Below are 115,343 nucleotides of genomic sequence, written 5' to 3' on the forward strand. Positions count from 1 at the left end.
GCGATACACATCGAGCACTTCCTGGTCGGTCTTGAAGGGGCGGTATTTTGCCTGTTCCGAGACCCACACCGGCAGGCCGGCGGCCGGACCCGTGTAACCCATTTTCGGGCCGACGATGGCGTACTGCCCTTGGATGCGCGCCACTTCCTTCAGGCCGATGGCATGGATCTGTTCCGGTTTCATGTCGGTGGTGGTGCTCGACGCCACGCGCGCCTGGTACCAGGCGGCGCCGTCGGGCAGGGCGCTCCAGCCGCTGCTGGCACGGCCGGCCGGCAGATACTCGGCTTCCATGAATGTGGCCAGGCGCTGCAGGGCCGGCATCAGTTTTGTGCCGACGACCTCGGTATATGCCTGCGTCAGACGCTGCTTGTCGGCCTCGCCAAAGGCGGCCGGCAGGTTCTTGACGGGCGTGTAATACACGCTCTCTTGCGGCGTGGCGCTGACCAGTTTCTTGAACTGCGGCAAGGCGGACTCGATCAGCGCCTTGGGCAGCACGATCTTCTTTTGCATGCCGACGCGCATATTGGCGATGGCCTGGTCGATCCAGCCGGGCAGCTGGTTCAGCCGGCTCAGGTAGGCGTCATACTGGGCGACGGTGACCAGCGGCTGCGACGCTTCACCACCCGCATAGTTGGCCAAGGTCACCGGCATGCTGTCCATCTGGTTCAACGGCAGCAGGTATTCCGGGAAACGCTCGAACGACAGGGCGGTGGCCAGTTCGTAGTCGAGGATGTCGTAGTTGATCTGGTCCTGCTGCGACAACTGCTGGCGGCTGATCGCGCGCAAGGTTTTCTGGTACTGGCGGTACAGGGCAAACTGTTTGGCGCGCGCGGCCGGCACGATGGCTGAACCGAGCTGGTCGTCAAAACGGTTGTCGCCGCTTTCGGTGGCGTTGATCGGCTCGAAACGGGCCAGGGCATCGTAGTACTGGTCGGCCACCACCTGCAATCGCTGCTTGGCTTGCGGCGCACTGACGGCGACAGGCTTGGCGGCGGGCTGGGCCGCTTGCGACATGGGCGCAAAGGCCAACAACAGGGAGGCGGCGAGGGTGCCGAGAGCGTAACGATGCTTCATGCGCGATATCCTTGGTAAGGAGAATGAACGGGATGGCGGTGTTTGGATGTCCAATCGCCGGGGCGTAAGCATACGCCATCGTTTAACTCGCTTGCAGGAAATATTGCGTGGTTTAATTCTTGTCGCCCACTGGCAATGCCGCTTTCATGGCCTGCCAGTGGCGGCTGCTCAAGGGCAGGCAGTCAGGGCAGGGAGTGGCGCCGATCAGCGCCGTGACCCGCTGCACGCGTGCCGCCGTTTGCGGATGCGAGGAAATCCAGTCGGGCGCTTGCGCCTTGTCCTGGTCTTCCTTGCCCAGCTTCTGGAAAAACGTCAGCATGCCGTCCGGGCGTATGCGTGCGCGTTGAAGGGCTTGCACGCCGAGCCGGTCCGCCTCTTCCTCCATGTCGCGGCTGAAATACATGGCGCCGGCCTGGTGCGCCAGCATGGCGGCCACGGCGCTGATATCGCCGATGGTCACGGCCACCAGCGCGCCCCAGCCGAGGCTGGTGATCATCTGCCGCAGCGAGTGGCGCTGTTCCACATGTTGCACTTCATGCGCCAGCACGCCGGCCAGCTCGCCCGGACTGCCGGCGTGGCGCAGCAAGCCCGTATGCACGACGATAATGCCGCCCGGCATGGCAAACGCATTGACGCTGTCGTCCTGCTTGACGAACCAGCGGTACTGGTAGCGCGAGCCTGTGGTGAGGCGCTGGCCGATCTCCTGCACCGTCTGCTGCGCGGCGCCGCTGCCGGCCAGGCTGCCCTGGGACCGCACTTGCGCCAGCGCCAGCTCGCCCAGCTGTTTTTCGGTCGACAGCGGGATCAGGCCGGCCAGCGCGCCGATGGCATTATTTCCCTGCCACCAGAACAAACCGCCGGCCAGCAGCGCCGCGCCTGTCATCCCGGCCAGCCAGCCCGAGACTTGCCGCCGGTTCTGCTTGCGCTCGCGCCAGAGTTTCTGCAGCGATGGCTGCAGCGAAGCCGGTGCCTCCTGCAGCACGGTGGCGATGGCATCCGGGCCCAGCGGTTGGAGCGAGGCCTGCCGGCCCTGCGCATCAAGCCAGTTCAGGAACAGCTCGGGCCGCTCCATGCCACCGACGCTGACGATGAGCTGGTCGACGGCCACGCTGGCGCCCAGGTCGTGCAGCACCAGCTGGTTGGCGAAGAAATGCGCGGTGACGGGCGTGGTGCCCGTGGGGCCGGAGAGCAGGGCGTCAAACGGTTTCATGCGGCGGCCTCGGCAAAGCGCGTTTCATACAGGGCCGCCATCAGGTCGGACTGGCTGATAATGCCGGCCAGCCGGTCTTCTTCGTCCACGATGGGAATATGGTGGTAGCCGGCATCGGCCATCAGCGGCACCAGGTCGATGATGGGTGTGCCCAGGTGCGCCGTGTGCGGCTTGTGCGTCATCAGCTGGCCGACCACTTCCGGGCGTTCGGTGTGCGACAGGCCGGTGCGCTGCAAAATGGTGCGCAGGCGATGGCGCATGCCCTGGTAATCGTCGAGGCCGCCGTGGCGCAGGAAGTCGGTCTGGGTGATGATGCCAATCACGCGGCGCGCGCGGTTCAGCACGGGCAGGGCGCCGATATCGTGCGTGCGCATGGTGTGCCAGGCTTCGTCGAGCGGCGTGCCGAATTCCACACTGCGTACATCCTTCGACATGATATCCAGGCAGGTGACGACGCCGAAGCGGCGCTGCCAGGCGCGCAGTTCGGTTTGCAGAAAGATCGCCTGCAAGTCGTCGCGGCTGATATCGAGCACTTCGCCGTGCTGGCGCAGCACGGCGTCGAGGTCGTCGGCCGTAAAGCCCAGGCGGGCGCTCGGCACCTCGTCGCGCGTCGCATGCGGATGGGCCGCTGTCAATTGCTGGGTGTGCGGATAGCGGCGCCCCGTCAGGTTGTTGTACAGCACGGCGCAAGCGACCAGGATGGCGGAGTTGAACAGGACTGTCACGAAGACGAATTCAAAGCCGGCCGCCTGCACGCTGGCGCCGCCGACCACGGTGGTCAATGCCACCGCGCCGCCCGGTGGATGCAAGCAGCGCAGGGCGAACATGGCGGCGATCGCCAGGCAGGCGGCCAGCGCCGCCACGCCCACGCCGGGCCCCAGCCATTTGACGCAGGCCGCGCCCACCAGGCCGGACACGACATTGCCGCCCACCACCGACCATGGCTGGGCCAGCGGGCTGGCCGGCAGGCAGAACAGCAGCACGGCGGAAGCGCCCATCGGCGCGATCAGGTAGATGCTGGCACTGTCCGGCGCCAGCAGGAAATGGCAGGTGATACCCGTCAGCAGCAAGCCGCAGATGGCGCCCGCGCAGGCGCGCAGTTGTTCGCGGCGGCTGCCGTTGTTCGGTTGCGGCAGCCAGCGTGCCAGGAAAGAAGTCGTCATGGTGGGAGGGCGCGTTCGCGTTGCTCATGCAGAGCGGGACATTATCTCATGCGTTTGCATTCGTTGCCGCGCATGCTTATACGTTTTTCGCATAAGCACAGTGCAAATCAGTTGTAGATATTTCTGCGCAGCAGGCATATTCTAGACAGTCGCGCTCGCCGATCCTGGCCAGCCTGCCTCATGTCCTATTTTCCTGGAGCCCCCGCATGCGTCTACTTTCTACTGTTCTTGCCAGCCTGCTGCTGTCCGGCGCCGCCATCGCCGCCGCGCCCACGCCGGCCCCGGCCGCCAATGCCCAGCATCTGCCGTACAACGCGGCGGCCGACGCCAAGGCCGACGTGGCGCACGCGCTGGCCGAAGCGAAGGCGGCTCATGTGCCGGTGCTGCTGATCTTTGGCGCCAACTGGTGCGAGGACTGCCGCGCCCTCGACAAGGCCTTGAAGGAAGGCAAAAATGCCGAGCTGATGCAGAAAGAATTCAAGGTCGTGAAAGTCGACGTCGGCAATTTCGACCATAACCTGGACGTGGCCAACGCCTATGGCAATCCGCTGAAAAAAGGCATTCCGGCCGCCGTGCTGGTGTCGAGCAGCGACAACCAGGTGCTGTACGCCACCAAGGGCGGCGAACTGGCCAATGCGCGCCGCATGAGCGAAAGCGGCATCCACGACTTTTTCAAGAACGCCGCCACGCTCAAGCAGCCGGCTATCTGATCAGAAGGCTGGTGCCTGGCTGGTGGGCAGCCGGGTTGCCGGCCTCCTCCAGTTTGAACACACTGACCACCTGCGCCAGGCGCGCCGCCTGATCCTGCAATGACTGGGCGGCGGCCGCCGCTTCTTCCACCAGCGCCGCATTTTGCTGGGTCGCATCATCCATCTGCGTCACCGTCGCATTGACCTGCGCGATGCCCTGGCTTTGCTCCTGGCTGGCGGAGGCGATTTCGCCCATCAGGTCGGCCACCTGCTGTACCGACACGACAATATCCTGCATGGTGGCGCCGGCCGCATCGACCAGCTTGCTGCCGGCCTCCACCTTGCTGCCCGAATCGACGATCAGCTCCTTGATCTCCCTGGCTGCGGCAGCCGATCGTTGGGCCAGGTTGCGCACTTCGGTGGCGACCACCGCGAAGCCGCGTCCCTGTTCGCCCGCACGCGCCGCTTCGACCGCAGCATTCAGCGCGAGAATATTGGTTTGAAAGGCAATCCCGTCGATCACGCCGATAATGTCCGCGATCTTCTTCGAACTTTCCGTGATCGCGCCCATCGTTTGCACCACCTGGCCGACCACGTCACCACCCTTGATGGCGTGGCCGGAAGCCGATACCACCAGCTGATTGGCCTGGCGCGCATTGTCGGCATTCTGCTTGACGGTCGAGGTCAGCTCTTCCATGGCGGCCGCCGTTTCTTCCAGGCTCGATGCCTGGCTTTCCGTACGTGCCGACAGGTCCAGGTTGCCGCTGGCGATTTCGCTCGACGCGCTCGCAATCGCCCCGGTACTGTCGCGAACTTCGCGTATCGTCACGTTCAACGATGCGACAAAGCGGTTGAAGGCCGCAGCCAGGGCGCCCACTTCATCGCCGGACTCCACCACCATGCGGCGGCTCAGGTCGCCATTGCCGCTGGCGATATCGCCCAGCATGTCGGCGGCGCGCGCCACCGGGGCGGCAATCGCGCGGCTGATCATGTAGATGATCAGCAGGGCCACGCCGCCGCCGACCAGGCCGGCCACCAGCGCGGCGATCAGCGCCGAGCGCATCACATTGCCCAACACTTCCGCTTCCGGCACTTCGGCCACCACGTACAAATTCAATTCCGGCACGAATGAGGCGGCAACAAAGCGTTTGCCGCCCGGTGCGTTGTAGATGGCGGACGCGTATTTTTTACCGGTCAGCAGGCTCTTGCTCAGCTCTTCAGTAAAACCCGGCAGGTCTTGCATCCGATGCTTGCCATCGGCCAGCGCCGCATCGCGGTGGATCAGCACGGTGCCGTTGGCGCGCACGATATACACGTAGCCGGTCTGGCCGATCTTGTAGCCGCGGATGGTCTCGGCCAGTGTATCGATAGCCAGGCCGAGGCCGGCCGCATAGGGCTTGCCGCCGGCCGTCTGGCCGCGGGCATTCAGGTACAGCATGATGCTGCTGGCATCGACGGCCTTGTCGATATCGAGCGTGTAGGCCTTGTCGCTGGCCAGCAGGCCGTAAAACCACTGGTCCGACGCCGCATTCCTGTCCAGCGTGCGCAGCAGGCCGTCGGTGGTGAAATACTTGCCGGTGCTGCCCGAGGCCCAGTTGATCGATGCCGCCTTGTTTTTTGTCTTGATGGCCGTGGCGTAGCGCTGGAATGCGGCGATGCCCTCGTCGGGCAGGCCGGCGTCTTCCCAGTCCTGCAGGTAGATATCGTTGGCCATGGTCTGCACCACCGCCAGCGACTGGCTGATCTGGCGCAGCACGTCGTTGCGGATCTCGCCCACCTGGGCCGGTAATTCCTGGCTGACCACGCGCTCGCGCACATAGTCGCTGCTCATGCGCACGCTGAGGAGGGACGAAATCGCCATGAACAGCAGCAGGCAAAATCCCATGCTGAACATCAGTTTTTTCTGGATCGAGAGACGGCGGAGAAAATGCATGGAAAACCTTGTGCGTGACCCCGCAGGCGGCGGGCAAGCGCGAAAGTATACCGACTGGCGGTATACACACCGCTGATTTCCCTATCTTTCGGCCAGTTTATGTTGCGATGCAGCAACGTAGCTGAAGAGCAAACTTAGGCAAGCTGCAATAGTTTCAAGCCGGCAAACCATGCGCGATCAGTTCCAACGGCAACTCCGTGCTGTATTTGATCTGTTCCATGGAGAAGGCCGACGACACGCCCAGTAGCTGGGCCGCCTTGATCAGCTTCTTGTAGAACAGGTCGTAGCCCTTGATATCGGTGGTCACCACTTTCAGCAGGTAATCGATATCGCCGCTCATGCGGTGGAATTCCTGCACCTCGGGCATCACGATGACGGCGGCGGCAAAGCGGCGCAGCCATTTTTCGTCATGCTGGCCGGTGCGCACGCTGACAAACACGGTCACCGGCAAGCCGACTTTCTGGCGGTTGACGATGGCCACGCGGCTTTCGATATAGCCCTCTTCCTCCAGCCGCTTGACCCGCTTCCAGCACGGCGTGCTGGACAGGCCGATGCGCTCGCTCAGGGCGGCGATCGACAGCGTGCCGTCGCTCTGCAGGGCGGCCAGGATGGCGCAGTCGAATTTATCGAGCGGGTGAGAAAGAGAATTCATTTTTATATATCGCCATTGGTAGCATGCTCATGCTGCATGGTAGCCTATTTGCAGTATTGTTTGGCATATCTTCACGGGCAGCGCTTGGTAGACTATTGATCCGCCCAACCCCTAGCGACGATCATGAAAGACATTTACCTCGACTGCAACGCCACCACCAGCGTGCTGCCCGCCGCCGTTGCCGCCGCCAGCGCCGCCATGGCGCATGGCTATGGCAACCCCAGCAGCACCCATGCCACCGGGCTGCAAGCGAAGGCCATGATGGATGGCGCGCGCGCGCTGGCGCGCCGCCTGCTGGGCACGGGAGACGGGCGGCTGATGTTCAACAGCGGCGCCACCGAGGGCATCCAGACGGCCGTGCTGTCGGCGCTGTGCGCGCTGCGCGAACGGCGCGACGCCGGCCAGCGCATCGGCGCCCTGTTGCTGTATGGCGCCACCGAGCACAAGGCCGTGCCGGAAAGCCTGGCGCACTGGAACCGCTTGCTGGGCCTGAACCTGACCTTGCGCCAGTTGCCGGTCGACACCGACGGCCGCCACGATCTGGCCGCGCTGGGCGAACTGATCGGCGACACCGCCATGCTGTGCACCATGGCGGCCAATAACGAAACGGGCGTGATCAGCGACCTGTCGGCCATCGCGCAGCTGCTGAACGAACGCGGCGCCGATGCGTACTGGATGGTCGATTGCGTGCAGGCGCTGGGCAAGCTGCAACTGAACCTGGCCGCCACGCGCATCGATTACGCGCCGTTTTCCGGCCACAAACTGTATGCGCCGAAAGGCATCGGCATGCTGTATGTGCGCGCCGGCGCGCCATTCACGCCCCTGATGATGGGCGGCGGCCAGGAAACGGGCCAGCGCTCGGGCACCGAAAACATGGCCGGCATCGCCGCGCTGGGCGCCGTGCTGCAGGCCTTGGGCGACGGCAGCACCTTCCGCAGCGCGGCAGAGCTGGCGACCTTCCGCACGCGCCTGGTGGCCAGCCTGGAAAGCGCCTTGCCGGGCATCGTCTTCAATATGCCGTTCGCGCTGGCGCTGCCGACCACCCTGAATTTTTCCGTCCCCGGCCTGTCGTCGAAAGAACTGCTGGACCTGTTCGATGCTGCCGGCGTGCGCGTCAGTTCGGGCAGCGCCTGTTCGGCCTCGAAAGCCCTGCCCAGCTATGTGCTGGAAGCGATGCGGGTGCCGGCCTGGCGCGCCAGTTCGGCGATCCGCCTGTCGTTCGGCCCCTTGAGCGACGAAGCGACCATTCTTGCCGCCTGCGAACGCATCGAGCGCTGCGGCGAGGCGCTGCGCGGCAGCGGCCTGCTGCCGTCCGCATTGGCACCTCTGGCGGCCATGCGCGATGGCGTGACGGAACTGAGCGTCGACGGCCGCAGCACCTGGTTGCTGACGGATGCGGCCAGCGCCAGCTGCGTGGTCATCGATCCGGCGGCGGCGCTGGTGCCGCGCATTGCCGCCTTTATCCGCTGCCAGGATTACGTCGTAAGAGCCATTGTGCAGACCGACGCTGCGCAGGGCGGCGATACGGACCGCCAGGCCCTGATCGCCGCACTCGACATTGTTCAACTGGACGCATTCGACGCGCAAGGCCGACTGGCGTTTGGCGCCGGCCTGCGCCGCGTTGTGATCGGTGCATCTGCCGTGTATCTGCTGGGCCAGGAATTTGCCTTTATCGGTGCGCTGGCCCCGCTGACGACGATCGCCGCGCTGGGCGATGCCCTGAGCGATGACACCGTGCTGTGCGCCTCGCGCGACGACGGCAGCGTCTGCAATACCGTGCGCGCCGCGCAGCAATCCCTGGCGGCCACCACCGCGCCGCAGCTCGATGCGGCCGGCCTGGACGCGTTCCTGCGCGCGCACCCGGACGCCATCGTGGTCGATGTGCGTGAAGCGTATGAACATGCGGCGTGCGCCACGCGCGTGTTCGATGGCTGCGCAGTGCAGAGCGTACCGTTGAGCCGCCTGGCCGGCGAAGTGGCCGGCTGGCTGCGCGCGCCGCAGCGTCCGCTCGTGTTTGTCTGCCGCAGCGGCAACCGCAGCGCGCGCGCCGCCGCCTGTCTGCACCGCCTCGGCCACCAGGCCGCCTGGCAACTGAACGGCGGCCTAGCGATGGCTGCGCTCGCCACGCGTCCATCACTGGCATTCGCGGCCTGACCGGGCGCAGTCAACGTCCTGCCGAGTCGCATTCACGCCACTCGGCAGGACGGCTTTATTACCCAATAGAATCATTCTTCCTGCCTCGCGGACACTTTCTTGCTCCGCATCCTCCCAAAGCCCCACGTATGTTCGCTAGCGCACGGTGTCGCACGGGGCGCGCCCCTACGATGAAGTTCAGAAAATCTCACTGATATTGAGATTCATCGCAACGCTCCGGCGCTTTGCTTTCCGTTTTTGCCAGTCCCTGCTTTGCTCCCGCAAACCGGCCCTGGCCTTGCGGCGGGTGCCGTCGTTTCATGCGCGCACCTAGCGAGGCCAAGTTGAAAGAGTACACAGCAGCAGTCAAGGAACAGCTTTCCCGGTTCAAGGACATTTTCCAGGGCAGTATCAATCCGGGCCGCGCGGGCGACAGCTTCGATGCCGCGCGCGACGATGCCTTGCCCTTGCGTTCGGAACTGTTCAGCGCCATGCAGATGGCGGCGCACGGCAAGAACATCGCCACTGGCCATGCGGTCGGCAAGCGCCAGGGCCGCGACCGGCTGCTGGCGCGTCTGGCCGACAATGCGGCCCTGATCACGGCCACCGTCAATGAGCTGACGGCCACCGTGAAAAGCGGCCGGCAAGTCACGCCCGCCTCGGAATGGCTGCTCGATAATTTCTACCTGATCGAAGAACAGATCCGCACCACGCGGCGCCACCTGCCGAAAAACTACAGCAAGGAATTGCCGCGCCTGACGACCGGCGTCGATGCCGGCTGTCCGCGCGTGTATAAAATCGCGCTGGAAATCATCTCGCATGGCGATGGCCATGTGGACCTGGAAAACCTGTGCCACTTCGTCGAAGCCTACCAGGACGTCGCCACCCTGACCCTGGGCGAGCTGTGGGCCGTGCCCATCATGCTGCGCCTGGCGCTGATCGAAAACCTGCGCCGCGTGGCCGCGCGCGTGGCCGACGACCGCATGCAGCGCGACCTGGCCAACAGCTGGGCCGACCAGATGATGGACATCGCCGACAGCAACCCCAGCGGCCTCATTTTGCTGGTGGCCGACATGGCGCGTTCGAATCCGCCCACCACCAGCGCATTTGTCGCCGAACTGTCGCGCCGCCTGCAGGGGCAAAGCCCCTCATTGACGCTGGCGCTGTCGTGGCTGACCCACAAGCTGGCCGAATCCGGTCTCACCATCGACCAGCAGGTGCAGGTCGAGATCGGACAACAGGCGGCCGACCAGGTGTCGATCGCCAACAGCATCGGCAGCCTGCGCTTCCTGGGTACCATGGACTGGCAGGAATTCGTCGAGACCATGAGCGTGGTCGAACAGACCCTGCGCCTGGACCCGGCCGGCACCTATGGCGCGATGGATTTCGCCACCCGCGACAGCTACCGCCATGCGATCGAACGCATCGCCAAGCGCAGCGACCGCAGCGAAATGGAAGTGGCCGAAATGGCGGTGCAGCTGGCGCAGACGCATGGCGCCAGCATCGACACCCGCCGCGGCCATATCGGCTTTTACCTGGTCGGGCGCGGCGTGCTGATCCTGGAAAAACAGGCCGGCGCCAAGCTGCCATTGCGCGAAGCGCTGGAGCACACGGCGCGCGCGGCGCCGCTGGCCGTCTACCTGGGCGCGATCTCCTTCCTGAGCCTGGCCGCCAGCGCGCTGCTGCTGGAACGGGCCGTGCGCTACGGCGTGACTGGCTGGCCGCTGGCCGCGCTGGGGGTGCTGGCGCTGCTGGGCAGCAGCCAGCTGGCCGTCGCCCTGGTCAACTGGGTGGCGACCCTGATGACCGTGCCGCATCCGCTGCCGCGCATGGACTACAAGGCCGGCATTCCGTCGGATGCGCGCGCCATCGTGGTAGTGCCGACGCTGATCTACAGCGAGGCCAACGTGGCCGAACTGTGCCAGGCGCTGGAGGTGCGCTACCTGGCCAACCGCGACGCCAACCTGCGCTTTTGCCTGCTGACCGATTTTGTCGACGCGCCCACGCAAACCCTGCCCGGCGACGAGGCCCTGCTGCGCCAGGCGCAAACCATCATCCGTGGCCTGAACCAGAAATACTGCGTCGAAGGCGAACAGTTCAAGGAAAACGGCGACCCGGCCGATGCGGAAGACCTGGGCCAGGTCGGCCCCTTCCTGCTGCTGCACCGTCCGCGCCTGTGGAATTCGCAGCAGAACGCGTGGATGGGCCAGGAGCGCAAGCGCGGCAAACTGTCGGACCTGAACCTGTTCCTGCGCGGCGGCGCGCGCGACAAATTCATGCTGGTCGAAGGCGAATTGCGCGGCCTGCGCACCATCAAATACGTGATCACGCTCGACACCGACACACAGCTGCCGCGCGACGCGGCGCGCCATTTCGTCGCCACCATGATGCACCCGCTGAACCACCCCGTGCTCGACGCGGCCGGCTCGCGCGTGATCGCCGGCTACGGCATTCTGCAGCCGCGCGTGGCCGTCGCCCTGCCCAGCGCCAACGCCTCAGAGTACGAACTGCTGTGCGGCGGCGAGCCGGGCATCGACCCGTATACGCGCACCGTGTCCGACCTGTACCAGGATGTGTTCTATGAAGGCTCGTTCATCGGCAAGGGCATCTACGACCTCGACATGTTCGAGCGCGTGCTGGGCCAGCGCCTGCCTGACAATAAAATCCTCAGCCACGATCTGCTGGAAGGCTGCTACCTGCGCGCGGGCCTGTTGAGCGACTCGCAATTGTACGAAGAATATCCGGCCCGCTACGATGCGGACGTCAGCCGCCGCCAGCGCTGGATCCGCGGCGACTGGCAGCTGATCGGCTGGCTGCTGGGCCGCGTGCCCGGCCGTGGCGGCAAGCGCGAACGCAATCCGCTGTCGATGCTGTCGCGCTGGAAGCTGTTCGACAACCTGCGCCGCAGCGTGGTGGCGCCGGCCACCACCGCCTCCTTGCTGCTGACCTGGGGCCTCCTGCCGCAGGTGGCGTTCTGGAGCGCGGCGGTGCTGGCGATCATCTTCCTGCCGCCGGTGGTGTCGGCCCTGTACGACCTGCTGCGCAAACCGCGCGACACCTTGTGGCGCCAGCACCTGGCCGCCTTCGAGCGCCGCTGCGGCGTGCAGTTTTCGCACGCCATGCTGACCCTGGTGTTCCTGCCGTATGAAGCCTATATCAGCCTGGACGCCATCGCGCGCACGCTGTGGCGTCTGAGCGTCTCGCACAAGCATCTGCTCGACTGGCGCGCATCGAACCTGCACAGTTCCAAGGGCGGGCAGGGTGACAGCTGGCGCGCCATGTGGACTTCGCCGCTGCTGGCGCTCGCCACCTTCGGCGCGCTGCTGCGCTGGCGCCCGGAAGCCTTGCCGGCTGCCGCCATCATCTTGCTGCTGTGGCTGGCCGCGCCCGTCATCGCCTGGCGCATCAGCCGCCCGATCAAGCGCGCCGTCGCCCGCCTGTCGCCGGAGCAGGGCCAGTTCCTGCACGGCGTGGCCCGTAAAACCTGGGCTTATTTCGACACCTTTGTCGGCCCGGACGACCATTGGCTGCCGCCCGATAACATGCAGGAGCACCCCAGCATGGTGGTGGCGCACCGCACCTCGCCGACCAATATGGGCCTGGCGCTGCTGGCCAACCTGACGGCCTACGATTTCGGCTATATCACCATGGGCCAGCTGATCGAACGCAGCCAGGCCACCTTGCACAGCATGGGCGAACTGGAACGTTTCCAGGGCCATTTCTACAACTGGTACGACACGCAGACGCGCAAACCCTTGCAGCCGATGTATATCTCGACGGTCGACAGCGGCAACCTGGCCGGCCATTTGCTCACCTTGCAGCCTGGCCTGGTCGAACTGTATGACGCGCCCATCATCGGCGCGCAACTGATCAAAGGCATCCGCACCACGGCGCAGGTGCTGCAGGAATTCATCACCGCCGACGGCAGCGCGAATGGCGCGCGCGAGGCGCTGGCGCTGCTGCTGGCCGACGCCACGCCGGCCAGCCTGCCTGAATGGCATGCCTACCTGAGCGCGGCCAACAGCGCCGCCGACGCGCTGCTGTCGCTGTCCCTGCAAGACAGCGACAATGAACTGGCGATGTGGAGCGATGCGCTGGCGCGCCAGTGCCGCGCGGCCCTGGCCGAACTGTTGCAACTGGCGCCGTGGGCCGCCCATGCGGGCCTCGATGGTTCGCTGGCGCGCGTGCCGACCCTGCGCGAGCTGGCCACGCTGGAAGCGGCGCCCGCCACCTTGCCCGAGCTGGCCAGCCTGCTGGCGCAAGGGCGCGAACAGGCGATCCGCCATGTGCGCGATATCGCCCAGGCGGCGGGCCAGGCGCGCGACTTTGCGCAGATCGAATACGCCTTCCTGTACAACCCGTCGACCAAGCTGCTGGCGATCGGCTACAACGTCAGCGAGCGCCGCCTCGACGCCAGCTATTACGACCTGCTGGCCTCCGAAGTGCGCCTGGCCAGCTTTATCGCCATCGCCCAGGGCCAGCTGCCGCAGGAGCACTGGTTTGCCCTGGGCCGCCAGCTGTGCATGGTGGCCGGCCAGCCGGTCTTGCTGTCGTGGAGCGGCTCGATGTTCGAGTACCTGATGCCGCTGCTGGTGATGCCGAACTACCCGAACACCCTGCTCGACCAGACCTACCACTCGGTGATCGAAGCGCAGATCGACTATGGCCGCCAGCGCGACGTGCCGTGGGGCGTGTCCGAGTCGGGTTACAACACGGTCGACGCCAGCCTCAATTACCAGTACCGCGCGTTCGGCGTGCCGGGCCTGGGCCTGAAACGCGGCCTGGCCGACGACCTGGTGATCGCGCCGTATGCCAGCATGATGGGCCTGATGGTGAAACCGGAAGAGTCGTGCCAGAACATGCAGCGCCTGCAGGCGGCCGGCTACATGGGCCGCTACGGCTTCTTCGAGGCGATCGACTTTACGGCGGCGCGCCTGCCGCGCGGCCAGGCCAGCGCCGTCATCCGCTCCTACATGGTGCACCACCAGGGCATGGGTTTCCTGGCCTTGAGCTACCTGCTGCACGACCGGCCGATGCAGCGCCGTTTCGAGTCCGATCCGCTGCTGCAATCGGCCTTGCTGGTGCTGCAGGAACGCACGCCGCAGGCAGGGGCCTTTTACTCGAACACGGCCGAACTGGCGGTGCTGCGCAGCAGCGCCACCGAGCAGACCATGCCGATGCGCATTCTCACCCAGGCCAACAGCGCCGTGCCCGAAACGCAGCTGCTGTCGAACGGCCGCTACCACGTGATGGTCAGCAATGCCGGCGGCAGCTACAGCCGCTGGAAAGACCTGTCCGTGACGCGCTGGCGCGAAGACAGCACGCGCGACAACTGGGGCAATTTCTGCTACCTGCGCGACCTCGATGAAGGCGATGTCTGGTCCACCACCTACCAGCCGACCCTGGTCGAGCCGAAAAAATATGAGGTGATCTTTTCGGAAGGACGCGCCGAGTTCCGCCGCGCCGACCATGGCCTGGATCTGTACACGGAAATCGTCGTCTCGCCCGAGGACGACATCGAAATCCGCCGCACCCGCATCAGCAACAATTCGAACCGCCAGCGGCGCATCGAGATCACCAGCTTTGCCGAGGTGGTGATGGCGCCGTCGGCCGCCGATGCGGCCCATCCGGCGTTCAGCAAACTGTTCGTGCAGACCGAAATCCTGACACAGGAAAACGCGATTCTGTGCACGCGCCGGCCGCGTTCGAAAGACGAGCAGATGCCATGGATGCTGCATGTGATGACGGTGCATGACGCCAGTGGCTACGAGGTCTCGTTCGAGACCGACCGCTCGCGCTTCATCGGCCGTGGCAACACCGCGCAGCTGCCGCTGGCGCTGCAGCAGGAGGGACCATTGAGCGGCGGCCAGGGTTCGGTGCTCGACCCGGTGGTGGCGATCCGCTATGTGGTCACCCTGGCGCCCGACCAGGCCATTACCGTCGACAGCGTGACCGGCATGGTCGAGCAGCGCGAAGCGGCGCTGCACCTGATCGACAAATACCAGGACCGCCACCTGGCCGACCGCGTGTTCGAACTGGCCTGGACCCACAGCCAGGTGGTGCTGCGCCAGCTCAACGCCAGCGAAGCCGACGCGCAGCTGTATGCACGCCTGGCCAATGCCGTGATCTACCCGAACGCCTCGCTGCGCGCCGACGCCAGCATCCTGCTGAAAAACCATCGCGGCCAGTCCGGCCTGTGGGCCTACGCGATCTCCGGCGACCTGCCGATCGTGCTGCTGCAGATCCGCGATCCGGCCAATATCGAGCTGGCCCGCCAGATGGTGCAGGCGCACGCCTACTGGCGCCTGAAAGGCCTGGTGGTCGACCTGGTGATCTGGTATGAAGACCAGTCCGGCTACCGCCAGCTGCTGCAGGAACAGATCATGGGCCTGATCGCCTCGGGCATCGACGCCCAGGCGATCGACCGGCCGGGCGGCATCTTCGTGCGCCTGGCCGACCAGATCGCCAACGAAGACCGCATCCTGCTGCAATCGGTGGCGCGCGCCATCATCAGCGACACGCGCGGCACCCTGGCCGAGCAGGTCAAGCGGCCCGCCAGCCCCGTGCTGCGCATGCCGCCGCTGATGCTCGAAGGCGGCCGCGACCTGGTGCTGGCGCCGCACCGCGCGCGCAAGCGCGAGCTGATCCTGGAAAACGGTTTCGGCGGCTTCACGCCGGACGGGCGCGAATACGTGATCACCACCGGCGAAGGCCAGCGCACGCCGGCGCCGTGGTCGAACGTGCTGGCCAATGCGCAGTTCGGCACCGTGGTGTCGGAAAGCGGCCAGGCGTATACCTGGAGCGAGAACGCGCATGAATTCCGCCTCACGCCATGGCATAACGATCCGGTCTCCGATCTGTCCGGCGAAGCGTTTTATATCCGCGACGAAGACAGCGGCCAGTTCTGGTCGCCGACGGCCTTGCCGGCGCGCGGCAGCGGCGACTACGTGACGCGCCACGGCTTCGGCTTCAGCACGTTCGAGCACTGCGAGAGCGGCATCGCCAGCGAGCTGTGTACCTACGTGGCGCTGGACGCGCCGGTAAAATATTCGGTGGTCAAGCTGCGCAACGACAGCGGCGTGGCGCGCCGCCTGTCCGTCACCGGCTATGTGGAATGGGTGATGGCCGATTTGCGCGCAAAGTCCGGCATGCATGTGGTGACGGAAGTGGACTCCATCAGCGGCGCGCTGTTTGCACGCAATAACTACAACACCGAGTTTTCGGGCCGCGTGGGCTTTTTCAATACCGACGCCAGCATCCGCTCGATCACCTGCGACCGCAATGAATTCATCGGCCGCAACGGCAGCCTGGCGCAGCCGGCCGCGCTGCGCCGCGTGCGGCTGTCCGGCAAGGCCGGCACGGGTCTCGACGCCTGCGCGGCGATCCAGGTGCCGTTCGAACTGCAGCCGGGGCAGGAGCGCGAAATCGTCTTTATCCTCGGCGTGGGCGGGCGCCGCAATGCCGACGCCAGCACCATGGTGCAGCGCCATATGGGCAAGGATGCGGCCCGCGCGGCACTGGCCAATGTGCACGCGCACTGGGAAAGCACGCTCGGCGCGGTGCGCATCGAGACGCCCGATCCCACCCTGGACGTGATCGCCAACGGCTGGCTGATGTACCAGACCATCGCCTGCCGCATGTGGGCGCGCAGCGGCTACTACCAGTCCGGCGGCGCCTTCGGCTTCCGCGACCAGTTGCAGGATGCGATGGCGATGATACACACCGCGCCGCAGCTGCTGCGCGGCCACCTGCTGGTCAGCGCCGCGCACCAGTTCCTTGAAGGCGACGTGATGCACTGGTGGCATCCGCCGGCCGACCGCGGCGTGCGCACGCACTGTTCGGACGATTACCTGTGGCTACCGCTGGCCGCCTGCCGCTATGTGACGGCCACCGGCGACCTTGCCGTGATGGCGGAAACGGTGCACTTCATCGAAGGGCGCGCCGTCAAGCCGGAAGAGGATTCGTATTACGACCTGCCGGTGCGTTCGAACGAATCGGCCGACCTGTACGAACACTGCGTGCGGGCGATACGCCACGGCCTGCGGATGGGCGTGCACGGCTTGCCGCTGATGGGTTCCTGCGACTGGAACGACGGCATGGACAAGGTGGGCGAACACGGCAAGGGCGAAAGCGTGTGGCTGGCCTTCTTCCTGTATGAAGTGCTGCAGCGCTTTGCCGAAGTGGCGGTGCTGCGCGGCGACGAACCGTTTGCGCAGTTCTGCCGCGACGAGGCGGTGAAATTGTCGGCCAATGTCGAAGAGCACGCGTGGGACGGCGAGTGGTACCGCCGCGCGTATTTTGACGACGGCACGCCGCTCGGCTCGCACACCAACGAGGAATGCCAGATCGATTCGATTTCGCAAAGCTGGGGCGTGCTGTCGGGTGCGGCGAACAAGGAGCGCGTGGCCGGCGCCATGCGCCAGGTCGATGCGCGCCTGGTGCGGCGTGATTCGGGCGTGATTCAATTGCTCGATCCGCCGTTCGACAAGGCCGACCTGAACCCCGGTTACATCCGCGGCTATGTGCCGGGCGTGCGTGAAAACGGCGGCCAGTACACCCATGCGGCGATCTGGACGGCGATGGCGTTCGCGCGCATGGGCGACAGCGAAAAAGCCTGGGAGCTGATGCGCATGATCAGCCCCGTGCGCCATGGCGAGGACGCCGACTCGGTGGCGCGCTACAAGGTCGAACCGTATGTGGTGACGGCCGACGTGTATGCCGTCTCGCCGCACGTGGGGCGCGGCGGCTGGAGCTGGTACACGGGTTCCTCGGGCTGGCTGTACCGCCTGATCATCGAGTCCCTGCTGGGCGTGTCGCGCGAAGCGAACCGGTTGCGCCTGGCGCCCATGCTGCCGGCCGAGTGGAGCACCTTCAAGCTGCACTACCGCTTCGGCGAGAGCAGCTATGCCATCACGGTGGAAAGGGCGCAGGGACAAGCGCCTGGCCTGAGCGTCGATGGCGTGGCCGTGGCCGGCGACAGCATCGCCTTGCGCGATGAAAAGCGCGAGTACCAGGTCATGCTGCGGGTGTAGTGTTAAAAGCCCAGCGCCCTGCCTGCTCCCAGCAGGGTGGCCACGCCCAGCACGGCGAATACCAGCGCGGCGATGCCGTGCACCAGGCGCAGCGGAATGCGCCCGGCGATCCTGTCGCCCAGGTAGACGGCCGGTACATTGGCCAGCATCATGCCGAAGGTGGTGCCTAGCACCACCGCCAGCATGCTGTCGTAGCGGGCCGCCAGGGCGACCGTGGCCACCTGCGTCTTGTCGCCCATCTCGGCCATGAAAAAGGCCAGCAGGGTGGTCAGAAACACGCCGTATTTCGCCAGTTTGGCGTCATCTTCGTCGAGCTTGTCGGGGATCAGGGTCCAGGCGGCCATCACCAGGAAGGATACCCCCAGCACCCAGCGCAGCAGGTCCGGCCCCAGCATGCCGGTGATCCAGCTGCCGATGGCGGCGGCAAATGCATGGTTGACGATGGTGGCGATAAAGATGGCCAGCACGATGGGCACGGGCCGGCGAAATTTCGCGGCCAGCACAAAGGCGAGGAGCTGGGTTTTGTCGCCGATTTCAGCGAGACCGACGATGCCGGTGGAGATCAGGAAGGCTTCCATGGGGTACTCAGGTAAACGGGCCGGACGAATCAACCAATGATCCACGGACGACTCCGGCCCTGTGCGGCCGCCCCTGGATCAATGGTCTCGTCAAGTTCTTCAACCACCTGCACCATGGCCTGCGGGCCAATCATGTTGATACAGGTTCCGTGCCAAAAGGCGCGGACGACTACTCCCCAATGTTCGAGGCGCATGATACGCCAATGCGGCCTGGCGCGCCAGCTTGCACGGCGCCGCCGCCTGCGCCGTGTGGGCCTTCGACAACAATGATCGGTTTGCCAACGGACTCGACTTAGAATGCAGGCTGTCTCCCACTTTTCATGATGGAATGCGCCATGCCGGTCCTGGTTCGCTTGCTTGCCCTGTGTCTGCCCCTGTTGGTGTCCTTGCCCGGCCTGTGCGGCCCGGCCGCGCCGTTCGACGACAAGTTCCGCCAGCTCGAAGAACTGCTGCCCACGCCCAATAACTACCGCACCGCCTCGGGCGCGCCGGGCCACGCCTACTGGCAGCAGCGCGCCGATTACGTGATCCGCGCCACCCTGGACGAAGAGCGCCGCGCCATCACCGCCAGCGAGCAGATCACCTATCACAACCGCTCGCCCGACAGCCTGGCCTATCTGTGGCTGCAGCTGGACCAGAACGGCCTGCGCAAGGATGCCGACCAGCGCCGCGTGCTGAGCGCGCCGTCGCGCCAGGCCTGGCTCAGCGGCGACGAAGAGCAGGCCCTGAAATTCGAGGACCTGCGCGCCATCCACGCGGGCCGCGAATTCGACGGCGGCTTCAAGCTCGGCGCCATCACCTCGGCCAATGGCCAGCCGCTGGCGCATGTGGTCAACCAGACCATGCTGCGCATCGACCTGCCGGTGGCGCTGGCGCCCGGCCAGAGCATCACCTTCAATATCGCCTGGTCCTATCTGATCAACGACCAGAAGGTGCTGGTCGAGCGTTCCGGCTACGAGTATTTTGAAGACGACAAGAACACGATCTTCCAGGTGGCGCAGTGGTTTCCGCGCATGGCCGCCTACTACGATGCGGTGGGCTGGCAGAACAAGCAGTTTCTCGGCGGCGGCGAATTCACGCTGGAATTCGGCGACTACGAGCTGTATCTGACGGTGCCCGCGGATCACGTGGTGGCCGCCACGGGCGAACTGCAAAACCCGCAGCAGGTGCTGACCGGCGCGCAGCGCGAGCGTTTGGCCCGCGCGAAAAACAGCGAGGTGCCGCTGATGGTGGTTACGCCGGCGGAAGCGCTGGCGGCGGAAAAAACGCGCAGCACCGCCATGAAAACCTGGCACTACAAGGCCACCAATGTGCGCGACGCGGCATGGGCGTCGAGCCGCAAGTTCATCTGGGATGCGCAGGGCTTGAACAGCGGCGGCAAGCGCGTGCTGGCCATGTCCTACTATCCGAACGAGGGCAATCCGCTATGGCAGCAGTACAGCACGCGCGCGGTGGCGCACACCATCGAGCAGTACAACAAATACAGCTTCGACTATCCGTATCCGGTGGCGCTGTCGGTCAACGGCGCGGTCGGCGGCATGGAGTATCCGATGATCGCCTTTAACGGCGGGCGCCCCGTGAAGGACAAGAAAACGGGCGAGCTGACCTACTCGAAAAAGACCAAATACGATCTGATCGGCGTGATCATCCACGAAGTGGGCCACAATTATTTCCCGATGATCGTCAACTCGGACGAGCGCCAATGGACCTGGATGGACGAGGGCCTGAACTCCTTCGTGCAGTACCTGGCCGAGCAGGCGTGGGAAGAGGATTTCCCTTCCTGGAATGGCGAGCCGCGCAAGATCGTCGACTATATGCGCAGCCAGCACCAGGTGCCCATCATGACCAATTCCGAGTCGCTGCTGCAGTTCACGGCCAACGCCTACGACAAGCCGGCCACTGCGCTCAACATCCTGCGCGAGACGATTCTGGGGCGCGAACTGTTCGACTTCGCCTTCAGGCAGTATGCGCAGCGCTGGAAATTCAAGCGCCCCACGCCGGCCGATTTTTTCCGCACCATGGAAGACGCCTCCGGCACCGACCTGGACTGGTTCTGGCGCGGCTGGTTCTACACCACCGACGCGGTCGACATCAGCATCGACGGCATCAGCGAATATGGCGTCAGCACCAAAGACCCGGCCATCGAAAAGGCGTGGAGAAAGGCGCAGCACGATGCGCAGCCGCTGTCGATCTCGGCCCAGCGCAACAAGGCATTGCCGAAGAAGGTCGACCAGGACCCGTCATTGAAGGATTTCTATAACCGCCATGATGATTTCACGGTCACCAACAAGGACCGCAACAGCCATGCCGAAGAGCTGGAAGGGCTGGAACCGTGGGAGCGGAAACTGCTGGAACAGCGCAACGCCGGCAAATACCTGTACCTGGTCGACTTTTCCAACCTCGGTGGCCTGGTGATGCCCTTGATACTGGAAATCGAACTGAAAAGCGGCAAGAAGATCATCGAGCGCGTGCCGGCCGAAGTGTGGCGCTATTCGCCGACAAAAATCAGCAAGGTGATCGTCCTTGAGGAGCCGATGGTGGGCCTGGTGCAGGACCCGTACTGGGAAACGGCCGACATCGACACCAGCAACAATGCCTGGCCGCGCCGCATCACGCCATCGCGCCTGGAACTGTTCAAGCAGGACCGCGACAAGGACAATCTGATGAAGGATTTCGGTACGCCGTTGAAGCCGGCCGAAAAGACAGCGGAAGCAAGATGATGAAGACAGGCGCCGGACTGCGCGGTAATGTTGTTCAGTCAGGCGTCTCCGACGCATTTAAAAGCATAAAAACGTAAAAACGGCGGGCCGTAGTGAACTGACCCCAAATAGTTGGACGGTTTAATTTGCTAGCTGATCAAGAACTGAGTTCTGTACTGCACAGGACTCAGCCCTTTTAGCTTGAGCTTGATACGGTCATGATTATAGTAGTGAATGTACTTTTTGATGCCCCGCTGTAGTTCCTCGACACTAGTAAATTTATTCAGATAGAAGAACTCGGTCTTGAGCACGGCGAAGAAGCTTTCCATGGCTGCGTTGTCGAGGCAGTTTCCTTTGCGGGACATACTTTGTTCCAGCCCCTTATCGCTCAGCATTTTCTGGTATGCAGGCATCCGATATTGCCATCCCTGGTCAGAATGTAGCAAAGGTTTGTCTTTCGCTTTCAGTTTGGTCAGCGCCTTCTGGAGCATGGAGCTCACCAGCGTGAACACGGGCCGCCTAGCCGTTTCAAACGCAACGATTTCACCGTTATACAAGTCCATCACCGGCGACAGATACAGCTTCTCGCCAGCGACCTTAAACTCCGTCACGTCCGTTACCCATTTCTGATTCGCTACCTCTGCCTGAAATTGACGCTGCAAGATATTGGCCGCTGGCTGGCCAACTTCGCCCTTGTACGAGCGATATTTCTTCGGCCGTACCAATGACCTCAAGCCCAGCTGGGTCATCTGGCGTTGTACCGTCTTATGGTTGACTTGCTGGCCCAACTGCCGAAGAGCGAGTGTCACGCGTCGATATCCATAACGCCCCTTGTGGCGTGCGAAAATGGTTCGAATTTTCTGCTTCAATGCATCATGCTTGTCGGCCACCTGCGCAACCTTTTGCTGATAGTAAAAGGTACTGCGCGGCAGGCCGGCCAGCTTGAGTAAGTCTGTCAGAGAAAATTGCTGCCTTAGTTCAGCGACTACTTGTGCTTTTTTCGCACTGTTGTCTGCTGCTCTTGCTGCTGCTGAACCAAGGCTTTCAACTTTTTTAGGTAGGCATTCTCCATGCGCAAGAAGTTGACCTCCGCGAGCAGTTCTTCGCGGCTACGAGTTTCATCATCTACGTGGGTTACAGGCTGAGGCGACTGAGGGGTAGGCATATTTTTAGGTTTGCCGCGCTGTCGCGGCTTCAGAGCGTCTATACCGCCACTATGATAGCAGCGCTCCCATAGCGAGATGCATTTCCCGCCGCGGATATTAAATACTGCTGCAGTCTGGCGATAAGAGAGTTTGTTGGCCCACATGTGCTCCAATACCTGCAAGCGCCGCTCTACCGGATAGTGGGTAAACTTCTTCTCCAAACCAGCTTGCCCATGAACGTTATACAAAGAGAGCCAATGTTCAACCATCGAATGATGGATGCCGTACTGGCGGGCGACCGTCTTGGCTCCTGCTTCACCTCGTACACATTGCTGGATAACGTCCAGTTTGAATTGCATACTGTACTTTGCCATAAAAAACCCCGAAAGTTCGTGTCCAACTTTCGGGGAGCAGTTCATAGACGCGAGTCTGAGAAAATGACGATGGCCGCGTTGCAGCTCCTTGTCGTACATGCGTACTGCCTGCGTCGCTGCGCCTTGCCCTCGCCATTTTTCAGGCCCGCTTGGCCCGATTGACCTGTGCGGGCTACTGGGGGTAATCCGTTTTGCCGGTGTGCTGGTGGCGCACGGGCGCTAACCTGACGCCATCACGGCCAGCCCGGCGCTTTTTTCTGCCAGCCCCGGCCGGAAGTGCTATTCTGCGCGACGCCCCGGCCACCATGCTCCGGGGATTTCGCAAATCATTCAAAAGACGACCATGCAAACGATGACTTTCCTGCGCGCCCTCGGTTGCGCGCTGCTGTGCCAGGCCAGCCTGGCCGCGCACGCCGATCCCTTGAGCTATGCGCGCTACGACCAGGTGCGCACGCGCGACCTGCAGCTGGACCTGAAGGCCGATTTCACGCAAAAGACCTTGTCCGGCTATGCCGAGCTGACCCTGAAATGGATCGATCCGGCCGCGCGCACCTTGGTGCTCGATACGCGCGACCTGGCGATCGCCAGGGTGCAGGTGCAGGACAAGCGCGGCGCGTGGCAGATGGCGCCGTTCCAGCTCGATGCGCTCGACGCCGAGAAGGGCCGGGCGCTGCGCATCACCACCACCGGCCAGCCTGAAAAAGTGCGCGTGTACTACCACACGGCGCCGGGCGCCATCGCGCTGCAGTGGCTCACGCCGCAGCAGACCATGTCGGGCAAGCTGCCGTTCATGTTCAGCCAGTCGCAAAGCATCAACGCCCGCTCGTGGGTGCCGTCGCAGGATACCCCGGCCGTGCGCTTTACCTACAGCGCCCGCATCGAGGCGCCCGCCGGCATGCGCGTGGTGATGAGCGCCGAGAACGATGAAAAGGCGACCGGCAAGGGTGACTGGACCTTCCGCATGCCGCAGCCGATTCCGTCCTACCTGCTGGCGATCGCGATCGGCGAGCTGGAAGTGCGCAAGCTCGGCCCGCGTTCGGCCGTGTACGCCGAACCGCCGCGCATCAAGGCCGCCGAATACGAGCTGGCCGATACCGAGAAAATGATCAAGGCGGCCGAGTCGCTGTATGGCCCATATCGCTGGGGGCGCTACGACATGATCGTGCTGCCGCCATCCTTCCCTTACGGCGGCATGGAAAACCCGCGTCTGACCTTTTTGACGCCGACCATGATCGCCGGCGACCGCAGCCTGGTCGACCTGATCGCGCATGAACTGGCGCACTCGTGGTCGGGCAACCTGGTCACCAACGCCTCGTGGAAGCACATGTGGCTCAACGAAGGCTTTACCACCTACGTCACCACCCGCATCGTCGAGCAGCTGTACGGCAGCGAGGTGGCGCAGATGGGCGTGCAGGTCGACCAGGAAGAACTGGCCGCCTCGATCAAGGAACTGCCGGCCGCGAAAACGGCGCTGGTCACGCGCGACGCGGACGCCAATCCTGCCGAGACCTATACCGACGACGGCATTATCTATCCGAAGGGCGCCTGGTTCCTGGCCACCATGGAGCAGCGCGCGGGCCGCAAGGTGTTCGATGCCTTCCTGCGCGGCTGGTTCGACCAGCATGCTTTCCAGAGCGTGACGACCGACCAGTTCATCGCCTACCTGCGCAAGAATTTGCTGGCGCGGCATCCCGAAGTGATGCCGGAAGCGGAACTGAACGAATGGCTGTACGGCACCGGCGTGCCGGCCGGCGCCAAACACGTGGTGTCGCCGCGCCTGGCGCTGCTGGACCAGCACCGCGACGCGTGGCTCAAGGGCACGCTGTCGACCAAGGAGCTGGGCATGGACCAGTGGATCGCCATCGAATCGATGCACTTTTTAAACGATATCAACGGCCGCGCCAGCGCCGCGCAGCTGCGCGAGCTGGACCAGGTGTATGGCGTGGGCAAGAGCGGCAACAACGAAGTGGCCTACCGCTTTTATCTCGCGTCGGTGAATGCCGGCCATGACGTCAGCGCGCCGCTGCAAACCTTTTTGCTGAGCGTGGGCCGCCAGAAGTTCGTGGTGCCGCTGTACGGCGCGCTGATGAAGACGCCGCAGGGCCAGCAATGGGCGAAAGACGTGTATGCGCAAGCACGCGAACGCTACCACCCGGTGACGCAGGAAAGCGTCGACAAATTGATGGCCGCCCAAGTACATTGATCCACTTTCAGGAATCCACACCATGAAATTCACGCATCCGCTGCACACCCTTGCCGCCGCTGTTCTGCTGGCGTTTTCCGGCGCCGCCCTGCCGGCGCTGGCCGCCGACCCTGTCACCACGGCACCGGTCGCGGCGCAGTTGCCTGCACCTGCGCCGGCGCCCGCATTCGACCTGGCAAATGATGTCAACCGCGCCCTGAAAACGTTTGACGTGCCCGGCATCGCGATCGCCATCGTCAAGGACGGCAAGGTGATCGCCGCCACCGGTTTCGGCGTGCGCAAGCTCGGCGAGGCCGCGCCGGTGGACGGCAAGACCCTGTTCGAAGTGGCCTCCAACTCCAAGGGGTTCACCGCCGCCGCGCTGGCCATGCTGGTCGACGAAGGCAAGCTGGCCTGGGATGATCCGGTCACGAAACACCTGCCCGGCTTCCAGATGCACGACTCGTATGTGACGGGCGAAATGACCATCCGCGACCTGCTGACCCACCGCAGCGGCCTGGGCCTGGGCGCGGGCGACCTGCTGTGGTGGCCGACCACCACGTTTACCACCGACGAGATCATCGAGAAGCTGCGTTACATCCGTCCGGCCACCAGTTTCCGCGCCAGCTATGCCTACGACAACCTGCTGTATATCGTGGCCGGCAAGATTATCGCCGAGAAAACCGGCATGAGCTGGGGCCAGGCCATGCACGAGCGCATCCTGGCGCCGCTGGGCATGACGGGCACCACCACCAGCCTGGCGGACAACGCGGGCAATCCCGACGTCGCCAGCGCGCACAGCAAGATCAACGGCAAGGTCGCCGCCGTCAAATCCATGCCGGTACCGAACGCGGTGGGCGCCGTCGGCATCAACACCAATGCGGAGGATATCGCCAAGTGGATGATGGTGCTGCTCGACGGCGGCAAGATCGCCGGCGTGCAGGACAAGGACGGCAAGGACGCGCGCCTGTTCAGCGCCAAGCAGGCGAATGAACTGTGGACCGCGCAGACGCCCGTCAAGATCGGCGAGCCGAAGCCGGAACTGGCGGCGACCAAGCCGAACTTCAGCGCCTATGGCCTGGGCTTCCAGCTGCGCGACTACCAGGGCATGAAAGTGGCCATGCACGGCGGCGCGCTGCAGGGCTTTTATTCGCGCGTGCTGATGGTGCCGCAGGCGAAACTGGGCGTGGCAATCCTGACCAACGCGGAAAACGGCGGTTCGATGACGGCTCTGCAGTGGCGCATCGTCGACCACTACCTGAACGCCCAGCCGTCGGACTGGATCGGCCTGGTGTCGAAGGTGGAGCAGGACATGCACGCGGAAGAAGTGAAAAAGCAGGGCAAGGCGTCCAAGGCGCGTGCCGCCAAATCGCAGCCGTCGCTGCCGCTGGCCAGCTATGACGGCGAGTACGAAGACGCGTGGTACGGCAAGGTGGTGATCGCGCCGCAGGGCAGGAAGCATATCCTGAGCTTCACGCGCACGCCGGACCTGAAGGGCGAACTGGAACACTGGCAGCACGACACCTTCATTGTGCGCTGGAAGGAGCGCAACTTCAACGCCGACGCCTACGTGACGTTCTCGCTGAAGCCGGACGGCAGCATCGACCGCGTGAAGATGGAGCCGGTCTCGGAAGAAACCGACTTCAGCTACGACTTCCAGGATTTGAACCTGGTGCCGGTCAAGGCGGACAAGAAGTAAAGCTGGGGTCACCCCCGTCACCGTTGGCGATGATATTTGCGTTGGCGGTGTTGAGGGTCTGACCCCGGCAGTTTGCCGACTTTACGGTTTGACGAACTTCAGCGTCATGCGGTCGCTCTCGCCGATCGCTTCATATCTGGCACGGTCGACATCCTTGTTGCCATAGGTGGGCGGCAGCGCCCAGACGCCGCCTTCGTGGTCGGCCTTGTCTTTCGGATTGGCGTTGATCTCCGATTTGCCGGCCAGTTTGAAGCCGGCGCTTTCGGCCAGCTTGATCACATACGCTTCATGCATGTAGCCGCTGCTGGCCTTGGCGTCCTGCGCCTTGTTTGCCGGCAGGCGGTGCTCGACGACGCCGAACACGCCGCCCGGTTTCAGGCTGTCATACACCTGGCCGAACAAGACCTTCAAACCCTCGTCGCCGACCGGGATCCAGTTGTGGATATTGCGGAAGGTCAGCACCATGTCGGCCGTGCCTTTCGGCGCGATGCGGTAGGTGGTCGGTGGCGCAAAGGCGCCGATTTCCACCTTGTCGAAGGCAGCCGGGTTGGCGTCGAGTTTTTGCTGGAAACGGGCGGCGCTGCGGCGCGCGCCTTCGCTGCCTTGCGGATCGCTGCCGGCGGCAATCAGCTTGCCCTGCTCGCGCAGATAGGGCGCCAGGATCTCCGTGTACCAGCCGCCGCCAGGGGCCAGTTCGACCACCGTCATGGTCGGCTTGATGCCGAAAAAGCGCAGGGTTTCATACGGATGGCGGGCGCCATCGCGCACCACGTTGGCGGGCGTGCGCGCGCTGCCGGCAATCGCCGCTTTCAGGGCCGCGTCGTCGCCGGTGTTATCCGCTTTGGCAGCCAGCGCCGCACCGCCCATGGTCATTACCGCGCCCAGGGCGGCGGCCAGGAATACTCGCTTCATCATCATCTCGTGCTCCATGCTTGTTAAGGAAAAAGGTTTTACTGCTGGTCCAGCATCCACTGCTTCAAGCCGTTGACCCAGTTCTTGGCCGGCAGGTTGACTTGTTTCTTGATGGTGGCCGCGCGTTCGTACAGTTCGCTGAAGTCCAGCAGCGGCGATTTTTTAAAGGCCAGCACGACGATGTTTTCGTCTTCCAGTTCCGGCACCCACACGACGGCGTCGAACACCAGTTCCATCGCCTGCAGGTTCTTGTCGTAGTTGGGAAAGTCGCCGAACACATTGGTGCACATGATGCCGTCGTCCGTCAGGCAGTCGAAACAGGCCTGGTAGAACTCGGGCGTGTCGAGCACGGGGCCGCGCGCTTCCTCGTCGTACAGGTCGACCTGCAGCACGTCGACCGTGCCGTGGTTGGCGGTGTCGAGCACGAAGTCGAGCGCGTTCATTTCGCGCACGTCCAGGCGCGCGTCGTTCGGCGGCAGTGCGAACTGGGCGCCGCACAGGGCGATCACGTTGGGGTTCAGTTCGACCGCCGTCACCGTGGCGTCGGGAAAGCGGCGGTAGCTGAACTTGGTCAGCGCGGCGCTGCCCAGGCCCAGCTGCACGATGCGTTTTGGCTCGCTCTTGAACAGCATCCACATCATCATCATCTGCACGTATTCGAGCTCGATGGCGTCCGGTTTGTCGAGCCGCATGGCGCCCTGCACCCATTTGGTCCCCAGGTGCATGTAGCGGATGCCGCGGTGCTGCGTGATGGTGGCCGGTGGATGGCCGGGATGGCTGAAGGCGGCGTTGGTATGGGAGGTAAATTCTATCGTCATGGCGCCAGTGTAGCAGCCGGCAGTATCATCACCACGGCCAGGCCGCCGCCATCGCGGTTGGACAGGCTGATGCGTCCGCCGTGCGCTTCGGCGATCTCGCGCGCCAGCGCCAGCCCCAGGCCGGTGCCGCTGCGCTTGGTAGAGTAAAACGGCACCAGCGCGTTTTCCAGCACGGCGCCGCTCATGCCCGGCCCGCGGTCGCGCACTTCGATGCGCAGCATGCCCTGCGCCAGGCTCACATGCAGGCCGATCTTGCCCGGTGGCGAACCGGATTCGAGCGCATTTTTCAGCAGGTTGAGCAAGGCTTGCTGCAACTGCGCCGCATCGAACATGGCCGGCTGCGCGGGTGGCTCGCACTCCAGCGTGAAGACCGCTTGCGCGGCCAGGCTGTCGAGGAACGGCGGCCAGGCGCAGCTGGCCAGGCGCGGCGTGGGCAGCTTGGCAAAGCGCGCATAGCCGAGGATGAAGCTTTCCAGGTGGCGCGTGCGCTCCTCGATGGTGGCGAGGATTTGCGGCAGCCTCTCGGTCTGGCCGCGCCGCACCAGTTCCGCGCCCGAATGGGCTAGCGAGGCCAGCGGCGCCAGCGAGTTGTTCAGCTCATGGCTGATGACGCGGATGACTTTTTTCCAGGTCTGCACTTCCTGGCGCCGCAGCTCCAGGGTCAGCTGGCGCAGCAGCAGCAGCTCGTGGCGGCGCCCGTTCAGGCTGAAGCTGCGCCGGGCCAGGTGATACACCTCTTCCTGCTCTCCTTCGCCGCTGGTAAACAGACCATCGTTGCCGCGCGCCAGCGCTTCGGCCAGGGCCGGCGCGCCCTGGCGCACGATGTCCGCCAGGTGGTGGCCTTCGAGCCGGCGGCCGTGATGCAGCAGCTGGCGCGCGGCCAGGTTGGCGTAGACGATGGCGCTGCCGTCGGCCACCAGCAGCATGGCGACGGGCGTGTTCTGCACCATGGTGTCGAGCAGCAGTTCGCGCTGCACCAGGTCCAGGCGCTGCTTGCGCAGCACGTCGCCCAGCGCATTGTGGGCCGCCACCAGGTCGGCCAGTTCATCGTTCTGCGGCCAGCGCAGGCTGAAGCCGAAATCGCCGTCCTGGTAGCTGGCCACCGTGCCTGATAAAGCGCGAAACAGCGACAGCATCGCCTGCAGCTGGGCGCGAATGGTGATGATGGCCACCGGCAGCACGCACAGCAGGGTGGCGCCCAGCACCAGCAGCGGCTGGCCCGGAAAATAATGCGCCAGCAGCAGGGCGATGGCCACTCCCAGCACCAGCAGGGTGGCCACCAGCGCCGTCCAGCGCGTGAGCAGGGAAAGCCGCATGGTCCCGGGCGCCATCAGCCGCGCGCGATGCCCAGCCGTTCCATGCGCCGGTACAGCGCCTGGCGCGACAGGCCCAGCTCCTGCGCCGCCTGGGCCACCACGCCATGCGCGCGCGCCAGCGCGTCGACCACGCTGTCGCGGTCCGGTTCCGGTGCAGCCGATGGCGCGATGGGCGAGGCTGGCAAGCCCAGCTCCGGCGCGTGGATCACGCTGCCGGTGGTCAGCAGGCTGGCGCGCTGCATGACGTTTTTCAGTTCACGCACATTGCCGGGCCAGCCGTGCGCCAGCAGCGCCGCCTGCGCCTGCGCGTCCAGGGTTTTTTCGTGGCCCAGGAAATGGCGCGCCAGCACCGGAATATCGAGCGGACGCTGGGCCAGCGGCGGCAGTCGCAGCTCGATCACGTTGAGGCGGTAAAACAGGTCTTCGCGGAAGGTGCCGGCGCGGATCATGGCCGGCAGGTCGGCATTGCTGGCGCTGATGACGCGTACCTTGACCTGCCGTTCGCGGTTCGAGCCCAGGCGCTCGAAGCGGCCCGTTTCCAGCACGCGCAGCAGTTTCATCTGCCCGGCCAGCGGCAGGTTGCCGATCTCGTCGAGGAACAGGGTGCCGCCGTCGGCCGCGTCGAACTTGCCGTCGCGCGCGCGGGTCGAGCCGGTATAGGCGCCCGCTTCGGCGCCGAACAGTTCCGCCTCGATCAGGTCGACCGGCACGGCGCCGCAATTGAGCACCACGAACGGGCCTTTGGCCACCAGCGAATTGGCCTGCACGATGGCGGCGATGCATTCCTTGCCGCTGCCGTTCGGGCCGGAAATCAGTACCGGCACGTCGGCGCGCGCCACCTGGCAGGCCAGGTGCACCACGCGCTCGGTGGCCGGGTCCTGCCACACCATGCCGCGCAAATCGAACGCGTCCTCCAGCGCGTGGCGCTGGCGCTGTTCGGCCACCACGCGCGCGCGCAAGGCGCGGTTGGCCTGGCCCAGTTCCAGCAGGTTGCGCACGCTGGCCACCAGGCGCCGGTCGTCCCAGGGCTTGGCCAGGTAGTCGGCCGCGCCCGACTTGATCAGGTCGACCGCCGCATCGAGCTGGGTCCAGGCGGTCAGCAGGATCACCGGCAGGTCGGGGTGGCGCGCGCGGATCGCGTGGAACAGCGCCACGCCTTCCTCGCCCGAGGTGGTGTCGGCCGAAAAATTCATGTCCTGCACCACCAGGTCGACAGGCTGGCGTGCGAGCAGCGCCAGGCCCTCTTCGGGCGTGGCGGCGCTCAGGGCGTCGATCTCGTGCAGGGAAAACAGCACCTCGAGTGCGATCGCCACGGCGGCATGGTCGTCAATAATCAGTACGGTAGGCATGCGCGCAGCATAACATTGTCAGGTACGTCATAGTCAGGTGCTGCGGGTGGCGGTGGCCGGCGAAATGCTGGCCGCGCGCCAGGCCGGGCCGTACACCGCGCCCAGCCCCAGCAGCCAGAACACCAGCGCGCCGGCCAGCAGGTAGCCGGGCGGCAGGCGCGCCATTTCCAGCTGGCTGACCAGCAGGTGGTTCAGGCCCAGCGCCAGCAGCACGCCAGCGGCCACGCCGGCACTGGTGATCATGAAATTCTCGGTCAGGAAATAGCGCAGGATATCGATGCGCCGCGCGCCCAGAGCGCGCCGCACGCCGATCTGCTTGCGCCGCTGCGTCACCCACAGGCTGGCGATGCCGACGATGCCGCTGGCGGTCACCAGCAGCAGCAGGGCCGACACCGTGATCAGCATCCACGACAGGCCTTGGTCGGCCCGGTAGCGCTCCATGCGGTGCTGCTCCAGCGTGTCGATACGCACCAGGATGCGATCCGTGGTGGAGCTGCGGATCGCCTGGGCCGCCTCCTGCATCAGGCGGTCGCGCTGGCCCGGTTCGGCGCGCACGGCATACAGCAGCGTATCGCGCCCGCCCGTCATGCGCGCCGGCAGCAGCGCCGAATATTCGCCGCGCGGCTTGACCTGGGCACTCTGGGTCTGCAGCCGTTCGACGATGCCGACCACGCGCAGTTCCGGGTCGTTGTCGCCGGTGCCCTTGTAGATCGTCTTGCCGACGAAACTGGTCTCGCCCGGCCATATCTTCTGCGCCGCCAGGCGCGTGAGGATGACCACCTTGGGATAGATGTCGTCGACGTCATCATTGATCTCGGGTGCTTCCTCGGGCCGGAAGTCGCGTCCCTCGACCAGTTGCAAGCCATAGGTTTTCACCAGTGAATCGGGGCTGAAATAGGTGGCCACTTCCGCGCTGGGCGTGACCTGGTTGCGCTTGGCCGACACGCTGGTGATGTTGCCGGAGCGTGACAGCACCGCCTGCGACGTCAGCGCCACCGACATCACGCCCGGCAGCCCGCGCAGCAGGGCCGTCTGGCGCTGCTGTTCGGCCAGCTGGCGCTGGTGGCCGCCGCGATCCATGTTCTGGAGATTGACATAAAAAATATCGTTTTCAGCGGCCACGCCGGTGGGCCGCGCGGCCACGGCCTGGCGCACGTTGACGATATACAGGGCGTTGGCCAGGATGGCCAGACTGATCGCGACCTGCACGGCTACCAGGACGGCGCCGGTTTTGCTGCGCATCAGCGCCGAGAGGATGGGACGGATTTCCATGCTGGACCTCATCGTGGGTAAAGAGTGTTGATCGGGTTCATTGGGACTTGAGCTGGATCGCCGGCGTGACCTGGCAGGCGCGCCAGGTGGGCAGCAGGCCCGCCAGCAGGGCGGCAGTCACCGACATGGCAAACGTCAGCAGCAGCATCGGAATATCCATGTGCGCCACCGTGCCCAGATCCTCCGACTGCCGGCTGACCACGGCCAGCGCGCCAAACGCCAGCAGCAGGCCCAGCACACCGCCGGCCAGGCCGATCACGGCCGTCTCGATCAGGAACTGGCGGAAGATATCGCGCCGCGTGGCGCCCAGCGCACGGCGGATGCCCACTTCGGAAGCGCGCACGGAAAACTTCGCCAGCAGCAGGCCGACGGTATTGACCAGGCATAGCAGCAGGAAGCCGAACGCCAGCCAGGCGGCCAGCTTGTTGTCGTTGTCCACCACCTGCAGGTAAGCCATCCACTCGTTCAGGTCGTACAGCTGGTTCGGCGCATTGCGCATCATGCGGCCCAGCTTGCGCTGCTCGCCCGCGTAGGCGTCCAGGTACTGCTGCAGCTGGCCACGGTCGCCGCTGCTGGCCATCTCGAACCAGAACTGCAGCCAGGTGCAGCCCGAGGCCAGCATGCCCTGGTAGCCGGGAACGACATTGTCGCCATTGCAGCTCATGCCGCCATCGTGCACGGTCTCGTGGCGGATCGCGCTGGCAAACGGAATGAAGAATTCGTCTTCGGGGCCGAACGCTCCCTTGCTGCCGATAATGTGGTGGGCGCGCGGCACCACGTCCCAGGTCGCCAGCACGCCCGTCACCAGGTAGGGACGGCCCAGCACCATCACGCGCTGGCCGACCGGATTGTTTGTGCCCACCAGTTTTTCGGCCAGTGCACGGCTGAGCACGATCACGTCGGCGCCGCTGGCGTCATCGGCGTCGCTCCATGGCTGGCCATGCAGAAAAGGTGGCTCGAACATGGTAAAAAATTCGCGCGTGGGCGCCATGCCCTGGGCGAAGAACGAGCCGATATCCTTGCGCGCCGGTTCCACCTGGCCGGCCACGCCGTACATCACGGTGCGGCGCACGCCGATTTTGCTGCGCATGAAATTCTGTGCATCGATATAGCTCATCTGCATTTGCGAAAAGCCCGGTTTTTCACCGGGCACATAGCCTTTCACGGGCAGGATGTCGATCACCGGCACGAACAGGCGGTCGCTCTTGTGCGGCAGTGGGTCGCCCGACATGGCGTGCAGGATGGTGACGGTCGAGACGCTGGCGGCTACGCCCACGGCCAGCGTCAGTATCATCAGCGCGGTCAGCGCGCGGTTGCGCAGCAGGCTGCGCAGGCCCAGCTTGAAATAGTAGTCGAACATGGTCGCTCCTCAGGCGGTGGCAGGATGGCGGGCGGCGGTGAGCGAGGCGCCGTGCTGCATCAGGTCCGACACCTGGCCGTCGATGATGTGCACATTGCGCTGGCTGCGCAGCGCCAGTTCCGGATCGTGCGTGACCATCAGGATGGTGGTACCCTGGGCGTTGATGTCTTCCAGCAGCTCCATCACGCCGCGCGCCATCTGCGTGTCGAGGTTGCCGGTCGGTTCATCGGCCAGCAGCAGCTTGGGCGAGCCGGCCAGTGCGCGCGCGATCGCCACGCGCTGCTGCTGGCCGCCCGACAGTTCGGCCGGATAATGTTTCATGCGCGACGCCAGGCCGACCTTGGCCAGCGCGTCTTCGATGCGTTCGCGGCGTTCGGCGCGGTTGAAGCCCCGGTAGCGCAGCGGCACGTCGACGTTGTCGAACAGCGACAGGTCGGGAATCAGGTTGAAACCCTGGAAGATGAAACCCAGCTTTTCATTGCGCAGGCGCGAACGCGCGTTGTCGTCCATGCCCTGGACGTTGACGCCGTCGAGGACGTACTGGCCGTCGGTGAATTCTTCGAGCAGGCCGGCGATGTTCAGGAAACTGGTCTTGCCCGAGCCGGATGGCCCGGTGACGGTGACGAATTCGCCTTGCTGCACGTGGATCTCGAAGCCGCGCAGGGCGTGTGTTTCGATCATGTGGGTGCGGTAGACTTTGCTCAGGTTTTGCATGCGCAGCATGGGGAGCCTCTTGTAAAAGTTAAATGAATCAATGTCAGTTGAGCGAGACGCGCGCGGCGTTCTCGAAGTTTTCGGTACCGGCGACCACCACCTTGTCGCCCAGTTTCAAGCCGTCCAGGATTTCCACGGCGGTCACGCTGGTCGCGCCCAGCTTGATCGGCGTGCGCATCGCCACGCCGTCGCGCACCACATAGGCGAAGCGGCCGCCTTCGGCTTCGACAAACGAGCCGCGCGCCAGCATCAGCACGCCCGGTTTTTCATCGATCAGGAGGCGCGCCGACACGCGCTGGTTCTGGCGCAGGCCGGCCGGCTGCTCGCCATCGAAACGCACGCGTGCCAGCACCTGGTTTTTCACTACTTCCGGCGACAGTGCCGACAGCTTGCCGGTGGCCTTGACCACTCCCGTTTCGATCTCTGCCCGCATGCCCAGGCCCATGTCGGCCACATAGGTTTCCGGCACCTCCAGTTCCACTTCCAGCTGCGACAGGTCGACCAGCGTCATCAGGGCCGTATTGGCCTGCACCACGCTGCGGTTGGCCACCGACAGGGTGCCGATAAAGCCGTTCACGGGGGCGCGCACGGTCAGCTCGTCGACGCGGCGCTGGGCGTTGTCGCGGACGAGGCGCTGGCGTTCCAGTTCATTGGCCTTGGTCTTCAGGGCCAGCGTCACGTCTTCGCTTTCCAGGCCGGCCGCCTGCGAGGCGTGCTTGCTGCGGATCTCGGCCGAATTGAGGGCGTCCTTCGCCTTCTGGTAATCGATCTTGGCGATGATGCCCACCTGCGCCACGCTTTCGTAGCGCTCCAGGGTGCGCTGCGCCGACAGGCGTTCGATTTCGGCCGTATCGGCTTCGCGCCGCGCCAGCAGTTTCTGCTTCTTGGCCAGGATCTGCTGGCGCGCCACTTCCGCTTCGAGCTGCTGCACGCTGGACTGTTCGCGCTTGAGGGCGTCGGACAGGTCGGGCGATTCGAGCACCGCCAGGATATCGCCCTTCTTGACCGTGTCGCCCGCCTTGGCCTTCAGGGTGACGGTGGCCACCGTGGTCGAATACAGGGTGGGGCTGATCGAGGCGACCACGCGGCCATTGACGGCGGCGTCGCGCACCAGGGTGCCGCGCGTGACTTCGGCGATGCGCAGCCGGCTGGCGTTGACGGAATGCTCGCTGCCGCGCCAGCTGTGGAAGGCGGCATAGGCGCAGGCGAGCAATGCCAGGGTGCCGGCGGCAATCAGCAGGCGGCGTTTGCCGAGCTGGCCTTTGGGGGCGGCGATAACGGCGTCTTGATGGGATGTGTCGCGGATCATGGTGGTGGCGTTAAGAAGAATAAGCAAGCTATTGCACGATACGTGCCAGCGCCAAGTGCTTGATTTGATTGAGCGGCAGGCCGCTTGTCCGCTGTCCGCAGGTGTCCGCGCTGTCCGTTGCGTACGCATTCCTGCGTGCGTTTTTTCAGCCATCAGGTGGGTGTTCTTGGTATAGTCGGCGGGTAAGTGTTGCCTGATTAAAATTACTTTATAACAATATGGTGGGGTTGATATGAAAAATATGACAGTGCGTGCAAGTTTGCTCGGAGTGCTGCTGCTGTTTGCCGCGATGCTGGTGGTCGGCGCCGCGCTGGGCATTTATGCGCTGGGCCAGTCGACCCGTTCGATGTCCACCATGTACCAGGTCACGTCGCAGGTGATCGTCATCAACGACGCCTACAAGGACACCACGCGCGTGCGCGCCGCCCTGACGCGTGCCTATACCAGCATCCGGGATGGCGGCGCGGCGGCCGAGCGCGACGGCGCGCTGGCCAGCGCCAGGAAATCGCAGCAGCGCGCGCTGGAATTCATCGGCAAATACGACGGCGCGCCGGCCTATGACGGCCAGGATGCGGCGCTCAAGCGTGAGCTGATCGCGGCAGCGCGCACGCAGGTGCAGGCGCTCGAGCGCGCCACCGCCGCGCTGGCCGGCAATGACGCCGATGCTTACACGCTGATCAACACGCGCGAGCTGACGCCGGCCGGCGCCGCCTTTTCGGCGCAACTGGAAAAATTCCAGAAGCTCGGCGACGAGCAGAACACGGGCTTGATGGCGACGCGCGACCAGGACTACGCCATCGTCAAGTGGCTGGTCGCCTTGGGCCTGCTGCTGGCCCTGGCGCTGGTGGTGGGCGTGCACTACATGTTGCGCCAGGTGGTGATCGCGCCGCTGGCGCGCGCCGTGGTGCTGCTCGACCAGGTGGCGCATGGCGACCTGACGGCGCACATCGACGCCGGCGGCGACAACGAGATCGGGCGCCTGCTGGCGGCCATCCGCCGCATGCAGCAGGATCTGCTGTCGACCGTGGCGCGCGTGCGCGGCGGCGCCGAAGCGATCAACCGCGGTTCGCAGGAACTGGCGGCCGGCAATATGGAACTGTCGGCGCGCACGGAAACGCAGGCCAGTTCGCTGGAACAGACGGCCGCCTCGATCGAGGAGCTGACCAGCACCGTCAAGCAGAATTCGGAAAACGCCCAGCATGCGCGCGGCCTGGTCGATGGCGCCTCCGGCACGGCGGCGCAAGGCGGCGAAGTGATGCAGGACGTGGTCAGCACCATGAACGCGATCAATGACTCGTCGAAGAAAATCGTCGACATCATCGGCGTGATCGACGGCATCGCCTTCCAGACCAATATCCTGGCCCTGAACGCGGCCGTCGAAGCGGCGCGCGCCGGCGAGCAGGGCAGGGGCTTCGCGGTGGTCGCCACCGAGGTGCGCAGCCTGGCGCAGCGCTCCAGCCAGGCCGCGCGCGAGATCAAGCTGCTGATCGACGATTCGGTCGGCAAGATCGCGCTGGGCACCAGCCTGGTGGAGCGCGCCGGCGCCACCATGAACACCCTGGTGGGCGACGTGCGGCAAGTGACGCAGATCGTCGGCGAGATCGCCACCGCCAGCCGCGAGCAGAGCGACGGCATCGACCAGGTCAACCAGGCGATCGCGCAGATGGACCAGGTGACGCAGCAGAACGCGGCGCTGGTGGAAGAGGCGGCGGCCGCCACCCAGTCGCTGCAGGACCAGGCGGGCGAACTGGCGCGGACGGTGAGCGTGTTCAAGATCGCCTCGCATGCCGCGCGCGCCTGAGGTGGATGAGGCTTGAGCCGCATCACTTGATAATCTGGCAATCGTCCTGATATGGCCCGGTGATGAATGGCGCCGCCACCGCGGCCCGCATCCCACCTGGAGCATCATGACACTGCCCGACAAGAAACCTGCTTTCCCGGTCCGCCTGCGCGGCTGGCTGCGCCAGCTGGCCAGCCTGCCCGAGCCGCCGGAATACGATTATCCGTTTGCCCGCAGCGATATCGCCATGCTGGGCAAGGTGGAAGGCGGGCCGGTCCTGATCGATGCGCAGACCTGGGATGAAATGCTGCTCGATGGCTACAGCGAATCGCTGGCGGAACAAACCAGCATCTTCGGCCAGCAGCGCCTGCACCAGCGGCTGGCCGGCGGCGTCGCCGATCCCGCCTCGGTCGAACGCGTGCGCGCCTTGCTGGCCGCGCCAGCCGACATGGCGCGCTTGCAGCAGGCCATGCACGGCCTGCGCAGCGTCGACATGGAAGTGAGCGCGCCCCTGTTTGGCCAGCCGATCGCGCCGCCGCCCTGGTGGCGCCGCCTGTTGCTGCTGCCGCCGCTGGCGCTGCTGCTGTCGCTGGCGGCGGCCTTGCTGTTTGCGCCGCTGGCCTGGTTCGGCGTGCTGGCCGCCTGGGTGGTGCTGATGCTGTTGCAGGTGCAGTTCCATGACTGCTGCAAGTACTGGCAGCGCAGCGTGCAGACACTACAGCAATTGCTGCTGGCGCATGAGCGCCTGGGGGCGCTCGCTACGCCGTTCACGCAAGGCTGGCAGGACGAGGCACGCCGCGCCGGCCGCCTGCACCGGCATCTGACACCGATCCGCTGGCTCAAGCTGATACCGCTGCTGTCCGAATATGAGGACTGGTTCGTGCTGGGCGATGTGCGGCGCTATTTCCGCAGCCGCGTGGTGTTGCTGCGCCAGCTTGACGTTTTCCGCCGCAGCTTTTTGCGGGTGGCCGAGCTGGAAGCCGACCTGGCGCTGGCGCGCCACCTGCAGGCGCGCGAGCAGTTCTGCTGGGCGCAGGCGCTGCCTGGCGATGCGCGCGGGCTGAGGTTCGAGCAGGTGCGCCATCCCCTGCTGCCGGCGGCGCTGCCGCTGTCGCTGGCCCTGGACGGGCGCGGCGCCTTTGTCTCGGGCCAGAACGGCATCGGCAAAAGCACCTTGCTGCGCACCCTGGGCATCAACCTGGTCTGCGCGCGCGCATTCGGCTTTTGCCATGCGCAGGCAGCCCGCGTGCCGCTGCTGCCGCTGTACTCGAGCATGCAAAGCGAAGACTCGCTGGCCGGCGGCGAAAGCCTGTATCTGGCCGAACTGCGCCGCGCGCACGAACTGCTGGCGCTGGCCGGGAGTACTGAGCCTGCGCTGTTCATCATCGACGAGATCTTCCGCGGCACCAATCACCTCGAATCGATCTCGGCCGCCGCCGCCGTGCTCCATACCCTGGCGGCGCGCCACCTGGTGATCGTGTCTTCGCATAACCTGGTGCTGGCGCCGCTGCTGGAAGACTGCCTGGCGCCGTGGTGCGTGCGACGCGATGCCGGCGGCGCCTTGCTGCTGGCGCCCGGCGTGCTGCAGGCAACCAACGGCATCGCGCTGCTGGCCGAGCGCGGTTTCGGCCGCCAGATCGAAGACAAGGCGGGCCGGGTGTTCGACTGGCTCAGCACGCACATGGCGCAGCCGGCCGATTGCAGCGGCGTGCTGGCGCCGGCCTGACGGGTTTCCTCAGGCCGAATGCAGGCCCGGCTGCGCGTGCAATTGCCGCAGCGGCGCATGGTCGACCCACTCGCCGATATCGACGCTGTTGTCGAGAAAACCGCGCGCCAGCAGGAAGTCGTTGAACGATCCCAGCGCGGCCAGCGACTCGGGCGCCAGGTCGACCCGCAGCTTGCGGTGCAGCTGCGGACCGTAGGCGGCGCGCACCAGTTGCGGCGCCGAGCCCGTTTCATTGGCGATATAGCTGATGGTTTCCAGCGGATGCGAGGCGGCCCAGTGGCCGGCGTCGACCACCAGCTGCAGAAAGCCGCTGACGATGTCGGGAAACTCGCGCAAGGTCGCGCCGCTGACCGTCAGCGGGCGCGGCGTGCCGTTGTTGTTGCGGATCGCCGGGTCGGGATGAAAGCCGATATCGGCCACCACCAGCGCATTGAGCATGAGGGCGATTTCCAGCCCCGCCGAGCCGCGCACATAGATCGCGTCGACCTGGCCCGCCAGCAGCGCATGGGCTTCGGCCAGGTACAGGCGGCGCAGGTCGCGTTCCACTTCGACCAGGGTGACATCCTGGTCCGCCAGGCCTTCCAGGCTCAGGGCATTGAGCACGCCGCGCAGGGTGGTGGCGCGGAACATGTCGATCTCGATGTCGTCGCAGCGCGGCACGGCGATGCGCCGTCCGCGCAGGTCACCGATGGCGCGGATGCCGGACTGCGGCAGCGCCAGGATCTGCTGCGCTTCGTCGGTCCAGGTCAGGCCGATCACGCGCGTGTCGGCGCCGCGCGCGCGCGCCCACAGGGCCGGTGCGCTGCTACCCTGGCGGAAGGTATTGGCCAGCATGTATTCGAGCTGCTGCGTCGGGTTGCCGCTCGGCTGGCGCGTGCGCAGCGAGCGGATCGCCACGCCATCGGCCGACGGTTCGCCATTGAGCCAGCCGAGATGCACGGCGATGCTGAGCGGCGTGGGCACGGGCGAGCGTTCGTACCAGAAGGGAGGGTGGGTTGCGGTCATGGGAGAGGGACGTAACGGGGACGTAGTGGTCGCGATACAACAAGCGTCAGCAAGAGCCATGCCACCGCTGGCGGCGCGCATTTCCGGCCAGCGGCGCGGCGCATTGCTGCGCCAGCAGCAGGCCATCAGCAGCATCCTGCACGCACGGCAGCAGCGGCAAGCGGAGCATCATTTTTGCTCTATGCATATGCAAAACCGTCGCTTCCCTGCCACCCCCGCGCCATGCTAACTTGACCGTGTCCCGATACCGATGAAAGTGTGCCATGAAGGTGCTCAGCCTGCCCAATCCCGCCGATCACGCGATCTCGATCCGTGCCAAGGCGCTCGCGTTCGAAGACCCCGCGTCCAGGGTGCTGCTCGAACGCATACGGCTGATCGCCCCCAGCGATGCGACCGTGCTGGTGACGGGCGAAAGCGGCACCGGCAAGGAGCTGATCGCGCGCCTTGTGCACACCCTGTCCGAGCGCGGCGAACGGCCGTTCATCGCCGTCAATTGCGGCGCTTTTTCCGATACCCTGATCGAGAGCGAACTGTTCGGCCACGAGCGCGGCGCCTTTACGGGCGCGCTCGAAAGCCGCGCCGGCTGGTTCGAAGCGGCCCATGGCGGCACCCTGTTTCTCGACGAAGTGGGCGACCTGCCGCCGGCGGCCCAGGTCAAGCTGCTGCGCGTGGTGCAGGAGCGCGAAGTGGTGCGCGTCGGTTCGCGCAAACCCGTGAAAATCGACGTGCGCCTGGTGGCGGCCACCAATGTGCTGCTGGAAGCGGCCGTGCGGGCCGGCCACTTCCGCGAAGACCTGTACTACCGCCTGAACGTGGCCAAGCTGGCGCTGCTGCCGCTGCGCGAACGCCCCGACGACATCGCGCCGCTGACGCGCCACTTTCTCGACCTGTATGGCAAGCGCCTGCGCATCGCCGCGCCGGTGCTGGACGCCGATGCGCTGCTGCGCCTGAAACGCTATTCCTGGCCCGGCAATATCCGCGAACTGGAAAACGTGATCCACCATGCGCTGCTGATCAGCCGTGGCGGCAAAGTCACCGCGGCCGACCTGCATTTCTCGTCGCTGGGCGAATTGTCCGGCGCGGCCGCACCTGCCGCCACCGCCACCGCCGCTACTGCGGCCGGCACGCCGCAAGAGGCCTTGCGCGCGGCGCTGCTGCGCCTGTTCGATGCAGACCATCCCGACCTGTGGCAGGCGATCGAAGGCGAGGTGTTTGCCAGCGCCTATGAATACAGCGACCGCAACCAGCTGCAGACGGCGCGCCTGCTGAACCTGAGCCGCAATATCGTGCGCGCCCGCCTGGCCGACCTGGGCATCATCAAGGGCGCCGCCGGCGCGCTCTGATGCTGCTGCTGCTGCTGCTGCGGTGCTGCTGCCGCAGCAATCTGCTGAATTTTCCCCTCCCGCGATTCCCCATCCTGTGCATCACTTCCTTGCAAATCAATGACTTGCGTGGTGATCGAGGTTGGCACGCTTCCTGCAAACAGAAGCTCCAAAGGGCGCGTCAAGCCAGAATGGCGGGGCGACGCCGGCACGGAGACTTCTATTCAATTCAACGCGCATGCGCACAGGGAGTGGCAATGAAAGCAGCAGCATCAGGCAGGGCGGTACAACATCTGGCGGCACGGCGCGGTACGCGGCGTTGCATGCTACTGGCGCTGGCCGGCGCCTTTGGCGCGCCGGCCTGGGCGCTGGACGACGCTCCCGCAGCGCCTGCGGCAGTGGTGGTCAGCGAGGACGATGGCGCCGTGCTGCAGCGGGTGGTGGTGACGTCGGAAAAGCGCCGCGACAACGTGCAGTCGATCGCCTCGGCGGTGACCGTGATCGGCGGCGACACGGTGGAAAACAGCGAAGTGCGCAATGCCGGCGACATCATCCGCTTCGTGCCCAACATGACGGCCGACACCACCGACGGCCATGGCCGTCCGAAGTTCTATATCCGCGGCATCGGCCTGTCCGACGCCTCGGTGTGGAATACCAATCCGATCGGCACCTACCTCGACGACGTGTATATCTGGAACGCCTCGACGGTGGGCTTTCCGCTGTTCGACCTGGAACGGGTGGAAGTGCTGCGCGGCCCGCAAGGCACTTTGTGGGGCAAGAACACCACGGGCGGCGCGATCAACTTCATTTCGCGCAAGCCCACCTTCAGCAATGACGGCTACGTCAAGGCCAGCATCGGCGACAAGGGCAGCACCCTGCTCGAAGGCGCTTACGGTGGCGCGCTGAAGGACGATGTGCTGGCCGCGCGCGTGTCGCTGCACCGCGAACAGGCCGACCGCTATGCGCAGAACAGTTTCGTGCCGGGTACCGAAAAATGGCGCGACCTGGGCGTGCGCGCGCAATTGCTGGCGAAGTTCTCGAACACCTTCGACGCGCTGCTCAACCTCCATTACCGCGACTTCAACGGCCCGGTGCTGCTGAGCGGCACCACGGCCGTGCCGACCCAGACCCGCTTCAATATCCCGGCGCTGGTGGAGCCCACCGACAGGTTGAAACAGAAGGGCGCGGCGCTGACCCTGAACAAGGAGCTGCCGGGCGGGCTGTCGCTGACCTCGGTCACGGGCTATGAAAAATTCGACCGTGCGCAGGGCAGCGCCGACTCCGTCACGTATGAATCGAGCCGCAGCCGCACGGTGTTCGCGGTCGACCAGCTGAGCCAGGAGCTGCGCTTGGCGTCGCCGAAGACCGGGCCGCTGTCGTGGATCGCCGGCGCCTATTTTTTTGACGGAAAACTCGATTCCAGCGCGCAGACGGGCGTGCTGCCAGGCTCGCGCACGGCGGCCGGCGGCAATAAAACGCGCAGCTACAACAGCACCGACTACACGCTCAAGTCGACCAGCTATGCGCTGTTCGGCAACGCCGATTACAAGTTCAGCGACAAGTTCGACGTGGCGCTGGGCGTGCGCGAAACGCGCGAGAAAAAGGACATCGATTATCGTTATCGCACCGCGCCGGCCGGCGTGGCCTACAACAATGTGGCGCAGTGGTGGCTGGCGTCGAGCCTGAACGCCAATCTCACCACGGCGGCGGCCCAGGACGCCTCGAAGACCTGGTCGGCGTTTACCTACGACGTCACGCCGGCCTACCAGATCAGCGACGACGTGCGCGCGTATTTCCGCTACTCGAAAGGATTCAACGGTGGCAGCTTCAACGCCGGCGCCACCACGCAAAGCCAGGTCACGACGATACAGCCGGAGTACCTGAAATCGTATGAGCTGGGCGTGAAAAGCGAATGGTGGCAGCGCCGCCTGCAGGTCAACGTGGCCGGCTTTTACTACGACTACACCGACATCCAGCAAAAGGGCACCACGCTCAATCCGCTCAACCCGAGCCAGCAGGTGCTGACCTTCATCAACGCGCGCGGCGGGGAGGTCAAGGGCGTCGATATCGAGGTGGCGCTGGTGCCGGTGAAAGACTTGCGCCTGGCCGTCAACGTGGGCCTGAACCATACCGAGTTCACCGACTTCCAGGACACGCTGACGCACAACGCGGCCGGCAACTGGTTCAACCGCGTGCCGCGCGTGATCGGCAATGTGCAGGCCGAATACAAGTACCGCCTGGCGAGCAGCGGCGCGCTGGTGTTCAACACCGACTGGGGCTACCGCAGCAAGGCGTATTTCAATGCCGTCGACCAGAGCAGCGCTTTCCTGACCGAGAAGGCCTACTGGCTGGGCAATCTGTCGGCCGGCTACGTGGCGCCGCGCCAGCAGTATGAGGTGCGCCTGTATGTGCTGAACGCCACCGACAAGGTGTACCGCAACACGGCGCTGATCACCGGCCTGTATTCGTATGGCGCGCCGCGCACCTATGGCGTGTCGGCCACCTACCGTTTCTGAGGACGCAGCATGAACGCTATTCCGACTACCCGCCGCCGGCTTGCCGCCGGCGCCCTGGGCTTGATCGTGCTGGGCGGCGCACTGTGGTGGGCGCTGCGGCCCGCCGCACCCGCCACCCCGCTGGCCCCGGGCAAGCCGGCCGTGGGCGTGCGCATCGCCGCCGCCGCGCTGGGCAACCCCGAGCAGATCAGCAAGCAGCTGCAGACCAGCGGCCCGCTCGGCTATGCGATCCACCTGGGCGTGTTCCAGCGCGAGCTGGCGCACAGTGGTTTCCGCTTCGACGGCGTGCTCGGCTTTCCGCGCACGGCGGCGGCCCTGCTGGGCATGATGAGCGGCCAGGCCGAACTGGCCAGCACCGGCGACTCGCCGGCGGTGCTGTCGCGCGCGCGCGGCGAACGGCAGCGCGCCCTGTATGTCACGCCGCCCAGCGATACCGAGTCCGGTTTCTGGGTGGTCGGGCGCCCCGGCGGGCCGGCCACGCTGGCGTCCCTGGGCGGCAAGCGCGTGGGCCTGCTGTTCGGCTCCACCTTCGACTACGGCTTCCAGACCGCCGCGCAGGGGCTGGGACTGAAAGATGTCGCCTACACGCAGCTGCCCTCGTCGGCGGCGCTGCCGGCCCTGCAAAACAATCAGCTCGACGCCTATGTGACGTCGGCCGCCGTGGCCAAGCTGTGGATAGACCGCCATGGCCTGACCCTGGTGGGGAAACTGGGCGACGTGCCGTCCACCGGCCGCACCGTCAGCGTGATTTCCGCGCGGGCCGACTTCCTGGCGGCCAACCCGTCTTTTGCGCCGGCCTTCTGGCGCGGGCTGAAGGCGGGCATCGACGCGATCCGCCAGGACCCGGAAGCGTACTACCGCTGGAGCGCCGACAGCACCGGTTATCCGCTCGACGTGGTGCGCGCCACCACCAGCATCGATTTCGAGGATAAGGCGATTTCCGACGCGGGCGTGACGGCGCTGAAAAAACTGCTCGATTTCCGTGTCGCGCACCAGGTGGCGCAAGCGCCGTTTTCGGTCGATGACTGGGTGGTGCGCCAATGACGGCCGCCATCGTGAACGCCGGCGTGGCGCTGGCGCCGCCCACGCCCCTGCAAGCGCGGCCACGCTCGCCGCGCCGCAGCTTCCTGCTGCGCCTGTCGGTGCCGCTGCTGATCTTGCTGGCCTGGGCGCTCGGTTCGGCCAGCGGCGCGCTGCCGACCAATGTGCTGGCCGCGCCGTGGGTGGTGCTCGACAGCGCCTGGTCGCTGGCGCGCTCGGGCGTGCTGTGGCACCACCTGTCGCTGTCGCTCACGCGCGCCGGCCTGGGCCTGCTGCTCGGTGGCGGCTTCGGCCTGTGCCTGGGCATCCTGGCCGGCCTGTCGCGCGTGGTCGAGGAACTGGTCGACCCGACCATGCAGATGATACGGGCCGTGCCGTTCTTGGCGCTCATTCCACTGTTGATCGTCTGGTTCGGCATCGGCGAATCGTCGAAGATCCTGCTGATCGCGGCCGGCGCTGCCAAGCCCATGTATCTGAACGCCTATGGCGGCGTGCGCAATGTCGACCCGAAAATCATCGAGGCGGCGCGCATCTTCGGCCTGACGCGCTGGCGCCTGATCGCCGAGATCTATTTTCCCGCCGCGCTGCCGTCGCTGATGGTGGGCCTGCGCCTGTCGACCACCATGGCGCTGCTGGCATTGATCGGCGTGGAGGTGATCAACACCACCCAGGGCATCGGTTTCCTGATGCTGCAGGCGCAGGAATATTTCAAGACCGAGATCCTGATCGTCTGCGTGGTGATCTATGCGCTGTTCGGCCTGGCCACCGACCTGCTGGTGCGGGTGCTGGAACGGCTGCTGATGCCGTGGCGCGCGCTGGCGCGCAAATGAACGGTGCAACTTTGAACGGAAACGAGATGGCGACAATTAGCAAGCTGCGGCTGGCCGGCGATCCGGCACCCGCACATCCCCCGGCGCCGGCGGCGCAGGTGCGCAACGCGCGCAAGGTCTTCGACGGCAAAGCGGTGCTCGACGGCTTTGAGCTGGACATCGGCCAGGGCGAATTCATCGCGCTGCTGGGGAAAAGCGGCAGCGGCAAGACCACCTTGCTGCGCATGCTGGCGGGCCTGGACGAGGTCGACAGCGGCAGCGTGCTGGTGGCCGAACGGCGCACGGTGGTGTTCCAGGAACCGCGCCTGGTGCAATCGAAGCGCGTGCTCGACAATGTGCTGCTGGGACTCGACAAGCGCAGCCAGCGCGAGGCGGCCCTGGCCGCGCTCGACGAAGTGGGACTGGCCAGCCATGCCGATGCCTGGCCGGCCACGCTGTCCGGCGGCGAAGCGCAGCGCGTGGCGCTGGCGCGCGCCTTGCTGCGCGCGCCGCAGCTGCTGATGCTCGACGAGCCGTTTGCCGCGCTCGACGCGCTGACCCGCATCAAGATGCAGGCGCTGGTGGCGCAGCTGTGCCGCCGCCACCAGCCGGCCGTGCTGCTGGTGACGCACGATGTCGACGAGGCGATCCAGCTGGCCGACCGCATCGCGCTCGATCATCCGCGCCAGCGCGGCGCGCAGGCCTTCGACCTGCTGCGCGCAAGGCTGCTGCGCACCCTGGGCGTGACGGAAACGCCGTGAGCGCCGCGACAATCGCTCCCATCCTCCCCGTCACCCGCTATCCGCTGCTGCGCTGCCTGGCCATCTACCGCAGCATGCCGCTGCTGTCCGGCGCCACCGTGCTGCTGTTCGTGCTGGTGAACGCGGCGCTGGTATGCCAGCAATGGCTGCTGGGCCAGGCCGTGCACGATGTCACCGCAGGGCGCGCCGTGCTGCGGCTGGCCGACGGCACGCTGGACCATGCGCCGGCGCTGCGCTGGCTGCTGCTGCTGGGCGGCGTGGCGCTGGCGCGCGCGCTGATGCTGTATGCGGTGGCGCTGGCCTCGCAGCAATGCAACCAGCGCCTGCTGACACAGCTGCGCGCGCGCATCTTCAGCCATATCCAGCAGCTGCAGCTGGCCTATCACTGGCGCCAGGGGATGGGCGAACTGGTGAACCGCACCACGCGCGACGCCGACAAGGTGCGCGACGCCATGATCACGTTCTGGCGCCAGGGTGTCGACACGCTGCTGGTGCTGGTCGCCGTGCTGGGCCTGCTGTGCTGGTACCACCCGGCGCTGGGCCTGGTGCCGCTGCTGCTTTGCATGGCCGCGCTGGCGCTGCTGCTGCGCCAGGCCGGCCATCTGGTGCGGCTCGACCGCGCCACCGGCGCCGCCTACGACCGCGTCAGCCAGGATATCGCCGAAGGCGTGACGGGCGTGCGCGTGATCAAATCGTTCGTGCTGGAACAGCAGCGCAGTACCCGTTTTGCGGGTGAGGTGGCGCTGTTCGCACGGCAGGCGCGCGCCGCGCTGGCGTATGCCAGTTCGCGCGTGCCGCTGCCGCAGGCGGTGGTGGCGATGGGCCATGTGTGGATCATGCTGTATGGCGCGCTGCTGGTGGAACGCGGCCAGCTGAACCTGGGCCAGCTGACGGCGGCGCTGCTGCTGGCCACCATGCTGGTGTTTCGCCTGGAAGGCGTGGGCCGCGCCATGCAGGCCTGGTCCGATGCGCGCGCGTCGGCCGGCCGCATCTGGGAGCTGCTCGACACGCCACTGGCGCTGGCCGGCGGCGCCGGACAGCTGCCACCCGGTCCGCTGGGCTGCCGCCTGGCACGCGTGGCGCTGGCCGCGCCCGGCGGCGGCAAGCTGATACTCGACGACTGCAGCTTCACCATCGCGCCCGGCGAGACGGTGGCGCTGGTGGGCGCCACCGGCGCCGGCAAGAGCATGCTGGCGCATTTGCTGCCACGGCTGCTGCAGCCCGATGGCGGCAGCGTGCACCTGGGCTCGGACGCCATGGGCTGGCACGATGCGGCCGGCCTCGACTTGCCGGCGCTGCGGCGGCGCGTGCATGTACTGCCGCAGGAGAGTTTTCTGTTTTCCGACACGGTGGCCGCCAATCTGCGCATGGCCGCGCCCGAGGCCAGCGACGCCGAGCTGCGGCGCGCCCTGCAACTGGCCAGCGCCGGCGAAATCGTCGCCGGCCTGGAACATGGTATGCAAACGCGACTGGGCGAGCGCGGCACGACCTTGTCCGGCGGCCAGCGCCAGCGTCTGTGCCTGGCGCGCGCGCTGCTGGCGGCGCCCGACCTGCTGGTGCTCGACGACGCCACCAGCGCGCTCGACGCCGTCACCGAACGGCGCATCCTGGGCGCGCTGCGCGGCGAAGGGGGCGCGCGCACGATGCTGCTGGTCGCCAGCAAGCTGTCGACCGTGCTGCATGCCGACAGGGTGCTGCTGCTGGAGGGCGGCCGCATTGCCGCCGCCGGCACGCATGCGCAACTGCTGGCCAGCCAGCCCGCCTACCGCGAGCTGCTGGGGATAGCCGGCGAGGGCGGCCATGAATAAGCCTGCCGCGCCGGGCAGCGACCTGGCCACCGAAGAGGCGCTGGCCGGCCAGGCCATGCGCCGCACGGCGTGGAGCCGCCTGCTGCCGCTGCTGCGCCCCGTGCGCGCGCACATCGCCGCCGTGGTGCTGCTGGAAGTGTTGCTGGTCGCCTCAATTTTCGTGCGGCCCTGGTTCGTGCGCGTGCTGGTCGACCGCGGCCTGCTGCCCGCCGGTGTCGGCGGCTGGCGCCTGGACTGGCCGCTGCTGTGGTGGCTGGGCGCGGGGCTGGCGGCGACCTGGGTGGCGCGCTTTGCGCTGGCCGGCGCGGCCCAGTACCTGGCCGGCAGCGCCGCCATCGGCGTGCTGAACGACTTGCGCGTGCGCGCCTTTGCCCATGTGCAGGCGCTCAGCGTGTCGTATTTCGACCGCGCCAGGGCCGGGCGCATCATGTCGCGCCTGGATCGCGATATCGACGGCCTGGAGCCGCTGCTGATACAGGGGCCGCCCGAACTGCTGTCGGCGCTGCTGCGCTGCGTGCTGGCCGGCGTGCTGCTGTGGCATATCGCGCCGCCGCTGTTCTACAGCCTGGCCGCCGTGATCGTGCCGCTGGCGGCCGGCACCTGGCTGTTCCGCCGCCTCACGCGCAGCAACTGGGCCAGGGTGGCCGAGCACCGCAGCGGCTACACGGCGCACCTGGTGGAAACCGTCACCGGCGTGCAGCTGCTGCAGCAAAGCGGCCGCCAGCAGGCCAACCTGCTGCGCTACCAGCAGTTGCTGGGCCTGTTCAGCGCGGCCATGCTGCGCGGCGGCGTGACGGCCGGCTGGTTCGCGCCGTATGCGGGCCTGCTGTCGAACCTGGCCATGGCGCTGCTGCTGATGGTCGGCGCGCATGGCCTGGCGCAGGGCCAGGTGACGGCCGGGCAGATCATCGAAAGCCTGTTTTACGTGATGCTGTTCCTGGGGCCGCTGCAGGAACTGGGCGACCTGTTCGAGCGCCATGCGGCCGGCATGGCCTCGGCCGAACGCATCTTCCTGCTGCTCGATACGGCGCCCGAGATCCGCGACCGGCTTGTCACGCGCGCGCCGGCGCCGGTGCGCGGCCAGGTCGATTTCGAGCAGGTGCGCTTCGCCTACCGCGCCGACGCGCCGACACCGGTGATACGGGGCCTGGACCTGCGCGTGCGCGCCGGCGAAATGCTGGCCATCGTCGGGCCGACCGGCCACGGGAAAAGTACGCTGGTGCAGCTGCTGACGCGCTTCTATGACGTGCAGCAGGGCCGCATCGCGCTCGATGGCGTCGATGTGCGCGACTATGCGCAACACGATCTGCGCCGCCATATCGGCGTGGTCTTGCAGGACAACGTGCTGTTTACCGGCACCATCCTCGACAACCTGCGCCTGGCTTCGCCCGCCGCCAGCGACGCGGTCCTGATCGACGCGGCGCGCGCGCTGGGCGCCGACGAGGTGCTGGAACGCCTGCCGCACGGTTATCACACGGAAGTGGGCGCGCTGGGCCGGCGTTTGAGTCACGGCCAGCGCCAGCTGGTGTGCCTGGTGCGCGCCTACCTGGCCGATCCGGCCGTGCTGGTGCTCGACGAAGCCACTTCGGCGGTCGACATGCACAGCGAGCGGCGCATCAGCCGCGCGCTGCGCCGCCTGTGCGCCGGGCGCACGTCCATCGTGATCGCGCACCGCCTGGCCACCATCCGCGACGCCGACCGCATCGCCGTGATCCGCGATGGCGTGGTGGCCGAACTGGGAGGGCACGACGCCTTGCTGGCGCAGGACGGCTTGTATGCCGAGCTGTATCGCAGCCATGACGGCGTCATCGCTGCTGCACCAGCAGCCTGCGCGGCGGCTGTTGCTGGCGCAGCAGGCTGACGCGCTGATGGCCTGCAAAACGCGCCAAAAGCACCGCAAAAGCCTGGCATGGAGTTTGCAAAACAAGTGAGACGAGCAGGGCCGCCGGCCAGGCCGTATGACGCAGGAGAGCATGATGAGCAAAACACTGGACACCTTGTGGTACACCCGCTGCCCGGTTCCGACCGGCCTGGGCATCGCGCTGCAGCGCGGCTGGCTGGAAGAATCGTTCGCGCAGCAGCACACCGCGATCAGGTCGCTGCAGGAGTCGAACGACGCGGCCGTGCGCGAATCGCATTTCGACCATACGCTGCAAAATTCGGTGCGCCATGGCGGCAATATCCCCGCCATCTGGGCCCGCGCCAGCGGCCGCGACACCCGCGTGATCGGCCTGTCCTGGGCCGATGAAATCCAGCTGATTTTGACCTTGCCCGGCTCCGGCATCGACAGCGTGCGCGACCTGAAGGGCCGCAAGTTCGGCCTGCCGCTGTGGCGCAACGTGCAGATCGATTTTGCGCGCGCCCAGGCCATCCGCGCGCTGGAAAACGCGCTGCGCCTCGATGGCCTGGAAGTGGTCGATGTCGAGCTGGTCGACTTCGTGATCGAACGGCGCCACAGCGACGAGCCGGTGCAGCGCATCGACGGCAAGGCGGACCTCAGCACCGGCGGCGGCTCGCGCAATGCGGAGCTGGTAGGGCTGCTGCGCGGCGAAGTCGATGCGATCTTCCTCAAGGGAGCGCATGCGGCGCAGCTGGTCCACCATTTCGGCCTGCAGGTGGTGATCGACACGGGCGCGCATCCGGAACCGCTGGTGCGCGCCAACAATGGCACGCCGCGCACCTTGACGGTGGACCAGCATCTGCTCGACCATCATCCCGAAACGGCCGTGCGGCTGGTGGAAGCGACGCTGCGCGCCGACGAATGGGCACGCGCCCATCCTGCCGAGGCGCGCCAGTTCCTGGCCCGCGAAACCAACAGCAACGACTTCTGGGTGCGCCGCGCGTATGGCGAGGATGCCCACCTGCGCCTGCGCACCGATTTCGACCCGACCTCGATCGCGGCGCTGCAGGACTTCACCGATTTCCTGCAGCGCTGGCAGTTCATCCCCGCCACCTTCGACGTGCGCGGCTGGATCGATGTGGCGCCACATGAACAGGCCCGCGCGCGCTTGCACGCGCAGGCCGCGTGAGGAGCGGCCATGAGCAATCCAGGTTTGCAGCAACTGTGGTTCACCCGCTGCCCCGTGCCGACCGCCACCGGCCTGGCCTACAAGCTGGGCTGGCTGGAGCAGGAATTCGCGCCCGACGGCATTGCCGTGGCCACCCTGCAGGAGCAGCCGGCCGGCAGCGCGCTGGCGCGCCACCACTATGACCACGACCTGCCCGAGCTGATACGCGAGGGCGGCAACATGCTGGCGCTGGCCGCGCGCGCGCAGGGCGCCGACACGCGCCTGATCGGCCTGACCTGGATCGACGAGGGCCAGGCCATCATCGTGCGGGCCGGCTCCGGCCTACGCCAGGCGGCGCAGCTGAAAGGCCTGCGCGTGGCGCTGCCGGCGTATGTCGACGATCCGATCGCCGCCCATGTGCGCGGCTGCAGCATCGCGCGCGGCATGACGCTGCATGGCGTCAAGGGCGTGCTGGCCTTTGCCGGCCTGTCGCTGGACGACGTGCGCTTTGTCGAGGTGGAAGCGGCGCTGCGGCGCGATGGCCCCGCCGGCGGCCTGCAGGGGCTGTGGGCGGGGCTGGAGCACCTGGCCGCCGGCCGCGTCGACGCAGTCTATGTGAAGGGGGCGGCGGCGCTCGATGCGGCGCGGCGGCTGGGACTGGAAGTGGGCATCGACATCGATGCGCTGCCGCAGCGCTACCGGGTCAACAACGGCACGCCGCGGCCGATCACGGTGCACCGCCGCCTGCTCGAGGAACATCCGGAACTGGTGGCGCGCTTCCTGGCGCAGGGCCTGCGCGCGGCCGACTGGGCGGCCGGCAACCTGGAGGGCGTACAACGCGTGCTGCAGGATGAAACGCGCGGCAGCGCGCAGGCGGTGAGCGAGGCCTATCGCGACGGTTTTCACCAGGCCCTGCATCCCGACCTGTCGCCGGAGCGGCTGGCGCTGCTGCGCCGGCAGGCGGATTTTTTGCTGCTGCACGGCTTTCTCGACGCCGACATCGACCTCGACGCCTGGACCGATCACCGGCCGCTGGCGGCGGCCCGCTTGCTGCTGCTGGAGCGCGAGGCAGCCTGACGCGGTTTATTTCTCCTGCTTCCTTGGCGTGCTCCTGTCGATCACTTCGCGGCAGTCGCCGCGCAAGGTGGCGTTGTCGTAGTCGGTCCAGCCGTAGCTGTCGACATAGCGCTTGTGCTGCCTGAAGCTGGCGTTGGCGATGCTCCATTCGGGCTGTTCGCCGGCGTAGCGGATGTCGCCCAGGTCGAGCAGGGTGTGGAACATGTTTTCGGTCGACAGCTTCGACTTCCGATGGCGGCGCACCTGCTTGACCTTGTCCGGGTAGCGCAGCGCGAATTGCGGCGAGTACCAGACAAACGAGGGCACGTGGAATTCGAACTGCGTGTTGTGGCCGTGGAAAGCCAGGCGGCAGGTGCCGTCGTACAGGGTCTGGCCGTGGTCGGACACATACACGAGCGAGCTGCGCAGCGCCGTGCGTTCGCCGTCGTCCTTCAGCACGCCGATCACATTGGACAGGAACCAGTCCGTGTACAGGATCGAACTGTCATAGCTGTTGCTCAGCTGCGGCTTGATGGCGGTATCCGTGTAGACCGGCTTGTCGACGCCGAACAGCGAGGGTTGCCACTTGTCGAACTCCTTCGGATAGCGCTGGCTGTAGTTCCAGTGGCTGCCCAGGGTGTGCAGCACGATCAGTTTTTTCGGCGCCGGGTCGGCCAGCGCGTTCTTGAACGGGTCGAGCAGGATCTGGTCGAAGTTCGAGCTGTTGGTAAAGCCGCCCAGGTTCAGGAACTGCACCACGTCGGCCTCCTTGGCAAATACGGAAACGGGCGTGTCGAACTTGCCGAACGAAATCTGGTTCGACAGCCAGTAGGTCTTGAAGCCCGCTTCCTTGTAGGCGGACAAAAACGATTTTTCCGAAAAGCCGGCCTTCAGGCTTTCGGTGGCCTTTTTGCGCGAAATGATCACCGGCACCGACAATCGCGTGGCCGAGACGGCCGTGATGACGTCGGCCAGCGGCACCAGGTTGTCTTCCTGCTTGAGCAGGGGATTGGTGTCGCGCGCATAGCCGTTCAGGCTCCAGCGGTCATAGCGCGACGATTCGCCGATCACCATCACCACCACTTCCGGCTGCGTGTCGGGGTCCTGCTGGTGGGCGCCGAAGGTGAAGCGGCTGCTCTTGTCGCCCAGTTCGGCCAGGTAGCGGCGCTCCTTGTAGAAATCATAGCCGCGCGCCATCAGGCCGAAGGGCCAGGCGCCGCTGACGGTCTCGACACCGTAGGGCAGGCGCAGCCAGCGCGGCAGGGCCGGCCAGTCCAGGCCGGTGTCGTCGGCACCCTCGATGCCGGCCTCGGTGCTGGCAGAGGAGTGGGCGGCCGGCGCGCCGGCGGCAATGCCGAATTCATGGCCGTACCACCAGCCGGCGCCCAGCAGCAGCAAGACGGCGATGGCGGCCGGCCGGCTTTTGCCGCGCCAGTCCAGGCTGCGCGTGCGCGTCGCCGCATACCAGCTGAGCAGGCACCACAGGAGCACGCCCAGCATCACGGCGCCCATCAGCCACACTTTCTGGCCGAGGAATTCCATCGCTTCCTTGGGGCTGGTCTCGAAGATGATGCCCAGGTGGTGGGTGGAGATGCCCTGGCCATAGAACACGAACAGGTAAATCTCGGTCGGCAGCGCCAGGAAGGCGGGCACCAGCAGCCAGTGAAAATACGCGGGGCGTTGGAAGATGCTCCACACGGCCAGCCAGGCCAGCAGCTCGAAGCCCAGTAACTGCCACGGGTGTTCGGGCGTGCGTCCCAGCAACACCGGCAGGAAGGGCACGGCCGTAAGCAGCGCGTAGGTCAGCAGCAGGAAGGCGTTGGCCAGGCTGGCGCCGGCAGGGCGAAACAAGGAGCGCATAAGGGATGGCGGCGGGGCGGCAGCGAAAAAATGTCCGCTATTATCATTCCTTTTGTCATCTTGCGGTCGTTCAACATGGCGCTTGCCATCGCGGCGGCATCGGGGCTTGCATTGGAAAAATTGGCGTAAATGCCACGAACGGGCGTTTACTTTGCTCTTTTTTATAGCAAAAAGCCGTAAACTGATTGACCCCCTGTAACACTAGGTCTAAACTAGCGAGTTCTCGATTTTATTCTGCACATCGTTTACGTGTTACCTGGCATTTCTCAGCCGCTCCTCGTCGAGTGGCTACGGGCGCCTGCGGTGTGGAACGATAAAAGCGGGACGAGGTTTTAGTCGCCGGGCAGCAATGTCCGGGTTATTAATCGTAGTTTTTTGTTGGATTTATAACGATGCCAACCATCAATCAATTGATTCGCAATCCACGCGTCGCCTTGACCGTGAAGAGCAAATCGCCGGCGCTGGAAAACAGCCCGCAAAAACGTGGCGTCTGCACACGTGTTTACACCACGACTCCAAAGAAGCCTAACTCGGCTCTGCGTAAAGTCGCCAAAGTACGTCTGACCAACGGTTTCGAAGTGATTTCGTACATCGGCGGTGAAGGCCACAACCTGCAAGAGCACAGCGTTGTTCTGCTGCGCGGCGGTCGTGTAAAAGATTTGCCAGGTGTTCGTTACCACATGGTTCGCGGTGCTCTGGATACCCAAGGCGTCAAAGACCGTAAGCAATCGCGTTCGAAATACGGTACCAAGCGCGCTAAAGCAGGCAAGAAGTAATAGTTGTAGCAGCAAACCCAAGTTTCGCTCAGTGGCAACTAACTAAGTGAATGTAGTCGACCGCATCTGGTCGAGTAAGTGGGTGACTATGATGGTCGTCCGCGAGTGTGCGAAGAACGCGCGCTCAACTGAAGATTGAAAGGAATTGATATGCCACGTCGTCGTGAAGTACCCAAGCGCGAAATTTTGCCAGATCCAAAATTCGGCAACACTGATGTCGCCAAATTCGTAAACGTGTTGATGCTGTCCGGTAAAAAATCGGTTGCAGAAAACATCATCTACGGTGCTTTCGAGCACATCGCAGCGAAATCGGGTAAAGATCCACTCGAAGTTTTTGTTACCGCAATCAACAACGCCAAGCCGCTCGTTGAGGTGAAATCCCGTCGCGTCGGTGGTGCAAACTACCAGGTGCCGGTCGAAGTTCGCCCAGTGCGTCGTATGGCCCTGTCCATGCGTTGGTTGCGCGAAGCTGCTAACAAGCGCAGCGAAAAATCGATGCCACAACGCCTCGGCGGTGAGCTGATGGAAGCGGCTGAAAGCCGCGGCGGCGCGATGAAAAAACGCGACGAAGTCCATCGCATGGCTGAAGCGAACAAAGCGTTCTCGCATTTCCGCTTCTAATAAAAAGCCAGCTACCGCAAGGCGGCTGTCAAGTATCTGTTGTTCGAGGCCGGGCTCATTTTTGCAAAAAAATGCTGCTCGGTTTTGTCCATTCATTTAGGATTAATTATGGCCCGCAAGACCCCCATTGAGCGCTACCGCAATATCGGTATCTCCGCTCACATCGATGCAGGTAAGACGACCACCACCGAACGCGTACTGTTCTACACCGGTATCAATCACAAGATTGGTGAAGTGCATGATGGCGCCGCCACCATGGACTGGATGGAGCAAGAGCAAGAGCGCGGCATCACGATTACCTCGGCAGCGACCACCTGCTTCTGGAAGGGCATGGCAGGTAACTTCCCTGAGCACCACATCAACATCATCGACACCCCGGGCCACGTTGACTTCACGATTGAAGTTGAACGCTCGATGCGCGTGCTCGATGGCGCCTGCATGGTTTACTGTGCAGTCGGCGGCGTGCAGCCACAATCGGAAACGGTATGGCGCCAGGCTAACAAGTACAAAGTGCCACGTCTGGCCTTCGTGAACAAGATGGACCGTACCGGCGCCAACTTCTTCAAGGTCTACGAGCAGATGCGTGCCCGCCTGAAAGCCAACCCGATTCCGCTGCAGATTCCTATCGGCGCCGAAGAGAACTTCCTGGGCGTGGTCGATCTGGTCAAGATGAAGGCCGTGTATTGGGACGACGCGTCGCAAGGCATGAAGTTCGACTACCGTGATATCCCTGCAGAGCTGGCTGATCAAGCCGCCGAGTGGCGCGAGAAGATGGTCGAAGCGGCTGCCGAAGCGTCGGAAGAGCTGATGAACAAGTACCTGGAAGAAGGCGACCTGACGGAAGCTGAAATCAAGGCGGCTCTGCGCGCGCGTACGCTGGCATCGGAAATCGTGCCGATGATGTGCGGTACGGCGTTCAAGAACAAGGGCGTTCAAGCCATGCTGGACGGCGTGATCGAATACCTGCCATCGCCAATCGACATCAAGCCGGTCGAAGGCATGGACGAAGATGACCAGCCGACGTCGCGTAAAGCGTCGGACGACGAGAAATTCGCCGCGCTGGCATTCAAGATCATGACCGACCCATTCGTGGGCCAGCTGATCTTCTTCCGCGTCTATTCGGGCACGATCAATTCGGGCGACACCGTCTACAATCCGATCAAGGGCAAGAAAGAACGCCTGGGTCGTATTCTGCAGATGCACGCGAATCAGCGCGAAGAAATCAAGGAAGTGCGCGCCGGCGATATCGCCGCTGCCGTTGGTCTGAAAGATGCAACCACGGGCGAAACCCTGTGCGATCCTTCGGCCATCATCACCCTGGAAAAAATGGTTTTCCCTGAGCCAGTGATCTCGCAGGCCGTCGAGCCGAAGACCAAGGCCGACCAGGAAAAAATGGGCCTGGCGCTGAACCGCCTGGCACAGGAAGATCCTTCGTTCCGCGTGAAGACCGATGAAGAATCGGGCCAGACCATCATCGGTGGTATGGGCGAGTTGCACCTGGAAATTATCGTTGACCGCATGAAACGTGAATTCAACGTTGAAGCGACCGTCGGCAAGCCACAAGTGGCTTACCGCGAAACGATCCGCAAAACTTGCGAAGAGTCGGAAGGCAAATTCGTCAAGCAATCGGGTGGTCGTGGTCAATACGGTCACGTGGTTCTGAAGATCGAACCGCAAGAACCGGGCAAGGGTTTCGAATTCGTTGACGCGATCAAGGGCGGTACCGTTCCTCGCGAATACATCCCTGCAGTTGAAAAAGGTGTGCGCGACACGCTGACCTCGGGCGTGATGGCTGGCTACCCAGTGGTAGACGTCAAGGTCACGCTGTTCTTCGGTTCCTACCATGATGTCGACTCGAACGAAAATGCATTCCGCATGGCCGCTTCGATGGCATTCAAAGATGGCTGCCGCAAAGCATCGCCAGTCATCCTGGAGCCGATGATGTCGGTGGAAGTGGAAACGCCGGAAGATTACGCCGGTACCGTGATGGGCGATCTGTCGTCGCGTCGCGGCATGGTGCAAGGTATGGACGAGATTGCTGGCGGTGGCGGCAAGATCATCAAGGCCGAAGTACCACTGTCGGAAATGTTCGGTTACTCGACCTCGCTGCGCTCCGCAACGCAAGGCCGTGCGACTTACTCGATGGAATTCAAGCACTATTCGGAAGCTCCGAAACACGTGACTGAAGCAATCGTAAGCTCGAAAGCTAAGTAATTGTTGTGCCGGACCGGCTTTCACGAGAGTGCCGGTCCCTACATTTAAATCATTGTTCTAAGGAAGAATAAAATGGCAAAAGGTAAATTCGAACGGACCAAGCCGCACGTCAACGTCGGCACCATCGGCCACGTCGACCACGGTAAAACCACGCTGACCGCTGCAATCGCAACGGTTCTGTCGAAAAAATTCGGCGGCGAAGCCAAAGCATACGACCAGATCGATGCGGCTCCAGAAGAAAAAGCACGCGGCATTACCATCAACACCGCTCACGTCGAGTACGAAACGGCTACCCGTCACTACGCGCACGTTGACTGCCCAGGCCACGCCGATTACATCAAGAACATGATTACCGGTGCAGCACAGATGGACGGCGCGATCCTGGTTTGCTCGGCAGCTGACGGCCCAATGCCACAGACCCGCGAACACATCCTGCTGGCCCGCCAAGTTGGCGTTCCATACATCATCGTGTTCCTGAACAAGTGCGACCTGGTCGACGACGCAGAACTGCTGGAACTGGTTGAAATGGAAGTGCGCGAGCTGTTGTCGAAGTACGAATTCCCAGGCGACGACCTGCCGATCATCAAAGGTTCGGCACGTATGGCGCTGGAAGGCAAAGAAGGCGAAATGGGCGTTGACGCAGTACTGCGTCTGGCCGATGCACTCGATGCTTACATCCCGACGCCAGAGCGCGCTGTTGACGGTGCCTTCCTGATGCCAGTGGAAGACGTGTTCTCGATCTCGGGTCGCGGTACCGTGGTGACCGGTCGTATCGAACGCGGCATCATCAAGGTCGGCGAAGAGATCGAAATCGTCGGCATCACCGATACCGTCAAAACGACTTGCACCGGCGTGGAAATGTTCCGCAAACTGCTGGACCAAGGTCAAGCAGGCGACAACGTTGGTCTGCTGCTGCGCGGCACCAAGCGTGAAGACGTGCAACGTGGTCAAGTTCTGGCAAAACCAGGCTCGATCAAACCGCACAACCACTTCACCGGCGAGATCTATGTCCTGTCGAAAGACGAAGGCGGCCGTCACACGCCATTCTTCAACAACTATCGTCCACAGTTCTACTTCCGTACCACGGACGTAACCGGTTCGATCGAGTTGCCAGCAGACAAAGAAATGGTCATGCCAGGCGATAACGTGTCGATCACCGTCAAGCTGATCAACCCGATCGCGATGGAAGAAGGTCTGCGCTTCGCTATCCGCGAAGGCGGCCGTACCGTTGGTGCTGGTGTCGTTGCAAAAATCCTGGCTTAATTCATAAGCCTATATAAGAAGAAGACGCGTCGTCGCCCGGCGCCCTTCTTTTTGTTCAACTGCCGGGGTAGGCAAGCATTTTGGTGCTATCATGTCGACCCTGACGGTTGTTGTGTCAGAAATTCCCCGTATGACCTCATTGCCGTGCAGACCGCGCGGTTCGTTCTTTTAAGGAAATATCATGTCGGCACCAAACCAAAAAATCCGTATCCGCCTGAAGGCTTTCGATTACAAGCTGATCGACCAGTCCGCCCTGGAAATCGTTGAAACCGCGAAGCGCACCGGCGCTGTCGTCAAAGGCCCAGTACCGCTGCCTACCCGTATTCAGCGTTTCGATGTGCTGCGTTCCCCGCACGTCAACAAAACTTCGCGCGATCAGTTCGAGATCCGTACGCACCAACGCCTGATGGACATCGTTGACCCAACGGACAAAACCGTTGACGCGCTGATGAAGCTGGATCTGCCAGCTGGTGTTGATGTCGAAATCAAACTGCAATAATCGATTCAAGGTGGCGGCCGGGGTTTCCTGACCGCCAGCTGATAAAAAGCCGGGCCTCTTCACGATCGTGGACAGGCCCGGTTTTTTTACGTCCAGGCAGGTACCTGTCTATACGTTCCGAGCCGGGGCCAGGCAGTGCGCACTATGACAATATGGAAAAATTTATTTTAATTCATTGCTAAATGGGCATTGAATATGATTCCAGAAAACAACAGACCACGCACAAAATGAGTCAATCATCACAATATCCGGCTTTTTCCCTTTGCAGGGCTACTTCGATGTGAGAAATTCATGGCGCACGTTACAAAGTACGATGTTCTTACAAGGAATATCACTTGCTCGTGTCGACAATTCATACAATAGAAAACGACAGCTCGGGAGTAGTCTTGAATAAATCTGCAATCAACAAACCAGGTTTTAAAAAAAGCACCATTGCAATCGCATTGACCTTGGCATTTTCGCAACATGCATTCGCACAACAAGCTGCAGAACCTGTAGAAAAAATCCAACGCGTCGAAGTCACCGGTAGTAGCATCAAGCGTACCGAAGCGGAAGCGGCTGGCTCGGTCCAGATCCTGACCCGCGATGACATCGAGCGTACCGGTGAAACCACCGCGCTGGGCATCCTCAATTCCTCGTCCGCCGTCAGCACCTCGATCGACTCGGCCAACAGCAGCTCGGGCAGCTTTGCCACGGGTTCGTCGGGCGTGGGCATGCGCGGCCTGGGCAAGGTCGCCACCCTGGTGCTGGTCAACGGCCGCCGTATTGCACAATATGGCCTGGCTGACGGGGCACAACAGAATTTCACCAACCTGGATGCGATTCCAGCTTCCGCCATCGACCACATCGAGATCCTGAAAGACGGCGCGTCGGCCATCTACGGTTCCGACGCCATCGCCGGCGTGATCAACATCATCCTGTTGAAAAACTTCGAAGGCGCGAAGATTACCGCCAACTACAAGGAATCGGACGGTTTCAACGATCAGCGCAACCGCAATGTGTCGGGTATCGTCGGTTACGGCGATATCGACAAGGACGGTTTCAATACCTACCTGACGTACGAAGCCTACAAGAGCGACGGCTTTACCACCGGCGACCTGAAGAGCCACTATCCGGAATGGCACCGCCAGACCCCGGGCCGTTCGACCTGGGATGCGCTGAGCTCGTTCTCGCCTACCGGTAACTACTACCGCAGCAGCACCAATATCGTCGCTGCGCCAGGCTGCCCGACCGCCAATATCGACCCGAAAGACGGCCTGTGCAAGATGGACGTCCTGCCGTACACCGGCCTGGCCACCAATGCCAAACGCTATGCGCTGGCCAGCAACACGCACTTCCGCATCGGCAAGGATATCGACGCCAACTTCGAGATCACCAATGCCGGCGCCAGCAACGACTACATCGTTGCGCCATTTAACGTCAGCAACGGCAGCGCCACCACCTCGTCGAGCACCTGGTATGACGCGATCAACGGCAAGATGGTTGGCCCGTTCTTCTATCCGAAGCTGCCAGTCGGCCATGCGATGAATCCTTACTCGGTCGCCACGGAATACCGTGCCCGCATGATGGACACCGGTAACGGCTTCAACTTCAACCGTACCGAATCCGACCAGACCCGCGTCATGCTGAGCCTGAACGGCGATATCGGCAACTTCGACTGGAAATCGGCTGCCGGCTACATGAACTCGAAAGCGACCAAGGCCACCCGTGCCGCGAGCGCCAAAGGTTACACCGACGCCATCGTCAACGGTACCTACAAGTTCGGCCAGCAAAATGATCCTGCGCTGCTCGAATCGATGTTCCCGGTCCGCACCACCAAGGGTGAATCGAAGATCGCTTTCATCGACGCGACCGTGTCCGGTGAAGTGGCGCAACTGCCTGCCGGTCCGCTGAGCGTGGCATTTGGTACCGATATCCGTCAGGAAAAGTATGAAATGGCCAGCTCGGACAACGTGCTGCGTGGCGAACTGGTCGGCATCGCCGGCCTGCAAGTCAAAGACAAGATGGATCACTACGCGCTGTTCGCCGAAGCGACCATCCCTGTCATCAAGCGCGTCGAGCTGAACGCTGCGTTACGTGCCGACAAATCGACCAACAGCGACGTGCACTTCTCGCCGAAACTGGGCTTGCGCGTGAACGCGACCGACAACTTGTTGTTGCGCGCTACCGCATCGGGTGGTTTCCGCGCACCAAACGTCGTGGAAACTGGTAACGGCCTGGGCCGTAGCTCGTTCGCGACCAGCATCAACGATCCAAAACGCTGCTCGACCGCCAATACGCTGAACAACCTGGTGCAAAGCAATCCGAATGCCACCACCGCCGACAAGGCGCAGGCCAACAGCTTCCGCAGCGGCGATTGCGTCGGTGGCGTGCCGACTTTCGTGTCGTCGAACAAGGACCTGAAACCGGAAACCTCGCGTTCGATCACGGCCGGCTTCGTGTTCGAGCCAGTAAAAAACTGGACCGTGGCACTGGACTACTACCATATCGAACGCAAGGACGAAATCGGTACCCGTGCGGTATCGGACATCCTGCGCGGCGAAGATAGTCTGGCACCAGGTCAGTTGATTCGTGTCGACAACACCGCTGCTGATGCGCAATTCCTGTCACTGGTGAAGAAATACGCTCCAACCAATACCGTCAACTTCGGTAACGTTGGCGTGATCGGTCTGTTGTACAACCCATACGTCAACAGCGGCCGTACCCGTGCTTCGGGCTTCGACTTTGATGCGTCGGGTCGCTTCAATACCGCCATCGGCCAGGTACGTCTGAAACTGGAAGGTACTTACCAGTGGAAATATCAGGAATTCAGCGTCACTGACAATGCCTATGACACCAATATGGCAGGTACCTATGACATGGGTTCGCGCCTGAGAACCAAGCTGCGCGCCAGCCTGAAATCGGGTGCCTTCGACCACGGCGTGACCGTCAACTACGCCAGCGGCTACAGCAACAACAGCCTGTCGTCGCCGACCTACTGCGTCACCAACAAGGTAGCCGCCGAAAACATGTCGGCTTGCGAACGCGTTGGCAGCAACACGACGTTCGACTACAACCTGTCGTACAACGGTATCAAAAATACCCGTATCAGCCTGTACGTGGACAACCTGTTCGAAAAAGATGCGCCGATTCAATGGCGTGCCGGCTACGCCGACACGTTCCAGATGCGTCGTATCGGCGTCACCGCCAGCTACACCTTCCTCTGATCGGCGCCAGCTGACAGATGACCGCCCGGCAGCGATGCCGGGCACATGAAAAACCAGGCCTCGCGCCTGGTTTTTTTTCTAGGGCGGCACATTCTGCTTACCTCTCCCGCGGGCACTATTGAAGCGCGTTGCTGTCCAAGGTCGCATGGGAATCTTCCTCAAGGAGAGCGATCATGTCAGGACGTCCTATCCGTGGCGAAGCCGAGTGTCAGTACACGCTGGCACTTCAATGCGCCGACTGCGCCGCATGCGCACAGCGCATGCCGACGACATATACCAAGACCCGCAAGCTGGTGACGATGCATGGGCTGATCCAGTTGCGCTTGCAAATCCGCCGCTGCGAGAATGCCCAATGCCCGCGCTTCCATCAAGTCTGCCATCCCGAGGAAGAAGGCCGCTGGGCGTTACCCAAGCAGGAATTCAGCTTCGATGTGGTGCTGCGCGTGGGGCAGTTGCGTTATCGCGAACATCGCTCTTGTCCCGAGATCTTCCAGCAGTTGCGCCAGGAAGGTGTCGACCTGGCCGAACGCAGCGTCTCGAACCTGCTGACGCAGTACGATATTCTGCTCAGCCTGGCACTCGATACCGTAAGCGCTCCATAAACCACAGCCTTGTGGCGTAATCCCGATTTCCGCATGCTTGCCGTTTCAATTTGAACGGGAGCAAGCATGGAAGGCGACACCGAATTCTGGACCTCACATATCGAGGCCTGCCGCCGTGAAGGCATGGCGGCGAGCGTATATGCACGGCAGCATGGCCTGACGCTGGCGTCGCTGTACTACTGGCGGCGCAAGTTGACGCGGGCCGCAGTAACCGGCGCCGATGGCGCGGCGAAGCAATTTGTCGCCCTGCGCGTGGTTGATATGGCAGTTGGCACCGCAACCGGCACGTGCACTCTGGTGCTGCGTTCCGGTCTGTGCCTGGAGCTGGCCGCGCTGCCGCCGCCAGCCTGGCTGCTGGCCCTCGACCAAGCCCACGCGGGAGTGCGCTGATGCACCCGGGCTGCCGCATCGACCAGGTGTTTTTATGCCGCGACCCGGTCGACTTCCGCAAGTCCATCGGCGGTCTGTCGGTGCTGGTCGAGCAGGCGCTGGGACTTGATCCGTTCGGCAACGCGCTGTACGTGTTCATCAACCGCGACCGCAACAAGATCAAGGTGTTGTACTGGCACCGTAACGGCTTCTGTCTGTGGCTCAAGCGGCTCGAAGCGGAGAAATTCGCGTGGCCGCGCGACGCCGACGGCGCCACGCAAGGCGTCACGCTGCAGCAGTTCGAGTGGCTGCTGGAAGGCTTCGATGTGTGGCAGAAACCACCCCATAAAACCCTGCATTTCAGTTCTGTTTCATAGGAGAATTTGGTAAACTACGGCATGCCTGCCACCACCGCCAAACCGTCCAACCTGCCGCCGCGCTACAGCCTTCCAGAGCTGACGCTACCTGCCGTGTTGCCGACCGACGCGGCGGGCCTGACGGCGTTGCTGCACTCGGTCATCGCCGCGCACCACGACGTCAAGACACAGGCGATGAACCACATGCAGCACATGCTGGAACAGTTCGTCCTGGCGCGCCACCGCATGTTCGGCGCCAGCTCGGAACAGTCGTCAGCCCAAGGCCGCTTGTTCGACGAGGCCGAGGCGTTGGCCGCTGGCAGTGATGCAACGCAGGATGTGGCGCCGCTGCCGCCGGATAACAAGCAGGATGCCAAATCGAACAGCAAACCGGGGCGTGGCAAGCGCAGCCCGTTGCCGTCCGAGTTAAAACGCGTCGATATCGTGCACGATGTGCCAGCCGCCGAACGTACTTGCCCGTGCGGCACGCCGATGGTGGAAGTCGGCGAGGACGTCAGCGAGCAACTCGACCTGGTGCCAATGCAGGTGCGCGTGCTGCGCCACATCCGCAAGCGCTACGGCTGCCCCGGCAGTGCCCACGCGCCGGTGACGGCGGCGTTGCCGCCCCAACCCCTGCCCAAGAGCAACGCCAGCGCCGATTTGCTGGCCATGCTGCTGGTGGTCAAGTTCATCGATGGCCTGCCACTGGCGCGCTTTGAACATATATTGGCTCGCCACGGCGTGACGGTGCCGCGCCAGACGCTGGCGCGCTGGGTCATCGGCGCGGCCGGCGTGCTGCAGCCGTTGCTCAACCTGATGCGCGACACCTTGCTCGACGGCCCGTTCCTGCACGTCGACGAAACGGTGGTGCAGGTGCTCAAGGAAGCGGGCAAGACGCCGACCTCGAACAGCTATATGTGGGTGCAAACGGGCGGGCCGCCGGGGCGGCCGGTGGTGGTGTTCGACTACGATGCGAGCCGCAGCGGGCAGGTGCCGCTGCGCCTGCTGCACGACTACCGGGGTTACGTGATGACCGACGGCTACAGCGGCTATAACGAGTTGATGCGTACCGATGGCATCGAGCAGCTCATTTGCTGGGCGCACGTGCGTCGCCGGTTCGTCGAGGCGGTCAAGGTGCAGCCCAAGGGCAAGCGCGGGCTGGCCGACGAGGCCGTTGCCATGATCGGCAAGCTGTACGGCATCGAGCGCGACCACCAGGATGCCGATGACGCCACGCGCCTGCTGGCACGGCAAACCCACAGCGTGCCGGTGCTGGCGGCGCTGCGGACGTGGCTCGACCAGACGCTGCCGGGCGTAACGCCGAAGAGTGCGCTCGGCACGGCGCTGTCGTACCTGCGCGATTACTGGCCGCGCCTGACACGCTACACGGAGCGCGGGGACCTGCCGATTGACAACAACCGTGCCGAAAACGCGATCCGCCCGTTCGTCGTCGGTCGCAAGGCCTGGCTGTTCAGCGACACGGTGGCCGGCGCCAATGCCAGCGCCGTCATCTACTCGGTGCTGGAGACGGCCAAGGCGAACGGGGTGGAACCTTACACCTGGTTGCGGCGCGTGCTGCGTGACCTGCCGGCGGCGAACACCGTGGATCAGGTCGAGGCGCTGCTGCCGTGGAATGTGAGCGCACTCGACCACGGCCAGAGCGTGACACCGATGGGCGTGCTGCAATGAGCCGGATCTCATCGCCGACGCTCGCCGACGCCATCAAAGTCGTAAGGGCCATGGGCATCGAGCAAAAAGAGGTACTGGCCAACGAATTGTTCGAGCGGCAGCCAAACCTGTTCGGCTCGGCGCTCGCACTCCACCGCATGGGTGTCGCCCCGGCAAAAATCGAGGTGGTGCTTGATCTGCTGTTCATCTGCTTCCAGTCAATGAAGCAGTCGGGGCTACGCTGGCCATTGATCACCGAGGCTGACCTGGACAAGCAATTAGGACGCTATGTCGCCACAGTGCGGTTTGGTGAAGACCTGGCCTTGGCACAACGCCAGCGCGCCATGACGCAATATCTCGAATCCCATCCGGAAAAACCGCTGCTCGCCTATGTCACCGACGAGCTCAACAAATGGTTGGCCGGCATCACACCCGAAGCGACCGACAACTACGTTATGCTCGCCGCCATGAACTTCGTCAACTGTATCGCATTCACTCCGATCCCGAAGCCCGCGAAGCGAACCTGAACGACCTTGCCTGGTTCGTGAGGCATGGACTTCAATGCCACCATCATGCCGGCAAGAAGATTAGCGGGCAAGGTTGGGGTTTATGGATCGCTTACTCGATACCTTGCCCGAACGCGCCGCGCAACTGGCTGCCCAGGGACGCGCGATCCTTGCCATTGACGGCCTGCAGCCCGATGTGGGCCATGAGGTCTTGTGGGTGGTACGCGACACGCTGTCCGGGCAAGTGCTGTGCGCGCGCAGCCTGCTGTCATCGGCGCGTGCCGAGCTGCAATGCCTGCTGGCCGACGTGACGGCCGCCCTGCCGGTGCCCGTGGTGGCGGTCGTGTCCGACGGCCAGCACAGTATCCGCCAGGCGGTCGCTGCCGCCCTGCCCGGGGTGCCGCATCAACTGTGCCAATTTCACTACTTGAAGGAAGCGGCGCGTCCCTTGTGGGAGGCGGACCGGCATGCCAAGAAAGAGCTCAAGAAACTGGTGCGTGGTGTGCGCCCGCTGGAACGCGTTGCCGAACAACGGCCCGGGCCGACCGGCGAAGTCGCCCTGGGATACTGCGCGGCGGTGCGCAGCGCGCTGACCGATGACGCGCGCGCACCGCTGGTCTTTGGCGGCTTGCGCTTGCACGAACAGCTCTCCGGCATCCATGCCAGCGCGCGGCGCGCCGCGCAAAAAAGGGGGCGCCCACGGAAGTGAAGCGCCTGGCCGGCATGCTCGGGCGCGCCCTGAGCAGTACCGCACGATGGTGGCCGCAGGTGGCGCAAGGCGCGGCCTGGGTGCAGGGCGCGAGTGCGATCCTGCGCAATGACGAGGGGCTATCGGCGGATGCGCTCATGGTGCGTTATCGGGACTGGCTCGCGCAAATGGACAGCGCCACGGAGTGCCCCGACCTGCCCGACACCTTGCGCAAGGCCCTGTCGCACTTCGTCAAGGTGAGCGCCAGTTACGGCGGCGATGTGTTCCATTGTTACCGCATTGCCGGACTGCCCCGCACGAACAATGCGCTGGAGCAGGCCTTCGGCAGCCTGCGCTACCACGAACGGCGTGCCAGTGGCCGCAAGGTGGCCTCGCCTTCACTGGTGCTCAGTGGCAGTGTGCGCATGCCGGCAGCGCTGTTTACCCGGACCGGCACGGTGACGCGCGACATGCTCGCCGCCGTACCGCAAGACCGATGGCGCGCGACGCGCGCCGACCTGGAGCGGCGTCGCCAGGCGCGCTGCCAGCGCCATCGTTTCCGCAAGGATCCCGCCCACTATCTGGCGGGACTGGAGAAACTGTGCGATGAGCTAAATGTGCTGACCTAGTTTTTTTGCGCCGTCGCCGCAGGGCGATAGCGCTTTACAGTGTGGCGGGCGGGCGCTAAAGTTGCCGCATGCTTAATGCTCTCGATACCCATCTGTTGAATGCGACGCCGCGTGGCGGCCTGCGCGGCTGGCCGCGTTTTTTGACCGAATTCCTGTATTTCGGCATCAAGGAGGCGAGGGCCTGCCTGTTCGTCGGGCTGTTCTTCGGCGCCGTGTTCCTGGTGCCGCGCACCGGCATCCTGGGCCTGCCGCGCTACGACGTGCTGCTGCTGGCGGCGCTGGCCATCCAGGGCACGATGGTCTGGGGCAAGCTGGAAACCTGGGATGAATTAAAGGCCGTGTGCCTGTTCCATGCGGTCGGTTTCGCGCTGGAGGTGTTCAAGGTATCGGGCGGCATCCAGTCCTGGAGCTATCCCGATTTCGCCTGGAGCAAGGTGTTCGGCGTGCCGCTGTTCTCGGGCTTCATGTACGCGGCCGTCGGCAGCTACATCATCCAGACCTGGCGCCTGCTCGACATGCGCATCCGCCACCATCCGCCGTACTGGATGGCGGTGACGATCGCGCTGCTGATCTATGCCAATTTCTTCACGCATCACTATATCGGCGACTACCGCTGGTACCTGGCCGCCTGCGCGCTGGGCCTGTATGCCCGCACCACGGTGGTATTCCGTCCGCTCGACCGCGACCGCGGCATGCCCTTGCTGCTTGGCTTCGTGCTGGTCGGCTTTTTCATCTGGCTGGCCGAAAACATCAGCACCTTCTGGGGCGTGTGGCGCTACCCGAACCAACTGGGCGCCTGGTCGGCGGTGCACGTGAGCAAATGGAGCTCATGGTCGCTGCTGGTGGTGATGACGTTTACCATCATCGCCCACCTCAAGCACATCAAGCACAGTATTCACGTCGCGCGTGCTTGATCCGGTGATCCTTATTTCAGGATGGCGGCCGTCTCCATGAAGCGCTTGCCGAGCGCCGCCTGCGGGCCACCCTGCAGCTGTTTCGCGTACTGGCGCAAGACCTCGGCCGAGTAGGTGCGCGAGGTGTCGGACAGCTTGTGCAGCAGCGGCAGCGAACGCTCCAGGTAGGCGCTGCCTTCCTGCCATTTGCCTTGCGCCGACAGGGCCGACGCCAGTTCCACCAGGCGCCGGCCGATGCGCGCATCGCTGCGCGGCAGGGCCGCTTCCTCGGTGGCCAGCGCCTGCTTGTACAGCGCTTCGGCTTCCACATGCTTGCCCAGCAAGCGCTTGATGCGGCCCAGGTTGTACTGGCGCTGCGACAGCAGTTCATCTTTCGCGCCGGCCTTGACGGCGCTGTCGAGCGCCTGCTTGCAGGCCAGTTCGGCTTCGGCCAGCTGGCCCTTGAGCTCGGCCGCATTGCAGGCGTCGTGCTGCATGCTGGAGGCGGCGATCGCCGGGGCCGGATCGGGAGTGGTGGCGCAGGCGGCCAGCAGGCTGGCGGCGCATAACAGGCTGATGGTGGATGTCTTCATGATTTCCTCGTACGGGCGGTGGACACAGGTACATCTCTTGGGAAGGTATGATTAAATATACTATAACTAATTTACTGTGAGCATTTTTTTGCGCGCTTATGCGCGCTGCCCCACACGCTTCATCCTGTTCCTGCGATTGACGCTGCTTGCCCGCTTCAGGGATACTCCGTTCTCCTCATCCACTACGGCGCCGCCATGACCCGCACCATCCTGATCGTCGAAGATGAACAGGCGATCGCCGACAGCATCGCCTATGCGCTGCGCACCGATGGTTTCACGCCGCGCCACGTGATGCTCGGCGAGCAGGCGCTTGCCGTCTTGCGCAGTGAGGATGCGCCACAGCTGGTGGTGCTCGATATCGGCCTGCCCGACATGAGCGGGCTGGAGGCATGCCGCCAGCTGCGCCAGTTTTCGGACGTGCCGGTGATCTTCCTGACCGCCCGCAGCGATGAAATCGACCGCATCGTGGGGCTGGAAATCGGCGCCGACGATTATGTGACGAAACCGTTTTCGCCGCGCGAACTGGTGGCGCGCATCCGCGTCATTTTGCGCCGCGCCAGGGTGGCGCAGACGCCGCCGGACGCTGGCAAGCCGATAGTCGCCGGCGCTTCCGGCTTTGAATTGCGGGGCCTGGAAGCGCGCGTGCTGTTCCACGGCCAGCCGCTGGACCTGACCCGCTACGAATACCTGCTGCTGAAAACCCTGCTCGAGCATCCCGGCCACGTGCTGTCGCGCGCGCAGCTGATGGAGCGCGTCTGGAGCGGCGCGCCCGACACGCTCGAGCGCACGGTCGACGCGCATGTCAAATCGCTGCGCGCCAAGCTGCGCGCCGTCGATGCGCGGGAAGAGCCGATCCAGACCCACCGCGGCCTGGGCTACAGCCTGGCCGGCGCCTGACATGAAGATCGGCCTGCGCATCCTGTGCGGCTATTTCCTGGTGGTGGGCCTGGCCGCGTGGTTCCTGCTCAATGTGTTCATGGAGCAGGTCAAGCCCGGCGTGCGCTCGACCCTGGAAGACACCCTGGTCGACACCTCGCAGCTGCTGGCCGCGCTGGTGGCGAACGATATCCGCGATGGCCGCCTCGACGACTCGGTGGTGCTGCAGCGCATGCAGCACTATGCGCAGCGGGCCATCGACGTGAATATCAACGGCGTGCGCAAGCGGACGCTCGACTACCGCATCTATATCACCGACCGGCATGGCGTGGTGCTGTTCGATACCAGCGGGCGCGACGTGGGAAAAGACTATTCGCGCTGGAACGATGTGTATCTCACCTTGCAGGGGAAATACGGCGCGCGCAGCACGCGTTCGATTCCGGACCAGGACATGTCGACCGTGATGCACGTGGCCGCGCCGATCCGCGATGGCGACGCCATCATTGGCGTGCTGACGGTGGCCAAGCCGAACGCCAGCGTGCAGGCCTTTGTGGAGCGCAGCCAGCGCATCATCCTGCAGCGCGGCGCGATCCTGCTGCTGCTTTCCTTGCTGATCGGCCTGGCGTTCGCGTGGTGGTTGCACCATGCGCTGGGCAAGCTGATGGACTATATCGCCGCCGTGGAGGACGGCCGCAAGGTGGCGCTGCCGGCGCTGGGGCGCAGCGAGATCGGCATCCTGGGCCGCGCGCTGGACGCCATGCGCACGCGGCTGGAAGGCAAGGAATATGTCGAGCAGCTGATGCACACCTTGACGCATGAACTGAAAAGCCCGATCGCCGCCATCCAGGCCTCGGCCGAGCTGCTGCAGGAAGACATGCCGGCCGCCGAACGCACGCGTTTCCTGGGCAATATCCTCGAGCAGAACGCGCGCCAGCGGCAGCTGATCGACAAGCTGCTGGCCCTGGTGCGGGTGGAAAAGCAGCAGCGCCTCGACGCTCCCGAACCGATCGCGGTGGCGCCGCTCCTGGAACAGGTGGCGCAGGATGCGGCCGCCTCGCTGGCGGCGCGTGGCGTGCTGCTGGAGGTCAGCCTCATCGACGCCATGGTGGCCGGCGACGCCTTGCTGCTGCGCCAGGCGCTGGGCAACCTGCTCGACAACGCGATCGGTTTTGCGCCGCCGGGCAGCCGCATCGAGCTGCGGGCGCAACGGGCAGGGCAGGGAGTCGAGATCAGCGTGCGCGACCGCGGCGAGGGCATCCCGGCGTATGCGCAGGAGCGCGTGTTCGACCGTTTCTATTCGCTGCCGCGTCCGTCCTCCGGCAAGAGCACGGGCCTGGGCCTGCCCTTCGTGCGCGAGGTGGCCTCCTTGCATGGCGGTACGGTCACCGTGGGCAACCATGCGGACGGCGGCGCCGTGGCGCGCCTGTGCCTGCCGCTGGCCTGAATTTTTTCCCGCTTCACACAGAACGCATCATCAGCGCATACAGGTTTTCTAGACTGGCCGCCTTACCTACAAGGAATGCGCCATGCAAAAAACTTTACTCATCAAAGCGCTGATCGTGTTCGGCCTGATGCTGCTGATCGGCCTGCCCCTCCTGATGATCCAGGAGACCATCAAGGAGCGCATGCAGTTCCGCCAGGAAGCGGTCGACAGCATCGCCGCCGATTCCGTGCGCGAGCAAACCATCATCGGCCCCATCCTCGTGATTCCGTATGTGGAGCAGTATGACGAGCGGGTCGAGATCGCCGCCGACAAGGACCAGAAAAGCAGCGTGCCGGCGCGCACCGAAGTGCAGCGCCGCGTGATGCAGCGCCGCCTGCTGGTGTACCCGAACAACCTGCTGCAGAACGGCACCATCGAGACGGACCGCCGCTACCGCGGCATCCACCAGGTGCTGGTCTACAGCGGCCAGCATGCCTTCAGGGGCGACTTCACGGTGCCGGGCCTGGATCAGTTGCCGCGCAAGACGGCCGACGCGCGCATCGCCGTCGGCCAGCCCTTTATCGCGCTGTCGATCGAGGACGTGCGCGGCATCCGCAATATCCCGAAGATCGACTGGGGCGGGCGCCTGATCGAGTTCGAGCAGGGCACCAAGCTGTTTGCCTTCCGCAGCGGCCTGCACGCGCCGCTGGGCGCCATGCCGCTGGCAGCGGCGCAGCAGGTCAAGTTCAGCTTCGACCTGGGCCTGAGCGGCATCGAACGCCAGCATTTCGTGCCGGTGGCGAAGAACAACCAGGTCAGCATGAAGTCGAACTGGCCCCATCCGCAGTTTGGCGGGCGCTTCCTGCCATCGCCGAAATATCGTCAGATCAATGCCGACGGCTTCCAGGTCGAATGGGACATCTCGTCGCTGGCCTCGAATGCGCAAACCCAGCTGTCAAGCATCGAAGGCGAATTCAAGGCGCCCGACAGCGCGCCGCTGGGCCAGGTCGACCGTTTCAGTGTGGGCTTCATCGAGCCGATCAATGTATATACACAGTCGGACCGCGCCACCAAATACGGCCTGCTGTTCGTGGCGCTGACGTTTGCCGCCTTCTTCATCTTCGAGATATTGAAGAGCCTGCCGATCCACCCGGTGCAGTATCTGCTGGTCGGCCTGGCCCTGGTGATCTTCTTCCTGCTGCTGGTGGGCCTGGCCGAGCATATCGCTTTCTGGATGGCGTATGCAATCGCGAGTGCCGCCTGTATCGCACTGACCAGCTTTTACCTCACCTACGTGCTGCGCAGCGTGGGCCGCGCGCTCGGCTTTGGCGTGGCGCTGACGGCCCTTTATGGCGCCCTGTATGGCCTGCTGAACTCGGAAAACAACGCCCTGATCATGGGCAGCATCCTGCTGTTCGCCGTGCTGGCGGCCGTGATGGTGGTGACGCGCAAGGTCGACTGGTACCAAGTGGGGAAGGGTGCTGCTTTGCCCGCCGGAAAGGCGCATGAATAGCCGCCGCACGGCCGATTTGTGTTACCTTATCGCTCCTTCGCGGCAATGCCGGCAACTTGCCGCGGAGCGCACAACAACACTTTGACATACCTCGTGTTAACTTGTTGCGTCAAGGGTTTTTGTGCTATATACTAGCCGGCTTCGGTATGGATTCGTCCTTTTTTGAGTCCTACGTTATTTGTAGTTAAACAAGCCCCGCCCAATCGCAGGTGGGAATGGAGAAAAAATGAGCCTAGGCCTTCTCGGTCGCAAGGTTGGTATGATGCGCATTTTCACGGACGAAGGGGATTCGATTCCTGTCACCGTGCTGGACGTATCGAACAACCGTGTTGCGCAAATCAAAACCCCTGAAACAGATGGTTACTCCGCTGTTCAGGTCGCATTCGGTCAACGTCGCGCTTCCCGCGTGACCAAAGCTGTTGCTGGTCATCATGCTAAAGCTGGCGTTGAAGCCGGTACTCTGTTGAAAGAGTTCCGTGTTGATGCTGCTAAAGCCGCCGAATTGAAAGCTGGCGATGTCGTCGCTGCTTCCCTGTTCGAAGTCGGTCAAAAGATCGACGTGCAAGGCGTTACCATCGGTAAAGGCTATGCAGGCGTTATCAAACGTTACCACTTCGCTTCTGGCCGTGCAACGCACGGTAACTCGCGTTCGCACAACGTTCCAGGTTCCATCGGTATGGCGCAAGATCCAGGTCGTGTTTTCCCTGGTAAGCGCATGACCGGTCATCTGGGTGACGTTAACCGTACGATCCAGAACCTCGTGATCGCCCGTATCGATGCCGACCGTCAGCTGCTGCTGGTCAAAGGCGCGATTCCAGGCGCGAAAAATGGCCAGGTAGTTGTCTCGCCAGCCATCAAAACCAAAGCCAAGAAGGGAGCTTAAACGATGGAACTCAAGCTTCTGAATGCGCAAGGTCAAGCCGGCTCCAATGTCGTCGCTGCTGATGAAATTTTCGGCCGTGATTACAACGAAGCGCTGATCCACCAAGTCGTGATCGCTTATCAAGCGAATGCACGTAGCGGTAACCGCAAGCAAAAAGACCGTGAAGAAGTTCACCACACGACCAAAAAGCCATGGCGCCAAAAAGGTACCGGCCGCGCTCGTGCTGGTATGTCGTCGTCGCCACTGTGGCGCGGCGGTGGTCGGATTTTCCCGAACTCGCCTGACGAAAACTTCACCCACAAAGTGAACAAAAAAATGTATCGCGCAGGTGTCTGCTCGATCCTGTCGCAGCTGGCTCGCGAAGAGCGCCTGATCGTCATCGACGATCTGACGATCGACGCGCCAAAAACCAAGCTGCTGTCGCAAAAATTGAACGGCCTGGGCTTTGATTCGGTTCTGATCATCACCGACGTTCTGAACGAAAACCTGGAACTGGCATCGCGCAACCTGCCTAACGTACTCGTCGTTGAGCCACGTCACGCTGACCCGATGTCCCTGGTGTTCTACAAGAAGATCCTGGTCACCAAAGCTGCACTGGCCAAGATTGAGGAGATGCTGGCATGAGCGCGATTTTGAAACATAGCGAAGAACGCTTGATGAAGGTGCTGTTGGCGCCCGTGATTTCCGAGAAGGCCACCATGGTCGCGGAAAAGAACGAGCAAATTGTATTCCGCGTTCTGCCGGATGCAACCAAGCCTGAAATCAAGGCAGCAGTCGAACTGCTGTTCAAGGTCGAAGTTCTGTCCGTGCAAACTGCAAACCGCGAAGGCAAGCAGAAACGCACCGGCAAGTTCAACGGTCGTCGTAACCATACCAAGCGTGCTTTCGTGTGCCTGAAACCTGGCCAGGAAATCAACTTCTCCGAGGAGGCTGCATAATGGCACTCGTTAAGATGAAACCAACCTCGCCAGGCCGTCGCGGCATGGTAAAGGTGGTGAACCCGGACCTGTACAAAGGTCGTCCGTTCGCTGCCCTGGTTGAAAAGAAATCCAAGACCGCTGGTCGTAACAACAACGGTCACATCACCACCCGTCATATCGGTGGTGGTCATAAGCAACACTATCGCCTGATCGACTTCAAGCGCACCAAAGATGGTATTCCAGCGAAAGTGGAACGTATCGAATACGATCCAAACCGCACCGCGAATATCGCTCTGCTGTGCTACGCCGACGGCGAGCGTCATTACATCATCGCAACCAAAGGCATGTCCGTTGGCGACAGCGTGATGAACGGTTCGGAAGCACCGATCAAATCGGGTAACTGCTTGCCAATCCGTAACATCCCAGTCGGTACCGTGATGCATTGCGTCGAAATGCTGCCAGGTAAAGGTGCCCAAATGGCCCGTACCGCCGGCGCCGGCGTCGTGCTGATGGCCCGTGAAGGTACCTACGCTCAAGTGCGCCTGCGCTCGGGTGAAGTACGTCGCGTGCACATCGAGTGCCGTGCAACCGTGGGTGAAGTCGGCAATGCCGAACACAGCCTGCGTAAAATCGGTAAAGCTGGCGCGATGCGCTGGCGCGGTGTTCGTCCTACCGTTCGCGGTGTGGTCATGAACCCGGTCGATCACCCGCACGGTGGTGGTGAAGGTAAAACAGCAGCTGGTCGTCATCCAGTTTCGCCTTGGGGCCAACAGACTAAAGGTAAGAAGACACGCAGCAACAAGCGTACTACTTCCATGATCGTCTCGCGCCGCGGCAAGAAATAAGGGGTAGCACATGACACGTTCATTGAAAAAAGGGCCGTTCTGTGACGCCCACCTGGTGAAAAAAGTTGAAGCCGCGCAAGCTGCCAAAGACAAAAAGCCAATCAAAACCTGGTCGCGTCGTTCGACAATCATGCCTGACTTTATCGGCCTGACGATCGCGGTTCATAACGGCAAGCTGCACGTGCCGGTTTATGTTTCCGAAAACATGGTTGGTCACAAGCTCGGCGAATTCGCACTGACCCGTACGTTCAAGGGTCATGCAGCTGACAAAAAGGCTAAGAAATAATGGAAACCAAAGCTATCCTCAAAGGTGTGCGCCTGTCCGACCAAAAAGGTCGCCTGGTTGCTGACCTGATCCGTGGCAAGAAAGTTGACGCAGCACTCAACATCTTGCAATTCAGCCCGAAAAAAGGTGCTGCGATCATCAAGCGTGTTCTGGAATCGGCAATCGCCAATGCGGAACACAATGACGGCGCGGACATCGACGAACTGTTCGTGAAAACGATCTACGTCGAAAAGGGCCCGGTCCTGAAGCGCTTCACCGCGCGTGCAAAAGGCCGTGGCGACCGTATTTCGAAACAATCCTGTCACGTTTACGTGACTGTCGGTAACTAAGGAGCCACGATGGGTCAGAAAATTCATCCAACCGGTTTCCGTCTGGCGGTCACCCGTAACTGGGCTTCGCGCTGGTATGCAGGCAACGGCAATTTCGCTGCCATGCTGAACGAAGACTTGAAAGCACGTGCTTACCTGAAAAAGAAACTGAAGAACGCTTCGGTTGGCCGCATCGTTATCGAGCGTCCTGCCAAGAACGCGCGCTTCACGATCTACAGCTCGCGTCCAGGCGTGGTCATTGGTAAAAAAGGCGAAGACATCGAAGTACTGAAGTCGGCGCTGACCAAGATCATGGGCGTACCTGTTCACGTGAACATCGAAGAAATTCGCAAGCCTGAAATCGACTCGCAACTGATCGCCGATTCGATCTCGCAGCAGCTGGAAAAACGGATCATGTTCCGCCGCGCCATGAAGCGTGCAATGCAAAATGCAATGCGCCTGGGTGCACTCGGTATCAAGATCATGTCGTCCGGCCGTCTGAACGGTATCGAAATCGCCCGTAAAGAATGGTACCGCGAAGGCCGCGTGCCTCTGCATACCCTGCGCGCCGATATCGACTACGGTACCAGCGAAGCATCGACCACCTACGGCATCATCGGTGTCAAGGTGTGGGTATACAAAGGTGACCGCGCGCCTAACGGCGATGCACCAGTCATCGATACCCCAGCTGACGAGAAGAAGAGCCGCGGTCCACGCCGTGACGATGGCAAGCCAGCTGGCCGCCCACGTCCAGCCGGTGCCGGTGCGAAACCATCCACAGCACCAGGTGCACGTGTGCGTACCGCCGCTAAACCGGCCGCCGCAGCAGCACCCGCTGAGAAAGCAGGAGAATAATCATGCTGCAACCAGCACGCAGAAAGTATCGTAAAGAGCAGAAAGGCCGTAACACCGGTATTTCGCACAGCCGCGGCACCGCCGTGTCGTTTGGCGAATTCGGTCTGAAAGCCGTTGCGCGCGGTCGTATCACTGCGCGTCAAATTGAAGCGGCGCGTCGTGCAATGACGCGTCACATCAAGCGCGGTGGCCGTATCTGGATCCGTATTTTCCCGGACAAACCGATTTCGAACAAACCGGCTGAAGTCCGTATGGGTAACGGTAAAGGTAATCCTGAGTACTACGTCGCTGAAATTCAGCCAGGCAAAGTACTGTACGAAATGGATGGCGTTGATGAAGCGCTGGCACGGGAAGCTTTCCGTCTTGCCGCCGCTAAACTGCCACTGGCGACGACGTTTGTCATCCGCCAAGTTGGCCAATAATTGGAGTTGGATATGAAAGCAACTGAACTCCGCGGCAAAGACCAGCCAGCTCTGCAAAAAGAGCTGAATGACTTGTTGAAGGCACAGTTCGGCCTGCGTATGCAAATCGCTACGCAACAGCTGAGCAACACTTCGCAGCTCAAGAAGGTACGCCGCGATATCGCGCGTGTGAAGACGGTAATGAATCTGAAGGAAGCCAAATGAACGAACCAGTGAAACAGTCGCTCAAGCGCACGCTGATCGGTAAAGTGGTATCCGACAAGATGGACAAGACCGTTACCGTTCTGATCGAGCGCCACGTAAAACATCCTTTGTATGGCAAGATCATCATGCGTTCGAACAAGTATCACGCGCATGACGAGACCAACCAGGTCAAAGCCGGTGACACGGTAGAGATCCAGGAAGGTCGTCCGATCTCCAAAACGAAGGCATGGACGGTGACACGTGTGGTTCAAGCCGCACCCATCGTTTAAATAAAAACCACCGTTTCGGCGGTGGCTTTTAATTAGTACTTGCAGGCCCGCAAATTGTATGTAATACTTGCGGGCTTCGTTCATGTAACGCCGCAAAGTGTCTGGCCACAGACATAGCTCCGCGGTCAGTTGATGTATGAAGGTCATGCACCCAAACAGTGAAGCCCAGCAGGGCGGCTCTGGCGGGACCAAGACTGACCGCGGGTCTACATTGTGTGGATTCTTCGGCTTAAGTTGGGAAAGAGAATACTATGATTCAAACTGAAAGCCGGCTCGAAGTGGCTGACAATACCGGTGCCAAGGAAGTAATGTGCATCAAGGTATTGGGTGGCTCCAAGCGCCGTTATGCTGGCATTGGCGATGTGATCAAAGTAACCGTCAAGGTTGCTGCGCCACGTGGCCGTGTCAAAAAAGGTGAAATTTATAACGCCGTGGTTGTGCGCACCGCTAAAGGTGTTCGCCGCCAAGACGGTTCCCTGGTGAAGTTCGACGGCAACGCCGCCGTTCTGTTGAACGCCAAGCTGGAACCGATCGGTACCCGTATTTTTGGACCTGTCACACGCGAACTGCGTACTGAGAAGTTCATGAAAATCGTGTCCCTGGCACCGGAAGTCCTGTAAGGAGTCGTAATGGATAAGATTCGTAAAAACGACGAAGTCATCGTTCTGACCGGGAAAGACAAGGGCAAACGTGGTGTGGTGCAGCAACGTATCGATGCTGAACATATCGTGGTTGATGGCATCAACGTCGCTAAAAAAGCGACCAAGCCAAACCCGATGACTGGCGTAACTGGTGGTATCGTCGATAAGACCATGCCAATTCACGTGTCCAACGTTGCATTGTTCAATGCAGCGACTGGCAAGGCAGATCGCGTGGGTTTCAAAGAAGTGGACGGCAAGAAAGTTCGCATCTTTAAATCCTCCGGCGAAGTAGTGAAGGCTTAAGAAATCATGGCACGTCTCCAAGAATTCTATAAAGAAAAAGTCGTTGCCGACCTGACCAGCAAGTTTGGTTACAAGTCGGTGATGGAAGTTCCACGCCTGACCAAGATCACCCTGAACATGGGTGTTGGTGAGGCTATCGCGGATAAAAAAGTTCTCGAGCACGCAGTTGCTGACTTGACCAAGATCGCCGGCCAGAAGCCAGTGACCACCAAGTCCCGCAAAGCGATCGCAGGCTTCAAAATCCGTGAAGGTTACCCGATCGGTACGATGGTCACCCTGCGCGGCGCTCGCATGTACGAGTTCCTGGATCGCTTCATTACCGTGGCCCTGCCGCGCGTACGCGATTTCCGTGGTGTGAACGGTCGTGCATTCGACGGTCGTGGCAACTACAACATCGGTGTCAAGGAACAGATCATTTTCCCTGAAATCGAATACGACAAGATTGACGCGTTGCGCGGTATGAATATCAGCATCACGACAACTGCTAAGACCGATGACGAAGCCAAAGCTTTGCTCGCCGCCTTTAAATTCCCTTTCAGGAACTGATCATGGCCAAACTGTCACTGATTAATCGTGAGATCAAGCGTGCTGACCTGGTGGCGAAATTCGCCCCTAAGCGCGAAGCTCTCAAGGCCATCGTCGATGACCAATCGAAATCGGAAGAAGAGCGCTACGAAGCTCGCCTGAAATTGCAGGCGCTGCCACGTAACTCGAACCCGACGCGTCAACGTAACCGTTGCGCCATCACTGGTCGTCCGCGCGGCACATTCCGTAAATTCGGTCTGGGTCGTATCAAGCTCCGTGAATTCGCCATGCGTGGTGAAATTCCGGGTATGACTAAAGCAAGCTGGTAATAGGAGAATATGCAATGAGTATGAGCGATCCTATCGCCGATATGCTGACCCGCATTCGTAACGCCCAGGGCGTGCAAAAAACGACAGTGGCCATGCCATCGTCGAAAGTCAAAATTGCGATTGCCAACGTCCTGAAGGACGAGGGTTACATTGAAGATTTCGCTGTTGCCGAAGCTGGTGGCAAGGCGGAACTGAAGATCGGTTTGAAGTATTATGTTGGCCGTCCCGTCATTGAGCGCCTTGAGCGCGTGTCCCGTCCGGGCCTGCGCGTCTACAAGGGCAAAGACGAGATCCCTGTTGTGATGAATGGCTTGGGTGTGGCGATCGTGTCGACTCCGCAAGGCGTCATGACTGACCGCAAAGCACGCGCTACCGGTGTCGGCGGCGAAGTTATTTGCTACGTGGCTTAAGGAGTTACACATGTCTCGAGTAGCTAAAATGCCTATCGTTGTGCCAGCTGGCGCTGAAGTCGCCATCTCCGCACAAGCGATCACCGTAAAAGGCCCGCTGGGCGTGCTTTCCCAGGCCCTCACCGGCCAGGTCAAAGTGGAAAACAATGCAGGAACCCTGAGTTTCGACGTGGCGAACGACAGCCGCGAAGCCAATGCCATGTCCGGCACGCTGCGCGCACTGGTCAACAACATGGTTGTTGGCGTCACCAAGGGTTTCGAGAAAAAGCTGAACCTGGTTGGCGTGGGTTACAAGGCGCAAGCGCAAGGCGACAAGTTGAATCTGTCCCTGGGCTTCTCGCACCCTGTAGTGCATGACATGCCAGCCGGCGTTACCTGCGCAACACCAACCCCGACCGAGATCCTGATCAAGGGTATCGACCGTCAACAGGTTGGCCAGGTAGCCGCTGAAGTTCGTGCTTACCGCTCCCCTGAGCCTTATAAAGGCAAGGGCGTTCGCTATGCGGACGAAGTGGTCAAGCTTAAAGAAACCAAGAAGAAGTAATTAGGGGCTGACGATGGATAAGAAAGAATCACGGCTTCGCCGCGGACGCCAAACCCGCATCAAGATTGCGGAATTGAAAGTAAATCGCTTGTCGGTGCACCGCACCAACCTGCACATTTACGCCAACCTGATCAGCCCGGACGCTAAAGTCCTGGTTTCGGCCTCGACGGCTGAAGCGGAAGTTCGCGCTGAACTGGCAGGCCAATCCGGCAAAGGCGGCAATGCCGCTGCTGCAGCCTTGATCGGCAAGCGCGTCGCTGAAAAAGCGTTGAAAGCAGGGATTACCGAAGTTGCGTTTGACCGCTCCGGTTTCCGTTACCACGGCCGTGTGAAAGCGTTGGCAGAAGCCGCACGCGAAGCCGGTCTGAAGTTCTAAGGATCAATCATGGCAAAAATGCAAGCAAAAATGCAAAGCGACAAGCCGGATGATGGCATGCGCGAAAAAATGATCGCGATCAACCGCGTGACCAAAGTGGTCAAGGGTGGTCGTATCATGGGTTTCGCCGCGCTGACCGTAGTTGGTGATGGCGATGGCCGCGTCGGCATGGGCAAGGGCAAATCGAAAGAAGTGCCGGTTGGCGTGCAAAAAGCAATGGAAGAAGCTCGCCGCAACCTGATCAAAGTGCCGCTCAAAAACGGTACCTTGCATCATACGGTAGTGGGTCGTCACGGCGCGTCGAAGGTTCTGATGAACCCAGCCAAGCCTGGTACCGGCGTTATCGCTGGTGGCGCAATGCGCGCGATCTTCGAAGTAATGGGCGTGACGGACGTGGTGGCGAAATCCACCGGTTCGAACAACCCTTACAACCTGGTGCGCGCTACGCTGGACGGCCTGTCGAAAATGAGTACTGCTTCCGATATCGCTGCCAAACGCGGCAAGTCGGTTGAAGACATTCTGGCTTAAGGTGGACAAAATGACAAACACAGTCAAAGTGCAATTGGTCAAGGGCTTGATCGGTACGCGCGAATCGCATCGCGCTACCGTGCGCGGTCTGGGTCTGCGTCGTGTAAATTCGGTTTCCGAACTGCAAGACACCCCATCCGTACGCGGCATGATCAATAAAGTATCGTATCTCGTTAAAGTTGTCGGGTAAGCCTTCGGGCTTACACGAACGGAGCAAATCATGGAATTGAATACTATTGCACCAGCCGAAGGCGCCAAGCACTACAAGCGTCGCGTCGGTCGCGGTATCGGCTCCGGCCTGGGTAAAACCTCGGGTCGTGGTCACAAAGGTCAGAAATCGCGTTCGGGCGGCTTTCATAAAGTCGGTTTCGAAGGCGGTCAGATGCCTCTGCAACGCCGTCTGCCTAAGCGCGGTTTCAAATCGATGCACGCAACCTTCAAAGCTGAAGTGCGCCTGTCCGATCTGAACAACCTGGCTGTTGGCGATGTCGACATTCTGGTCTTGAAGCAAGCTGGCGTTCTGGGCGTGTTGGCCCGTGACGTGCGCGTGATCTTGTCCGGCGAAATCACCAAAGCGGTGAATTTGAAGGGCTTGAAAGTGTCCGCTGGCGCGAAAGCAGCCATCGAAGCAGCCGGCGGCTCGGTAGCCTGAGTTGACCGCTAACAGCTTGATCGGAGCGAAAATTGGCGACTAATCCACAACTTGCTAAAAGTGCAGCGGCCGGTTTCCCTTGGGGACGGCTCTGGTTTTTGCTTGGCGCATTGGTGGTTTATCGTATCGGTGCTCACGTCCCGGTTCCCGGGATTGACCCGACACAATTAGCCTCGCTGTTCAAGGAGCACGAAGGCGGCGTCCTGGGCATGTTCAACATGTTCTCGGGCGGTGCCTTGTCTCGTTTTACAGTGTTTGCGCTGGGTATCATGCCTTATATCTCGGCCTCGATCATCATGCAATTGCTGTCGATCGTGTCACCGCAGATGGAAGCGTTGAAAAAAGAAGGCGAAGCAGGCCGCCGCAAGATCACCCAGTACACCCGGTATTTCACGGTGGCACTGGCACTGTTTCAAGCGTTAGGTATTGCAGTCGCACTGGAGTCGCAAGCTGGTCTGGTGTTGGAACCTGGTCTTGCATTCCGCTTCGTGACGGTCGTCACTTTGTTGACCGGAACAATGTTTTTGATGTGGTTGGGTGAGCAGATTACCGAGCGTGGCTTGGGTAACGGCATCTCGATCATCATTTTTGCCGGTATTGCAGCAGGTCTGCCTTCCGCACTGGGTGGTTTGTTCAGCCTGGTATCGAATGGTTCGATCGGCAGCTTGGGCGCGATCTTCATCGTGCTGCTGGTAGCCCTGGTAACGTTCTTCGTGGTATTTGTCGAACGCGGTCAGCGCAAAATATTGGTCAACTACGCGAAGCGCCAGGTAGGCAACAAGATTTATGGCGGTCAAACCAGCCATTTGCCGTTGAAGCTGAACATGGCCGGCGTGATCCCGCCGATCTTTGCTTCTTCGATCATCTTGTTCCCGGCCACTATCGTGGACTGGTTTTCAAAGGGCGCCGACAACGCTAACCCTGCGGTGCGGTTCTTGAAAGATTTGGCAGCATCGATGGGGCCTGGTGAGCCTATCCATGCGCTGTTGTACGCAGTGGCGATCGTGTTTTTCTGTTTCTTCTATACCGCGCTGGTCTTTAACAGCAAGGAAACAGCGGATAACTTGAAGAAGAGCGGTGCGTTCATTCCCGGGATCCGTCCAGGCGAACAGACAGCCCGTTACATCGACAAGATCCTGACACGCTTGACACTTGCCGGCGCAGTCTACATCACCCTGGTGTGTTTATTGCCGGAATTTATGCAAGCCCAGTGGAAAGTACCATTCTATTTCGGCGGTACTTCTTTATTGATTATTGTAGTTGTCACCATGGATTTCATGGCGCAAGTACAGAACTACGTGATGTCGCAGCAATATGATTCACTGCTGCGCAAAGCAAATTTCAAGGGCGGAATTCCGACGCGTTAAGCGCGGTAAACATACCGAATGGCAAAAGACGACGTCATACAGATGCAGGGCGAGATTCTTGAGAATCTCCCAAATGCAACATTTCGAGTGAAGCTGGAGAACGGACACGTGGTGCTCGGGCATATTTCAGGTAAAATGCGGATGAACTATATTCGCATTCTCCCTGGAGACAAGGTGACGGTGGAGTTGACGCCGTATGACTTGAGCCGAGCCCGCATTGTGTTCCGTACCAAGTAACACACTGAATCAAACCAAAGAAGCGAAAGAAAGAGCCCCAAAATGAAAGTTCTCGCATCAGTCAAGCGGATCTGCCGCAACTGCAAGATCATCAAGCGCAAAGGCGTAGTCCGCGTAATCTGCGTGGAACCACGTCACAAGCAGCGTCAAGGTTAATCGAGGAATAACAAATGGCACGTATTGCAGGGGTTAATATCCCAAATCATCAGCATACCGTTATCGGCCTGACAGCCATCTACGGTGTTGGCCGTCCACGCGCAGAGAAAATCTGTGCATCGACCGGTGTAGCAACCAACAAGAAGATCAAAGATCTGGATGACAGCGAACTGGAAAAACTGCGCGATGAAGTAGGTAAATTCATCGTCGAAGGCGATCTGCGTCGTGAACTGTCCATGAACATCAAGCGTTTGATGGATCTGGGTTGCTACCGCGGCATGCGTCATCGCAAGGGTCTGCCTTGCCGTGGCCAGCGTACGCGTACGAACGCACGTACCCGCAAGGGACCGCGTAAAGCCGCTCAATCGCTGAAAAAATAATCCGCTAGGGAATAATTATGGCCAAGTCGCAAAATAACGCCGCATCAGCACGCGTGCGTAAAAAAGTTAAAAAGAACGTCGCTGAAGGCATCGCACATGTCCACGCTTCGTTCAATAACACCATCATTACCATCACCGATCGTCAAGGCAATGCCTTGTCGTGGGCTACCTCCGGCGGTGCAGGCTTCAAGGGTTCGCGTAAATCGACCCCATTCGCAGCGCAGGTCGCCGCGGAAGCCGCTGGTAAAGTGGCTGTTGAGTGTGGCGTAAAGAACCTGGAAGTACGTATCAAGGGCCCAGGTCCTGGTCGTGAATCCGCCGTTCGCGCGCTGAACAACCTGGGCATCAAGATCACCGAGATCCAGGACGTGACGCCGGTACCGCACAACGGTTGCCGTCCACCGAAACGTCGTCGTATCTAAGACAGTATTGCAGTGGGCGCCTCGGCGCCAGCTGCTCTTCTGTTTGTTGTATTGAGTACAGTTGTGTGAAAACGCTGGAGCAGGGAGCCGGAAACGGTTATACTGCCCGGCTGTTCTTGCCTGTCAAATTGTATTTGACGGGTTTTTCGTTTTCAGCCACCGTCTGATCGCAAGTGAATCAGACTAGCGCCTAACCGCATCAGTGTGTTTGATCATGCATGTGGCTGGGGCGTTATCATTTAAAAAAAGGAAGTATCGTGGCACGTTATATCGGACCTAAAGCAAAACTCTCCCGCCGTGAAGGTACTGACCTGTTCCTGAAGAGCGCACGTCGCTCGCTGGACAGCAAGTGCAAACTGGACGTCAAACCAGGCCAGCACGGTGTCAAATCCGGCGCCCGCACCTCGGACTACGGTAACCAACTGCGCGAAAAGCAAAAAGTCAAGCGCATGTACGGCGTGCTGGAACGTCAATTCCGCCGCTACTTCGCTGAAGCAGACCGTCGTAAAGGCAACACCGGCGAAACGCTGTTGAAGTTGCTGGAAACGCGTCTGGACAACGTTTGCTACCGCATGGGCTTTGGCTCGACCCGCGCTGAAGCGCGTCAACTGGTCAGCCACAAAGCATTCACCGTGAACGGTATCGTTGTCAACATCGCTTCGTACTCGGTCAAAGTCGGCGATATCGTCGCTGTTCGTGAAAAATCGAAAAAGCAAGTGCGTATCGTTGAAGCACTGTCGCTGGCCGAACAAGTTGGTATGCCTAGCTGGGTTTCGGTTGATGCCAAGAAAATGGAAGGTACTTTCAAGTCCCTGCCAGAGCGTAACGAAATCGCCAACGACGTCAACGAATCGCTGATCGTCGAGCTGTACTCGCGTTAATCGTATCAAGTAGCAAGATTCCCGCCCACTTTGCATTTTTTTGCAGAGTGGGCGTTTCACTAATGCCATCAGCCTTATCGGCGTAACGAGCCGAGGGTATTGAAAAGGACATTTCATGCAAAACAGTTTGTTGAAGCCACGTATTATCGATGTTGAAGCTCTCGGTGCAGGTCACGCCAAAGTCGTGATGGAGCCGTTCGAGCGCGGCTATGGCCACACATTGGGTAACGCGTTGCGCCGCGTTCTGCTGTCGTCGATGGTGGGCTACGCGCCGACCGAAGTGACGATCGCCGGCGTCGTCCACGAATATTCTTCCCTCGATGGCGTGCAGGAAGACGTCGTCGATCTGTTGCTGAACTTGAAGGGTGTGGTTTTCAAAGTCCACAACCGCGATTCGGTGACCCTGACCCTGAAAAAAGAAGGCGAAGGCGCGATCCTGGCCTCCGACATCGACCTGCCGCACGACGTCGAACTGATCAACCCTGACCACGTGATCGCCCACCTGACCGCCGGTGGCAAGCTGGACATGCAGATCAAGGTTGAAAAAGGCCGCGGCTACGTTCCTGGCAACGTGCGTCGCCTGTCGGAAGACACCAACAAGACCATCGGCCGCATCATCCTGGACGCGTCGTTCTCGCCAGTGCGCCGCGTGTCGTACTTCGTTGAATCGGCGCGCGTCGAACAGCGTACCGACCTGGACAAGCTGATCATCAACATCGAAACCAACGGCGTGATCTCGCCGGAAGAAGCGATCCGCCAGTCGGCCCGCGTCCTGGTGGACCAGTTGAATGTGTTCGCTGCCCTGGAAGGCACGGAAGCCGCCGCGGAAGCACCATCGCGCGCTCCGCTGGTCGATCCTATCCTGCTGCGTCCAGTCGACGACCTGGAGTTGACCGTGCGTTCGGCCAACTGCCTGAAAGCCGAAAACATCTACTACATCGGCGACCTGATCCAGCGTTCGGAAAACGAGCTGCTGAAAACGCCTAACCTGGGCCGCAAATCGCTGAACGAAATCAAGGAAGTGCTGGCATCGCGCGGCCTGACCTTGGGCATGAAGCTGGAAAACTGGCCGCCTGCCGGCCTGGAAAAGTAATTCGAAGTTTGTAGCAAACTGCCTGGGACAGGTGTCCCAGGCTTTTATTTTTGAAGTACCAAACCGGTCCGCGATGAAGCGCTTGCTTCATTGATCGAAGAACTGGATTTAAACTCACTACCGAAAGGATTTACCATGCGTCACGGTCACGGCCTCCGTAAACTGAATCGTACCTCGTCCCACCGTCTGGCTATGCTGCGCAACATGACAGTATCGCTGCTGCGTCACGAAGCGATCAAAACCACCCTGCCAAAAGCAAAAGAACTGCGCCGCGTTGTCGAGCCAATTCTGACCATCGGCAAAACCGACTCCCTGGCAAACAAGCGTCTGGCCTTCAACCGTCTGCGCGACCGTGAAATGGTCGTCAAACTGTTCGCTGAACTGGGCCCGCGTTATGCCAACCGTAACGGTGGTTATGTGCGTATCCTGAAAATGGGCTTCCGCGTCGGCGACAATGCTCCTATGGCATTCGTTGAACTGATGGATCGTCCAGATACGACCGAAGCAGTTGAAGTCGCTGGCGAGTAATCCCGGTTACTGCTTCAAGGAAAGCCAGGCCTAGCCTGGCTTTTTTGCTTTCTGCTGCAGCCGGCTCTGCCGCGGTGTACTATTCTTCTTTCGCGCCGGCCCTGCATGCTCCGCGCGACTTCTTGTTGAATGGTCGAAAAAGGTAGTTCATGTCCCGTTTCCCTTCCGGCGCCGCCGCGCGCTTGCCCTCGCGTTACTCCTTGCCCCACTGGTTTGCCGCGTTTCTGCTGTTGTTGATGGCCGTATTCGGCGCCGGCCACGCGCGCGCCGATGACGAATTCCTCGATCCCGAACTGGCGTTCAAGTTTTCCGCCCGCATGCAGGACCCGGCCACCATCGCGGTGACCTATGTGATCGCCGATGGCTACTATATGTACCACGAGCGCTTCAAGTTCGAGGCCACCGGCGCCACTCTGGGCACGCCCGTCTTCCCGAAAGGCAAGGTCAAGTTCGACGAAACCTTCCAGAAGAACGTCGAGACCTTCCGCCACACGCTGACCATCACGATTCCCGTGCAGGCGGCCGGCGCGTTTACGCTCAAATCGACCGGCCAGGGCTGCTCGGACAAGGGCCTGTGCTATGCGCCGCAGGATGCGACGATCAAGCTGGTCGGCGCCGGCGGCCAGAGCATGGCGCCAGGCGCGGTCGCCTCGAAATTCGCCTTGCCGGCGGCGCCCGCCGTCGATACGCCCGCCGTCGATACCAAGGCCATCAACGGCCCGCAGGCGCAGGCCTCGCCGGGCGTTTCCGTGATGAGCATCCCGCAAGCCGATATCACCAGCACGCCCGATGCCGTGCCGGTCCCGGCCGCGCCTGTCGTCAGTGCTGCTGCGGCACCGGTGACAAGCGAAATGGGCAGTATCGAATCTGCCTTAAAAGGCGGCAAGCTGCTGGTGATCGTGCCGTTGTTCATGCTGCTGGGCCTGGGCCTGGCCTTCACGCCGTGCGTGCTGCCGATGGTGCCGATCCTGTCGTCGATTATCGTCGGTGACGGCGCCAAGGTCAGCCGCTCGCGCGGCCTGCTGCTGTCGCTGACCTATGCGCTGGGCATGGCGATCGTCTATACGGCGCTGGGCGTGGCGGCGGGCCTGGCCGGCGAAGGGCTGGCGGCCAAGCTGCAGAACCCGTGGGTGCTCGGTTTCTTTGCCTTGCTGATGGCCGGCTTGTCGCTGTCGATGTTCGGCTTTTATGAACTGCAGGTACCGGCCTTCTTGCAGGGCAAGCTGGCCACCGTGTCGAACCAGCAATCCTCCGGCCGCCTGGCGGGCGTGTTCGTGATGGGCGCGATCTCGGCCCTGATCGTGGGGCCGTGCGTGGCCGCGCCGCTGGCCGGCGCCTTGCTGTACATCAGCCAGACGCGCGACGTGGTCATCGGCGGCAGCGCCCTGTTTGCGATGGCGGTCGGCATGAGCGTGCCCCTGATCCTGGTCGGCGTGTCGGCCGGCGCCTTGCTGCCGCGCGCCGGCGCCTGGATGGATGCCGTGAAACGTTTCTTTGGCGTGCTGCTGCTGGGCGTGGCCTGGTGGCTGGTGTCGCCCGTGTTGCCGGGCAGCGTGCAGATGCTGGGCTGGACCGCGCTGTTCATCGGCTACGGCATGTATCTGCTGGTGGGCAAAAGCTCTTCCAAAAACGCCTGGGTGGCCAAGGCCTTCGGCCTGGTGTTCGCCATCCTCGGCGCGGTGCAGCTGGTGGGCGTGGCCAGCGGCGGCCGCGATCCGCTGGCGCCGTTGGCCCACCTGGGCGGTGGCCAGGTCCATCCGCATGCTTTTACGCGCGTAAAAACCGTGGCGCAGCTCGATGCGGCGCTGGCGCAATTGAACGGCAAGACGGCGCTGCTCGATTTTTATGCGGACTGGTGCGTGTCGTGCAAGGAAATGGAAAAGCTGACGTTTGTCGCGCCAGCCGTGCGCGACAAGATGGGCATGTCGGTGCTGCTGCAGGTCGACGTGACGGCCAATGACGCGGACGACAAGGCCATGCTGAAACGTTTTCAACTGTTCGGCCCGCCCGGCATCATCATGTTCAATCCGCAAGGCCAGGAGATACCGCAATCGCGCGTGATCGGCTTCCAGAACGCGGAAACCTTCCTGGCGTCGTTGAACAAGCTCGATGCAAAGTAAGCGTTTACTCGCGTTGTTCATATGAAAAAAGGCCTGCATTGCAGGCCTTTTCTTTGTTTGCAACAGTTTTAGCCGGCTTTATGTTCCGGGCCGCCACGGTGGCCATGGTGTCCGCGCATGCCGCCATGCTTGCCGCCCGGCACGCTGTTATCGAACACTTTCTGTTGTTCCGGCGTCAGCACGCCATAAAACGTTTTCAGCGACGCCAGACGGCTTTCCTGGCCGGCGATGCGCTCCTTCGACAGGGCGATCCACTGCTCCATGCGCTGGGGTGCCGACAGCTTGGCAAACGCTTCGCGCTTGGCCTTCCAGTCGCCGGCCGGCTTTTTCGGCGCGTTGGCGGCCGTAAAGGTGGCCCAGGCCGGTTCCTGGGCGGCGGTGAGTTTTAGCTTGTCGTGCAGGCGGGCCTGGTATTTGGCCATGCGTTCGGCCGGATTGCCGCGTTCGCCACGGTGTTCGCCGCCGCGTTCGCCACGATGAGCGCGCGGGCCGTCCGGTGCGGCTTTCGGGTTGCTGGTGGCGGCCGGGGCGCTGGCGGGAGCTTGCTGGGCGTGGACGGTCAGCGATGCGGCACCCATGCCGAGTACGCTCAGCGCGACGATCAGGTGTTTGCGTACGGTGTGAAATGAGGTGTTCATCTGGATTCCTTTATGAGTGAAGAGAGCATGTACATGTCTGTGCACATGAATCCAGTGTGGCCGCCCCATGTTTCCACGAAGTGTCCGCTGTCCGACAGTTTGTATCCGTATGTTTCGTCACATGGTCTATATACAAGACGATACAAATGCGCTGTGCACGCCCTTCTGAAGTGGGGATAATTCAGGCATGGAAACCACTTCTACAATACTGATCGTCGACGACGACCGCGATATCCGCAGCCTGCTGGCGGATTACCTGGAAACCAATGCCTACCGCACCCTGGGCGCGGCCGATGGCACGGCCATGTGGAAGGTGCTGGACGAAACCCGGCCCGACCTGATCGTGCTCGACCTGAACCTGCCCGGCGACGACGGCCTGACCCTGTGCCGCAAGCTGCGCGCGCAGTCGACCGTGCCCGTCATCATGCTGACGGCCCGCAACGAACCGCTGGACCGCATCCTGGGCCTGGAAATGGGCGCCGACGATTACCTGCCGAAACCATTCGAGCCGCGCGAGCTGCTGGCGCGCATCCGCAGCGTGCTGCGCCGCAGCCATGCGATGCCGTCCAATGCGCCGTCGGACAAGGCGCAGCAGATCCGCTTCTCGGGCTGGACCCTGGACCTGACGGCGCGCCACCTGCTCAACCCGACCGGCGTGGTGATCATGCTGTCGGGCGCGGAATTTCGTTTGTTGCGCGTGTTCCTCGAGCACCCGAACCGTGTGCTGAACCGCGACCAGCTGCTGAACCTGACGCAGGGCCGCGACGCCGACCCGTTCGACCGCTCGATCGATATCCAGATCAGCCGCTTGCGGCAAAAGCTGGGCGAGGATGCACGTTTGCCGCAAATCATCAAGACCGTGCGCAACGGCGGCTATGTGCTGGCCGGCCAGGTCAACGTGGAGCCGCACGCGTGAAGGCCTTTCTCGGTTCGATGACGGGGCGCGTCTTCATGGTGCTGCTGATCGGCGTGGTGGCCTCGGCCGCGCTGACGCAGTGGCTGGCCGTGGGCGAGCGCCAGCGGGCGATCGAACAGTACCGCGACTATCACGCCGTCGAGCGTGCCGAGCAGCTGGTGATGTCGACCGACATGGTGCCGCTGGCGTCGCGCGCGGCCTACCTGAAGGTGGCCAACAAGGGCAGCGTGCGGCTGGAACTGCGGCCGGACGCCGAACACGCGGCCGGCGCGCCGACCGAGTTTTCCAGCGCGCTGCAAGCCAAGCTGGGCGAGGCCTTCAAGGTGACCGCGCTGGCCCAGCTGCCGCTGGTCTGCGTCAAGCCGAAGAAAGCGCCCGGCCTGTTTTCGCCCAAGCCTTGGGGCGGCACCTGCGAAAGCCTGGACGTGCGCATGCAGGACGGCCACATGCTGCGCCTGCTGGTGCTGCCGCCGCGCCAGCCGGCGTTCGCCGAGCACAATGACTGGATGACCCTGCTGCCTTTCCTGATCAGCATCGCCATCCTGGCCTACCTGGTCACGCGCATGACGATGCGGCCGTTGAAACAGCTGGCGCAGGCGGCGAAAGACCTGGGCAACGACATCAACCATCCGCCGCTGGCCCTGACGGGCGCGAGCGAAATCCGCCAGGCCAGCGCGGCCTTCAACGCCATGCAGGCGCGCATCCGCCAGCACATCTTCCAGCGCACGCAGATGCTGGCCGCCATCACGCACGATCTGCAGACGCCGCTCACGCGTTTGCGCCTGCGGCTGGAAAAAGTGGCCGACTCCGACCTGCACGAACGGCTGGTGGGCGATTTGTCGGCCATGCAGAGCATGGTCAAGGAAGGGCTGGACCTGGCGCGCTCGATGGACAGCACGGAAGCGATGCAGGCGCTCGACCTCGATTCGCTGCTCGACAGCGTCTGTTCGGACGCCGCCGATGCGGGCCAGAACGTGACCCTGGAAGGCCATGCCGGCATGGCCCTGATGGGCCGCCCGATCGCCATGCGGCGCTGCCTGGTCAACCTGATCGACAATGCCGTCAAATATGGCCAGCATGCGCAGGTGACGGTCGAGCGCCTGACGGGCGCGGCGCGCATCCGCATCCGCGATGGCGGTCCCGGCATTGCGCCCGACCAGCTGGCCAAGGTGTTCGAACCGTTCTACCGCATCGAGACCTCGCGTTCGCGCGAATCCGGCGGCACCGGCCTGGGCCTGACGATTGCACGCAATATCGCCGAACAGCACGGCGCCACGGTTTTGCTGTCCAATCATGTGGACGGCGGGCTGGAAGTGACCCTGGTGGTGCCACAATATTACGCAGGAAAGTGATGATTTCCCGTGACGCTTTCATGCGACAATATCGCCCTTAATGCCTTTAGGCAATTAATTCAACCTGCAAAATCCGCGCCGAGACAGCGTGACGAATAATGAAAAAAACTAGCCTGGCAATCCTGGTCGGTGGTGCCCTGTGTATCGGTGGCGGCATCTGGTATTTCAATCATCAGTCCGCCGACAAGGCCAGGAGCGGAGCGGCGGCCAAGGGAGGGCAGGCGCCGACCAGCGTCAGCGTGGTCAAGCCCGTGCGCCAGGACGTGCCCATCGTGCTGCAGGCCAATGGCAGCGTGACGCCGATCAGCAGCGTCGACCTGCATCCGCAAACCACCAGCACGATTGCCAAGGTGCATATCAAGGAAGGCCAGTACGTCAAACAGGGCGAGCTGATGTTCACCCTGGACGCACGCACCGAAAGCGCCAACGTGGAAAAAGCCCAGGCGCAAGTGTTGCGCGACCGCGCCTCGGTGCAGGACTTCGAGCGCCAGCTCAAGCGCAGCACCGATTTGCTCAGCAAGAACTTCATCGCCCAGGGCGCCGTCGATACCCTGCAAAGCCAGCTCGACGCGGCGCGCGCCTTGCTGGCCGCCGACCAGGCCGCCTTGCGCGCGGCCCAAGTCGATTCCAGCTACACCATCTTGCGCGCGCCCCTGAGCGGCCGGGTCGGCGCCATCGGCGTGTATCCGGGCAGCCTGGTGCAGCCGACCACCTCGCTCACCAGCATTACCCAGCTCGATCCGATCGATGTTGTGTTCACCTTGCCGGAGAGCAGTTTGTCGGCCCTGCTGTCGGCGCAGAAAGCGGGCGAAGTGCCCGTCACGGCGCTGCTGGCGGACGCCGGCGGCAAGCAGGTCCAGGGCAAGCTGAACTTTATCGACAACGCCGTCGATCCGACGTCGGGCATGATCAAGGTCAAGGCCCGTTTCGGCAATACCCAAACCGATCTGTGGCCGGGCCAGTACATCAATACCCAGATGACGGTGCAAACCCTGAAAGACGCGCTGGTGATCCCGCAAAACGCCATCATCACCACCACCGCCGGCACCCTGGTCTATACCATGCAGGCCGACAACACGGCCATGGCGAACAAGGTCACGCGCGTGCATGCGTTTGGCCTGAATGCCGCGGTGACGGGCTTGACTGGCGATGAGCAGGTGATTGTCGACGGCAAGCAGAACCTGCGTCCGGGCAGCAAGGTGCGCCTGGCGGAAAAACGCCAGGATACCACCCCGGCCGCTGCCGCCACGCCGACGGGCAAGCCAGCATGAACCTGTCCGAACTGAGCATCCGCCGCCCCGTGATGGTTGTGCTGCTGTCCCTCTCCATCATCCTGGCCGGCGTGCTGGCGTATCTGCAGATCCCCGTGGCGGCCTTGCCGAGCTATAACACGCCCGTCATCAACGTCAGCGCCGACCTGGCCGGCGCCAGCCCGGAAACCATGGCGTCATCCGTCGCCTTGCCGCTGGAAAAGCAGTTTTCCACGATTTCCGGCCTGAGCCTGATCACTTCCACCAGTACCCTGGGCAACACCTCCCTGACCCTGGAATTCGATTCCAGCATCAATGTCAACGAGGCGGCCGTCGACGTGCAGGCGGCACTGCTGCGCGCCCAGCGCCAGTTGCCGACCGAAATGACGGACTTGCCGTCCTACCGCAAGGTCAACCCGGCCGATGCGCCGGTGCTGTTCATCCAGATGACCTCGCCATCGTTGAACCTGTCGGACCTGAACGATTACGCGGAAAACCTGATCGCCCCCAGCCTGTCGACCTTGCCCGGCGTGGCGCAGGTGGTGGTCAACGGCCAGAAGCGCTTTGCCGTGCGCGTGCGCGCGCGTGCCGATTTGATGAATGCGCGCGACCTGACCATGGACGAGCTGGCCACGGCGCTGCGCACCTCGAACACCAATTCGCCGCTGGGCATCCTGGACGGCCCGAGCCAGACCCTGACCATCCAGGGCAATCCGCAGATGATGAAGGCGGCCGATTTTTCCGAGCTGATCGTCGCCAGCCGCAACGGCCAGCCCGTGCGTTTGAAGGACGTGGCCGAGGTGGAAGACAGTTTTCAATCGATCAAGGCGGTCGGCAGCTTCAATGGCGAGCGCTCGATCAGCCTGATGGTGCAGCGCCAGCCCGACGCCAACACGGTGCAGGTGGTCGACGGCGTGCGCCGCCTGTTGCCCGGTTTCAAGGAACAACTGCCGCAGTCGATCCAGATCAGTCTGGTCAACGACCGTTCGCTGTCGATCCGCGAGGCGATTCACGACGTCAACCTGACCCTGGCGCTCACCGTGGTGCTGGTGGTGCTGGTGATCTTCCTGTTTTTGCACCGCGCGGCCGCCACCTTCATTCCGGCCGTCACCATGCCGATTTCGCTGCTGGGCGCGCTGGCCCTGCTGTACTGGCTAGGTTACAGCCTCGACAATATCTCGCTGCTGGGCATTACGCTGGCCGTCGGCCTGGTGGTCGATGACGCCATCGTGGTGCTGGAAAACATCGTGCGCCATATCGAGATGGGCAAGAAGCCGATCCAGGCGGCACTGGTGGGCGCGAAAGAGATGGGTTTTACCATCATCTCGATTTCCGTCTCGCTGGTGGCGGTGTTTATCCCGATCTTCTTCATGCCGGGCGTGATCGGCCTGCTGTTCCATGAATTTGCCGTGGTGGTCTCGCTGGCGATCCTGGTGTCGGCGATAATCTCGCTGACCCTGGTGCCGATGCTGGCCAGCCGCTTCCTGCCGGCCGGCGCGCAGGGGCACGGCAATGAGCACGAGCACGCCGAGGAAAAAACCTTTATCGGCCGCCACTTCGAAGCCGGTTTTACGCGCGTGCGCAATGGTTATGTCTTCGTGCTCGACAAGGCACTGGCGCACCGCAACGTGGTGCTGCTGATCGCCGTGTGCACGTTTGCCCTGACCGTGATTCTGTACGCGACGATACCGAAAGGTTTTTTCCCCGAGGAAGACCTGGGCCAGATCCAGGTCAATACGGAAGCGTCGGAAGATATCTCGTCGGAAGCCCTGCAAGCCCTGCAGGCACGCATGGCGGCCGTGATCAAGGCCGACCCCAGCGTGCAGGACGTCACTTCGTTTGTCGGTGGCGGCAATACGGGCCGCATGTTCATGGTGCTGAAACCGCGCAGCGAACGGCCGAAAATGCCGGTGGTGCTGGAAAACCTGCGCCGGGCCACCAGCGCCGTGCCCGGCATGGCCGTGTATTTCCGTCCCGTGCAAAACTTGCAGCTGGGCGGGCGCCAGAGCAAGAGCCGCTACCAGTACACCCTGCAAAGCGTCAGCCCCGACGCCCTGAATGACTGGGCCGAGAAATTCCTGGCCGGCATGCGCGCCGACCCGGCCTTCCGCGACGTCACCAGCGATTCGCAGATCAAGGGCTTGCAGGCGTCCTTGAAGATCGACCGCGACAAGGCGAACATGCTGGGCGTGCAGATGTCGGACATTCGCACCGCCCTGTACAGCGCGTTTGGCGAGCGGCAGGTGTCGACCATCTATTCCTCGGCCGCCAGCTATTACGTGATCCTGGAAGCGGCCACGCCGGACCGTCAGTACGACGATGCGCTGACGCGCGTGTCGGTGCGCAGCAAGACGGGGGAACTGGTCAAATTGTCGAGCATTGCTCGCGTCGAGCGCACCATCGGCCCCACCTCCGTCAATCACCAGGGCCAGCTGCAGGCCGTCACGATTGCCTTCAACCTGGCGCCGGACGTGCCGCTGGGGATTGCCACCGGCAAGATCGACGTGATGAGCAAGGGCATGAACTTGCCCGCGTCGATCATCACCCGCTACGGCGGCGACGCGGCCGTGTTCCAAGATTCGCAGGCCAGCCAGATCATCCTGATCATCGCCGCGCTGGCCGTCATCTACGTGCTGCTGGGCGTCTTGTACGAAAGCTATATCCACCCGCTGACCATTTTGGCCGGCCTGCCGTCGGCCGCTGTTGGCGCGCTGCTGACCTTGCGTCTGTTCGGCATGGACCTGACCATGATCGCGATTATCGGTATTTTGATGCTGATCGGCATCGTCAAGAAAAACGCCATCATGATGATCGACTTTGCCCTGCATGCGCAGAGGAACGAGGGCCTGGCCCCCGCCGAAGCGATACGCCAGGCCTGCATCCTGCGCTTCCGTCCGATCATGATGACCTCGGCGGCGGCGCTGATGGGCGCCTTGCCGATCGCACTGGGCCTGGGCGCGGGCGCCGAACTGCGCCAGCCGCTGGGCCTGGCCGTGGTCGGCGGCCTGATCTTTTCGCAAGTGATCACCTTGTTCATCACGCCCGTGATCTATCTGTTCCTCGACAAATACAGCGGCACCGGGCCGATGACGGACGAGCAACTGGTGGCGCTCGACAACAAAGCCTGATTGCTCGGATAAAAAACGCTGCGGCGCGCCAGTCCTTCGGGAACGGCGCGCCGTTTGTGTTACCTGGCTGTAAGAAGCGTGATACATACGGTAACAACCATCAAGGGCCGCTTCGGCTACTCTTCATGGCGGTGCAAGGAATGCCGCGATCCTGTACGCTTCGGGTGGCAAGGGCGCGGCAAGTGTTTCCAAACGCCGGCGATTCTGGCACTATGACTGCCCTGTAAGATCAACTTTGTTGCTACAAAGAAAGCACGATTCATTTTGCATGACACGACCCACCCGATGGCTGCCGATACCGGCTATTGCCCTACCTGCGGGCAATTGATCCAGCCGCCACTGGCCTATGGCGAAAAGACCAGCAACCGCCGCAAGGTGATACTGGGCGTGTCTGTCCTGCTGCACGTGCTGATTGCCGCGTATGCCTTGCTGCATACGGACAAGATCGAAAAGATCCCGCCGCCGAAAAAGGAAAGCGCGATGGTGTATATCGCGCCGCTGAAGGACAAGCCGACGCCGAAACCGACGCCCAAGCCCACGCCCAAGCCGACGCCGAAGGAAACCAAGGTTGCCAAGGTGAAACCGCCGCCAGCGCCGAGCAAGCCGGTGGTGACGAAAAACGTGCCGCGCGACAAGCCGAAGCTGGAAACCTTTACGCCGCCGCTGGTATCGAAAGTGCCGTTGCCGCCGCCGCCGGCCGACGACATGGCCACCATGATCGAGCAGCGCCGCCAGCAGCGCCAGGCGCAGCAGCCGGCGCCGCCGGCCGAGGAAAGCGAAAACGACCGCGCCACGCGCGTGGCCAAGGCCAATATCGCGCGCGCCCAGGGCCGCAACTCGGGCAGCGACAACGATGATTCGGGTGGCGTGTTTTCCATCGTCAACCAGACCTCGTTCAGTGCCGAAGTCAAGTTCAAGGGCTGGAACGGTAACTTCAAGCGCAACTGGCTGAAGCAGGAAAAAGTTGAGCTGGGCAATGAGCCCGATATCGAATCGGCCATCATCAAGAAGATGATCCAGCTGATCCGTGCCGAAAAGCCGGGCGACTTCGTGTGGGAATCGCGCCGCCTGGGCCGCAACGTCAATCTCAGCGCTCGCGTCGAGGATACTGCCGAGCTGACCGCGTTCCTGCGCCAGGAATTCTTTTCCGAGAAACGGCCAGGGCCGGGCCGGCGTTAATTTTCAGCCATGAAAAAAAGGCGGCTCACGCAAGTGAGCCGCCTTTTTAACGTGCCGTACTGATACGAGGATCAAGCCGGTTTGTCTGCTTCCGGTTCGACGTCGTCTTCCATCTCGATCAGTTCCACCATTTCGGCGGCGCCGTCTTCGCTGATGCCGGCCAGTTCCATGATCTTGTCATTGGCTTCCTCGATGCCGACCCGTTTCAGGGCCGAGAACAGCTGCACCGTGAACGGGAAGCCGACGCCGTCTTCATCGACATAGCTGTCGAGCTTGGCCTTGGCCTGGCGCAGCGCGTTCACCGATTCATTGCGGTTCAGCTTGTCGACCTTGGTCAGGATGCAGTGGATCGGCTTGCCGGTCGGCGCGAACCATTCCAGCATCTGGATGTCGAGGTCCGTAAACGGGCGGCGCGAATCCATGATCAGGATCAGGCCGGCCAGCTGTTCGCGGCGCTGCACATAGTCGCCCAGCAAACGCTGCCAGTGCAGCTTGGCCGAGCCCGACACTTCCGCATAGCCATAACCGGGCAAGTCGACCAGCAGGCATTCGATCTCTTCGACGATGGTGGCATCCTTGCGGTGCTGGCCCACGTGGGCGCCGCCGATCGAGAAATAGTTGATATGCTGGGTACGGCCCGGCGTCTTGGAGGCGAACGCCAAGCCTTTCTGATTGCACAAAATATTGATGGCGGTCGATTTGCCGGCATTGGAGCGGCCGGCAAAAGCGATTTCCGGCACCGAGGTATCGGGCAGGTCGCGCAGTTGGTTGACGGTCGTAAAGAAACGGGCTTGCCAGAGTTTTGACATGGGAGTAGTAATGCAAGAAAAGGGAGCGATAAGAGAGCAATAACGCCAAGAAGCTATTGTACAATAAGGAGTTGTTAATTGTTGCCGGCGTAGCAGCGATGCGGCTTGCGGCCCTGAAAATAATGCAAAAATCCCAGGGCGCGGCAATGTCCACCACTAATTTTTCACTGTCCCAGGGTGCCTGAATGAATCGTGCATTTTCACCGTTGTTCAAATCCATGTTGCTCGCTTTGCTGGCCGTCTCGGCAACTGTTTCGGCCGCTGAAGCACCGAAGCCCGCCGTCAAAGCCGATGCCAACAAGGGCGCCACCCTGTACACCGATGGCGACGCCGCGCGCGGCTTGCCCGCCTGCGTCTCCTGCCATGGCGCGGCCGGCAATTCGACCATCACGGCCAATCCCAAGCTGGCCGGCCAGCACGAAAACTATCTGTACAAGCAGCTGGTCGATTTCACCACGCCGCAGCGCAACCAGCCCGTCATGTCGACCTACGCCAAGATGCTCAGCGATGCCGACAAGAAAAACGTCGCCGCCTACCTGGGCGCGCAGCTGGCCAAGCCGGGCGCCGCCAAGAACAAGGACACCATCGAGCTGGGCAAGAAGATCTACCGTGGCGGAATTGCTTCGAAACAAGTCGCGGCCTGTGCCAGCTGTCATGGCGCGGCGGGCAATGGCATCCCCGTGCAATATCCGCGCATCGCCGGCCAGCACCAGGACTATACGATCGCCCAGCTGACCCAGTTCCGCAGCACCAAGGCCGATGCGCGCAAGAACAGCGTCGACATGCACACCATCGCCGCGCGCATGTCGGACGATGAGATCGCCGCCGTTGCCGATTACATAGCCGGCCTGAAATAACTTTCCATAGCGGCAATCATTGCCGGACACTATGGTGTGGATGAAGAAGGGCGGCCGTGGCAAGGGGCTGCCCTTTTTTTATGACCCCGGCCAAACTGGGTTATGCTGCCGCCTTGCGCAGCCGAAACTTCCCCGCCTTTTTTAGATTGCCATTCAGTATGAGTAACAACGCATGAGTACCAGCACCACCGGAATCGAACTCAAAACGCAGCGCCGCAGCCTGGCCGAATTCGTCGAACTGATCTCGTCGATGCGCTTTGCCATCAGCTTGCTGACCCTGATCGCCGTGTCCTCCGTGATCGGCACCGTGCTCAAGCAGAACGAGCCGATGCCCAACTACATCAACCAGTTCGGCCCGTTCTGGTTTTCCGTGTTCGACAAGCTGAGCCTGTATTCGGTCTATTCGGCCTGGTGGTTTCTGCTGATCATGGGTTTCCTGGTCGCCTCGACCTCGCTGTGCATCGTGCGCAATGCGCCGAAGATGCTCAAGGACATGCGCAGCTGGCGCGAAACCGTGCGTGAGCAGTCCTTGCGCAATTTCCACCACAAGGCCGAATGGCTGGCGGCGCTGCCGCGCGCCGCGCTGGCCCAGCAGATGGTGATGCGTTTGAAGGACGCCGGCTACCAGGCCAAGATCGTGGAAAAGGACAACGCCACGCTGGTGGCGGCCAAGCGCGGCGCGGCCAACAAATGGGGCTATATCTTTGCCCACGGCGCCATCGTCATCATCTGCGTCGGTGGCCTGCTGGACTCGGAAATGCCGATCAGGGTGCAACAATGGTTCTTCGGCAAGACGCCGTTTGCGGGCAGCGGCGTGATCGCCGAGATTCCCGCCCAGCACCGTTTGAGCCTGTCGAACCCCACTTTCCGCGGCAATACCATGATCCCGGAAGGCTCGACCAGCAGCACCGCCATCATTCCGCAAGCCGATGGCGTGCTGATCCAGGACCTGCCGATCACCATCCTGCTGAAGAAATTCCACATTGATTTCTATAGCACCGGCATGCCCAAGCTGTTCGCCAGCGACGTGGTGGTCACCGACCATGAGACGGGCGCGAGTTTTCCGGCCACCATCAAGGTCAACCAGCCGCTGCTGTACAAAGGCCTGGCCCTGTACCAGTCCAGCTTTGAAGATGGCGGCAGCAAGCTCAAGCTCACCGGTTTCCCGATGGCCGGCAAGACGGACAAACGTTTCGATATCGGCGGCGAAGTGGGCGGCAGCACGCCGCTGGAGCGCAGCGACGGCAATTCGTATAGCGTCGAATGGTCGGGCTTTCGGCCGTTTAACGTGGAAAACATGAGTTCCGGCCAGGATGTGCGGGCCGTCAGCAAGGCCGAGAGTTTCAATGAAAAATTCGCCGTCGGCCTCGACAAGCGTCTCGGTTCCGCCGCCAAGAACGCCAATAACAAGGACCTGAAAAACGTCGGCCCGAGCGTGCTGTACAAATTGCGCGACAAGACGGGCCAGGCGCGCGAGTACCAGAACTACATGCAGCCCGTCACGGTCGACGGCGCGCTGGTGTTCCTGGCCGGCATGCGCGTCAACCCGAGCGACGCCTTCAGCTACCTGCGCATTCCCGCCGACGACAATTACACGGTGAAGGAATGGATGCGCCTGCGCGCCGCGCTGCAGGACCCGGAACTGCGCGAGCAGGCCGCCGCCCGCTACGCCCAGCGCGCCATGCCGAACGCCAACGCGGAAGCGCTGCGCGGCCAGCTGCAGGAATCGGCCGCGAAAAGCCTGGCCATCTTTGCCGGCAACGGGCAGGAGGGCGGTTTCCTGGCGATTTCGCGTTTCCTGGAAAAAGTGCCCAAGGCCGAGCAGGAAAAGGCGGCCGATATCTTCATGAAGATCCTCAACGGCAGCCTGTGGGACTTGTGGCAGGCCGCGCGCTCCAAGGCCGGCCTGAGCGCCATCGAGGCCGATGAAAAGCACGGCCGTTTCCTGCAACTGGCGACCAATGCCCTGTCCGACAGCTTCTTCTATGGCGCGCCGGTGTATTTGCAGCTCGATGAGTTTACGGAAATCAAGGCTTCCGTGCTGCAAGTGACGCGCTCGCCGGGCAAGGGCGTGGTCTACCTGGGCTGTTTGTTCCTGGTTATCGGCGTGTTTTCCATGTTCTATATCCGTGAGCGCCGCTTGTGGGTGTGGATCAAGGATGATGCCAACAACCCTGGCGACAGCACCGCCCTGATGGCCATGAGCACCCAGCGCAAGACGCTGGATTTTGAAAAAGAATTTGAGAACCTGAAGGCAAAATTGCCGCAATCGGCGTAAGCTGCGCCTGAGCTGGCGTCACGCCGTGCAGGCAATGGAGAAAAACATGGAATTGGCAAATAAACAGATTTACACGCAGGAACCCGGCTTTTTCAAGCGCCTGGGCCTGGTCGACTGGCTGTACGGCGCGGGCCTGCTGGCCGCTTCGCTGTATGGCTTGGTGCACTTTGGCGCCTTCATGGACATCTATGAAAAAGTCATTTTACTGGCGGCGGCGCCCACCTTTGCCTGGCTGGGCTGGTACTGGAAGCCGGTGCGCTGGCTGATCCCCGTGGCCGCCGTGCTGTCGCTGTTTGCCATCGAACTCTACGGTGGCCAGCTGGACATGGCAAACCAGAAATTTTTCCTGAAGTATATGTTGTCCAGCCAGTCCGCGATTCTGTGGATGGGCACCTTGTTCGTGCTGTCGACCCTGTTCTACTGGATCGGCCTGGTGGCGCGCTCGGACTTCGGTTCCTCGGTCGGTTCGCTGCTGTGCTGGGCCGGCGTGGTGCTGGGCCTGACGGGCATGCTGGTGCGCTGGTATGAGTCCTACTTGATCGGCGCCGACGTGGGCCATATTCCCGTGTCGAACCTGTATGAAGTGTTCATCCTGTTTTCCTTGATCACGGCCATGTTCTACCTGTACTACGAGCAGCACTATGCGACGCGCCAGCTGGGCGCCTTCGTCATGCTGGTGATTTCCGCCGCCGTGGTATTTTTGCTGTGGTACACGGTCACGCGCGACGCGGCCGATATCCAGCCGCTGGTGCCGGCCTTGCAAAGCTGGTGGATGAAGATCCACGTGCCGGCCAACTTCATCGGCTACGGTACCTTTTCGCTGTCGGCCATGGTCGCTTCGGCCTACCTGCTGAAATCGAGCGGCTACCTGGTCGACCGCCTGCCATCGCTGGAAGTGCTGGACGACGTGATGTACAAGGCCATTTCCGTCGGATTCGCTTTCTTCACGGTAGCGACCATCCTGGGCGCGCTGTGGGCGGCCGAGGCGTGGGGCGGCTACTGGTCGTGGGATCCGAAGGAAACCTGGGCCCTGATCGTCTGGCTCAACTATGCGGCCTGGCTGCACATGCGATTGATGACGGGTTTGCGCGGCAGAGTGGCGGCCTGGTGGGCGCTGGTGGGCCTGATGGTGACGACGTTTGCGTTTTTAGGTGTCAATATGTTCCTGTCCGGCCTGCATTCTTACGGCAAGCTTTAAGGCGGGTCTACATGACGCAACCGTCATGAACGGCTGCGGAAACTGGTGTACTGTGTAACTAACCACCACCTTTCCGGAGCCGCCATGTTGATCAAGCGCAGTCCCAACGGTATTGAACTGCCGTTCTCATCCGAAATCACGCCGCGCGCCGTCTTCGAAGCGCGCCGCAGCTTTATCAAGCAGGCGGCCATCGGCGCCGTCTCCAGCGCGGCCCTGCTGGAAATGATGAACCGCGAAGCGTTCGCGCAGGGCACCCATCCCAAGCTGGCCGCCAAACTGAATCCCGCCTATTCGGCGCTGGACAAGCAGACCGCCTACAAAGACGCCACCACCTACAACAATTTCTACGAGTTCGGCACCGACAAGAGCGATCCGGCGCAAAACGCGGGTACCCTGCGCACGCGGCCGTGGACGGTCACCATCGAAGGCGAAGTCAAGAAGCCGATGACGCTGGACCTCGATGCGCTGCTGAAACTGGCGCCGCTGGAAGAGCGTGTCTATCGCCTGCGCTGCGTGGAAGGCTGGTCGATGGTGATCCCGTGGGTCGGTTATTCGTTCTCCGAGATTATCAAGAAGGTCGAGCCGACCGGCAACGCCAAATACGTGGAATTCATCTCGCTGGCCGACAACAAGCAGATGCCGGGCGTCGGTAGCCGCGTGCTGCAGTGGCCCTACACCGAAGGCCTGCGCATCGATGAAGCGAATCACCCGCTGGCGCTGCTGACCCTGGGCATGTATGGCGAAACCCTGCCGAACCAGAATGGCGCGCCGGTGCGCATGGTGCTGCCGTGGAAATATGGTTTCAAGTCGGCCAAGTCCATCGTCAAGATCCGCTTCGTCAAGGAACAGCCGCGCACCTCGTGGAACCTGTCGGCGCCGTCCGAATACGGTTTTTATTCGAACGTGAATCCGAACGTCGACCATCCGCGCTGGTCGCAGGCCAGCGAGCGCCGCATCGGCGAAGACAGCTTTTTGACGCGCAAGCGCAAGACGCTGATGTACAACGGCTATAACGACGTGGCCTCGCTGTACGCGGGCATGGACTTGAAGAAATTCTTTTAAGCAGGGCGACCCATGGCTTTCCATCCCACACCCCGGCAGCTGTCGCTGATCAAGACCGTCATCTTTGTGCTGGCGCTGCTGCCCTTGGGCCGCATGGTGTGGCTGACGTACACCGGCCAGCTGGTCGAGCCGCTGGAATTCATCACGCGCGGCACCGGCGACTGGACGCTGTATTTCCTGTGCATCGGCCTGGGCGTCACGCCCCTGCGCCGCTTCACGCAGTGGAACTGGCTGGTCAAGCTGCGCCGCATGCTGGGCCTGTTTGCCTTTTTCTATGCCACCTTGCACTTCACCACCTTTTTATGGTTCGACCATTTCTTCGATTTGCAGGAAATGTGGAAGGATGTGCTGAAACGCCCCTTCATCACGGTGGGCTTTATCGCGTTTGTATTGCTGATTCCCCTGGCCGTGACCAGTACCAACGGCATGGTCAAGCGCCTGGGCGGCAAGCGCTGGCAGTGGTTGCACCGGCTGGTGTACGTGATCGCGCCGCTGGGAATATTGCATTACTGGTGGATGAAGGCGGGCAAGAACAATTTTGCCCAGCCCATCCTGTTTGGCTGCATCGTCGCGCTGCTGTTGTTAATTCGCGTCTATTTCGCCTGGAGCAAGCGGGTGCAAAACGCGAAGCTGGCGCGCTAAGTAATCGTCAGGAAATTATTGTGAAGTTATGACGAACAGAACCGGATGCTATGCAAGGCGCCAACTGCGACGCAGTGCGAGCACTGCTAGCAGTTGGCAACACAGCAGAGCGCCGGTTATGGAAGTCAGAAATCACAAGAATTTATTGGGGGTTACTTAGTACTGACTCAGGTCGCTGGCACGATCACCGGTGGCGGCGGCACCAGGGCCGGTTCGAGCGGGCCCTTGGCGGGCGCCGGCTTGCCCGACGGCGGCTTGGGCAGGTACAGGGCGCCGGGCTGGCCGCAGCCGGCCAGGACGCTAGAGACCACAATGGCAATGCCGATATAAAACGCTGAGGATGACTTCACGATTAGAATCACGGTTTGATTAAGATCTTTGGAGTGTAGCATGAGCGAATCGGAATTCCTGGCCTTGGCCGAAGCCACCCTGACCCGGATCGAGGCGGCGCTGGACCGGCTGAACGATGAAGACGTGCTCGACGTCGAATGCAGCCGCAGCGGCAATGTGCTGGAAATCGAGTTTATCGACAACGGCACCAAAATCATCGTCAACAGCCAGGCGCCGATGCGTGAAATGTGGGTGGCGGCCCGTTCCGGCGGTTTCCACTACAAGCGCGTTGGCGACGCGTGGGTCAATACGCGCGACGGCTCGGAACTGTTTGCGGCCTTGTCGACCATGGCGAGCGAGCAGGCCGGCGCGGCGGTGGTCTTGAAATAAGCGCCGCCATCGGCGCATGAAAAAAGGGCAGACTGTTCAGTCTGCCCTTTTGTTTTAGAAGAGCTCGTTCTTCACGGCTTCCTTGGCTTTTTCTTCCTCCGGCGTGCCCCTTGCCGCGCCTTCCAGGCTGCCGACTCCGGTGCCCGGCGGATTTTCCGCATAGTAGTACTCGTCGCCCACGTGGATCAGGCCTTCCGGTACCGCGCGTTCCTCGACCGGGATGCTTTTCAGCGCTTTCGCCATGTAGTTGATCCAGATCGGCAAGGCCAGGCCGCCGCCCGTTTCGCGGTTGCCCAGGTTGCGTGGCTGGTCGTAGCCGATCCAGGCAATGCCCACCAGCTTGGCCTGGTAGCCGGCGAACCAGGCATCGATGGAATCGTTGGTGGTCCCCGTCTTGCCGGCCAGGTCAGGGCGCTTCAGGGCCATCGCCTTGTTGGCCGTGCCGAAGCGCACCACATCGTTGAGCATGCTGTTCATCATGAAGGCATTGCGCTCGTCGATCACGCGGTTGGCTTCCTCGCCCGCCTTGTCGGGGTTGGCTTCCGACAAGACCTTGCCGTCGCTGTCGGTGACCTTGGCGATCAGGTAGGGGTTGATCTTGTAGCCGCCATTGGCGAACACGGCGTAGGCGCCGGCCATCTGCAGCGGCGTGACGTTGCCCGCGCCCAGCGCCAGGGTCAGGTAGGGCGGGTTCTTGTCGGCGTCGAAGCCGAAGCGGGTGGCGTATTCCTGGCCGTACTTGGCGCCGATCTTGTGCAGGATGCGGATCGAAATCATGTTTTTCGATTTCATCAAACCCTTGCGCATGGTCATCGGGCCGTCGTATTTGCTGTCGTAGTTCTTCGGTTCCCACGCCTGGCCGCCCGTCTGGCCCGCGTCGAACGAGATCGGCGCGTCGTTGATGATGGTGGCCGGCGACAGGCCCCGTTCCAGCGAGGCGGAATAGATGAAGGGCTTGAAGGCCGAACCGGGCTGGCGCCACGCCTGCGTCACGTGGTTGAATTTGTTGCGGTTGTAATCGAAACCGCCCACCATGGCCCGAATCGCCCCGTCGGTCGTGCTGGCCGAAACAAACGCCGACTGCACTTCGGGCATCTGCGTCAGCACCCAGTTGTCGCCTTCGCGCATGACGCGGATCACGGCGCCGCGGCGGATGCGGCGGTTCGGCGCCGCCTTTTCCGACAGCCAGGCCGCGCCGAAGGTCAGGCCGGAACCGGTGATGCTGATTTCCTCGCCGGCGGAAGTCACCGCCTGCAACGATTTGGGCGAAGCCTGCAACACCATGGCGCCGATGATGTCGTCGCTGTCCGGGTGGTCGGCCAGTTCCGTTTCGATCGCATCGTCCGCTTCGGCCTTGGTTTTAGGAATGTCGATATACGCTTCCGGGCCACGGTAGCCGTGGCGTTTCTCGTAGTCCATCACGCCCTTGCGCAGCGCGATGTAGGCGGCGTCCTGGTCGGCCTTGGTAATGGTGGTATAGACGTTCAGGCCGCGCGTGTAGGTGTCTTCCTTGAATTGCTCGTAGACCAGCTGGCGCGCCATTTCCGACACATATTCGGCGTGCACGCCAAAGGCGCTGCTGTCGGTCTTGACCTTCAGCTCTTCATGCTTGGCTTCCTCGAACTGGGCCGGCGTGATGTAGCCCAGCTGCGCCATGCGCTGCAGGATGTACTGCTGGCGCAGGCGGGCGCGTTTCGGGTTGACCACTGGATTGTAGGCCGACGGCGCTTTCGGCAGGCCGGCCAGCATGGCCGCCTCGGCCACGGTGAGGTCGCGGATATTCTTGCCGAAATAGATCTGCGCGGCCGAAGCGAAGCCGTAGGCGCGCTGGCCCAGGTAGATCTGGTTCATATAGACTTCCAGGATCTGGTCCTTGCTGAGGTTTTTCTCGATCTTCCACGCCAGCAGCACTTCATACGCCTTGCGCTTCAGGGTCTGTTCGCTGGACAGGAAGAAATTGCGCGCCACCTGCTGCGTGATGGTCGAGGCGCCTTGCTTGGCGCCGCCCGTCAGGTTGTGCAGCGCCGCGCGCGTGATGCCCAGGTAGTCCACGCCGCCGTGTTCATAGAAGCGGTCATCCTCGATGGCCAGCACGGCTTTCTTCATGACATCGGGAATATCCTTGATGTGCACCATATTGCGCCGCTCTTCGCCAAACTCGCCGATCAGCACGCCGTCGCTGGTAAAGATACGCAGCGGCATCTTCGGCCGGTAATCGGTCAGGGTATCGAGCGCCGGCAGGTTCGGGTACGCCATCGCCAGGCCGAACACCACCAGCAAGACGCCGACCACGCCCACGCCCACCAGTGATACCAGGGCCATCAGCAGAAAGCGTTTGGGTTTGCCGCCCTTGTTGGGCGGCTTCGGGCCAGCGTTGCCAGCGGAGGTGGAAGATGTCATGCGCGTTATGTCTTTCAGTTAATTATGCGGGCCAATTATAAGCGAGCTTGCCGAGGGGACGGCGCGCCAGGCGGGCTGCGGAACTCTTGTCGCTACTCTATATAAGCGTGTCTGTGCTGGCTGGCAACAAGGATTTGGTAACAATTGTCCTGCGCCAGATCAGCTTCCCGGCAGATAGGCGCACGGTGCCGCAGACACCGGTGGGAAAGCGGTTGTCAGCCGGGCCGGGCCGGGACTAGCATTTTGGTGGGCGCTGGAATGGGAGCCACCATGTTTTCCTTGCATAAACCCGGTTTGCTGGGCATCGATATCGGCGACGACGCCGTGCGCGTGGTCGAACTCGGGCGCCGCCGCGGTGCCTTGCAACACTGGCATAGCGGCATGGCGGCCGTGCCGCCCGGCGTGATGTTTGACGGCAACGTCGATGATATCGAGGCGCTGGCCAGCCTGCTGCGCCAGGCTTGCCAGGCCAGCGGCAGCCGGTGTTCGCGGGTGGCGCTGGCCATGCCCGCCAGCAGCCTGATCACGCAGGCGGTGCGCTTGCCGGCCGGTTTGCCGGAGGAGCAGCTGGAAATCCTGGTGGAACTGGAAGCGGCGCAATATATGCCGTTCACGATCGAGGACGCCAACCTCGATTTCTGCATCATGGGCCCGGCGCCGCCCTTGGGGCCGGACCGGCAGAGCGCCGAACTCGACGTGCTGCTGGTGGCGGCGCGGCGCTCCAGCGTGCAGCGCCGGCTCGATGCGGCGACCAGGGCGGGCTTGCAGGTGGTGGTGATGGACAGCGAGGCGCTGGCCTTGCGGGCCGGCATGGCGCATGGCGGCTGGCAAGCCATGGCCGATGGCGCGGCCTTCCAGCTGGCATGGGGCCTGGCCCTGCACGGGTTTGCCCGATGAATGCGGGCGCGAGTGTGAACGCGAGCGCGAGTGCGATGGTGTTTGTCAACCTGTTGCCGCACCGGCCGGCGGCGCGCCGCCAGCGCGAGCGCCAGGTGCTGCGCCTGCTGGCCGGCGGCGTGCTGCTGGGTGCGGCGCTGGCCCTGATGGCGGGGGTGGCCCTCGGTATCGCCATCGACAAGCAAACGCGGCGGCAGGCGCAGTGGCAGGCGGCCATGCGCGAGCGCGATGGCGCGATTGCGGCCGCGCAACGGGCGCAGCGCGAAACGGCCGTGCTGGCCGCGCGCCGGCAGGCGGTCCATCTGCTGCAGGCGCGGCGCAATGATGCCGTGATCGTGCTCGACGCGCTGGCCCGCGCCGTGCCCGCTGGCGTCACCCTGCACAGCCTGCGCCAGGACGGGGCGCGCCTGGTGCTGGCGGGCAGGGCGCCGTCGCAGCAAGCCGTTTCGGCGCTGTTGCTGGCGCTGGCGCAAGCCTTGCCGGGTTCCACGCCGCAATTGCAGGAAGTGCGCGCGCCCGTGCCGGCGGCCGGCGGCGTGGAACTGACCGTGCACTGGACCTTGCCGTCCAGCTTGTCGCCAGGAGACTGACCATGTCCAGCCTGAAACAGATGGCGCTGTGGCCACGCTACCTGCGCCTGGCCTGCGCCGCCCTGCTGGCGGTCTTGCTGCTGGCGCTGGCATGGCTGGCGCAGCTGGGCGAGCTGGTGGCGCGCTGGCAGGCGGCACAGGCGCAAACCCAGGCGCTGCGTGACGCGCATGGCCAGGCGCAGGCCCGGGCCAATCAATTGCCGCGGCTGCGCGCTCACCACAGCGAAGTGGCCGCCACGCTGGCCAGCCTGGAGCAGCAGTTGCCGCGCCAGCAAGAGATGGCCGCCTTGTTGTCCGCTATCAACCAGGCCGGCTTGGCGCGCGGCCTGCGGTTCGAGTTGTTCAAGCCGGGCGTGCCGGCGCCGCAAGCGCATTACGTGGCCATGCCGATCGCCGTCAGGGTGCGCGGCGGCTACCACGCCATCGGCGCTTTCATGGCCGACCTGGCCTACTTGCCGCGCATCGTGACCGTGCACGACTTGGCCATCAGTAGCGGCAAGGAAGGGCAGCCGACCCTGGACGCCGTGCTGCGCGCCTACCGCCTGCCCGATGCGCAGGAGCAGCAGGCAATGGATAACAGCAAGCCGGCCAAAGGAGCGGCCAGGGCAGCCAAGGCGTCCACGCCGCCACCGCGCCCGCTCGTGCCCTTCGTGCCGCGCGACTACAGCGCCAGCGACCTGCCCGATCCGTTTGGCGCCGCCGGCAGCGAGCGGCCGGCCAGCGCCGGCGTGGCCGCGCCCGACCCGCGCCGCGTGCGCGAACCGCTGGAAAGCGTGGCCCTGGCCGGCATGGCGATGGTCGGCAGCCTGCGCCAGCACGGCCGCCTCGATGCCTTGCTGCAGGCCAACGGGCGCCTGTACCGGATCGCGGCAGGCCAGTACCTGGGGCCGGACCATGGCCTGGTGACGGCGATTTCCGAGCAAGCCATCGCCTACCGGGAAGTGGCGCAGGACGCCGGCGGCGCCTGGCGCGAGCGGCGCGGCAGCCTGGCATTGCAGGTGGCGGGCGCAGCAGTCAAGGAGGCGGACAAATGAAGGCAAACGTCTTGCTGTTGATCATGGCGCTGGCCTTGCCCACCGGTGGCGGCGCACAGGACGCGGTAGTACAAGTGACGGCGCCGCGCCTGTATGCGGGCGAAGTCATTTCCATCGATTTCCAGAACGTGTCGGTGCGCGCGGCGCTGCACATGCTGGCCGACGCCTCGGGACAGAACATCATCGCCAGCGACAGCGTGGCCGGCAATATCACCTTGCGCCTGCGTGAGTTGCCGTGGGACCAGGCGCTCGACGTGGTGCTGCAGGCGAAGGGCCTGGACTTGCGGCGCAATGGCAATGTGCTGTGGATTGCGCCGCGCGAGGAAATCCTGGCGCGCGAAAAGCTGGAACTCGAAACGCGCGCGCAGATCGCCGAACTCGAACCGCTGCAGTCGGCCGTGTTCCAGCTGAACTACCAGAAGGCCGAGTCGTTTCGCACCGTGTTCGGCCTCGACGCGGGGGAAGGGCGCAGCCGCCTGCTGTCGCGCCGTGGCAGCGTGCTGATCGAACCGCGCACCAATCAGCTGTTTGTCAGCGACGTGCCGGCACGCCTGGAACAGATCCGCCTGCTGATCGCGCGCACCGATGTGGCGACGAAACAGGTGCTGATCGAGGCGCGCATCGTCGAGGCCAACGACAGCTTCAGCCGCAACCTGGGTGTGCGCCTGGGCTTTGCCGACCTGCGCCTGGCCCAGGGAGGCCAGCCCGGCTTTGCGATTGGCGGCGGCCGGCGCGCCACGGTTGGCGGCACGTACGAGGGCGTGGGCGAGGCGACCGGCCAGGCGGTGGCGGGTGCCGGCGCCTATGTGCCGAACACGCAATTCGTCAACCTGCCGGCCGCCAGCATCAACGGCCAGGCGCCGGCCAGCTTTGCCCTGAGCCTGTTTTCGGCCGCCGCCAACCGCTTCCTGAACCTGGAACTGTCGGCGCTGGAAGCGGACGGCAAGGGCAAGATCATTTCCAGCCCGCGCGTGGTGACGGCCGACAAGGTGCTGGCGCTGATCGAACAGGGCATCGAATTGCCCTACCAGGTGGCCACCAGCAGCGGCGCCACCTCGATCACGTTTCGCAAGGCCAATTTGCGCCTGGAAGTCACGCCGCAGATCACGCCGGACGGCAACGTGGTGCTGGAAGTGGACGTCAACAAGGACAGCGTGGGCCAGGAAACGCGCTCGGGCTTTGCCATCGACACCAAGCATGTCAAGACGCAGGTGATGGTGGAAGATGGCGGCACGGTGGTGCTGGGTGGCATTTATCAACAGTCGGAACGGGGCACGCAAAGCAAGGTGCCGCTGCTGGGCGACATTCCCTTGCTGGGCTTTTTTTTCCGCAGCACGGGTCGCAGTCAAGAAAAAACCGAGCTAATGGTGTTTATTACGCCGAAAATAGTGGCAGACCGGCCCTCAACACGTTAATGTCACATCTTTACGTTTAAGTAACAATGCCAACGAAAGAGGACTGAGGGCAACGATGCGGAATAGATACCAGAGCAACAACTATTGGAGCAGGGCATGTAATTGGCTGGTGCTGATGACGTTCGGCATCTTGCTGGCCGCCTGTGGCGGCGGCGGCGGCGATCCGACGATCGATGCTCCTGCCACGCCCGGCGCCGGGGTGGCCAGCGTGGCGCTGGTCGCCAGCGCCGCCACCATCGCCGCCTCGGGCCAAGACGGCACCGAAGTCACGCTGACCGTGATTGTTAAAAACGCCAGCAACAATGCCTTGAGCGGTCAGACCGTCGCCCTGACGGCCAATTCCGGCACCATCAGCAATACGACGCGCGTCACCGATGCCAATGGCGCGGTGACCGAGAAACTGAGCGTAAAGGGCGACGCGACACTGCGCGACATCACCGTCACGGCCAGCAGCGGCGGCATCGTCTCCGCGCCGGTGGTGGTCAAGGTGGTGCCAGTCACGTCCAATGTCGCCACCTTGTTGCTGACGTCTTCCGATGGCAACCTGGCCTCGTCGGGCGGCACGGCGGTCAATGTCATCGCGTTTGTCAAGGACGCCAACAATGCCGTTGTGCCCAATGCCAACGTGACTTTTACTGCGGACTCGGGGGCGCTGGGCGCGACGGTGGTCAGCACCAATGCGCAGGGCCAGGCGAGCGTCAGCCTCAATACGGGCGGGGACGCCAGCCTGCGCACGATCAAGGTGCGCGCCAGTGCCGGTGCGCAAACGGCCAGTACCGATATCAGCGTCAGCGGCACCAAGCTGGCCATCAATGCATTTTCGTCGATCAACTTGAATACCAGTACCGATATGGTCGTCAAGCTGGTCGATTCCAGCGGCAACGCGCTGGTGGGCAAGCCGGTCACCTTCGGCGCGCAGGTCAATGCGCTGACGCTCAAGGGCGGCGGCGCCAGCCCGGCGTTGACGGACAATAATGGCCAGCTGGTATTGAGTTACAGCGCCCGCTCCGGCACCAGCGACACCGTCACCATCAAGGCGCAGGGCGACAGCGTGATATTGCCAGTGACGATCAATGCGGCCAATTTCACGATCAATGCGGTCTCCGGCGCCAATGTGGCGTTGACCACCCTGGCAACGAATACTTGCTATGCCGTTACCGTGCACAGCGATGTGGCTGGCACACCACAATCGGGCAATGTGCGCTTCAGCACGTCGCGCGGCGCGATGTATGCGGATGCCGCTTGCGCCACGCCGTTGCCAGCGCCGCTGGCGCTGACCGGCGGCAACGCCATCGCCTATGTGCAAGCCACCGGCGCTGGCCTGACTTCGCTGACGGCCAGGAACGAAAGCACGGGCGTGTCGGTGCAGGCCGATGTGGAGTTTGTCGCGCCGTTGACGGCGCTGGCAACGATCACCGTGCAGGCGGACCCTGCCGTGATCGGCGCCAATACGGCCGGCAGCACCACCCAGCGCAGCACCCTGCGCGCCGTGGTACGCGACGGCACGGCACAAAACAATCTGGTCAAGAATGCCCAGATCAGTTTTACGATACAGAGCGACGCCAGCAGCGGCTCGCTGAGCTCGCCGTCGGTGGTGACGACCGACAGCGACGGCATGGCCACCGTCAGCTATATCGCAGGCCAGGCCACGACCGGTGTCGATGGTGTGATCGTCCAGGCCCAGTTGCAGGGTGTATCGAGCAACAGCGCCGCCGCCAGGCTGACGGTGACGAAGAAATCGCTGTTCATCAGTGCCGGCAGCGGCAATGTCCTCGATGGCGCGGACAGCAGCACCTATCGCAAGGCGTATGCCGTTTTTGTCACCGATGCCGCCGGCAATCCGGTGCCGGATGTGATTATTACGGCCGCCGCCTGGCCCCGGTATTATTACAAGGGTTATCTCGAATATTCCACGGCGGCTAGCAGCTGGGTGGTGGCGCAGCATGTCGAATGCAAGAATGAAGACAACGAACGAGACCGTAACGGCATACTCGACCCAGGTGAGGACGTCAATGCCAACGACCACCTCGATCCTGGCATTCCGCTCAATCTGTCCACCGGCGGCAAGACCGACAGCAGCGGCACCACCACCGTCACGCTGACTTATCCGCGCGACAGGGCCAACTGGCTGGACGTGGAATTGACGATCCGTGGCAACAGTTCCGGGACGGAGGCAACTTATGTCGGTTACACTTTGCTTCCGGGACTGTCCTCGGACTTTAACCGCCAGGATGTGTCTCCACCGGGCGTGATCAGTCCATATGGGCAGGCGAATGTTTGTAGCAATCCAAAATAACTGTCGCAGCACATGCAAAATCTGTTTTTAGTAGGCCTCATGGGCGCAGGCAAAACCACGATCGGGCGCATCCTGGCCCGCAAGCTGGGCATGCGCTTTGTCGATTCCGACCACGAGATCGAAGCCCGTACCGGGGCTTCGATTCCGTTGATCTTTGAAATCGAGGGAGAGCCGAGCTTTCGCCGGCGCGAAGCCGAGGTGATCCGCGACCTGTGCGCGCAGGAGGGGCTGGTGATGGCCACCGGTGGCGGCGCCGTGATGAATGCGGAAAGCCGCGCCTTTCTGAAAGAACGGGGCACGGTGATTTACCTGCGCGCCAGCGTCAGCAACATCCTGGCGCGCACCAGCCACGACAAGAACCGCCCGTTGCTGCAAACGGCCGATCCGCGCAAGACGCTGGAAAACCTGACGGCGCAGCGCGAGCCGCAATACCTGGAAGTGGCCGACATTGTGATCGATACGGGCCGTCCTAACGTACAATCGATGGTCCAGACTATCCTGATGCAGTTGGCCAGCCTCGAATGCGAGGCTTCGCCCAACTGCGTCATTCACGCAGAGCCTTCGATGAACGAGCAATCCAAAATGTTGTTGAGCGTAGACCTCGACGAACGCAGCTACCCTATCGCCATCGGCCCCGGCCTCCTGGCCGATGCCGATGCGCTGCTGCGCCATATCAGCGGCCACAAGGTGGCCATCGTCACCAATACCACCGTCGCCCCGCTGTACCTGGGCCGCCTGCAGGCGGCGCTGGCCAGCGATGGCCGCGAAGTGATCAGCATCGTGCTGCCGGACGGCGAAGAGTATAAAAACTGGGCCAGCCTGATGCAGATTTTCGACGCACTGCTGGCCAACAAATGCGACCGCAAGACCACCCTGGTGGCGCTGGGTGGCGGCGTGATCGGCGACCTGACCGGCTATGCGGCCGCCAGCTACATGCGCGGCATCGGCTTCGTGCAGGTGCCGACCACCTTGCTGGCACAGGTCGATTCCTCGGTCGGCGGCAAGACCGGCATCAACCACCCGCTGGGCAAGAACATGATCGGCGCCTTCTACCAGCCGCGCGCCGTGATCGCCGATACCTCGACCCTGGAAACGCTGCCGGCGCGCGAGCTGTCGGCCGGCCTGGCCGAAGTGATCAAGCATGGCGCCATCATCGACGCGGCCTTCTTCGACTGGATCGAAGCGAACATGGCCAAGC

General features: G+C 62.7%; 102 protein-coding genes, 1 pseudogene and 1 riboswitch (2 of these 104 running past the window's edge). Of the genes and pseudogenes, 80 read left to right on the forward strand and 23 right to left on the reverse strand.

Translation table 11 applies throughout. From position 1 onward, the window contains the following. The 3 genes from Q8L25_RS03065 to Q8L25_RS03075 form a co-directional block, all read right to left on the reverse strand. Nucleotides 1–1,074, reverse strand: partial view of a DUF885 domain-containing protein gene (locus Q8L25_RS03065; RefSeq protein ID WP_308923508.1) — the 5' portion only. It extends 729 nt beyond the left edge of the window; 1,074 of the gene's 1,803 nt are visible here — the first part of the coding sequence; it begins with the start codon at nt 1,072–1,074; its stop codon lies beyond the left edge, outside the window. 112 nt (nt 1,075–1,186) lie between these two features. Continuing rightward, entirely contained in the window at nt 1,187–2,284 is a 1,098-nt protein-coding gene (locus Q8L25_RS03070) for a M48 family metallopeptidase (RefSeq protein ID WP_308923509.1), read from the reverse strand. Continuing rightward, nucleotides 2,281–3,447 (reverse strand): HPP family protein, encoded by a 1,167-nt coding sequence (locus tag Q8L25_RS03075; RefSeq protein WP_308923510.1) that lies wholly within the window; start codon nt 3,445–3,447, stop codon nt 2,281–2,283. Before Q8L25_RS03075 ends, Q8L25_RS03070 begins: the two co-directional genes overlap by 4 nt. Nucleotides 3,448–3,653: 206 nt before the next feature. Here Q8L25_RS03075 and Q8L25_RS03080 point away from each other — a divergent pair, with 206 nt between their 5' ends. Next, the gene (locus Q8L25_RS03080) at nt 3,654–4,157 is read left to right on the forward strand and encodes a thioredoxin family protein (protein ID WP_308923511.1); all 504 of its coding nucleotides are present in this window, start codon (nt 3,654–3,656) and stop codon (nt 4,155–4,157) included. Here Q8L25_RS03080 and Q8L25_RS03085 read toward each other — a convergent pair. Then, a complete protein-coding gene (locus Q8L25_RS03085) occupies nt 4,150–6,069 on the reverse strand; it encodes a methyl-accepting chemotaxis protein (RefSeq protein WP_308923512.1) in 1,920 nt (639 codons plus the stop codon). The genes Q8L25_RS03080 and Q8L25_RS03085 overlap by 8 nt on opposite strands. 154 nt (nt 6,070–6,223) lie before the next feature. Continuing rightward, nucleotides 6,224–6,721, reverse strand: coding sequence for an Lrp/AsnC family transcriptional regulator (locus tag Q8L25_RS03090; RefSeq protein ID WP_308923513.1), 498 nt, complete (start codon nt 6,719–6,721; stop codon nt 6,224–6,226). 123 nt (nt 6,722–6,844) lie between these two features. On the opposite strand from Q8L25_RS03090, the gene Q8L25_RS03095 reads away from it, so the two are divergent. Beyond that, complete coding sequence (locus Q8L25_RS03095; RefSeq protein WP_308923514.1) at nt 6,845–8,875, forward strand: aminotransferase class V-fold PLP-dependent enzyme; 2,031 nt, start codon at nt 6,845–6,847, stop codon at nt 8,873–8,875. 299 nt (nt 8,876–9,174) lie between these two features. Continuing rightward, entirely contained in the window at nt 9,175–17,886 is an 8,712-nt protein-coding gene (locus Q8L25_RS03100) for a GH36-type glycosyl hydrolase domain-containing protein (RefSeq protein WP_374694228.1), read from the forward strand. A gap of 2 nt (nt 17,887–17,888) precedes the next feature. Here the strand turns inward: Q8L25_RS03100 and Q8L25_RS03105 are convergent, their stop codons facing one another. Further along, nucleotides 17,889–18,464: a TMEM165/GDT1 family protein gene (locus tag Q8L25_RS03105; RefSeq protein ID WP_308923515.1), complete on the reverse strand. Its 576-nt coding sequence runs from the start codon at nt 18,462–18,464 to the stop codon at nt 17,889–17,891. A 9-nt stretch (nt 18,465–18,473) separates the two neighbouring features. Then, nucleotides 18,474–18,654, reverse strand: a riboswitch (yybP-ykoY riboswitch). A gap of 145 nt (nt 18,655–18,799) precedes the next feature. On the opposite strand from Q8L25_RS03105, the gene Q8L25_RS03110 reads away from it, so the two are divergent. After that, nucleotides 18,800–21,184 carry a M1 family metallopeptidase gene (locus Q8L25_RS03110; protein ID WP_308923516.1) on the forward strand — a complete coding sequence of 795 codons (2,385 nt, stop codon included), beginning with the start codon at nt 18,800–18,802 and terminating at the stop codon, nt 21,182–21,184. A gap of 128 nt (nt 21,185–21,312) precedes the next feature. Here the strand turns inward: Q8L25_RS03110 and Q8L25_RS03115 are convergent. Continuing rightward, nucleotides 21,313–22,682 (reverse strand): IS3 family transposase gene (locus tag Q8L25_RS03115; RefSeq protein ID WP_374694287.1). Its coding sequence is split into 2 segments (ribosomal slippage): nt 21,313–22,205 and nt 22,205–22,682, totalling 1,371 coding nucleotides; the frame shifts between segments, so codons are not numbered across the junction. 343 nt (nt 22,683–23,025) lie between these two features. Here Q8L25_RS03115 and Q8L25_RS03120 point away from each other — a divergent pair. Continuing rightward, nucleotides 23,026–24,885: a M1 family metallopeptidase gene (locus Q8L25_RS03120; protein WP_308923517.1), complete on the forward strand. Its 1,860-nt coding sequence runs from the start codon at nt 23,026–23,028 to the stop codon at nt 24,883–24,885. A 22-nt stretch (nt 24,886–24,907) separates the two neighbouring features. Then, a complete protein-coding gene (locus tag Q8L25_RS03125) occupies nt 24,908–26,563 on the forward strand; it encodes a serine hydrolase (protein ID WP_308923518.1) in 1,656 nt (551 codons plus the stop codon). Nucleotides 26,564–26,644: 81 nt separating this feature from the next. Here Q8L25_RS03125 and Q8L25_RS03130 read toward each other — a convergent pair whose 3' ends face one another. Genes Q8L25_RS03130 through Q8L25_RS03165 form a run of 8 tightly spaced genes read right to left on the reverse strand, consistent with a single transcriptional unit; the run spans nt 26,645 to nt 35,613 of the window. Continuing rightward, nucleotides 26,645–27,475: a methyltransferase gene (locus Q8L25_RS03130; RefSeq protein WP_308925642.1), complete on the reverse strand. Its 831-nt coding sequence runs from the start codon at nt 27,473–27,475 to the stop codon at nt 26,645–26,647. Between the two features lie 38 nt (nt 27,476–27,513). Then, nucleotides 27,514–28,293: a spermidine synthase gene (locus Q8L25_RS03135; RefSeq protein ID WP_308923519.1), complete on the reverse strand. Its 780-nt coding sequence runs from the start codon at nt 28,291–28,293 to the stop codon at nt 27,514–27,516. Further along, nucleotides 28,290–29,609, reverse strand: coding sequence for an ATP-binding protein (locus Q8L25_RS03140; protein WP_308923520.1), 1,320 nt, complete (start codon nt 29,607–29,609; stop codon nt 28,290–28,292). Before Q8L25_RS03140 ends, Q8L25_RS03135 begins: the two co-directional genes overlap by 4 nt. A gap of 14 nt (nt 29,610–29,623) precedes the next feature. Beyond that, on the reverse strand, nt 29,624–30,958 hold the full coding sequence (locus Q8L25_RS03145) for a sigma-54 dependent transcriptional regulator (RefSeq protein ID WP_308923521.1): 1,335 nt from the start codon (nt 30,956–30,958) through the stop codon (nt 29,624–29,626). A gap of 33 nt (nt 30,959–30,991) precedes the next feature. Then, nucleotides 30,992–32,230, reverse strand: coding sequence for an FtsX-like permease family protein (locus tag Q8L25_RS03150; protein WP_308923522.1), 1,239 nt, complete (start codon nt 32,228–32,230; stop codon nt 30,992–30,994). A 37-nt stretch (nt 32,231–32,267) separates the two neighbouring features. Further along, a complete protein-coding gene (locus Q8L25_RS03155) occupies nt 32,268–33,590 on the reverse strand; it encodes an ABC transporter permease (RefSeq protein ID WP_308923523.1) in 1,323 nt (440 codons plus the stop codon). Between the two features lie 9 nt (nt 33,591–33,599). After that, nucleotides 33,600–34,313 carry an ABC transporter ATP-binding protein gene (locus Q8L25_RS03160; RefSeq protein WP_308923524.1) on the reverse strand — a complete coding sequence of 238 codons (714 nt, stop codon included), beginning with the start codon at nt 34,311–34,313 and terminating at the stop codon, nt 33,600–33,602. Nucleotides 34,314–34,347: 34 nt separating this feature from the next. Further along, nucleotides 34,348–35,613 carry an efflux RND transporter periplasmic adaptor subunit gene (locus Q8L25_RS03165; protein WP_308925643.1) on the reverse strand — a complete coding sequence of 422 codons (1,266 nt, stop codon included), beginning with the start codon at nt 35,611–35,613 and terminating at the stop codon, nt 34,348–34,350. Nucleotides 35,614–35,845: 232 nt separating this feature from the next. On the opposite strand from Q8L25_RS03165, the gene Q8L25_RS03170 reads away from it, so the two are divergent. Next, nucleotides 35,846–37,414, forward strand: coding sequence for a methyl-accepting chemotaxis protein (locus Q8L25_RS03170; RefSeq protein WP_308923525.1), 1,569 nt, complete (start codon nt 35,846–35,848; stop codon nt 37,412–37,414). A 106-nt stretch (nt 37,415–37,520) separates the two neighbouring features. Next, nucleotides 37,521–39,119, forward strand: a complete 1,599-nt coding sequence (locus Q8L25_RS03175; protein ID WP_308923526.1) for a DNA mismatch repair protein MutS — start codon at nt 37,521–37,523, stop codon at nt 39,117–39,119. 9 nt (nt 39,120–39,128) lie between these two features. Here the strand turns inward: Q8L25_RS03175 and Q8L25_RS03180 are convergent, their stop codons facing one another. Together Q8L25_RS03180 and Q8L25_RS03185 are read right to left on the reverse strand one after the other, a co-directional pair. Continuing rightward, on the reverse strand, nt 39,129–40,124 hold the full coding sequence (locus tag Q8L25_RS03180; RefSeq protein WP_308923527.1) for an ABC transporter substrate-binding protein: 996 nt from the start codon (nt 40,122–40,124) through the stop codon (nt 39,129–39,131). A 46-nt stretch (nt 40,125–40,170) separates the two neighbouring features. Next, on the reverse strand, nt 40,171–40,296 hold the full coding sequence (locus Q8L25_RS03185) for a hypothetical protein (protein ID WP_308923528.1): 126 nt from the start codon (nt 40,294–40,296) through the stop codon (nt 40,171–40,173). A gap of 91 nt (nt 40,297–40,387) precedes the next feature. Here Q8L25_RS03185 and Q8L25_RS03190 point away from each other — a divergent pair, with 91 nt between their 5' ends. The 9 genes from Q8L25_RS03190 to Q8L25_RS03230 all read left to right on the forward strand — a co-directional run bounded on the left by Q8L25_RS03190 (nt 40,388) and on the right by Q8L25_RS03230 (nt 52,466). After that, entirely contained in the window at nt 40,388–41,467 is a 1,080-nt protein-coding gene (locus tag Q8L25_RS03190; protein WP_308923529.1) for a sigma-54 dependent transcriptional regulator, read from the forward strand. A gap of 236 nt (nt 41,468–41,703) precedes the next feature. After that, entirely contained in the window at nt 41,704–43,962 is a 2,259-nt protein-coding gene (locus tag Q8L25_RS03195) for a TonB-dependent receptor domain-containing protein (protein WP_308923530.1), read from the forward strand. 9 nt (nt 43,963–43,971) lie between these two features. Further along, on the forward strand, nt 43,972–45,006 hold the full coding sequence (locus Q8L25_RS03200; RefSeq protein ID WP_308923531.1) for an ABC transporter substrate-binding protein: 1,035 nt from the start codon (nt 43,972–43,974) through the stop codon (nt 45,004–45,006). Next, entirely contained in the window at nt 45,003–45,833 is an 831-nt protein-coding gene (locus Q8L25_RS03205; RefSeq protein WP_308923532.1) for an ABC transporter permease, read from the forward strand. The genes Q8L25_RS03200 and Q8L25_RS03205 overlap by 4 nt, the downstream gene beginning before the upstream one ends. Nucleotides 45,834–45,859: 26 nt before the next feature. Continuing rightward, nucleotides 45,860–46,573 (forward strand): ABC transporter ATP-binding protein, encoded by a 714-nt coding sequence (locus tag Q8L25_RS03210; protein WP_308923533.1) that lies wholly within the window; start codon nt 45,860–45,862, stop codon nt 46,571–46,573. Continuing rightward, nucleotides 46,570–48,381, forward strand: a complete 1,812-nt coding sequence (locus Q8L25_RS03215) for an ABC transporter ATP-binding protein (protein WP_308923534.1) — start codon at nt 46,570–46,572, stop codon at nt 48,379–48,381. The genes Q8L25_RS03210 and Q8L25_RS03215 overlap by 4 nt, the downstream gene beginning before the upstream one ends. Continuing rightward, nucleotides 48,374–50,242 carry an ABC transporter ATP-binding protein gene (locus Q8L25_RS03220; RefSeq protein ID WP_308923535.1) on the forward strand — a complete coding sequence of 623 codons (1,869 nt, stop codon included), beginning with the start codon at nt 48,374–48,376 and terminating at the stop codon, nt 50,240–50,242. Before Q8L25_RS03215 ends, Q8L25_RS03220 begins: the two co-directional genes overlap by 8 nt. A 112-nt stretch (nt 50,243–50,354) precedes the next feature. After that, complete coding sequence (locus Q8L25_RS03225; RefSeq protein ID WP_308923536.1) at nt 50,355–51,410, forward strand: ABC transporter substrate-binding protein; 1,056 nt, start codon at nt 50,355–50,357, stop codon at nt 51,408–51,410. Nucleotides 51,411–51,419: 9 nt separating this feature from the next. After that, nucleotides 51,420–52,466 carry an ABC transporter substrate-binding protein gene (locus Q8L25_RS03230; protein WP_308923537.1) on the forward strand — a complete coding sequence of 349 codons (1,047 nt, stop codon included), beginning with the start codon at nt 51,420–51,422 and terminating at the stop codon, nt 52,464–52,466. A 6-nt stretch (nt 52,467–52,472) separates the two neighbouring features. Here Q8L25_RS03230 and Q8L25_RS03235 read toward each other — a convergent pair whose 3' ends face one another. After that, nucleotides 52,473–54,305 (reverse strand): sulfatase-like hydrolase/transferase, encoded by a 1,833-nt coding sequence (locus Q8L25_RS03235; protein ID WP_308923538.1) that lies wholly within the window; start codon nt 54,303–54,305, stop codon nt 52,473–52,475. Between the two features lie 392 nt (nt 54,306–54,697). Here Q8L25_RS03235 and rpsL point away from each other — a divergent pair, with 392 nt between their 5' ends. From rpsL to Q8L25_RS03305, 14 genes are all read left to right on the forward strand, one after another. Next, nucleotides 54,698–55,081, forward strand: coding sequence for a 30S ribosomal protein S12 (gene rpsL / locus Q8L25_RS03240; protein ID WP_010394376.1), 384 nt, complete (start codon nt 54,698–54,700; stop codon nt 55,079–55,081). A 150-nt stretch (nt 55,082–55,231) separates the two neighbouring features. Continuing rightward, nucleotides 55,232–55,702 carry a 30S ribosomal protein S7 gene (gene rpsG, locus Q8L25_RS03245; RefSeq protein ID WP_065310159.1) on the forward strand — a complete coding sequence of 157 codons (471 nt, stop codon included), beginning with the start codon at nt 55,232–55,234 and terminating at the stop codon, nt 55,700–55,702. Nucleotides 55,703–55,810: 108 nt separating this feature from the next. Beyond that, nucleotides 55,811–57,916, forward strand: a complete 2,106-nt coding sequence (gene fusA / locus Q8L25_RS03250; RefSeq protein ID WP_308923539.1) for an elongation factor G — start codon at nt 55,811–55,813, stop codon at nt 57,914–57,916. A 72-nt stretch (nt 57,917–57,988) separates the two neighbouring features. Next, nucleotides 57,989–59,179: an elongation factor Tu gene (gene tuf, locus Q8L25_RS03255; protein ID WP_308923540.1), complete on the forward strand. Its 1,191-nt coding sequence runs from the start codon at nt 57,989–57,991 to the stop codon at nt 59,177–59,179. A 181-nt stretch (nt 59,180–59,360) separates the two neighbouring features. Beyond that, a complete protein-coding gene (gene rpsJ, locus Q8L25_RS03260) occupies nt 59,361–59,678 on the forward strand; it encodes a 30S ribosomal protein S10 (RefSeq protein WP_010394389.1) in 318 nt (105 codons plus the stop codon). A 449-nt stretch (nt 59,679–60,127) separates the two neighbouring features. Next, on the forward strand, nt 60,128–62,884 hold the full coding sequence (locus Q8L25_RS03265; protein WP_308923541.1) for a TonB-dependent receptor domain-containing protein: 2,757 nt from the start codon (nt 60,128–60,130) through the stop codon (nt 62,882–62,884). A 173-nt stretch (nt 62,885–63,057) separates the two neighbouring features. Then, nucleotides 63,058–63,486, forward strand: coding sequence for a hypothetical protein (locus Q8L25_RS03270; protein WP_308923542.1), 429 nt, complete (start codon nt 63,058–63,060; stop codon nt 63,484–63,486). A gap of 66 nt (nt 63,487–63,552) precedes the next feature. Next, nucleotides 63,553–63,876, forward strand: coding sequence for a hypothetical protein (locus tag Q8L25_RS03275; protein ID WP_308923543.1), 324 nt, complete (start codon nt 63,553–63,555; stop codon nt 63,874–63,876). Then, entirely contained in the window at nt 63,876–64,232 is a 357-nt protein-coding gene (gene tnpB, locus Q8L25_RS03280) for an IS66 family insertion sequence element accessory protein TnpB (protein ID WP_308923544.1), read from the forward strand. Before Q8L25_RS03275 ends, tnpB begins: the two co-directional genes overlap by 1 nt. 21 nt (nt 64,233–64,253) lie before the next feature. Beyond that, nucleotides 64,254–65,900 (forward strand): IS66 family transposase, encoded by a 1,647-nt coding sequence (locus tag Q8L25_RS03285; RefSeq protein WP_308923545.1) that lies wholly within the window; start codon nt 64,254–64,256, stop codon nt 65,898–65,900. Then, nucleotides 65,897–66,406: a hypothetical protein gene (locus Q8L25_RS03290; protein ID WP_308923546.1), complete on the forward strand. Its 510-nt coding sequence runs from the start codon at nt 65,897–65,899 to the stop codon at nt 66,404–66,406. Before Q8L25_RS03285 ends, Q8L25_RS03290 begins: the two co-directional genes overlap by 4 nt. Nucleotides 66,407–66,488: 82 nt before the next feature. Next, nucleotides 66,489–67,094 carry a hypothetical protein gene (locus Q8L25_RS03295; protein WP_308923547.1) on the forward strand — a complete coding sequence of 202 codons (606 nt, stop codon included), beginning with the start codon at nt 66,489–66,491 and terminating at the stop codon, nt 67,092–67,094. After that, on the forward strand, nt 67,091–67,702 hold the full coding sequence (locus Q8L25_RS03300) for a hypothetical protein (protein WP_308923548.1): 612 nt from the start codon (nt 67,091–67,093) through the stop codon (nt 67,700–67,702). Before Q8L25_RS03295 ends, Q8L25_RS03300 begins: the two co-directional genes overlap by 4 nt. Before the next feature lie 68 nt (nt 67,703–67,770). Beyond that, entirely contained in the window at nt 67,771–68,616 is an 846-nt protein-coding gene (locus Q8L25_RS03305; protein ID WP_308923549.1) for a DUF817 domain-containing protein, read from the forward strand. A gap of 11 nt (nt 68,617–68,627) precedes the next feature. Here Q8L25_RS03305 and Q8L25_RS03310 read toward each other — a convergent pair whose 3' ends face one another. Beyond that, nucleotides 68,628–69,188, reverse strand: coding sequence for a tetratricopeptide repeat protein (locus Q8L25_RS03310; RefSeq protein WP_308923550.1), 561 nt, complete (start codon nt 69,186–69,188; stop codon nt 68,628–68,630). A 195-nt stretch (nt 69,189–69,383) separates the two neighbouring features. On the opposite strand from Q8L25_RS03310, the gene creB reads away from it, so the two are divergent. The 32 genes from creB (at nt 69,384) to dsbD (ending at nt 89,484) form a co-directional block, all read left to right on the forward strand. After that, a complete protein-coding gene (gene creB, locus Q8L25_RS03315; RefSeq protein WP_308923551.1) occupies nt 69,384–70,085 on the forward strand; it encodes a two-component system response regulator CreB in 702 nt (233 codons plus the stop codon). A gap of 1 nt (nt 70,086) precedes the next feature. Further along, a complete protein-coding gene (gene creC, locus Q8L25_RS03320) occupies nt 70,087–71,508 on the forward strand; it encodes a two-component system sensor histidine kinase CreC (protein WP_308923552.1) in 1,422 nt (473 codons plus the stop codon). An 82-nt stretch (nt 71,509–71,590) separates the two neighbouring features. After that, nucleotides 71,591–73,000 carry a cell envelope integrity protein CreD gene (gene creD / locus Q8L25_RS03325; RefSeq protein ID WP_308923553.1) on the forward strand — a complete coding sequence of 470 codons (1,410 nt, stop codon included), beginning with the start codon at nt 71,591–71,593 and terminating at the stop codon, nt 72,998–73,000. Nucleotides 73,001–73,226: 226 nt separating this feature from the next. Then, a complete protein-coding gene (rplC, locus tag Q8L25_RS03330; protein WP_010394393.1) occupies nt 73,227–73,883 on the forward strand; it encodes a 50S ribosomal protein L3 in 657 nt (218 codons plus the stop codon). A gap of 3 nt (nt 73,884–73,886) precedes the next feature. Then, the gene (gene rplD, locus Q8L25_RS03335) at nt 73,887–74,507 is read left to right on the forward strand and encodes a 50S ribosomal protein L4 (RefSeq protein WP_065310151.1); all 621 of its coding nucleotides are present in this window, start codon (nt 73,887–73,889) and stop codon (nt 74,505–74,507) included. Next, a complete protein-coding gene (gene rplW, locus Q8L25_RS03340; RefSeq protein WP_010394398.1) occupies nt 74,504–74,821 on the forward strand; it encodes a 50S ribosomal protein L23 in 318 nt (105 codons plus the stop codon). Before rplD ends, rplW begins: the two co-directional genes overlap by 4 nt. Beyond that, the gene (gene rplB / locus Q8L25_RS03345; protein ID WP_065310150.1) at nt 74,821–75,648 is read left to right on the forward strand and encodes a 50S ribosomal protein L2; all 828 of its coding nucleotides are present in this window, start codon (nt 74,821–74,823) and stop codon (nt 75,646–75,648) included. The genes rplW and rplB overlap by 1 nt, the downstream gene beginning before the upstream one ends. A gap of 10 nt (nt 75,649–75,658) precedes the next feature. Further along, on the forward strand, nt 75,659–75,934 hold the full coding sequence (rpsS, locus tag Q8L25_RS03350) for a 30S ribosomal protein S19 (protein WP_008444295.1): 276 nt from the start codon (nt 75,659–75,661) through the stop codon (nt 75,932–75,934). Next, nucleotides 75,931–76,263: a 50S ribosomal protein L22 gene (gene rplV, locus Q8L25_RS03355; RefSeq protein WP_170840583.1), complete on the forward strand. Its 333-nt coding sequence runs from the start codon at nt 75,931–75,933 to the stop codon at nt 76,261–76,263. The genes rpsS and rplV overlap by 4 nt, the downstream gene beginning before the upstream one ends. Before the next feature lie 9 nt (nt 76,264–76,272). Further along, a complete protein-coding gene (rpsC, locus tag Q8L25_RS03360) occupies nt 76,273–77,097 on the forward strand; it encodes a 30S ribosomal protein S3 (protein ID WP_092718261.1) in 825 nt (274 codons plus the stop codon). A gap of 2 nt (nt 77,098–77,099) precedes the next feature. Next, a complete protein-coding gene (gene rplP, locus Q8L25_RS03365) occupies nt 77,100–77,519 on the forward strand; it encodes a 50S ribosomal protein L16 (RefSeq protein ID WP_034753201.1) in 420 nt (139 codons plus the stop codon). A 12-nt stretch (nt 77,520–77,531) separates the two neighbouring features. Beyond that, on the forward strand, nt 77,532–77,723 hold the full coding sequence (gene rpmC / locus Q8L25_RS03370) for a 50S ribosomal protein L29 (protein WP_071079768.1): 192 nt from the start codon (nt 77,532–77,534) through the stop codon (nt 77,721–77,723). Beyond that, the gene (rpsQ, locus tag Q8L25_RS03375; protein ID WP_065310148.1) at nt 77,720–77,992 is read left to right on the forward strand and encodes a 30S ribosomal protein S17; all 273 of its coding nucleotides are present in this window, start codon (nt 77,720–77,722) and stop codon (nt 77,990–77,992) included. The genes rpmC and rpsQ overlap by 4 nt, the downstream gene beginning before the upstream one ends. A gap of 251 nt (nt 77,993–78,243) precedes the next feature. Next, complete coding sequence (gene rplN, locus Q8L25_RS03380; protein WP_008444317.1) at nt 78,244–78,612, forward strand: 50S ribosomal protein L14; 369 nt, start codon at nt 78,244–78,246, stop codon at nt 78,610–78,612. A 9-nt stretch (nt 78,613–78,621) separates the two neighbouring features. After that, entirely contained in the window at nt 78,622–78,936 is a 315-nt protein-coding gene (rplX, locus tag Q8L25_RS03385) for a 50S ribosomal protein L24 (RefSeq protein WP_065310147.1), read from the forward strand. 6 nt (nt 78,937–78,942) lie between these two features. Continuing rightward, the gene (rplE, locus tag Q8L25_RS03390) at nt 78,943–79,482 is read left to right on the forward strand and encodes a 50S ribosomal protein L5 (RefSeq protein ID WP_010394421.1); all 540 of its coding nucleotides are present in this window, start codon (nt 78,943–78,945) and stop codon (nt 79,480–79,482) included. A 2-nt stretch (nt 79,483–79,484) separates the two neighbouring features. After that, nucleotides 79,485–79,790: a 30S ribosomal protein S14 gene (gene rpsN, locus Q8L25_RS03395; RefSeq protein WP_010394423.1), complete on the forward strand. Its 306-nt coding sequence runs from the start codon at nt 79,485–79,487 to the stop codon at nt 79,788–79,790. Nucleotides 79,791–79,804: 14 nt separating this feature from the next. Beyond that, entirely contained in the window at nt 79,805–80,200 is a 396-nt protein-coding gene (gene rpsH / locus Q8L25_RS03400; protein WP_071325662.1) for a 30S ribosomal protein S8, read from the forward strand. Nucleotides 80,201–80,210: 10 nt separating this feature from the next. Further along, a complete protein-coding gene (gene rplF / locus Q8L25_RS03405) occupies nt 80,211–80,744 on the forward strand; it encodes a 50S ribosomal protein L6 (protein WP_065310145.1) in 534 nt (177 codons plus the stop codon). A 13-nt stretch (nt 80,745–80,757) separates the two neighbouring features. After that, complete coding sequence (gene rplR / locus Q8L25_RS03410) at nt 80,758–81,120, forward strand: 50S ribosomal protein L18 (RefSeq protein WP_010394431.1); 363 nt, start codon at nt 80,758–80,760, stop codon at nt 81,118–81,120. A 9-nt stretch (nt 81,121–81,129) separates the two neighbouring features. Beyond that, nucleotides 81,130–81,648, forward strand: a complete 519-nt coding sequence (gene rpsE / locus Q8L25_RS03415) for a 30S ribosomal protein S5 (protein ID WP_010394433.1) — start codon at nt 81,130–81,132, stop codon at nt 81,646–81,648. Nucleotides 81,649–81,658: 10 nt separating this feature from the next. Then, nucleotides 81,659–81,838 carry a 50S ribosomal protein L30 gene (rpmD, locus tag Q8L25_RS03420; protein WP_010394435.1) on the forward strand — a complete coding sequence of 60 codons (180 nt, stop codon included), beginning with the start codon at nt 81,659–81,661 and terminating at the stop codon, nt 81,836–81,838. A gap of 30 nt (nt 81,839–81,868) precedes the next feature. Continuing rightward, a complete protein-coding gene (rplO, locus tag Q8L25_RS03425; RefSeq protein WP_034753211.1) occupies nt 81,869–82,300 on the forward strand; it encodes a 50S ribosomal protein L15 in 432 nt (143 codons plus the stop codon). Between the two features lie 32 nt (nt 82,301–82,332). Next, on the forward strand, nt 82,333–83,667 hold the full coding sequence (gene secY, locus Q8L25_RS03430) for a preprotein translocase subunit SecY (RefSeq protein WP_094442958.1): 1,335 nt from the start codon (nt 82,333–82,335) through the stop codon (nt 83,665–83,667). Between the two features lie 18 nt (nt 83,668–83,685). After that, nucleotides 83,686–83,904: a translation initiation factor IF-1 gene (gene infA, locus Q8L25_RS03435; protein ID WP_005663428.1), complete on the forward strand. Its 219-nt coding sequence runs from the start codon at nt 83,686–83,688 to the stop codon at nt 83,902–83,904. 42 nt (nt 83,905–83,946) lie between these two features. Further along, on the forward strand, nt 83,947–84,060 hold the full coding sequence (rpmJ, locus tag Q8L25_RS03440) for a 50S ribosomal protein L36 (protein WP_010394471.1): 114 nt from the start codon (nt 83,947–83,949) through the stop codon (nt 84,058–84,060). Between the two features lie 14 nt (nt 84,061–84,074). Beyond that, nucleotides 84,075–84,440, forward strand: coding sequence for a 30S ribosomal protein S13 (gene rpsM / locus Q8L25_RS03445; RefSeq protein WP_046681666.1), 366 nt, complete (start codon nt 84,075–84,077; stop codon nt 84,438–84,440). A gap of 17 nt (nt 84,441–84,457) precedes the next feature. After that, on the forward strand, nt 84,458–84,862 hold the full coding sequence (gene rpsK / locus Q8L25_RS03450) for a 30S ribosomal protein S11 (RefSeq protein WP_010394475.1): 405 nt from the start codon (nt 84,458–84,460) through the stop codon (nt 84,860–84,862). Between the two features lie 257 nt (nt 84,863–85,119). Next, nucleotides 85,120–85,743: a 30S ribosomal protein S4 gene (gene rpsD / locus Q8L25_RS03455; RefSeq protein ID WP_308923554.1), complete on the forward strand. Its 624-nt coding sequence runs from the start codon at nt 85,120–85,122 to the stop codon at nt 85,741–85,743. Between the two features lie 115 nt (nt 85,744–85,858). Next, nucleotides 85,859–86,836: a DNA-directed RNA polymerase subunit alpha gene (locus Q8L25_RS03460; protein ID WP_008444343.1), complete on the forward strand. Its 978-nt coding sequence runs from the start codon at nt 85,859–85,861 to the stop codon at nt 86,834–86,836. Between the two features lie 135 nt (nt 86,837–86,971). Continuing rightward, entirely contained in the window at nt 86,972–87,364 is a 393-nt protein-coding gene (rplQ, locus tag Q8L25_RS03465) for a 50S ribosomal protein L17 (RefSeq protein WP_065310142.1), read from the forward strand. Between the two features lie 149 nt (nt 87,365–87,513). Then, entirely contained in the window at nt 87,514–89,484 is a 1,971-nt protein-coding gene (gene dsbD / locus Q8L25_RS03470; protein WP_308923555.1) for a protein-disulfide reductase DsbD, read from the forward strand. 68 nt (nt 89,485–89,552) lie between these two features. Here dsbD and Q8L25_RS03475 read toward each other — a convergent pair whose 3' ends face one another. Beyond that, nucleotides 89,553–90,122 carry a Spy/CpxP family protein refolding chaperone gene (locus tag Q8L25_RS03475; RefSeq protein WP_308923556.1) on the reverse strand — a complete coding sequence of 190 codons (570 nt, stop codon included), beginning with the start codon at nt 90,120–90,122 and terminating at the stop codon, nt 89,553–89,555. A 187-nt stretch (nt 90,123–90,309) separates the two neighbouring features. Here Q8L25_RS03475 and Q8L25_RS03480 point away from each other — a divergent pair, with 187 nt between their 5' ends. The 5 genes from Q8L25_RS03480 (at nt 90,310) to Q8L25_RS03500 (ending at nt 97,947) form a co-directional block, all read left to right on the forward strand. Continuing rightward, entirely contained in the window at nt 90,310–91,038 is a 729-nt protein-coding gene (locus Q8L25_RS03480; RefSeq protein WP_065310140.1) for a response regulator, read from the forward strand. Continuing rightward, entirely contained in the window at nt 91,035–92,390 is a 1,356-nt protein-coding gene (locus tag Q8L25_RS03485) for an ATP-binding protein (protein ID WP_308923557.1), read from the forward strand. Before Q8L25_RS03480 ends, Q8L25_RS03485 begins: the two co-directional genes overlap by 4 nt. A gap of 98 nt (nt 92,391–92,488) precedes the next feature. Next, nucleotides 92,489–93,661: an efflux RND transporter periplasmic adaptor subunit gene (locus Q8L25_RS03490; RefSeq protein WP_308923558.1), complete on the forward strand. Its 1,173-nt coding sequence runs from the start codon at nt 92,489–92,491 to the stop codon at nt 93,659–93,661. Next, a complete protein-coding gene (locus tag Q8L25_RS03495) occupies nt 93,658–96,768 on the forward strand; it encodes an efflux RND transporter permease subunit (protein ID WP_308923559.1) in 3,111 nt (1,036 codons plus the stop codon). The genes Q8L25_RS03490 and Q8L25_RS03495 overlap by 4 nt, the downstream gene beginning before the upstream one ends. Before the next feature lie 285 nt (nt 96,769–97,053). Continuing rightward, nucleotides 97,054–97,947, forward strand: coding sequence for a hypothetical protein (locus Q8L25_RS03500; RefSeq protein WP_308923560.1), 894 nt, complete (start codon nt 97,054–97,056; stop codon nt 97,945–97,947). Nucleotides 97,948–98,018: 71 nt separating this feature from the next. On the opposite strand, the gene yihA is transcribed toward Q8L25_RS03500, so the two are convergent. Then, complete coding sequence (gene yihA / locus Q8L25_RS03505; protein WP_308923561.1) at nt 98,019–98,756, reverse strand: ribosome biogenesis GTP-binding protein YihA/YsxC; 738 nt, start codon at nt 98,754–98,756, stop codon at nt 98,019–98,021. A 185-nt stretch (nt 98,757–98,941) separates the two neighbouring features. Between yihA and Q8L25_RS03510 the strand changes: the two genes are divergently transcribed. The 5 genes from Q8L25_RS03510 (at nt 98,942) to Q8L25_RS03530 (ending at nt 104,793) form a co-directional block, all read left to right on the forward strand. Continuing rightward, complete coding sequence (locus Q8L25_RS03510; RefSeq protein ID WP_308923562.1) at nt 98,942–99,613, forward strand: c-type cytochrome; 672 nt, start codon at nt 98,942–98,944, stop codon at nt 99,611–99,613. Between the two features lie 172 nt (nt 99,614–99,785). Next, nucleotides 99,786–101,891 (forward strand): cytochrome c biogenesis protein ResB, encoded by a 2,106-nt coding sequence (locus Q8L25_RS03515; RefSeq protein WP_308923563.1) that lies wholly within the window; start codon nt 99,786–99,788, stop codon nt 101,889–101,891. A 46-nt stretch (nt 101,892–101,937) separates the two neighbouring features. Continuing rightward, complete coding sequence (gene ccsB / locus Q8L25_RS03520; protein WP_308923564.1) at nt 101,938–103,089, forward strand: c-type cytochrome biogenesis protein CcsB; 1,152 nt, start codon at nt 101,938–101,940, stop codon at nt 103,087–103,089. Nucleotides 103,090–103,173: 84 nt separating this feature from the next. After that, nucleotides 103,174–104,151, forward strand: a complete 978-nt coding sequence (gene msrP / locus Q8L25_RS03525) for a protein-methionine-sulfoxide reductase catalytic subunit MsrP (protein ID WP_308923565.1) — start codon at nt 103,174–103,176, stop codon at nt 104,149–104,151. A gap of 12 nt (nt 104,152–104,163) precedes the next feature. Further along, nucleotides 104,164–104,793, forward strand: coding sequence for a protein-methionine-sulfoxide reductase heme-binding subunit MsrQ (locus tag Q8L25_RS03530; protein ID WP_308923566.1), 630 nt, complete (start codon nt 104,164–104,166; stop codon nt 104,791–104,793). Between the two features lie 167 nt (nt 104,794–104,960). Here Q8L25_RS03530 and Q8L25_RS03535 read toward each other — a convergent pair whose 3' ends face one another. Further along, nucleotides 104,961–105,143: a lipoprotein gene (locus Q8L25_RS03535; RefSeq protein WP_308923567.1), complete on the reverse strand. Its 183-nt coding sequence runs from the start codon at nt 105,141–105,143 to the stop codon at nt 104,961–104,963. Nucleotides 105,144–105,183: 40 nt separating this feature from the next. Between Q8L25_RS03535 and cyaY the strand changes: the two genes are divergently transcribed. Then, nucleotides 105,184–105,513: an iron donor protein CyaY gene (gene cyaY / locus Q8L25_RS03540; RefSeq protein ID WP_308923568.1), complete on the forward strand. Its 330-nt coding sequence runs from the start codon at nt 105,184–105,186 to the stop codon at nt 105,511–105,513. A 54-nt stretch (nt 105,514–105,567) separates the two neighbouring features. Here cyaY and Q8L25_RS03545 read toward each other — a convergent pair whose 3' ends face one another. After that, complete coding sequence (locus tag Q8L25_RS03545) at nt 105,568–107,913, reverse strand: penicillin-binding protein 1A (RefSeq protein WP_308923569.1); 2,346 nt, start codon at nt 107,911–107,913, stop codon at nt 105,568–105,570. A gap of 270 nt (nt 107,914–108,183) precedes the next feature. Between Q8L25_RS03545 and pilM the strand changes: the two genes are divergently transcribed. From pilM to aroKB, 6 genes and pseudogenes are all read left to right on the forward strand, one after another. Continuing rightward, a complete protein-coding gene (gene pilM, locus Q8L25_RS03550) occupies nt 108,184–108,810 on the forward strand; it encodes a pilus assembly protein PilM (RefSeq protein WP_308923570.1) in 627 nt (208 codons plus the stop codon). Nucleotides 108,811–108,824: 14 nt separating this feature from the next. Continuing rightward, on the forward strand, nt 108,825–109,400 hold the full coding sequence (locus tag Q8L25_RS03555) for a PilN domain-containing protein (protein ID WP_308923571.1): 576 nt from the start codon (nt 108,825–108,827) through the stop codon (nt 109,398–109,400). A gap of 2 nt (nt 109,401–109,402) precedes the next feature. Continuing rightward, on the forward strand, nt 109,403–110,434 hold the full coding sequence (locus tag Q8L25_RS03560; protein ID WP_308923572.1) for a pilus assembly protein PilP: 1,032 nt from the start codon (nt 109,403–109,405) through the stop codon (nt 110,432–110,434). Nucleotides 110,435–110,526: 92 nt separating this feature from the next. Then, nucleotides 110,527–111,849: pseudogene (locus Q8L25_RS03565) on the forward strand (type IV pilus secretin PilQ); the annotation flags it as partial. Nucleotides 111,850–111,964: 115 nt separating this feature from the next. After that, nucleotides 111,965–114,145, forward strand: a complete 2,181-nt coding sequence (locus Q8L25_RS03570; protein ID WP_308923573.1) for an Ig-like domain-containing protein — start codon at nt 111,965–111,967, stop codon at nt 114,143–114,145. A gap of 39 nt (nt 114,146–114,184) precedes the next feature. After that, nucleotides 114,185–115,343, forward strand: partial view of a bifunctional shikimate kinase/3-dehydroquinate synthase AroKB gene (aroKB, locus tag Q8L25_RS03575; protein WP_308923574.1) — the 5' portion only. Its footprint extends 461 nt past the window's final position; the window shows 1,159 of its 1,620 coding nt (coding positions 1–1,159); it begins with the start codon at nt 114,185–114,187; the stop codon falls past the right edge of the window.

Source organism: Janthinobacterium sp. J1-1, assembly GCF_030944405.1.
Taxonomy (GTDB): Bacteria; Pseudomonadota; Gammaproteobacteria; order Burkholderiales; family Burkholderiaceae_D; genus Janthinobacterium.

Bases quoted from the DNA above. Each gene is read 5' to 3' on its own strand.
- Q8L25_RS03070 (WP_308923509.1), bottom strand. From the start codon at position 2,284: ATGAAACCGTTTGACGCCCTGCTCTCCGGCCCCACGGGCACCACGCCC.
- Q8L25_RS03075 (WP_308923510.1), bottom strand. From the start codon at position 3,447: ATGACGACTTCTTTCCTGGCACGCTGGCTGCCGCAACCGAACAACGGC.
- Q8L25_RS03080 (WP_308923511.1), top strand. From the start codon at position 3,654: ATGCGTCTACTTTCTACTGTTCTTGCCAGCCTGCTGCTGTCCGGCGCC.
- Q8L25_RS03085 (WP_308923512.1), bottom strand. From the start codon at position 6,069: ATGCATTTTCTCCGCCGTCTCTCGATCCAGAAAAAACTGATGTTCAGC.
- Q8L25_RS03090 (WP_308923513.1), bottom strand. From the start codon at position 6,721: ATGAATTCTCTTTCTCACCCGCTCGATAAATTCGACTGCGCCATCCTG.
- Q8L25_RS03095 (WP_308923514.1), top strand. From the start codon at position 6,845: ATGAAAGACATTTACCTCGACTGCAACGCCACCACCAGCGTGCTGCCC.
- Q8L25_RS03100 (WP_374694228.1), top strand. From the start codon at position 9,175: ATGCGCGCACCTAGCGAGGCCAAGTTGAAAGAGTACACAGCAGCAGTC.
- Q8L25_RS03105 (WP_308923515.1), bottom strand. From the start codon at position 18,464: ATGGAAGCCTTCCTGATCTCCACCGGCATCGTCGGTCTCGCTGAAATC.
- Q8L25_RS03110 (WP_308923516.1), top strand. From the start codon at position 18,800: ATGCCGGTCCTGGTTCGCTTGCTTGCCCTGTGTCTGCCCCTGTTGGTG.
- Q8L25_RS03120 (WP_308923517.1), top strand. From the start codon at position 23,026: ATGCAAACGATGACTTTCCTGCGCGCCCTCGGTTGCGCGCTGCTGTGC.
- Q8L25_RS03125 (WP_308923518.1), top strand. From the start codon at position 24,908: ATGAAATTCACGCATCCGCTGCACACCCTTGCCGCCGCTGTTCTGCTG.
- Q8L25_RS03130 (WP_308925642.1), bottom strand. From the start codon at position 27,475: ATGAAGCGAGTATTCCTGGCCGCCGCCCTGGGCGCGGTAATGACCATG.
- Q8L25_RS03135 (WP_308923519.1), bottom strand. From the start codon at position 28,293: ATGACGATAGAATTTACCTCCCATACCAACGCCGCCTTCAGCCATCCC.
- Q8L25_RS03140 (WP_308923520.1), bottom strand. From the start codon at position 29,609: ATGCGGCTTTCCCTGCTCACGCGCTGGACGGCGCTGGTGGCCACCCTG.
- Q8L25_RS03145 (WP_308923521.1), bottom strand. From the start codon at position 30,958: ATGCCTACCGTACTGATTATTGACGACCATGCCGCCGTGGCGATCGCA.
- Q8L25_RS03150 (WP_308923522.1), bottom strand. From the start codon at position 32,230: ATGGAAATCCGTCCCATCCTCTCGGCGCTGATGCGCAGCAAAACCGGC.
- Q8L25_RS03155 (WP_308923523.1), bottom strand. From the start codon at position 33,590: ATGTTCGACTACTATTTCAAGCTGGGCCTGCGCAGCCTGCTGCGCAAC.
- Q8L25_RS03160 (WP_308923524.1), bottom strand. From the start codon at position 34,313: ATGCTGCGCATGCAAAACCTGAGCAAAGTCTACCGCACCCACATGATC.
- Q8L25_RS03165 (WP_308925643.1), bottom strand. From the start codon at position 35,613: ATGATCCGCGACACATCCCATCAAGACGCCGTTATCGCCGCCCCCAAA.
- Q8L25_RS03170 (WP_308923525.1), top strand. From the start codon at position 35,846: ATGAAAAATATGACAGTGCGTGCAAGTTTGCTCGGAGTGCTGCTGCTG.
- Q8L25_RS03175 (WP_308923526.1), top strand. From the start codon at position 37,521: ATGACACTGCCCGACAAGAAACCTGCTTTCCCGGTCCGCCTGCGCGGC.
- Q8L25_RS03180 (WP_308923527.1), bottom strand. From the start codon at position 40,124: ATGACCGCAACCCACCCTCCCTTCTGGTACGAACGCTCGCCCGTGCCC.
- Q8L25_RS03185 (WP_308923528.1), bottom strand. From the start codon at position 40,296: ATGATGCTCCGCTTGCCGCTGCTGCCGTGCGTGCAGGATGCTGCTGAT.
- Q8L25_RS03190 (WP_308923529.1), top strand. From the start codon at position 40,388: ATGAAGGTGCTCAGCCTGCCCAATCCCGCCGATCACGCGATCTCGATC.
- Q8L25_RS03195 (WP_308923530.1), top strand. From the start codon at position 41,704: ATGAAAGCAGCAGCATCAGGCAGGGCGGTACAACATCTGGCGGCACGG.
- Q8L25_RS03200 (WP_308923531.1), top strand. From the start codon at position 43,972: ATGAACGCTATTCCGACTACCCGCCGCCGGCTTGCCGCCGGCGCCCTG.
- Q8L25_RS03205 (WP_308923532.1), top strand. From the start codon at position 45,003: ATGACGGCCGCCATCGTGAACGCCGGCGTGGCGCTGGCGCCGCCCACG.
- Q8L25_RS03210 (WP_308923533.1), top strand. From the start codon at position 45,860: ATGGCGACAATTAGCAAGCTGCGGCTGGCCGGCGATCCGGCACCCGCA.
- Q8L25_RS03220 (WP_308923535.1), top strand. From the start codon at position 48,374: ATGAATAAGCCTGCCGCGCCGGGCAGCGACCTGGCCACCGAAGAGGCG.
- Q8L25_RS03225 (WP_308923536.1), top strand. From the start codon at position 50,355: ATGATGAGCAAAACACTGGACACCTTGTGGTACACCCGCTGCCCGGTT.
- Q8L25_RS03230 (WP_308923537.1), top strand. From the start codon at position 51,420: ATGAGCAATCCAGGTTTGCAGCAACTGTGGTTCACCCGCTGCCCCGTG.
- Q8L25_RS03235 (WP_308923538.1), bottom strand. From the start codon at position 54,305: ATGCGCTCCTTGTTTCGCCCTGCCGGCGCCAGCCTGGCCAACGCCTTC.
- rpsL (WP_010394376.1), top strand. From the start codon at position 54,698: ATGCCAACCATCAATCAATTGATTCGCAATCCACGCGTCGCCTTGACC.
- rpsG (WP_065310159.1), top strand. From the start codon at position 55,232: ATGCCACGTCGTCGTGAAGTACCCAAGCGCGAAATTTTGCCAGATCCA.
- fusA (WP_308923539.1), top strand. From the start codon at position 55,811: ATGGCCCGCAAGACCCCCATTGAGCGCTACCGCAATATCGGTATCTCC.
- tuf (WP_308923540.1), top strand. From the start codon at position 57,989: ATGGCAAAAGGTAAATTCGAACGGACCAAGCCGCACGTCAACGTCGGC.
- rpsJ (WP_010394389.1), top strand. From the start codon at position 59,361: ATGTCGGCACCAAACCAAAAAATCCGTATCCGCCTGAAGGCTTTCGAT.
- Q8L25_RS03270 (WP_308923542.1), top strand. From the start codon at position 63,058: ATGTCAGGACGTCCTATCCGTGGCGAAGCCGAGTGTCAGTACACGCTG.
- Q8L25_RS03275 (WP_308923543.1), top strand. From the start codon at position 63,553: ATGGAAGGCGACACCGAATTCTGGACCTCACATATCGAGGCCTGCCGC.
- tnpB (WP_308923544.1), top strand. From the start codon at position 63,876: ATGCACCCGGGCTGCCGCATCGACCAGGTGTTTTTATGCCGCGACCCG.
- Q8L25_RS03285 (WP_308923545.1), top strand. From the start codon at position 64,254: ATGCCTGCCACCACCGCCAAACCGTCCAACCTGCCGCCGCGCTACAGC.
- Q8L25_RS03290 (WP_308923546.1), top strand. From the start codon at position 65,897: ATGAGCCGGATCTCATCGCCGACGCTCGCCGACGCCATCAAAGTCGTA.
- Q8L25_RS03295 (WP_308923547.1), top strand. From the start codon at position 66,489: ATGGATCGCTTACTCGATACCTTGCCCGAACGCGCCGCGCAACTGGCT.
- Q8L25_RS03305 (WP_308923549.1), top strand. From the start codon at position 67,771: ATGCTTAATGCTCTCGATACCCATCTGTTGAATGCGACGCCGCGTGGC.
- Q8L25_RS03310 (WP_308923550.1), bottom strand. From the start codon at position 69,188: ATGAAGACATCCACCATCAGCCTGTTATGCGCCGCCAGCCTGCTGGCC.
- creB (WP_308923551.1), top strand. From the start codon at position 69,384: ATGACCCGCACCATCCTGATCGTCGAAGATGAACAGGCGATCGCCGAC.
- creC (WP_308923552.1), top strand. From the start codon at position 70,087: ATGAAGATCGGCCTGCGCATCCTGTGCGGCTATTTCCTGGTGGTGGGC.
- creD (WP_308923553.1), top strand. From the start codon at position 71,591: ATGCAAAAAACTTTACTCATCAAAGCGCTGATCGTGTTCGGCCTGATG.
- rplC (WP_010394393.1), top strand. From the start codon at position 73,227: ATGAGCCTAGGCCTTCTCGGTCGCAAGGTTGGTATGATGCGCATTTTC.
- rplD (WP_065310151.1), top strand. From the start codon at position 73,887: ATGGAACTCAAGCTTCTGAATGCGCAAGGTCAAGCCGGCTCCAATGTC.
- rplW (WP_010394398.1), top strand. From the start codon at position 74,504: ATGAGCGCGATTTTGAAACATAGCGAAGAACGCTTGATGAAGGTGCTG.
- rplB (WP_065310150.1), top strand. From the start codon at position 74,821: ATGGCACTCGTTAAGATGAAACCAACCTCGCCAGGCCGTCGCGGCATG.
- rpsS (WP_008444295.1), top strand. From the start codon at position 75,659: ATGACACGTTCATTGAAAAAAGGGCCGTTCTGTGACGCCCACCTGGTG.
- rpsC (WP_092718261.1), top strand. From the start codon at position 76,273: ATGGGTCAGAAAATTCATCCAACCGGTTTCCGTCTGGCGGTCACCCGT.
- rplP (WP_034753201.1), top strand. From the start codon at position 77,100: ATGCTGCAACCAGCACGCAGAAAGTATCGTAAAGAGCAGAAAGGCCGT.
- rpmC (WP_071079768.1), top strand. From the start codon at position 77,532: ATGAAAGCAACTGAACTCCGCGGCAAAGACCAGCCAGCTCTGCAAAAA.
- rpsQ (WP_065310148.1), top strand. From the start codon at position 77,720: ATGAACGAACCAGTGAAACAGTCGCTCAAGCGCACGCTGATCGGTAAA.
- rplN (WP_008444317.1), top strand. From the start codon at position 78,244: ATGATTCAAACTGAAAGCCGGCTCGAAGTGGCTGACAATACCGGTGCC.
- rplX (WP_065310147.1), top strand. From the start codon at position 78,622: ATGGATAAGATTCGTAAAAACGACGAAGTCATCGTTCTGACCGGGAAA.
- rplE (WP_010394421.1), top strand. From the start codon at position 78,943: ATGGCACGTCTCCAAGAATTCTATAAAGAAAAAGTCGTTGCCGACCTG.
- rpsN (WP_010394423.1), top strand. From the start codon at position 79,485: ATGGCCAAACTGTCACTGATTAATCGTGAGATCAAGCGTGCTGACCTG.
- rpsH (WP_071325662.1), top strand. From the start codon at position 79,805: ATGAGTATGAGCGATCCTATCGCCGATATGCTGACCCGCATTCGTAAC.
- rplF (WP_065310145.1), top strand. From the start codon at position 80,211: ATGTCTCGAGTAGCTAAAATGCCTATCGTTGTGCCAGCTGGCGCTGAA.
- rplR (WP_010394431.1), top strand. From the start codon at position 80,758: ATGGATAAGAAAGAATCACGGCTTCGCCGCGGACGCCAAACCCGCATC.
- rpsE (WP_010394433.1), top strand. From the start codon at position 81,130: ATGGCAAAAATGCAAGCAAAAATGCAAAGCGACAAGCCGGATGATGGC.
- rpmD (WP_010394435.1), top strand. From the start codon at position 81,659: ATGACAAACACAGTCAAAGTGCAATTGGTCAAGGGCTTGATCGGTACG.
- rplO (WP_034753211.1), top strand. From the start codon at position 81,869: ATGGAATTGAATACTATTGCACCAGCCGAAGGCGCCAAGCACTACAAG.
- infA (WP_005663428.1), top strand. From the start codon at position 83,686: ATGGCAAAAGACGACGTCATACAGATGCAGGGCGAGATTCTTGAGAAT.
- rpmJ (WP_010394471.1), top strand. From the start codon at position 83,947: ATGAAAGTTCTCGCATCAGTCAAGCGGATCTGCCGCAACTGCAAGATC.
- rpsM (WP_046681666.1), top strand. From the start codon at position 84,075: ATGGCACGTATTGCAGGGGTTAATATCCCAAATCATCAGCATACCGTT.
- rpsK (WP_010394475.1), top strand. From the start codon at position 84,458: ATGGCCAAGTCGCAAAATAACGCCGCATCAGCACGCGTGCGTAAAAAA.
- Q8L25_RS03460 (WP_008444343.1), top strand. From the start codon at position 85,859: ATGCAAAACAGTTTGTTGAAGCCACGTATTATCGATGTTGAAGCTCTC.
- rplQ (WP_065310142.1), top strand. From the start codon at position 86,972: ATGCGTCACGGTCACGGCCTCCGTAAACTGAATCGTACCTCGTCCCAC.
- dsbD (WP_308923555.1), top strand. From the start codon at position 87,514: ATGTCCCGTTTCCCTTCCGGCGCCGCCGCGCGCTTGCCCTCGCGTTAC.
- Q8L25_RS03475 (WP_308923556.1), bottom strand. From the start codon at position 90,122: ATGAACACCTCATTTCACACCGTACGCAAACACCTGATCGTCGCGCTG.
- Q8L25_RS03480 (WP_065310140.1), top strand. From the start codon at position 90,310: ATGGAAACCACTTCTACAATACTGATCGTCGACGACGACCGCGATATC.
- Q8L25_RS03490 (WP_308923558.1), top strand. From the start codon at position 92,489: ATGAAAAAAACTAGCCTGGCAATCCTGGTCGGTGGTGCCCTGTGTATC.
- Q8L25_RS03495 (WP_308923559.1), top strand. From the start codon at position 93,658: ATGAACCTGTCCGAACTGAGCATCCGCCGCCCCGTGATGGTTGTGCTG.
- Q8L25_RS03500 (WP_308923560.1), top strand. From the start codon at position 97,054: ATGGCTGCCGATACCGGCTATTGCCCTACCTGCGGGCAATTGATCCAG.
- yihA (WP_308923561.1), bottom strand. From the start codon at position 98,756: ATGTCAAAACTCTGGCAAGCCCGTTTCTTTACGACCGTCAACCAACTG.
- Q8L25_RS03510 (WP_308923562.1), top strand. From the start codon at position 98,942: ATGAATCGTGCATTTTCACCGTTGTTCAAATCCATGTTGCTCGCTTTG.
- Q8L25_RS03515 (WP_308923563.1), top strand. From the start codon at position 99,786: ATGAGTACCAGCACCACCGGAATCGAACTCAAAACGCAGCGCCGCAGC.
- ccsB (WP_308923564.1), top strand. From the start codon at position 101,938: ATGGAATTGGCAAATAAACAGATTTACACGCAGGAACCCGGCTTTTTC.
- msrP (WP_308923565.1), top strand. From the start codon at position 103,174: ATGTTGATCAAGCGCAGTCCCAACGGTATTGAACTGCCGTTCTCATCC.
- Q8L25_RS03530 (WP_308923566.1), top strand. From the start codon at position 104,164: ATGGCTTTCCATCCCACACCCCGGCAGCTGTCGCTGATCAAGACCGTC.
- cyaY (WP_308923568.1), top strand. From the start codon at position 105,184: ATGAGCGAATCGGAATTCCTGGCCTTGGCCGAAGCCACCCTGACCCGG.
- Q8L25_RS03545 (WP_308923569.1), bottom strand. From the start codon at position 107,913: ATGACATCTTCCACCTCCGCTGGCAACGCTGGCCCGAAGCCGCCCAAC.
- pilM (WP_308923570.1), top strand. From the start codon at position 108,184: ATGTTTTCCTTGCATAAACCCGGTTTGCTGGGCATCGATATCGGCGAC.
- Q8L25_RS03560 (WP_308923572.1), top strand. From the start codon at position 109,403: ATGTCCAGCCTGAAACAGATGGCGCTGTGGCCACGCTACCTGCGCCTG.
- Q8L25_RS03570 (WP_308923573.1), top strand. From the start codon at position 111,965: ATGACGTTCGGCATCTTGCTGGCCGCCTGTGGCGGCGGCGGCGGCGAT.